This is a genomic window from Actinomycetota bacterium, assembly GCA_014360645.1.
GTDB lineage: Bacteria > Actinomycetota > Geothermincolia > Geothermincolales > RBG-13-55-18 > Solincola_B.
Map to the genome: position 1 here is coordinate 1 of JACIXD010000015.1, position 107,191 is coordinate 107,191.

At 66.4% G+C, this 107,191-nt stretch carries 95 protein-coding genes, 1 tRNA gene and 2 riboswitches; of the genes, 25 read left to right on the plus strand and 71 right to left on the minus strand.

All coding sequences use genetic code 11. The annotated features are described in order from the left end of the window. The 3 genes from H5T74_12330 to H5T74_12340 all read right to left on the minus strand — a co-directional run. Positions 1 to 330, minus strand: a 330-nt coding sequence (locus H5T74_12330) for a transposase (protein MBC7231163.1), incomplete at its 3' end; no start/stop codon positions are given. A 210-nt stretch (positions 331 to 540) separates the two neighbouring features. Then, entirely contained in the window at positions 541 to 870 is a 330-nt protein-coding gene (locus H5T74_12335) for a DUF86 domain-containing protein (protein ID MBC7231164.1), read from the minus strand. Then, positions 867 to 1,139: a nucleotidyltransferase family protein gene (locus H5T74_12340; protein MBC7231165.1), complete on the minus strand. Its 273-nt coding sequence runs from the start codon at positions 1,137 to 1,139 to the stop codon at positions 867 to 869. Before H5T74_12340 ends, H5T74_12335 begins: the two co-directional genes overlap by 4 nt. On the opposite strand from H5T74_12340, the gene H5T74_12345 reads away from it, so the two are divergent. Further along, complete coding sequence (locus H5T74_12345; protein MBC7231166.1) at positions 1,128 to 1,490, plus strand: hypothetical protein; 363 nt, start codon at positions 1,128 to 1,130, stop codon at positions 1,488 to 1,490. The genes H5T74_12340 and H5T74_12345 overlap by 12 nt on opposite strands. 32 nt (positions 1,491 to 1,522) lie before the next feature. Beyond that, entirely contained in the window at positions 1,523 to 1,690 is a 168-nt protein-coding gene (locus H5T74_12350; GenBank protein MBC7231167.1) for a hypothetical protein, read from the plus strand. Between the two features lie 248 nt (positions 1,691 to 1,938). On the opposite strand, the gene H5T74_12355 is transcribed toward H5T74_12350, so the two are convergent. Then, complete coding sequence (locus H5T74_12355) at positions 1,939 to 3,129, minus strand: MFS transporter (GenBank protein MBC7231168.1); 1,191 nt, start codon at positions 3,127 to 3,129, stop codon at positions 1,939 to 1,941. Positions 3,130 to 3,732: 603 nt separating this feature from the next. On the opposite strand from H5T74_12355, the gene H5T74_12360 reads away from it, so the two are divergent. After that, positions 3,733 to 4,548, plus strand: coding sequence for an enoyl-CoA hydratase/isomerase family protein (locus H5T74_12360; GenBank protein MBC7231169.1), 816 nt, complete (start codon positions 3,733 to 3,735; stop codon positions 4,546 to 4,548). Between the two features lie 72 nt (positions 4,549 to 4,620). Here H5T74_12360 and H5T74_12365 read toward each other — a convergent pair whose 3' ends face one another. From H5T74_12365 to H5T74_12385, 5 genes are all read right to left on the minus strand, one after another. After that, positions 4,621 to 5,391, minus strand: coding sequence for a bile acid:sodium symporter (locus H5T74_12365; protein ID MBC7231170.1), 771 nt, complete (start codon positions 5,389 to 5,391; stop codon positions 4,621 to 4,623). Between the two features lie 135 nt (positions 5,392 to 5,526). Continuing rightward, complete coding sequence (locus H5T74_12370; protein MBC7231171.1) at positions 5,527 to 6,588, minus strand: permease; 1,062 nt, start codon at positions 6,586 to 6,588, stop codon at positions 5,527 to 5,529. Between the two features lie 214 nt (positions 6,589 to 6,802). Then, entirely contained in the window at positions 6,803 to 7,036 is a 234-nt protein-coding gene (locus H5T74_12375) for a TM0996/MTH895 family glutaredoxin-like protein (GenBank protein ID MBC7231172.1), read from the minus strand. A gap of 187 nt (positions 7,037 to 7,223) precedes the next feature. Beyond that, positions 7,224 to 7,748, minus strand: a complete 525-nt coding sequence (locus H5T74_12380) for a hypothetical protein (protein ID MBC7231173.1) — start codon at positions 7,746 to 7,748, stop codon at positions 7,224 to 7,226. A gap of 105 nt (positions 7,749 to 7,853) precedes the next feature. After that, on the minus strand, positions 7,854 to 8,195 hold the full coding sequence (locus H5T74_12385) for a winged helix-turn-helix transcriptional regulator (protein ID MBC7231174.1): 342 nt from the start codon (positions 8,193 to 8,195) through the stop codon (positions 7,854 to 7,856). Between the two features lie 170 nt (positions 8,196 to 8,365). Between H5T74_12385 and H5T74_12390 the strand changes: the two genes are divergently transcribed. The 4 genes from H5T74_12390 (at position 8,366) to H5T74_12405 (ending at position 10,520) form a co-directional block, all read left to right on the plus strand. Further along, positions 8,366 to 8,587 (plus strand): hypothetical protein, encoded by a 222-nt coding sequence (locus tag H5T74_12390; protein MBC7231175.1) that lies wholly within the window; start codon positions 8,366 to 8,368, stop codon positions 8,585 to 8,587. Positions 8,588 to 8,606: 19 nt separating this feature from the next. Then, positions 8,607 to 9,008 (plus strand): arsenate reductase ArsC, encoded by a 402-nt coding sequence (locus H5T74_12395; protein ID MBC7231176.1) that lies wholly within the window; start codon positions 8,607 to 8,609, stop codon positions 9,006 to 9,008. 519 nt (positions 9,009 to 9,527) lie between these two features. After that, entirely contained in the window at positions 9,528 to 9,917 is a 390-nt protein-coding gene (locus H5T74_12400) for a PadR family transcriptional regulator (protein MBC7231177.1), read from the plus strand. 75 nt (positions 9,918 to 9,992) lie between these two features. Continuing rightward, the gene (locus H5T74_12405; GenBank protein MBC7231178.1) at positions 9,993 to 10,520 is read left to right on the plus strand and encodes an ABC transporter permease; all 528 of its coding nucleotides are present in this window, start codon (positions 9,993 to 9,995) and stop codon (positions 10,518 to 10,520) included. 119 nt (positions 10,521 to 10,639) lie between these two features. Here H5T74_12405 and H5T74_12410 read toward each other — a convergent pair whose 3' ends face one another. From H5T74_12410 to H5T74_12420, 3 genes are all read right to left on the minus strand, one after another. Continuing rightward, positions 10,640 to 11,050, minus strand: coding sequence for a DUF1284 domain-containing protein (locus tag H5T74_12410; protein MBC7231179.1), 411 nt, complete (start codon positions 11,048 to 11,050; stop codon positions 10,640 to 10,642). Between the two features lie 95 nt (positions 11,051 to 11,145). After that, positions 11,146 to 12,006, minus strand: coding sequence for an N-acyl homoserine lactonase family protein (locus tag H5T74_12415; protein MBC7231180.1), 861 nt, complete (start codon positions 12,004 to 12,006; stop codon positions 11,146 to 11,148). Between the two features lie 381 nt (positions 12,007 to 12,387). Continuing rightward, positions 12,388 to 12,873, minus strand: a complete 486-nt coding sequence (locus H5T74_12420; protein ID MBC7231181.1) for a flavodoxin domain-containing protein — start codon at positions 12,871 to 12,873, stop codon at positions 12,388 to 12,390. A 245-nt stretch (positions 12,874 to 13,118) separates the two neighbouring features. On the opposite strand from H5T74_12420, the gene H5T74_12425 reads away from it, so the two are divergent. Then, positions 13,119 to 13,193: transfer RNA gene (locus tag H5T74_12425), tRNA-Val, on the plus strand. Positions 13,194 to 13,361: 168 nt separating this feature from the next. Here H5T74_12425 and H5T74_12430 read toward each other — a convergent pair. The 3 genes from H5T74_12430 to H5T74_12440 form a co-directional block, all read right to left on the minus strand. Beyond that, positions 13,362 to 14,759 (minus strand): hypothetical protein, encoded by a 1,398-nt coding sequence (locus H5T74_12430; GenBank protein ID MBC7231182.1) that lies wholly within the window; start codon positions 14,757 to 14,759, stop codon positions 13,362 to 13,364. Positions 14,760 to 14,767: 8 nt separating this feature from the next. Then, positions 14,768 to 16,381, minus strand: coding sequence for a hypothetical protein (locus H5T74_12435; protein MBC7231183.1), 1,614 nt, complete (start codon positions 16,379 to 16,381; stop codon positions 14,768 to 14,770). Between the two features lie 227 nt (positions 16,382 to 16,608). Next, entirely contained in the window at positions 16,609 to 17,484 is an 876-nt protein-coding gene (locus H5T74_12440; GenBank protein ID MBC7231184.1) for a hypothetical protein, read from the minus strand. A gap of 152 nt (positions 17,485 to 17,636) precedes the next feature. Here H5T74_12440 and H5T74_12445 point away from each other — a divergent pair, with 152 nt between their 5' ends. Beyond that, positions 17,637 to 18,536 carry a DNA-3-methyladenine glycosylase 2 family protein gene (locus H5T74_12445; protein ID MBC7231185.1) on the plus strand — a complete coding sequence of 300 codons (900 nt, stop codon included), beginning with the start codon at positions 17,637 to 17,639 and terminating at the stop codon, positions 18,534 to 18,536. On the opposite strand, the gene H5T74_12450 is transcribed toward H5T74_12445, so the two are convergent. The 5 genes from H5T74_12450 to lexA all read right to left on the minus strand — a co-directional run bounded on the left by H5T74_12450 (position 18,479) and on the right by lexA (position 23,993). After that, positions 18,479 to 18,676 (minus strand): hypothetical protein, encoded by a 198-nt coding sequence (locus H5T74_12450; GenBank protein MBC7231186.1) that lies wholly within the window; start codon positions 18,674 to 18,676, stop codon positions 18,479 to 18,481. The two genes, H5T74_12445 and H5T74_12450, sit on opposite strands and share 58 nt — an antisense overlap. A 10-nt stretch (positions 18,677 to 18,686) precedes the next feature. Continuing rightward, a complete protein-coding gene (locus tag H5T74_12455) occupies positions 18,687 to 20,843 on the minus strand; it encodes a CehA/McbA family metallohydrolase (GenBank protein MBC7231187.1) in 2,157 nt (718 codons plus the stop codon). A 664-nt stretch (positions 20,844 to 21,507) separates the two neighbouring features. Then, entirely contained in the window at positions 21,508 to 22,806 is a 1,299-nt protein-coding gene (dinB, locus tag H5T74_12460; GenBank protein ID MBC7231188.1) for a DNA polymerase IV, read from the minus strand. A 50-nt stretch (positions 22,807 to 22,856) separates the two neighbouring features. Next, complete coding sequence (locus H5T74_12465) at positions 22,857 to 23,240, minus strand: hypothetical protein (GenBank protein MBC7231189.1); 384 nt, start codon at positions 23,238 to 23,240, stop codon at positions 22,857 to 22,859. 147 nt (positions 23,241 to 23,387) lie between these two features. Beyond that, positions 23,388 to 23,993, minus strand: coding sequence for a transcriptional repressor LexA (gene lexA, locus H5T74_12470; GenBank protein MBC7231190.1), 606 nt, complete (start codon positions 23,991 to 23,993; stop codon positions 23,388 to 23,390). 245 nt (positions 23,994 to 24,238) lie between these two features. On the opposite strand from lexA, the gene H5T74_12475 reads away from it, so the two are divergent. Genes H5T74_12475 through H5T74_12495 form a run of 5 tightly spaced genes read left to right on the plus strand, consistent with a single transcriptional unit; the run spans position 24,239 to position 26,743 of the window. Next, positions 24,239 to 24,397, plus strand: a complete 159-nt coding sequence (locus H5T74_12475) for a hypothetical protein (protein ID MBC7231191.1) — start codon at positions 24,239 to 24,241, stop codon at positions 24,395 to 24,397. 47 nt (positions 24,398 to 24,444) lie between these two features. After that, the gene (locus tag H5T74_12480) at positions 24,445 to 24,816 is read left to right on the plus strand and encodes an STAS domain-containing protein (GenBank protein ID MBC7231192.1); all 372 of its coding nucleotides are present in this window, start codon (positions 24,445 to 24,447) and stop codon (positions 24,814 to 24,816) included. Positions 24,817 to 24,818: 2 nt separating this feature from the next. After that, positions 24,819 to 25,247: an ATP-binding protein gene (locus H5T74_12485; protein MBC7231193.1), complete on the plus strand. Its 429-nt coding sequence runs from the start codon at positions 24,819 to 24,821 to the stop codon at positions 25,245 to 25,247. A 56-nt stretch (positions 25,248 to 25,303) separates the two neighbouring features. Beyond that, the gene (locus tag H5T74_12490) at positions 25,304 to 25,975 is read left to right on the plus strand and encodes a protein-L-isoaspartate(D-aspartate) O-methyltransferase (protein ID MBC7231194.1); all 672 of its coding nucleotides are present in this window, start codon (positions 25,304 to 25,306) and stop codon (positions 25,973 to 25,975) included. 45 nt (positions 25,976 to 26,020) lie between these two features. After that, the gene (locus tag H5T74_12495; protein ID MBC7231195.1) at positions 26,021 to 26,743 is read left to right on the plus strand and encodes a polyprenol monophosphomannose synthase; all 723 of its coding nucleotides are present in this window, start codon (positions 26,021 to 26,023) and stop codon (positions 26,741 to 26,743) included. Positions 26,744 to 26,784: 41 nt separating this feature from the next. Here H5T74_12495 and H5T74_12500 read toward each other — a convergent pair whose 3' ends face one another. The 8 genes from H5T74_12500 to H5T74_12535 form a co-directional block, all read right to left on the minus strand. Beyond that, positions 26,785 to 28,140: a GGDEF domain-containing protein gene (locus tag H5T74_12500; protein ID MBC7231196.1), complete on the minus strand. Its 1,356-nt coding sequence runs from the start codon at positions 28,138 to 28,140 to the stop codon at positions 26,785 to 26,787. A 266-nt stretch (positions 28,141 to 28,406) separates the two neighbouring features. Further along, positions 28,407 to 29,696, minus strand: coding sequence for a radical SAM protein (locus tag H5T74_12505; protein MBC7231197.1), 1,290 nt, complete (start codon positions 29,694 to 29,696; stop codon positions 28,407 to 28,409). A gap of 281 nt (positions 29,697 to 29,977) precedes the next feature. Further along, complete coding sequence (locus H5T74_12510; protein ID MBC7231198.1) at positions 29,978 to 31,117, minus strand: undecaprenyl/decaprenyl-phosphate alpha-N-acetylglucosaminyl 1-phosphate transferase; 1,140 nt, start codon at positions 31,115 to 31,117, stop codon at positions 29,978 to 29,980. Then, positions 31,114 to 31,572: a cytidine/deoxycytidylate deaminase family protein gene (locus H5T74_12515; protein MBC7231199.1), complete on the minus strand. Its 459-nt coding sequence runs from the start codon at positions 31,570 to 31,572 to the stop codon at positions 31,114 to 31,116. The genes H5T74_12510 and H5T74_12515 overlap by 4 nt, the downstream gene beginning before the upstream one ends. Positions 31,573 to 31,610: 38 nt before the next feature. After that, the gene (locus H5T74_12520) at positions 31,611 to 32,861 is read right to left on the minus strand and encodes a serine hydroxymethyltransferase (GenBank protein MBC7231200.1); all 1,251 of its coding nucleotides are present in this window, start codon (positions 32,859 to 32,861) and stop codon (positions 31,611 to 31,613) included. After that, a complete protein-coding gene (gene rpiB / locus H5T74_12525; protein MBC7231201.1) occupies positions 32,858 to 33,316 on the minus strand; it encodes a ribose 5-phosphate isomerase B in 459 nt (152 codons plus the stop codon). Before rpiB ends, H5T74_12520 begins: the two co-directional genes overlap by 4 nt. A gap of 100 nt (positions 33,317 to 33,416) precedes the next feature. After that, positions 33,417 to 34,031, minus strand: a complete 615-nt coding sequence (locus H5T74_12530) for a hypothetical protein (protein ID MBC7231202.1) — start codon at positions 34,029 to 34,031, stop codon at positions 33,417 to 33,419. After that, entirely contained in the window at positions 34,028 to 34,714 is a 687-nt protein-coding gene (locus H5T74_12535) for a threonylcarbamoyl-AMP synthase (protein MBC7231203.1), read from the minus strand. Before H5T74_12535 ends, H5T74_12530 begins: the two co-directional genes overlap by 4 nt. Positions 34,715 to 34,908: 194 nt before the next feature. Between H5T74_12535 and H5T74_12540 the strand changes: the two genes are divergently transcribed. Beyond that, on the plus strand, positions 34,909 to 37,479 hold the full coding sequence (locus H5T74_12540; GenBank protein ID MBC7231204.1) for a HEAT repeat domain-containing protein: 2,571 nt from the start codon (positions 34,909 to 34,911) through the stop codon (positions 37,477 to 37,479). 124 nt (positions 37,480 to 37,603) lie between these two features. Here H5T74_12540 and H5T74_12545 read toward each other — a convergent pair whose 3' ends face one another. Next, on the minus strand, positions 37,604 to 38,851 hold the full coding sequence (locus tag H5T74_12545) for an acyl--CoA ligase (GenBank protein MBC7231205.1): 1,248 nt from the start codon (positions 38,849 to 38,851) through the stop codon (positions 37,604 to 37,606). Positions 38,852 to 39,015: 164 nt separating this feature from the next. On the opposite strand from H5T74_12545, the gene H5T74_12550 reads away from it, so the two are divergent. The 3 genes from H5T74_12550 (at position 39,016) to H5T74_12560 (ending at position 43,590) form a co-directional block, all read left to right on the plus strand. Then, on the plus strand, positions 39,016 to 40,209 hold the full coding sequence (locus H5T74_12550) for a CoA transferase (protein MBC7231206.1): 1,194 nt from the start codon (positions 39,016 to 39,018) through the stop codon (positions 40,207 to 40,209). Positions 40,210 to 40,463: 254 nt separating this feature from the next. Then, complete coding sequence (locus H5T74_12555; GenBank protein ID MBC7231207.1) at positions 40,464 to 41,993, plus strand: DUF2088 domain-containing protein; 1,530 nt, start codon at positions 40,464 to 40,466, stop codon at positions 41,991 to 41,993. Between the two features lie 718 nt (positions 41,994 to 42,711). Next, the gene (locus tag H5T74_12560) at positions 42,712 to 43,590 is read left to right on the plus strand and encodes a 4Fe-4S binding protein (protein ID MBC7231208.1); all 879 of its coding nucleotides are present in this window, start codon (positions 42,712 to 42,714) and stop codon (positions 43,588 to 43,590) included. A gap of 4 nt (positions 43,591 to 43,594) precedes the next feature. Here the strand turns inward: H5T74_12560 and H5T74_12565 are convergent, their stop codons facing one another. From H5T74_12565 to H5T74_12660, 20 genes are all read right to left on the minus strand, one after another. Next, complete coding sequence (locus tag H5T74_12565) at positions 43,595 to 44,683, minus strand: type II secretion system protein (GenBank protein ID MBC7231209.1); 1,089 nt, start codon at positions 44,681 to 44,683, stop codon at positions 43,595 to 43,597. A 4-nt stretch (positions 44,684 to 44,687) separates the two neighbouring features. Further along, positions 44,688 to 45,326, minus strand: a complete 639-nt coding sequence (locus H5T74_12570) for a B-box zinc finger protein (protein MBC7231210.1) — start codon at positions 45,324 to 45,326, stop codon at positions 44,688 to 44,690. 18 nt (positions 45,327 to 45,344) lie between these two features. Then, on the minus strand, positions 45,345 to 47,024 hold the full coding sequence (gene tadA / locus H5T74_12575; GenBank protein ID MBC7231211.1) for a Flp pilus assembly complex ATPase component TadA: 1,680 nt from the start codon (positions 47,022 to 47,024) through the stop codon (positions 45,345 to 45,347). Positions 47,025 to 47,066: 42 nt separating this feature from the next. Continuing rightward, on the minus strand, positions 47,067 to 47,474 hold the full coding sequence (locus H5T74_12580) for a response regulator (GenBank protein MBC7231212.1): 408 nt from the start codon (positions 47,472 to 47,474) through the stop codon (positions 47,067 to 47,069). 626 nt (positions 47,475 to 48,100) lie between these two features. After that, positions 48,101 to 48,286 carry a hypothetical protein gene (locus H5T74_12585; protein ID MBC7231213.1) on the minus strand — a complete coding sequence of 62 codons (186 nt, stop codon included), beginning with the start codon at positions 48,284 to 48,286 and terminating at the stop codon, positions 48,101 to 48,103. Positions 48,287 to 48,337: 51 nt separating this feature from the next. After that, the gene (locus tag H5T74_12590) at positions 48,338 to 49,834 is read right to left on the minus strand and encodes an NAD(P)/FAD-dependent oxidoreductase (protein MBC7231214.1); all 1,497 of its coding nucleotides are present in this window, start codon (positions 49,832 to 49,834) and stop codon (positions 48,338 to 48,340) included. A 180-nt stretch (positions 49,835 to 50,014) separates the two neighbouring features. After that, positions 50,015 to 51,628 (minus strand): FAD-binding oxidoreductase, encoded by a 1,614-nt coding sequence (locus H5T74_12595; protein ID MBC7231215.1) that lies wholly within the window; start codon positions 51,626 to 51,628, stop codon positions 50,015 to 50,017. Beyond that, on the minus strand, positions 51,629 to 52,828 hold the full coding sequence (locus H5T74_12600) for a (Fe-S)-binding protein (GenBank protein ID MBC7231216.1): 1,200 nt from the start codon (positions 52,826 to 52,828) through the stop codon (positions 51,629 to 51,631). It lies immediately after the preceding gene. Between the two features lie 3 nt (positions 52,829 to 52,831). Beyond that, positions 52,832 to 54,202: an FAD-binding oxidoreductase gene (locus tag H5T74_12605; GenBank protein ID MBC7231217.1), complete on the minus strand. Its 1,371-nt coding sequence runs from the start codon at positions 54,200 to 54,202 to the stop codon at positions 52,832 to 52,834. A gap of 262 nt (positions 54,203 to 54,464) precedes the next feature. Continuing rightward, positions 54,465 to 55,883, minus strand: coding sequence for a CoA-binding protein (locus H5T74_12610; protein MBC7231218.1), 1,419 nt, complete (start codon positions 55,881 to 55,883; stop codon positions 54,465 to 54,467). A gap of 187 nt (positions 55,884 to 56,070) precedes the next feature. Beyond that, entirely contained in the window at positions 56,071 to 56,220 is a 150-nt protein-coding gene (locus H5T74_12615) for a hypothetical protein (GenBank protein MBC7231219.1), read from the minus strand. Positions 56,221 to 56,298: 78 nt separating this feature from the next. Further along, entirely contained in the window at positions 56,299 to 57,816 is a 1,518-nt protein-coding gene (locus tag H5T74_12620; GenBank protein ID MBC7231220.1) for an NAD(P)/FAD-dependent oxidoreductase, read from the minus strand. Between the two features lie 293 nt (positions 57,817 to 58,109). Then, positions 58,110 to 59,315, minus strand: coding sequence for a molybdopterin molybdotransferase MoeA (locus tag H5T74_12625; protein ID MBC7231221.1), 1,206 nt, complete (start codon positions 59,313 to 59,315; stop codon positions 58,110 to 58,112). 278 nt (positions 59,316 to 59,593) lie between these two features. Beyond that, complete coding sequence (locus tag H5T74_12630; protein ID MBC7231222.1) at positions 59,594 to 60,415, minus strand: hypothetical protein; 822 nt, start codon at positions 60,413 to 60,415, stop codon at positions 59,594 to 59,596. 225 nt (positions 60,416 to 60,640) lie between these two features. Continuing rightward, complete coding sequence (locus H5T74_12635; protein ID MBC7231223.1) at positions 60,641 to 61,738, minus strand: ABC transporter ATP-binding protein; 1,098 nt, start codon at positions 61,736 to 61,738, stop codon at positions 60,641 to 60,643. Beyond that, positions 61,735 to 62,502 (minus strand): ABC transporter permease, encoded by a 768-nt coding sequence (locus tag H5T74_12640; GenBank protein ID MBC7231224.1) that lies wholly within the window; start codon positions 62,500 to 62,502, stop codon positions 61,735 to 61,737. The genes H5T74_12635 and H5T74_12640 overlap by 4 nt, the downstream gene beginning before the upstream one ends. A gap of 95 nt (positions 62,503 to 62,597) precedes the next feature. Continuing rightward, positions 62,598 to 63,449 carry a substrate-binding domain-containing protein gene (locus tag H5T74_12645; protein MBC7231225.1) on the minus strand — a complete coding sequence of 284 codons (852 nt, stop codon included), beginning with the start codon at positions 63,447 to 63,449 and terminating at the stop codon, positions 62,598 to 62,600. 127 nt (positions 63,450 to 63,576) lie between these two features. Beyond that, positions 63,577 to 63,696, minus strand: a riboswitch (molybdenum cofactor riboswitch). A gap of 79 nt (positions 63,697 to 63,775) precedes the next feature. Continuing rightward, positions 63,776 to 63,958 (minus strand): hypothetical protein, encoded by a 183-nt coding sequence (locus H5T74_12650; GenBank protein MBC7231226.1) that lies wholly within the window; start codon positions 63,956 to 63,958, stop codon positions 63,776 to 63,778. A gap of 629 nt (positions 63,959 to 64,587) precedes the next feature. After that, positions 64,588 to 64,706, minus strand: a riboswitch (molybdenum cofactor riboswitch). Between the two features lie 165 nt (positions 64,707 to 64,871). After that, the gene (locus H5T74_12655) at positions 64,872 to 66,416 is read right to left on the minus strand and encodes a PAS domain S-box protein (GenBank protein ID MBC7231227.1); all 1,545 of its coding nucleotides are present in this window, start codon (positions 66,414 to 66,416) and stop codon (positions 64,872 to 64,874) included. A 192-nt stretch (positions 66,417 to 66,608) separates the two neighbouring features. Continuing rightward, complete coding sequence (locus H5T74_12660) at positions 66,609 to 68,963, minus strand: formate C-acetyltransferase/glycerol dehydratase family glycyl radical enzyme (protein MBC7231228.1); 2,355 nt, start codon at positions 68,961 to 68,963, stop codon at positions 66,609 to 66,611. Positions 68,964 to 69,179: 216 nt separating this feature from the next. On the opposite strand from H5T74_12660, the gene H5T74_12665 reads away from it, so the two are divergent. Continuing rightward, entirely contained in the window at positions 69,180 to 71,387 is a 2,208-nt protein-coding gene (locus H5T74_12665) for a methyl-accepting chemotaxis protein (GenBank protein ID MBC7231229.1), read from the plus strand. A gap of 104 nt (positions 71,388 to 71,491) precedes the next feature. Here the strand turns inward: H5T74_12665 and H5T74_12670 are convergent, their stop codons facing one another. Beyond that, positions 71,492 to 72,547: a hypothetical protein gene (locus H5T74_12670; GenBank protein MBC7231230.1), complete on the minus strand. Its 1,056-nt coding sequence runs from the start codon at positions 72,545 to 72,547 to the stop codon at positions 71,492 to 71,494. A 457-nt stretch (positions 72,548 to 73,004) separates the two neighbouring features. After that, complete coding sequence (locus tag H5T74_12675) at positions 73,005 to 74,438, minus strand: amidase (GenBank protein MBC7231231.1); 1,434 nt, start codon at positions 74,436 to 74,438, stop codon at positions 73,005 to 73,007. A 173-nt stretch (positions 74,439 to 74,611) separates the two neighbouring features. Here H5T74_12675 and H5T74_12680 point away from each other — a divergent pair, with 173 nt between their 5' ends. From H5T74_12680 to H5T74_12690, 3 genes are all read left to right on the plus strand, one after another. After that, entirely contained in the window at positions 74,612 to 74,863 is a 252-nt protein-coding gene (locus H5T74_12680) for a hypothetical protein (protein MBC7231232.1), read from the plus strand. 566 nt (positions 74,864 to 75,429) lie between these two features. Then, positions 75,430 to 75,864 (plus strand): transposase, encoded by a 435-nt coding sequence (locus tag H5T74_12685; protein MBC7231233.1) that lies wholly within the window; start codon positions 75,430 to 75,432, stop codon positions 75,862 to 75,864. Between the two features lie 211 nt (positions 75,865 to 76,075). Next, complete coding sequence (locus tag H5T74_12690; GenBank protein MBC7231234.1) at positions 76,076 to 77,197, plus strand: zinc ribbon domain-containing protein; 1,122 nt, start codon at positions 76,076 to 76,078, stop codon at positions 77,195 to 77,197. An 80-nt stretch (positions 77,198 to 77,277) separates the two neighbouring features. Here the strand turns inward: H5T74_12690 and H5T74_12695 are convergent, their stop codons facing one another. The 6 genes from H5T74_12695 to H5T74_12720 form a co-directional block, all read right to left on the minus strand. Continuing rightward, on the minus strand, positions 77,278 to 78,039 hold the full coding sequence (locus H5T74_12695; protein ID MBC7231235.1) for a sigma-70 family RNA polymerase sigma factor: 762 nt from the start codon (positions 78,037 to 78,039) through the stop codon (positions 77,278 to 77,280). Between the two features lie 128 nt (positions 78,040 to 78,167). Further along, a complete protein-coding gene (locus H5T74_12700) occupies positions 78,168 to 78,629 on the minus strand; it encodes a response regulator transcription factor (protein ID MBC7231236.1) in 462 nt (153 codons plus the stop codon). Positions 78,630 to 78,745: 116 nt separating this feature from the next. Beyond that, on the minus strand, positions 78,746 to 78,937 hold the full coding sequence (locus H5T74_12705; protein ID MBC7231237.1) for a hypothetical protein: 192 nt from the start codon (positions 78,935 to 78,937) through the stop codon (positions 78,746 to 78,748). A gap of 211 nt (positions 78,938 to 79,148) precedes the next feature. Next, the gene (locus H5T74_12710) at positions 79,149 to 79,781 is read right to left on the minus strand and encodes a response regulator transcription factor (GenBank protein ID MBC7231238.1); all 633 of its coding nucleotides are present in this window, start codon (positions 79,779 to 79,781) and stop codon (positions 79,149 to 79,151) included. Further along, on the minus strand, positions 79,778 to 83,071 hold the full coding sequence (locus H5T74_12715; protein MBC7231239.1) for a PAS domain S-box protein: 3,294 nt from the start codon (positions 83,069 to 83,071) through the stop codon (positions 79,778 to 79,780). Before H5T74_12715 ends, H5T74_12710 begins: the two co-directional genes overlap by 4 nt. Then, the gene (locus H5T74_12720) at positions 83,068 to 83,877 is read right to left on the minus strand and encodes a hypothetical protein (GenBank protein MBC7231240.1); all 810 of its coding nucleotides are present in this window, start codon (positions 83,875 to 83,877) and stop codon (positions 83,068 to 83,070) included. Before H5T74_12720 ends, H5T74_12715 begins: the two co-directional genes overlap by 4 nt. Positions 83,878 to 84,477: 600 nt before the next feature. On the opposite strand from H5T74_12720, the gene H5T74_12725 reads away from it, so the two are divergent. Together H5T74_12725 and H5T74_12730 are read left to right on the plus strand one after the other, a co-directional pair. Continuing rightward, entirely contained in the window at positions 84,478 to 86,151 is a 1,674-nt protein-coding gene (locus H5T74_12725; GenBank protein ID MBC7231241.1) for a long-chain fatty acid--CoA ligase, read from the plus strand. Between the two features lie 585 nt (positions 86,152 to 86,736). Beyond that, positions 86,737 to 89,673 (plus strand): PAS domain S-box protein, encoded by a 2,937-nt coding sequence (locus tag H5T74_12730; GenBank protein ID MBC7231242.1) that lies wholly within the window; start codon positions 86,737 to 86,739, stop codon positions 89,671 to 89,673. A 157-nt stretch (positions 89,674 to 89,830) separates the two neighbouring features. Here H5T74_12730 and crtI read toward each other — a convergent pair whose 3' ends face one another. The 14 genes from crtI to H5T74_12800 all read right to left on the minus strand — a co-directional run bounded on the left by crtI (position 89,831) and on the right by H5T74_12800 (position 106,059). Continuing rightward, positions 89,831 to 91,327, minus strand: a complete 1,497-nt coding sequence (gene crtI / locus H5T74_12735; GenBank protein MBC7231243.1) for a phytoene desaturase — start codon at positions 91,325 to 91,327, stop codon at positions 89,831 to 89,833. Positions 91,328 to 91,355: 28 nt separating this feature from the next. After that, positions 91,356 to 91,508 (minus strand): hypothetical protein, encoded by a 153-nt coding sequence (locus tag H5T74_12740; GenBank protein ID MBC7231244.1) that lies wholly within the window; start codon positions 91,506 to 91,508, stop codon positions 91,356 to 91,358. Between the two features lie 92 nt (positions 91,509 to 91,600). Beyond that, positions 91,601 to 93,100 (minus strand): NAD(P)/FAD-dependent oxidoreductase, encoded by a 1,500-nt coding sequence (locus H5T74_12745; GenBank protein MBC7231245.1) that lies wholly within the window; start codon positions 93,098 to 93,100, stop codon positions 91,601 to 91,603. 197 nt (positions 93,101 to 93,297) lie between these two features. Then, entirely contained in the window at positions 93,298 to 94,263 is a 966-nt protein-coding gene (locus H5T74_12750) for a 3-keto-5-aminohexanoate cleavage protein (GenBank protein ID MBC7231246.1), read from the minus strand. Between the two features lie 309 nt (positions 94,264 to 94,572). Then, on the minus strand, positions 94,573 to 97,218 hold the full coding sequence (locus tag H5T74_12755) for an NAD(P)-binding protein (protein ID MBC7231247.1): 2,646 nt from the start codon (positions 97,216 to 97,218) through the stop codon (positions 94,573 to 94,575). Between the two features lie 22 nt (positions 97,219 to 97,240). Next, positions 97,241 to 98,212 (minus strand): nitronate monooxygenase, encoded by a 972-nt coding sequence (locus H5T74_12760; GenBank protein MBC7231248.1) that lies wholly within the window; start codon positions 98,210 to 98,212, stop codon positions 97,241 to 97,243. A gap of 67 nt (positions 98,213 to 98,279) precedes the next feature. Then, a complete protein-coding gene (locus H5T74_12765) occupies positions 98,280 to 99,818 on the minus strand; it encodes an AMP-binding protein (GenBank protein MBC7231249.1) in 1,539 nt (512 codons plus the stop codon). 53 nt (positions 99,819 to 99,871) lie between these two features. Beyond that, positions 99,872 to 100,648 (minus strand): enoyl-CoA hydratase/isomerase family protein, encoded by a 777-nt coding sequence (locus H5T74_12770; GenBank protein ID MBC7231250.1) that lies wholly within the window; start codon positions 100,646 to 100,648, stop codon positions 99,872 to 99,874. A 158-nt stretch (positions 100,649 to 100,806) separates the two neighbouring features. Beyond that, positions 100,807 to 101,283, minus strand: a complete 477-nt coding sequence (locus H5T74_12775) for a Zn-ribbon domain-containing OB-fold protein (protein ID MBC7231251.1) — start codon at positions 101,281 to 101,283, stop codon at positions 100,807 to 100,809. 5 nt (positions 101,284 to 101,288) lie between these two features. Continuing rightward, entirely contained in the window at positions 101,289 to 102,479 is a 1,191-nt protein-coding gene (locus H5T74_12780) for a thiolase family protein (protein MBC7231252.1), read from the minus strand. Beyond that, on the minus strand, positions 102,479 to 103,624 hold the full coding sequence (locus tag H5T74_12785; protein MBC7231253.1) for a thiolase family protein: 1,146 nt from the start codon (positions 103,622 to 103,624) through the stop codon (positions 102,479 to 102,481). The genes H5T74_12780 and H5T74_12785 overlap by 1 nt, the downstream gene beginning before the upstream one ends. Next, positions 103,625 to 104,098 carry a Zn-ribbon domain-containing OB-fold protein gene (locus H5T74_12790; protein ID MBC7231254.1) on the minus strand — a complete coding sequence of 158 codons (474 nt, stop codon included), beginning with the start codon at positions 104,096 to 104,098 and terminating at the stop codon, positions 103,625 to 103,627. It abuts the gene before it with no gap. A 161-nt stretch (positions 104,099 to 104,259) separates the two neighbouring features. Further along, on the minus strand, positions 104,260 to 104,886 hold the full coding sequence (locus tag H5T74_12795; protein MBC7231255.1) for a TetR/AcrR family transcriptional regulator: 627 nt from the start codon (positions 104,884 to 104,886) through the stop codon (positions 104,260 to 104,262). Between the two features lie 18 nt (positions 104,887 to 104,904). Beyond that, the gene (locus tag H5T74_12800; protein MBC7231256.1) at positions 104,905 to 106,059 is read right to left on the minus strand and encodes an acyl-CoA dehydrogenase family protein; all 1,155 of its coding nucleotides are present in this window, start codon (positions 106,057 to 106,059) and stop codon (positions 104,905 to 104,907) included. A 360-nt stretch (positions 106,060 to 106,419) separates the two neighbouring features. Here H5T74_12800 and H5T74_12805 point away from each other — a divergent pair. Further along, positions 106,420 to 107,191 (plus strand): transposase (locus H5T74_12805; protein ID MBC7231257.1); only part of this gene is annotated, 772 nt, incomplete at its 3' end.

Genomic DNA, 107,191 nt, shown 5'->3' on the forward strand with positions numbered 1-107,191 from the left:
CTTCTTGGCCTCGGCCACCCGTACCTTGTCCACCACCTCCCGCCCGTAGGAGGAGATGATGTGAAAGGGGTGGTAGACGATCCCCGCCTGCGGGCACCACTTCCTCAACGCCGCCTCGAAAGGGTCCCGCATGTCCATACAGCAGGCGAGGACGCCCGAGCAGCTCTCCTCCCCGAAGAGGAAGAAGGTCTCCTCCGGGGTCTCCTGCCCGCGGTCTTTGCCCACCCAGAGCGCCGCCCGCTCCTCGGCGTCGATCGCTGTTCTCCTCGACCCCTGCGATCTCTGCCACCAGCCCCTTCTCCCCGCTGTCCTTTCCCTCTCCGAAGTCAAGGGCTACCACCCGTTATCCCTGAATGCCCACCGGTTGATCGATATCCTCTTTCCTGACCGTCGTCGCTCCCTTCTGTGCTTGCTTTACTTCCGCAAAAACCTTCGCAGATGGTGGGCGATGGTACTTGTTTCTCACATACTTTATGGAGAAGAACCACATTTCTCAACATTGATTTCACCTGATGCGGGTGTTGGCAGCACGCGGAAAGGCTACATCGCCTCCGCAAGCTTGGCCCTGATCAGAGCCGGCTCCTCGGTAGCTACCCTCCAGGTGAGTTTTAGGTCCACTCCGAAATATTCGTGGTCGATGATGTCCCGCATACCCGCCATCTTCTTCCAGGGGACATCCGGATGCCTCTCCTTGAACTCCTGGGGCAGCCTCTTCGAGGCCTCACCGATTATCTCGGTCCTTCTTATCACTGCGCCTTGCAGCTGAATCGATCGGAGGAAATCCTCCAGCGTCTTGTCCTGGAGATAAGGCTCTATGAGAACGATGCATTCCAAGATATGGCTCAGGAAGACCTGTGGGTCCTTCTTCACAGGATTACCCTCTGTTGGCCCAGTATGCGGTCCTTGAGAAGAGGATGAAGGGAGTCGTATGTCAACACGTCCACGCTCCTTTCCGGGACCTCCTCCAGCTCCATTTTCAAGCCGGCGAGGTCAAGCAGGCTTTTCTCCCCCCGCAGCTCCACGAGGATATCGATGTCGCTTGCATCGTCGCCTTCGTCCCTTGCGAGCGAGTCGAAGATCGAGGCCCTGGCAACATCGTGTTTTCCCTGGACGCCGAGACGGGCAAGGTGCTGCGGCAAAGGGCTGAGGTGGCCCTGGCGGGGATGGCGGGGGCGCCGCTGCTCATCCGCGACGAGCAGGGAAATCTGAGCATCGTGGTGAGCTGCCTGGGCAAGGTCATCGCCTATGACCCCAACGGCGGCATACGCTGGAGCTCGCCCCTGGGCTTCGCCGAGGTGGCGATCAGCCCCCACCTGTACCCGGACGGAAAGTCCATCCTGCTGGGCACGAACTTGGGTGCCCTGTACCTCAAGGACGCGGCCAGCGGGCGCGACCTGCTACCCCCTTACAGGCCCGCGGGCTTGATGAACCCGAACACCCCCGGCATCGCTTCGGGCGGCACTCCCGGCCTCTGGAGAACCCCTGCCTGAACAACGTCACCCTGGTCGACGGCGCCCTGATAGTGCCGGTGTTCCGGGGCGGGCTCAACGGCCTGACCATGGTCACCCAGAAGGGATACGGTCTCCACTGTTACCGGGTCTACAACAGTTTCTATGCCGCCACGGAGATAGGACCGGACGGCGCGATATATCACGGGACCCTGTACGGGATAAACAGGATGCAGCCCTGAGCGGCCCTCCGGCTCCGGGTACCTGGCCACCCGGGGTGAAGGTGGGCGGGTGGCGGAGGTCGGGTTCCGTCATTTTAACGTTCGCTCTAACCGGTTGCCCAATGTGTGGGAGCCGACTTTGCGCAGCGTCTTTAAACCTGTCACGTTTATGCATGCCCTCGCATACCCGGCCATGGCGGAGGCCTGTGCGCGGCAATGAGGACAGCCTTTCCAGCTTTTCGTGCGAGTTAAGGGCAGCGCGCCGTCGTTCAAGCCTCACCGGTGGGGACCTCGCAGGCCGCCCCCCGCTTCCTCAGGGCGAAGAAGAGAGCCGCCGAGACCAGGGCGGTGACGCTCCCGAAGATGAAGGGCGCGCTGGGAGCGACGTAGGTCCAGAGGAATCCGGCGATGAGCGAGGCGAAGAAGGTGCATATGCCGGTGGCGGTCTGGTAGAGGCCGAAGACCGTGCCCGCCTTTTCCCGCGAGCACAGGTTGGAGATATACGCCTTGCCCACCCCCTCCGTGAAGGCCATGTATATGCCGTAGAAGGGGAAGAGGAACCACAGGTAGAGGCTGGAACCGGCCAGCCCGTAGAGTAGATAGACGGCGGAGAAGAGCAGGAAGCCGGCCAGGAGCACCCTGCGCGGCCCGATCCTGTCCGAAGCGATGCCGGCGGGCATGGAGAAGACCGCGTAGGTGAGGTTGAAGAGGACGTAGGCCAGCACCGCCATGACCGTGGACAGGCCCAGGTCTTTTGCCCGCAGGATCAGGAAGGCGTCCGAGCTGTTGCCGATGGCGAAGATCACGCTGATGAGCAGGAACACCTTGAAGTGCGGGTCGAGCTCGCGCCACCGAAACCGGGGCAGGGTGGGAGAGGCCTCGGCTTCCCTCTTCTCCCGCACCAGCAAGAGCAGGAGCAGGACGCCGATACAGGCGGGGATGGCGGCGAGAAAGAAGACGAGGCGGAAGTCTTCTTCCAGGAAATGGATGGCGAGGATGGCGATGAGCGGCCCCACCACCGCTCCCAGGGTATCGAGGGCGCGGTGGAAGCCGAAGGCGCGTCCCCGGGACTCGCTCTCGGAGCTCTCGGAGATGAGGGCGTCCCTGGCCGAGGTGCGCACCCCCTTGCCGAAGCGGTCGGCAAAGCGCCCCGCCAGGACTACCGGCCAGGAGAAGGCCAGCCCCAGGATGGCCTTGGAAAAGGCCGAGAGGGAGTAACCCGCCAGGACGAAGGGCTTCCTCCTGCGCCAGCGGTCGGAGAGCCAGCCGGAGACGACCTTCAAAGTGCTGGCGGTGGTCTCCGCGATGCCCTCTATCAGTCCTACGACGGTCGCCGGCGCTCCCAGCACGCCGGTGAGGAAGATGGGCAACAGGGGATAGACTATCTCCGAGGCCACGTCGTTGAAGAAACTGACCAGCCCAAGGACGAAGACGTTCCTGGAGATCCCCCATCTCTTCATGCCGTTCGCCTGTCCGGAGACCCCCGCACTCACGCCTTCAACCCCTCATTCGAGCAGTCCGGCACCCGTCCTCCCGAGCACGTATACATACTGGCCAATGCCCCCGCGGCTGAGCCACGCTGGCCTTCTTTACGGACATCCCCTTCCCATCTTCGCGAAAAACCTCTATCGGTATCTCCGTAAAGGCCATCAGCTCGCCCGATCTCTGGAACTCCAGGATGCCGGCCTCATCGCCTGCCATCGACCATGAACAGAGAGATAGTAGCACGACCCGGCCGTGCGCGGACACCTCTTTGCGCGCACGTATCCTGGTAAATACTACAAGCGCTAGATCTACCCGCGCCCCGCCATTCGGGCGGCACGCGATCTGTCACCCATGTCTTTACTTACCTTCGTTCGTTTCGCCTTACCTCCGGTATGATGGTAAGCTCTTGCCGGCGGACGGCCTGCGACACGGGAGGGCTTACCTTTTCCGGTAGTGCCCCGCGCGAAGACCATGGCCGCGGGCGGATGGCTATGGAGCCTACCCGCTCGGGCTGGGCGAATGGGAAACGGCATGGCCTTGCGGGCGCACGGTCATGGAGCTACGGGAGGGAGGAAACGATGGACCATAAGGACATCCTGATGAAGAAGGACGGTCACGTCGCCGTGATTACCCTCAACCGGCCCGAGCACCTCAACGCCCTGACGTTGGGGATGCAGCAGGAGCTGCTCTCCACCCTGCAGGAGGTGGACGAGGACCCCGAGGTGCGGGCCGTCATCCTCACCGGCGCGGGGCGGGCCTTCTGCGCGGGCATCGACATGTCCAGCGGCGCCACCGCCGCAGAGGACACCGTGCCCCAGGACCTGCGGGAGGAGAAGGCCAGCATGGTGAAGCTCCTCTTCTCCCTCAAAAAGCCGGTCATCGTGGCCTATAACGGCGCCGCGGTGGGGGTGGGGCTCACCATGACCCTGCCTCTCGACATCCGCATCGCGGCCGAGAGCGCGAAACTCAGCCTGGCCTTCGTGCGCCGCGGCCTGCTCCCCGAGCTAGCCTGCCCCTGGCTCCTCCCCAAGATCGTGGGCATCGGCCGCGCCGCCGAGCTGATGTACACCGGGCGCGCGGTGACCGCCGCGGAGGCCCTGGAGATGGGGCTGGTGAACCGGGTGGTGCCGGACGGGGAGCTGATGGCTGCAGCCATGATGCTGGCGAGGGAGATAGCCGAGAACTGCGCTCCCCTGAGCGTATCGCTGACCAAGAAGATGCTCTACGACTTCCTGGCCGAGAGCGACGTAGAGAAGGCCGAGAAGGAGAACCACCGTTATCTCGACCGCGTGATGACCCACCCGGACGTGGTGGAGGGGGTCCTTTCCTTCATGCAGAAGCGCAAGCCGGAGTGGAAGGGGAAGGTGCCCGGCGACCTTCCCGACCTGTACTGAACGGGGTCCCCGGGGGCGTGAACCTAGGACCTGCTCGGGCCCCGGTCCCTGGGGCCGGTCATGCACGTGGGGTTACCCCGCCTCTGAGGTTACTGTCTCCTGCACACGTGCGGCTATCTCCCCTCCCGGAAACCAGCGCTGGGTCCTCAGGCATATCCTCACCAGCAGGAGCATCACCGGCACCTCGATGAGCACCCCCACCACCGTGGCCAGGGCCGCGCCGGAGGCGATGCCGTAGAGCACGGCGGCGGTGGCGATGGCCACCTCGAAGTGATTGGAGGCCCCGATCATGGCGGAGGGGGCCGCGTCGCGGTAGTTCAACTTTAGCAGCCTGGCCAGCCCGTAGCCGATCCAGAAGATGAGCATGGTCTGGATGAAGAGAGGCACGGCGATATAGACGATGGACATGGGCTGCTCGATGATGAGCTCCCCCTTGAGGCTGAAGAGGATGACCAGGGTGACCAGAAGAGCGATGATGGTGATGGGGGTGAGGTAGTGGATGAATTTCTCCCGGAACCACTCCATGCCCTTCTTCTTCAGAATCCATTTTCTGGAATAGTACCCGGCCACCAGGGGCAGGGCGACGTAGATGCCCACCGATAGCACGATGGTCAACCAGGGCACGGGCATGCTGTTGACCCCCAGCAGCCAGCCGCCCAGAGGGGCATAGAGCACCAGCATGGTGAGGGAGTTGATAGCCACCATGACCAGGGTGTGTCCGTCGTTCCCCCTGGCCAGGTACGACCACACCAGCATAATGGCCGTGCAGGGCGCGATGCCCAGGAGGATGCAGCCCGAGATGTAGGAGCGGTAGAGCTCGGGGCGCATCACCCCATCCACCATGATGCCGCCCGCCTGCGGGCGGTGCCCCGGCCTTCTTCAACCTGTGTTCTTTCCACCATCTCTCCTTTCCCGTTCCTTTCTCTTCTCACCCGCCTACGATAGGCCTTCACACCTTTCCTACGACCGAAATGTCGCTCATCCGGCGAACATCCCGAAGACGTAGCCCGTGCCCATGGCGAAGAGGCACACCAGCAGGATATAGGTGCCCGCTTTTCTGAAGCCCATGACGCGGATGAGCACGATCATGCTGGGGAGGGAGAGCGCCGGCCCCGCCAGCATGAGGGCCAACGCCGGCCCCTTGCCCATGCCCAGGTCCAGCAGGCCGCGCACGATGGGCACCTCGGTGAGGGTAGCAAAATACATGAAGGCACCGGACACGGAGGCGATGGCGTTCCCGCCGATGGTGTTGCCGCCCACGTAGCGGGCGATGACGTCGGAGGGGATGAGCTCCTTTACCACCCCCACCAGGAAGACCCCGATGAGCAGCACGGGAAGGATGAGCTTCACCATGCGCCAGGTCTCGGAGAACCAGGTCTTTATCTCCTCGCGCGTGAACCAGCGCTTCACCAGGTAGATGAGCAAAGCCACCAGCAGGACCTCGCCCGCGTACTTGATGATGGTGGGCATCTTCGCCGTGCCGTAGAGCAGGATGGCGATGAGCACGCCGAAATAGGCGAGGTCCTGAAGGCCGGGGCGCGTGCGGCTCCCGTCGTCGTAGGCAAAGGCCTCGGCGGCCTCCGCGTCCAGCACGCGGCGCTCCTCCTCCCTGTGGAAGATACCCGCCATGATGAGGCCGATGACGAAGGCGAAACCCACCGCCCCCACGATGCGCGCCACCCCTAGGCCGTATCCCAGGAGGTGGATGGAGTAGGTCATGGCCAGGATGTTGATGGCCGGCGAGGAATAGAGGAACGCCACCGCGGGTCCCAGCCCGGCCCCCTTTTCCCTGATGCCGGTGAAGAGGGGGAGCACGGTGCAGGAGCACACGGCCAGGATGGCGCCGGAGACCGAGGCCACCGAATAGGCCAGTACCTTGTTGGTCTTCGGCCCGAAGTAGCGCATGACCGCGGCGGTGTTGAGGAAGGCGGTGATGGCCCCGGCGATGAAAAAGGCCGGGATGAGGCAGAAGAGGGTATGTTCCGCCACGTACTCGTAGAGGGTCCGAAGCCCCTCCATCATCAAGCCGCCGAAAGTCATCTCAACCGCTTCCTGTCCGTGTATTCCGTCCCATAATGCCGCCGCCCATCCCATTCCGGCCTTTCTCTCCGGAAGCGACAAAACACTCTATCCTCAACGCGTGACCCCGAGTCCCTCTATTTACCGGGCTTGTCCGCAGGGCCTGCGGGCTGGATACAGGATGCGCTTTCCATCCGGCAGACTTCAGGCTCCGCTCTCTTCGCGCCCGGGAGGGTCAGGACTGCAGCCAGTTGCGGATCTCTTTCTTGTCCGGGACCTTGCCCTTGGAGACCACCTTGCCGTCGATCACCACGCCGGGGGTGATGAGGACGTTGTACTTCATGATCTCGCTCATCTCCGTGACCTCGTCCACCCGGGCATCCAGGCCTATCTCCTCCACGACCTCCCGGATGGCCTCCTTGGTGGCCTTACACTTTTTGCATCCCGGCCCCAGTACCTTGATCTCCATTCCGCTCACCTCCGTCATTCCTCCGTTATCCCGATATCCGACTTGCGCGTTCGAATTACACCCGCTACCGCATGTGTCCATACCGCGCTCAACGGGTCCTTTCCCGGCCGCCACGTCCCGTCATCCTGTCCCGCTGCGCGTCACGGCGTTTCCGCATATCCCCATCTCTCACCCCCGCGCCTCATCCTCAAAGCCCCAGCTCGCGCAGCTTCTCCAGCTTCTCTCCGGCTCCCTCCTCGAGCAGGGGAGAGCAGTCCTCCGCGCACCTCTCGCCCTCCACGAGCGAGGCCGCGAAGGCCATGCACGAGGGCAGGCCGCACTTCCCGCAGTTGGTGCGAGGCAGTTGCTTGAGGACGTCCAGGAGTTTGGGCGGGACCCTGGTGGTGTGGTCCGGGGTTATCTCCTCCCTGCGCTCCCATATCTCGTTCAGGCGTTCCACCGCCTTGGCGGCCACCCTTTCCGCATGGGCGCGGTCCTTGAGGTTGTTGATGCTCAGGGTGTTATCGCGCAGGGCGTACTTGTGCGCCTCCTCTCTCCACACCAGGGTGGGTATCTTGGGGTCATAGAACCCCTTCTTCACCTCGGCGTTGACGAAGGGCATCAGGGGCCCCAGATCGGCGTCTGTCTTCACCCTCGCCACCCAGATCGGCGATCCCGGGTCGCAGGGGGGCGAGAACATCTCCAGCTCGTAGTGGTTTATGAGCATCTCCATCACCTGCTTCCGTCCGTTTCCTATTCCGCTGATGCCTCCGCTGATGTCCGTGCGCGTTCCGATTCCGCATGCGGCCGGATTGCGGCCGTCCGTCCCGCGCCGGCGTCAAGCGCTTTTTGTCCCATGTCCGGGGCTGACCCCATGATGGCCCAGGTAGCGCAGGAAGACCCCGGTCAGGGCATCCAGCTTCTCCTCCACCACCCGGTAGTAAGAGGACGTCCCCTCCCTGCGGGCCTCGAGGATACCCGCTTCCCTCAGCACGCTCAGGTGGTGGGAGGCGAGCTGCTGGGAGATCTTCAACTCCCTTTCCACCTCGCAAACGCATCTCTCCCCTTTCAGAAGCAAGCAGATGATACGCAGGCGGTTGGGGTCGGATATGACCTTGAGGCCTTCCGCCAGCTCCAGGATGGCCGGGTCTTCCACACAGCTCAACTTCCTGCTCATCATCTCCCCCTGAGACATTAACCAATGCTCATATTTACAAATTATTATTTGTATATTAGCACACCGGCACAATTTGTCAAAGGCGGATATCAACCCTTTCGCTCCCTGGAGCGTTCTTGATATCGGTGGTAGCATCATGATATTCGTTACCTGCATCTGAGAAGGGATCCGAAATGGCAAGGATGGTAGCCCACCTCGATGACGAGGAGTATATCTGGCTGAAAAGGATGATGACCGACCAGGATAGAGAAGAGGCCCCGGAGATCATCAATAATTTCTTAAAGCCGCTGGTGAAGGAGGCGGAAAGGACATCCGGCCCGTTGAGGGCCTTCGATCCGGGAAGGCCGCTGGGCAGATCGGCGCCCCACGCCGGCATGTCGCCGATTCCATGGTGAAAGCGAGGTCTGTGATCGGATGAGCGAGAAGAAGGTGCTCTTCGTATGCGGCGAGAACGCCGCCCGCAGCCAAATGGCCGAGGCGCTTTTCAACCGCCTCGCTCGGGAATGGCGTGCCGAGAGCGCGGGCACCCATCCGGGGGGAGAGGTGAACCCCCTGGCCGTCCAGGCCCTGGCCGAGGAGGGCTTGGACATCTCCGCAAACGTACCCAAGCTTCTCGACCTCGGACGCCTGGACGAATTCGACCGCATCATCTCCTTCGGGTGCATCGTGAAGAGCGTGTTCCCGGCGCGCGACCGCCTGGAGGAATGGCCGCTGCCCGACCCCGGACGGGGGGACATCGAGATGATGCGCAAGACGCGGGACGAGATCGTGCGCCTGGTCTCGGCTCTGGTCGAGAAGCTGGAAGGTGATTCCTGAGGGGCGAACGCCGCCTGGAGAAACCGCCGCTGCCCGACCCCGGACGGGGGGACATCGAGATGATGCGCAAGACGCGGGACGAGATCGTGCGCCTGGTCTCGGCTCTGGTCGAGGAGCTGGAAGGTGATTCCTGAGGGGCGAACGCCGCCTGGAGAAACCGCCGCTGCCCGACCCCGGCATGGGAGGCATCGAGGAAACGGCCCTACCGCCACGAAGGAATCCGCCTCCATGGCCTTGAGATCGAAGGCCTACGTCCTTCCGCTTCTTTCCCGCACCGCTTCGTTTCCGTTTCCCCACGTCGCCCGCGGCGGGGTCCACTCGGGATGCGCAGCTCAAGATCATTTCGTTCCTTTAGTTTCCCCGAGTAGCCGGCGGCGGGGTCTTTGCGGATGCGCAGAGCAAGAATATTTCATTCTTGCCTATTGTCATTAATGTAATATTCTTACAAAGATATCCTTTTCACTTCGCCCTCAGGAAGGGGGTGGCTGCCTTGTGCGATCACCATGAGGTCGGATCCGGGTGTTGCTGCTCGAGCGGCGGCGCGGGGGGAGCCCGAGCGGGCGGTCGGCCTTCCGCTTCGGCGGCAATATTTCCCGGCACTTCATCCTTCCCGCCATCCTCTTCCTGCTCGACGAGGAGCCGCGCCACGGTTACGCGCTCATGCAGCGGCCTTCCGAGCTCGGCATAACGGATGCCGGGGTTAGCCCTGCCACGGCGTACCGCATCCTCTCCAGGCTGGAGGAGGAGGGGCTGGCCGTGCACGAGCACGCCGACGACGGCCAAGGCCCCACCCGCAAGGTGTACTCGCTCACCGACACGGGGAGGGAGGCCCTCGCAGACTGGAGGTCTCACATCCAGAGGACCCGGGAACTCCTGGACCGGTTCACCCGGTGGTCCGCGCATGGCTAGGCAACCCGCGGCCGGGCGGCATTTCACCACGGTCCTCTCCCTCCCGTGCCGCGTGCGGGCGCGCCGCGCGCGGGCATGCCCTTCAAGAGGACGGCCAGGACCTTCAGCCGCTGCCTCACCGCCCCCAAATCCCTCACCTGGATGGTCTTCGGCAAAACCCTGGCGGGGTTCTTCCTCGGGGTGGCGGTCTCGGTGGGCTCGCTGCTGGTAGGGGTCATAGGATACGGCACCTCCGCCTCGTCGCCCGCCCTGCTCGTCCTGTCCCTGCTCGCGTGCGGGATGTGCTTCTCCTGCCTCGGGATCCTGGCGGGGTCCATGCCCAGCGAAGCACCGGGCAACTTCATGACCGTGCTCAACTTCGTGTGCCCGCCCCTGCTCTTGATGAGCGTCATCTTCATGCCCCCTGGCGGAGATGCACGCCTGTGGGCGCGCGGCCTGGTGGCGATATCCCCCCTCAGCTATGCTCACGACCTCCTTCGCCGGAGCACGGGGCTCGCGGCGTTCCTCTCCTGGTGGCTCGACCTGCCGGTGCTGCTCCTCTACGCAGCCACCTGCTTCTCCCTCGCCGCCTGGATCCTCAACCCCTCCCGTCTCCGCGCATGATCCGCGGCGGGCGGGATCGGCTCACGGGGCACCGTCATGAATATGGTAAATATTGTCATATGAACGGGCGCTTTCGCCGTACGCCGCCCGCCTACAGGTCTGGTGAGAAGGCATGGAGGTCAGGCGTCGAACACCCTGCAGACCGTCCTCCAGGGGCAGCGGGTCTCGCAGAAGGCGAAGGGCGCCCGCTCCTCGATAAGGGCCAGCCACTCCCTTACCACCATGGCCGTCCCGTACGATACGCCCAAGCCTTCCAGTATCCTGGCGTCCCACCTCCTGACCTTCTCCTCGTCACCGGCGGGACTCTCGCAACGCCCGTCCTTGAGATCGGGGCAGTGGGGGCACAGGCGGTCCGGGCCCTCGACGAGCACGACGACCGTGTCGCGCTCCGGCCGCGTCAGCTCCTCGATCTCTTGCACGGCACGGGCGAACTCCTCGTTCCTTACCACCAGTTCCAGGGGCAGGAACCTGTCGCAGAGCAGATGGTGAGGCCGCAACCGCAGCGGCTCCTGTCCCTCAGCGACGTTCATCCGCGGTCACCTCCTCGCTCTTCACCCTGTGTCCGGCAGGGAAGCCCTCGCGGCTACATGACGTGTTCCCTGCCGCTCAGGCCCAAACCATACCATCATTCAAGGTCGTAGTCATCCGGGATGACCTTCATGCGGATGAGCTCGGGATCATGCCCGGGAATGACGATGTCCGCCATCATGTCCAGCTTTGCCAGCGAGCGCATGATGTCCCCGGGGTTAAGCACCGAGGGGCCGAAATAGCCGCCGTAACGGGATCCCCAGACGCGTGCGATGGTCTCCTGGACCTCCGGGTCCTCGAGGTCTACCTTCTGGCCTGCCACGCCGCCCAGGCCGACGATCTCCGCGAACTTGGCGGGAAAGCGCTTGGCGAGTCCCGCGTACATGTAGGCGGCATCTCCGAAGATGACCGCCTTTCCGCGCGAGGTGTTCACCGCGACGGCCTGATGTCCGGCGGTATGTCCGGCGGCAAGGATGAGCTCGATGCCGTCCCGCAGCTTGAAATCGCCGTTCACGAGCTTGAACTTGGGGACGAGGTCTATCCAATCCTGGGGATAACAACCCACCGCCTGGTAGCCCATGGGGAAATAAGACTCCAGCATCTCTTTTTCCTGCACGTAGAAGCTGGCGTTCTCGAAGAGATGCAGGTATCCCGTGTGGTCGTGGTGCAGGTGGGTGACGATCACGGTGTCGATGGCGAGGGGGTCGACGCCGTACTGCTTGAGCACGTTGGGCACCTCGAGCTCCGGGGTACGCGGCTTGGGGCCGAATATCCACTTCGGCACATGGTCATGCACATAACTGCCGTCGACCACGATCTTCTCGCCGTCCTCCCCCTCGATGAGGAACATGAAGACGGGCAGGTCGGCGAAGTAGCCGGCGGCCAGCGGGCTCATGATGAGGCCCCAGTTCATGTGGAACCAGCCGGTGAGCATGGGTTTGATCCTGTACTCCTTCACGGTCCCGCTCTCCTTTCTCTCGCATGCCGAATTCCATTAGTTACCATGCCCGGCCGGGCAGGCATGGAAAACATCCTGCCTGCGGACAGGCGGGCGATCCGCGTCTCTCGACGGTTCTCTCCGCCTCCCCGGCAAAACAGGAGGCGCGAGGCCCTCGCGTTACGGGCACGTCCCGGGGTGGGTCAAACCATACGCCCCCCGTTCTGTGCGTTACACCGGCCCCCATCAGGCCAAAGCGGCAACAACGGCACTCCCTTCCCGCCTCCACCGGGCGTCATTCCGGAGAAGGTCGAGAGTTGGCGCCGTGTCCGCGAGGATCCCATTCACGGCCTTGAGCAAGTCTCCCCACGCCGGTCGCGCGTGCGTAAAGGGCACGGTTTCTCATGGGTTCGCGAGCCTGGCGCTCAACGCGCGTCCGAACTCCAGGGCGCGCTCCACCTCGCTCTCGGGCAGGGTACCCCGGTCCTCGCCTTTCCCGGGAGGACTGTATCCCTCGATGGCGGCCTTGAACGGCGGCGCCAGCGCGACCAGGCCGCCCTTCTCCAGCAGCTCGTAAAGGACCTCGGAGGCCTGAATGAGCGGCTCATCGGTATTGACGGTACCGCCGGTGCTGAAAGTTGCGAAGGGCTTGCCCTTGAAATCCTTCCCGGTGAGCTTCCTGGCATAACGCTTGATCTTCGGCCAGGCGCCGGGCCACCTCGTCGCCGCCCCGATGACCACGAAGTCCAGCGACGGATCGGGCTTCCCCGCCTCCTCCACCGCCACCACCTCGACGTCATGCCCGGACTCCCTCAATCCCTGCGCGATGGCCTCGGCGATCCTCTTGCAGCTTCCCCACCAGCTCTTGTAGACGACGATTCCCCTCATCCTGCCGACCCCTCTCTCCTGGATCCGTTCCTCCGCCTCTCCTCCGCGACTTCGCGAAGCCCCTGTCTTCCAAGCACACGCCAGCCGCATTTAAGCCGCGAGCCTCAGTTTCGGCACGGCCTCAGCTCGCGACCCACCGGTCTTTTTTTTACCCAAAACGGGAAGGGCGGAACCAGGCGGCGGCATGACACCCGGCCATGGAGCTTTATCACCGCCGGATATTCTGCTACTATCTTTATCGTCGCGGGCGCTTAGCTCAGCGGGAGAGCGCTGCCTTCACACGGCAGAGGTCGAGGGTTCAAATCCCCCAGCGCCCACCAGCATTCCAGGCCTTTACGGCCTTTTTTATTGCTTTTTTGTTTATTACAACCCCACGGAAGCGACGCGCCCATGGGGGCGAAGGTTGCACGCTCTCCAGGGCCTGCCCTTCGGGCTTCGCGTTGCTCCGGGCGTCGCCGGGCCCCTACGGCTGCCCCTCCGTCCCGCCTTTACGCCTCCCCGCCGGCTTCCGGGCGGCGGGTCGCCGGCCGCCAGGGGAGATAGAGCAGCTCCGCCTCGTCCAGGAGCAGGCCTACAAGCAGGTGGGCGCCCCAGCGGTTGATCTCCGCGGGGAAGGAAAAGGCCGCCCATCTCACCCTTCCCTTCTCCAGGGCAAGGTGGCAACACACCTCGCCCTCGGGTCCCTCGCAGCGTCCGAACCCCTCGCCCCTGCCGCCCCGCCCGCGCCTGGCCTCGAGGGGAGGCTCGGGAGGCCACGCGAGGACGCGGCACGCCACGCCCAGCGACTCCCCCACCTCGCGGACCTTCACCCTCACCAGGTCCCCGAAGACCCTTCCGCTTCCGCATACCGCCATCTCCCATCCCAGCAGGCCGTAGGCGCCCGCCTCCTCCGCCCGCGCATCCACCTCCATACCCAGCGCCCTGGCCAGGGGACCCGTGAGCGCCGCATCCCCCGCCAGGTCCCGCAATCCCGAGAGCCTCCTCTCCATCCAGCGCGGCGCCCGCAGGGCGAGGACCCGTCCTGACAATTCCTCCCAGCGCCGCGAGATCTCTTGCAGCGATGCCGCCGCCTCCGCCGCGCCCGCGAGGGGGAAGTCCTCCCTAACGCCGCCGGGGACCACCCATCCCCTTCCCAGAGGATCGCCCAGCCACCCCGAGAGCGCCTCCTCTAGGCTTCCGCGCAGTCCGCGGCACGCCGCGGCGGTACGCCGCCTGCCCAGGCAGTCGGCCGCCATCTCCATCCACGCCAGGTGGCACTGCACCCGCGCCGTCTCGAGGAGCAGGGCGCGCAGGGCCGCGGCGGCGGGAGGCACCCTCAGCCCTCTCGCCTCCTCGCAGGCCAGCGCGCAGGAAAGGGCGCGGGCCGGACCTTCGTACTCGCCGCAGGCCTCCAACATGCGGCATGCCTCGGCGGCCCTGACCTCCCGCAGGATCGCGCCCGGATATTCCATGCGCGCCTCCAGCACCCCGAGCACGCGCCCGGCCGAGACCGCGAGGAGGTTTCCCTCCCAGTCCAGGAGCACCGAGGCCTCCACGTCCGGCGGCAGGTCCTCCGGCGCCGCGCGCGACATCCGCATCCAGCGCGAGGCGGCGGGGAAGTGGGGGGCGGCCTCGGGTAGCAGGCTCCGCCCTCCCTCCGCCTTCAGGTGCAGGGTCTCGCCGTCGCGGGGGTTATGGAAGTGCAGGGTGCCACCCACACCCGGCACGGGGCTGGCCATGAGCAGTCGCAGGCCCTGGGCGGCCAGGAACTCCATGCGGGCGGCGTGGTCTCCCCTCGTCTCCTCCAGCCATACGCGCCGCGTGGTCTCCAGGCGCGACCAGTCGACGCCCTCCCGGGGCAGGAAGCTCAACTGCGCGCGCTCATCTCCACCCCTGTCGCCGGCCATCCTCCACCTCACCTCAAGGCCAGATAGATCATGATCGCCGACCAGCCTGCGTACAGAAAGAGGTTTCCAGCGGCGAGGGCCGCGCGCTTCCCGCCCCCCGGCAACCCCTCCCGGCGGAAAGCGCGGCCGCCCGCGAAAAGGGGCAGCGCGCGCCCGCATGAAGTCCGCACCGGAATCTCCCGGGTCTTCCCCCCGCGCGACCACAGCGCCATCACCGTCGCCGCCGGGACCGCCAGCAGCAGGACCGAGGCGCCGAGGCCTGCCCATCCCGGCACGGGCACCTCCAGGGGCAGGCCGTATTCGCGCATGAGGAGGTCGGTGAAGGCGCCGGGGAAAAGGCCCACCGCCACGCAAGCCGCGGCCAGACCGCACGCCCCCAGCCACATCTCCCCATCCCCGCACTTCTCGTCGGGGGGAGCGAGCAAGGAGGCCGAACCCATCACCCAGGCCTGCGCCAGCAGGAGAGGGATGCAGGCGATGAAGAAGACCCCCCTCCATCCCGCCATGGCTCCGGCCAGGGCGGAGAAGGCCAACCACAGCCAGGCGAAGCCGGCCAGAGGAGGCACGCCCAGGAGGGAAGCTCCCCCCAGCACCCCGGGCCATCCCCCTCCCCTGCGCATTTCTCTCCCCAGCTCCGCCAGGGCCACGGCGGGAAGACCCGCCCACAGCCCCACTCGCATGGCCGCCAGGGCCGCCTGCCCCCCGGGGGCGGCGACCAGCGCCAGCGCCGCCCCCAGGCCGGAGCAGAGCAAACCCGTCACCTCCCAGCCCTCGCGGGCGCGCATCAGCTCCCGCGAGACCTCGAGGGCGGAGGCGGCGGCCGTCCCCAGGCATATCCACGTCCAGACCCCGCCCCAGGTGAAGAGGAGCCGCGCCACCGCGAAGAGGAGAAAGGCGCCGGTGGTGATATGCACGGCGAGTACGTGCACCAGAAGCAGGTCCCTGCCGCCGCGCGAGACCCCCGGCATCCAGCGGTGCATGGGAATAATTCCCAGCCGCAACAGCGCCGCCGCAAGCATCAGCGCGCACGAGGCGGCCCAGGGTCCCTCCGGTGGCAGGGGAGCGGGGGGTAGCATCAGTCCTCGCGAGGGGTCCGCCAGGTAGAACAGGAGGACTCCCAGCGCCAGGCAGAGGTCGGAAAGCGCCAGGGGGAGGATAAAAGGTAGCACGCGCCCCGCCGCGCTGCCGCGCAGGACCGCGGCGGCGATGAGGCACCAAGTGGCCAGGGCACACATCCCGGTGACGAGGAAGAGGTGGTCGCCCATGGCCGCCGCGAGGACCGCGGCGAGGGAAAAGCAGGCAAACGCCGAGGAGGCGTTCTCCTTTTTCCCGGCCCGCTCTCCTCCCCGCGAGGCCAGCACGAAGAAGGGCGAAAGGGCGGCGAGGGGGAGCACGAAGGCCATCTTCTCCGGGGTGAGCTCCAGGCGCCACAGCGCGAAGGTCTCGGGACCCACGTGGCGGTCCCAGGCACGGTATGCCAGCACCGCCGCCGCCGGCAGGGAGAGCACGCACCAGGCCGAGGCCACCCTGCGCAGGGCGCGGGCCGGCACGGCGGCGAGGTAGAGGATGCCCGCGACCGCGGCCGCCAGGGGCATGGCCGCGAGCAGGTGGACGGCTCTCAAGCCGCGACCTCCATTCCCTCATTCAGCATCTGATGCGTGTCTCCATGACCATGCCTTCGTTTTCCGGCCCTGAAGTCAGGGGCGGTCCCCCGCTTTTCATCATCCGGCAGGGATGCCGAAACCCGACTTCACGATCCCAACCCACCGGAACAACTCCGTACGGGCCACCGCGCCGAAGGGCCTCTCTCTCCCCGTACCCGGCCCCTCGTCGCCGCCCGGTGCATCGCTCAACCTCCAAGCACCGCGGCCGCCATCGCCAGGGCCAGGGAAAGCGCCGCGAGGGCGGGAGCCGCCAGGAGAGCCCGGCGCCGGAAGACGGCGTTCCTGCCCTCCAGCCAGGCGCGTCCTCCCGTGGCCGCCAGCGCCATGCCCGATGCCGAAGCCCCCCACGCGAGCGCCCCTCCCGGGCCTTTCCAGGGATAGCCGAGGCAGACCAGGACGAAAAGCAACAGGGTCACCGCCCTCTCGGCGCCCTCCGCCAGAGCGGTCGCGGCCGCAACCCCGGATCCCCACCGTTCCTCTCCCCTCCCGTATGCGGGACGTCCCAGGAGGAAGAAGAACAGCGCCGCCGCCGCGCACGCCTGGGAGGAGAAGATGAGCGCGGAGCCCGCGCCTTTCCAGTAACGGAAAGCGCCAAACGCCCCCTCCGCGATGAGACCCTCGAGCTCCGGCGCGAACGCCCCCGGGTAACGCATGCTCACGCCGACGGTGGCACATCCCAACGCGAAAAGGCGCGCCAGGGAGGCGCGGAATCGCAATGGGACCCGCGCCGCGCGCTCTCCCTCTCCGGCCTCCGGGAGCGCGAGGGGCAGCAGTCCCGGCACCGCGACGAGCAGGGCGAGCGAAAGAAGGTCCCCCTCCACCCATACCAGGAGGACCCCGGCCAGGCCCAGGGCTGCCGGCGGCAGGAGAACGGCCAGCGCTTCTCCCGGAGAGAGGGGCGGGGAGGGAGCGGCGGCTTTCAGGACGTAACCCCGGGACCCGCCGCCGCCGGCCAGGCGGAACAGTCCCTCTTCCAGAAAGAGGAACAGCTCTCCGCAGGCGGCCATGAAGAGCAGTCCCGGGAAGAAGAGGACCTTGAGCAGATCCGCGGCCAATCGCATGCGCATCACCCCTGGCGTGTCCGCCTACCTCCGGCCCGCCTGTATCCGGGTATAGACTAGCATATGGCGCTCCCCTCCGCCCGCGGCACCCCCTCCGCCTCTCCCGCTGTCCCTCCACGGGGGAATGCGTCTCCCTGCTGTATAATCGATGCATGAGGATAACCTGTAAGGGTCCGTACGATTTCCGCCTCACCTGGGGGCTTTTCTCCGCTCATGCCGCCGGCAACGCCACCCGGCGCGGCTCTCTGGCCATGTGGTGGGACGGGACGCCCACCCTCATCTATCTGCGACAGACCGGGGAGGAGCCCCCGAGACTGGAGCTCATCGCCGATCCCATGCCGGCACGGCCGCTCGAGTTCCAGAAAAAGGTAAGGGAGATGCTCTTTGCCGACCTGGAACTGCAGCCCTTCTACCGCCGCGCGCGCCGCGACCGGTCGCTGCGCCCCGTGGTCAACGCGCTGGTGGGCCTGAAGCCGGTGCGCCCGCCGGACGTGTTCCAGATGGTGGTGATCGCCCTCAGCGAGCAGCAGGTCTCCATGGCCGCCGCGCACCGTGTACGCGAACGCCTCCTCGCCGCATGCGGGACCAGGGCGGGCCGCCTCCTGGCCTTCCCGCGCGCCGAGGACGTAGCCGCGCTAGGCCCCGAGGGACTGCGCGCCTGCGGGTTCTCCGCGCGCAAGGCGTCCTGCCTCGCCGCCCTTGCGGAGATGTTCGCCTCCGGAGACATGGACGTCTCTTCCTGGGAGGAGATGGATGACGAGACGCTCGCCTCCCGCCTGCGCGGCTACCCGGGCATCGGGGAATGGACGGCGGAATACATCCTGCTGCGCGGGCTGGGCCGCCTGGACGCGCTGCCCGCCTCGGACCTCGGCGTGCGCCGCGCCGTGGGACGCTGCCTGGCCGAGGGTGAGGAACTGAGCGCGGGCGAGGTGCGGGAGCTGCTCGAGCCCTGGCGTCCATGGCGGGGCCTGCTCGCTTTCTACCTCCTCGCCCATCAGCGGCTCATGCGGAAGGAGCTGGACCAGGCGAAGGGGCTGGACCAGGCGCAGTGACCGTCCTCCTGCTCCGCCCGCAGGTAGCAGAAACCCTCGCCCCGCAGGTCTCCGTCCACGAGGTCGAAGCCGACCTCCGCCGCTCCCGCGCCGCTCCAGGCCACGGAATATCCCCGTTCGTCACGGCACAGCAGCTCCACACCCCTCCCATCAGCGGCAGATCCAGATGGGGCTGGACCAGGCGCAGTGACCGTCCTCCTGCTCCGCCCGCAGGTAGTAGAAACCCTCGCCCCGCAGGTCTCCGTCCACGAGGTCGAAGCCGACCTCCGCCGCTCCCGCGCCGCTCCAGGCCACGGAATATCCCCGCTCGTCGTGGCGCAGCAGCTCCACCGAGCGCAGCCGGGAGGTGCCCAGGACGCGGCCCTGCAGGCGCGGACTGCCGGAGCAGAAATATTCCGTGCCCATGGGGAGGCCGTCCGCGAAAAGCTCCAGGACCATGCGCGCGCCCGTGGTGCCGTAGACCCTGCGGTTCCAGAGCGCCCTCCACAGGGACTCGGGCGTGAGCTCGTCGGCCCAGATGGCGGTGAGGCCGCGGGGATAGATATCGATGGGATGATAGCGCTCGTCCACGGCGTAGTCGTGGCGGTCGCTGCCGGCGATGATGCCCAGGCGCAGGCCGGAGGCCAGCGCCTCCTGCACGTAGTTCCCGAACCCCGGCCGGCTGCGGTCGTCCCGCAGGAAGCGCGGGAACCATCCCCGGGGAGCGCCGTGGGTTATGGGAAAGGGACCGTCGTAGCGCTCGGAGCTGCCGTGCATGCTGTAGATCTCCACCAGTCGTTGCTGTTCGTTCTCCGGGCCCCACCAGGTATAGGCCTCCGGCACCTTCATCCTCAGGAACTTCAGCCAGTTGAAGAGGGCCATGAAGATGCGCCGCCAGGCGGTGTGGTGGGGGACCACGATGGCGTCGCGCTCGCGCAGCAGCCCCTCCAGTCTAGCGGGCGTGTCGCTCTCGCCGTCCACCCAGCTGAAGAGGGGCGGGTCCGTTTCCTCCGGCGCGTAATAGATCCCCCGGTGCCCCCACCTGTGGTCGGACCACTCGTAGCCCAGGAAGGTCACGAACCTCCCAGGCTGGTTGTATTCTCTGCACAAACGCTTGACGAGCTCCCACTCCTCCTCCCTGCCCGAGGGCTCGAAGAGGTCCATGGTGTCGTGGGTGGTGATGGCCGCGAAGTCGAGGCCCAGCTCGTCACGGGCCTCTCGGTAGAAGGCCCCGGGCTCCAGGCATCCGTCGCACAGGGCGGTGTGCACGTGCAGGTCTCCCCAGTAGAGGCGCAGGTCGCCGCCCACGGGCACGGGATTGCTCTCCCCCGCCAGCCCTCCCGCGAGCGCGCCCACGCGGTAGACCCCGGGGCGGGTCATCCTGCACGTCACCGCCGCCACCCCGCGGTCCTGGGGACGGAAACTCACCCGGTAAGGCGCTTCCATGCCCTCCACGGGGACGATCTGCGCCTCTCCCGTGAAGGTGGGGTCCACCTCCCCTTTTTCGTCCACGGCCCGTATGAGCAGCCTGGCCTCGCCGGCTTCGTCGCAGGCGGAGAGGACGGGCTCAAGGGCCACGGCCCTTCCGCCCACCGCCTCCAGGACGGGACACGCAGCGATGAGGCGGTAGATGCCCGTGGCCCTCTCGTCCACCTCCACCGCCACGTCCACGCGCGAGGGGTGCGCGGGGGAGGCCCACCCCGGGCTTCCGTGCCGCCGGTCTCCCAGCACGATCACGATCTCGTCGCCCTCGGCGAGGCGGCCGTCCCTGACCCGGATGCGAATCTTCCTCAGCTCCAGATAGAGATAGAAGACGTCCAGGCGGTCCAGCTTCACCCCGCACCGGCGCAGGAACTCCCTGCCCAGGAAGCGCACCGCGCCGCGCAGGGGGAAATAGCCCTGCGGCACCATCTCCAGGCGGGCGTTCCCGGACGTCTTGAGCTCGCAGGAGTAATAATTTGGCAGGCGCGGGTGGCGGTTCTGCCTGGGCCCCCAGCCGTCGGCGTAGAGGAAGGTGGGCCGCAGGCCTTTTTCCCCGAAATCGACGAGGCGGCAGAAGGAGACCTTTATTCCCCCGTCCTCGGATATCCCCCCGGGACCGCAGCGGAAACGCAGGGTGACGGTCTTCTTGCCCTCACCCGCCCGCACCATGGAGGGCTCGAGCCAGGCCTCGCCGGGCGCGGTCTCCCGCGAGGGCTCGGGCTTGCGTCCCGGGCGGAAGAACTCGGGATCGTACAGGTAATCCATCACCCCGAAGGCGACGGTCCCGGCCGCGGCGCCCGCCGCGGCCAGCGGAAGGGCGAGGGCGGCCTTAACGGCCCTGCGCAAGGCGGTTGCCCGGCGCTCTCCGTCCCCCGATGCGGCACTGTCCCCACGCCGCATCCGCCCGCGGCCCTCCGCCCTGCGCGTCGCGGACCCGCTCTTCTTACGCCGCACGGAAACGCGGGGAGATCCGCTCTGGACCGTTCGTGCTCCGTCCGCACCGCCCGAAGGGAACCTCTTCTTTCTCGTCCTCATCTCTCTCTCCGTTCTGTCTCCCCTCCCGGCCAGGGAATAATTTTATCATCCCGACCGTCCGGCGAGCGCAACGCCATGGCCTCGTCCCGGGACGGCATACCCCGGCATGACGCATGGTCCGGGCGCACGCGGGTCCGGGTTGCGGGGAGGAGACGCGTCCGGGAGGCGAGCAGGAGCGATTCCCCACACCGGGAGAGGGAAGCAGGCGCCCCCGCGGTCTGCGTTCTCTCCGCGCGATCTACAGTATATGGAATATATTGCCTTCGTTGGTCACGCCACCCGTTCACCGCCGCAAGACCCGCACGCAGCATCTTTCACGACGGTTCCTCCCGTTGCCGGAACGGAGGCATTCGCGGGGCCGGCTTCCGGCGGCGGCATCCGCGGGCCCTGCCGCCATATGCGCCCCGCAGGCATCCCCGTTCGCGAGCACCGCAGGGTCCGCACGCGACGTCTTCGGTCCCTTTTCTTTCCGCGCTCAGCGGGCGAGGTTCATGCCGGAGAGCGCGAAGTCGCCCAGGAGGGAGGCCCGCGTCACCACCCCCTCCCCGTAGCGGTCACGCAGGGCGTCGAGGGCGGCGGTGAGCTTTTCCTCGCGCGGGTCCAGGCAGTCCCAGATGGTCACCTGCTTCCCCTCCTCGCGGCGGCGCAACTGAGAGACGGACACCCCCACGGTGGTCACCGGCTCCTTCCAGAGCCCCGAGGCGGCCTCGCGGCGCAGCAGGTCCCGCGCCGCGGCATAGACGGGGGAGGGGAGGTCGGTGTATTCCTCCAGGGTCCTGGCGCGGGCGTAGCCCATGGCGTACCCCACCCGCAGGCGCAGGTTGACCGTTTTCCCCAGGTATCCGTCGCGGCGCATGCGCCGCGTCACCGCGTCCACCAGCCCCAGGAGGGTGTTCTCCAGGTATTCCGGGTCGTCGGTGCCACCGCGCAGGGAGAGGCTGTGCCCGAAGGACTTCACCTCGTGGACCTCCCCGCTGCGCGTCACCGGGCTGTCGTCCTCCCCCCGCGCCGCCCTCCACAGCAGGCGCCCCATGATCCCGAACCGCCACTCCAGCGCCTCACGCGGGGCGCGGGCCAGGTCCCCCACCGTCTCGATGCCCATGGCGCGGAGGTTGCGGCGCATGCGGGCTCCCACCCCCACCAGCCTGTCCACGGGCAGGGGGGCCAGGACGTCCGGGAGCTGTTCCGGCCGGATGACGGTGAGGCCGTCGGGCTTCTGGAACTCGGAGGCCATCTTGGCCACCAGCTTGTTGGGGCCTATGCCCACGGAGGCGGTGAGGCGCAGCTCGCGGCGGATGTCCTCCTTCAGGGCCGCGCCCAGCCTGCGCGCCTCCTCCCAGCGCTCCTCCCCCGCGGGGCGGGAACGCAGGAGGGGGGTGAGGTCCAGGAAGACCTCGTCTATGGAAAAGACTTCCACCCGATGCGAGCGCCGCTCGCAGATGCGCAGGATGCGCCGGGCGTTGTCCAGGTACTTGGGGATGTCGGCGTGCACGAAGCACGCCCGGGGACAGCGCGAACGCGCCTCCCACACCGACATGCCCGCCTTCACCCCCCAGGGACGGGCCTCGTAGGAGGCGGTGGCCACCACCCCGTGGGAGCAGAAATCGCTGGAGGTGTGACAGACCACGAGGGGACGACCGCGGTAGATGGGGACGTCCCTCTGCTCCACGGAGGCGAAGTAGGCGTCCATGTCCAGGTGGAGCACGCAGCGTCCCTCCCTCGCCCTGCCCTGGTCGGCGGGGCGGAGGAGACCGTGCATCACGAACTGGGTCATCCGTACGTCGTCCCTTCTCCTGCCTCGACGGTCACCTCGGCCGCCAGCACCTAACCTTCTCCGTGCACGCGCACCAGGCTCCAGCTCATGCCCTCGGTGGAGAAGCGGAGCTCGTACACCTCGGGGTTGTCGCTCATCACCGAATAATAGAGCTCCAGGTAGCGCCCCTTCATGGCGCGGTAGGTACCCAGCACCCGCCGCACCTCGTACCTCCTGCCGCGCCAGAGGAATGCGGTGGGGCGCAGCTTCCCGCCGCGGAAAACCGCCGCCACGTCCACCGGCTCCTCTATGAGGGTCACCATGCCGAACCACTCCTCTCCCGGGCGACGCGCGCCGACTTCGCGCCTGCCTATCCCCTTCGCGAGGAAGGCAGGGAGGGCGTTGCGCCCTCCCTGGATGCCTCTCTCCGTCCCCCGCCCGCTCCTCGCGGCCATGCGGGGCGGGACCTTTCTTCCGCTCCCCTTCCGGGGTCTCGAGCGGGGAGAGCCTCTTGCGCCCTCCCTGGATGCCTCTCTCCGTCCCCCGCCCGCTCCTCGCGGCCATGCGGGCGCAGAACCCGGCCGCGGCGAGGCGGGGGCGGGTCAGATCCGCTCCCGCAGCAGCGCCACCACCTTCCCCGCCAGCCTCACCTCCGCCTCGCCCCGCTCCACCCGCAGGACAGGATAGGCGGGGTTGGAGGCCACCAGCTCCACCGCCTTCCCACGCCGCCGCAGCCTCTTCACGGTGGCCTCGCCGTCCACCAGGGCCACCACCACCTCGCCGTCCTCCGCATCCGGGCGGGGATCCACCACCACCAGGTCCCCGTCCTTTATGCCGTCGCCGACCATGCTGTCGCCCCTCACCCGCAGGATAAAACGTCCCCGGCCTCCCCAGCGCGCGGGCACGGGAAGCCACTCCTCCACCTCCTCGGAGGCGTACCGCAGGGGGCCGGCGGGAACCTCGCCCACCAGGGGAAGGTAGGACGCCGCCTCCCTGAACCCTCCCCGCACCTGGATGGCGCGCGCGCCGGGGGCGCGGGATATGAAGCCCTTCCTCTCCAGGGCCTCCAGGTGGCGCTGGGCACCGCGGGTGGAGGACATCCCCAGGGCCTCGCATATCTCCCGCACGCTGGGAGGGTACCCGCTGCGCTCCAGCTTCTCCAGCACGAAGCCGAGCACTTCCTCCTGCCTGGGCGTGAGTTCGTCCAATCTCCTCTCACCTCCCCGGCCTATTATAGTATACATGCGTTTACCTGTAAACACCCGTTTACCATAAAGCGCTCCCTCCGGCCCGGCGGAGGCGCGGCCGGGGACGGGGAGGAAGGGCCTCCGCCGGGCCGGCGGGAAAGAGGTGCGGCGCGGAGGTTTCAAGACGAGGGGTTAGGGGTAAATAATGCATGGACCTCACCACCGCCGGAAAGTATCCGGCCTGACGATCACTCGGAGGTGAAAAAATGGTGCGGGGACCTCACGGCCATGAGAAGACGAGCGTCGAAGTACTGCGGGTTCTCTGCCCAAAGTGCAACAACCGCGTCACCATCGAGCCCGGCGAAGACCAGGCCAAGTGCCCCAAGTGCGGCAACACGGTGAAGCGGCCCGCAAAGCCCAGGTAGCCGGATGCCCCCGAAGGGCTCCGGCCCGGAGCAACGGTGAGCAGAGCATGGTAGAAGAGGAGAGAGGAGGCACCGTCCTCGACGTCGCGGTGGAGAGCGTGGGTGGACGCTCCCTCATCGCCTTGAGCGGAGAGGTCGATGTATACAGCGCCTACAAGCTGCGCGATACCATCAAGGACCTCGTGGAGGAGGGACATTACCACATCGTCGTGGACCTCGAAAAGGTCGCCTTTCTCGACAGCACCGGCCTGGGCGTCCTGGTGGGCGGCCTGAAGAGGGTCAGGAACCACGGCGGCGAGCTGGGGATCATCTGCAGCCAGGAAAAGATCCTGCGCGTCTTCCGCATCACCGGGCTCACCAAGGTCTTCCCGATTTACGCTTCCAGGGAAGAGATGCACGCAAAAGCCGAGGAGGCATGATATTGCCCCGAGAGGAGACCACCGAGTTCGAGCTGGAGATGCCGGCGCAGGCGAAGTACGTGGGGCTGGCCCGGCTGCTGGCCGGCTCCATAGCGCGGCGCATGCGCTTCAGTGAGGAGAGCATCGACGACCTCAAGATCGCCATCTCCGAGATGTGCACCAACGCCATCGTGCACACCGGCAACGGCGAAGCCACCAGGCCTCCCATACTGGTACGCTACCTGGCGGGAGACGGTTTTTTAACCGTCGAGGTACGGGACCGCGGGCCGGGTTTCGACCCCGCCTGCGTGCTGGACCGCCAGCGCGAAGACCTCCTCGGCAAGGGATTCGGGATCCCGTTGATAAGAAGCCTGGTGGACGTGTTCGAGTGCGACTCCAGCCCCGGCAGCGGCACGGTGGTCACCATCACCAAGTTCGTGGACAGGGAATGAGGAGACGAGAGGGATCCCGCGGCCGCCGCCGCAACCCTGAAGGCATCTCCGGCATCATGGATAAGGAATATTTTACCAAGGCACGCAAGGCCATGGTCAGGCAGCAGATCGCCGCCCGCGGCGTCGAGGATCCCCGCGTTCTGGAGGCCATGCGCAAGGTCCCGCGCCACCTTTTCGTCCCCGCCCACCTCGCGGACCGCGCCTACGACGACTCGCCCCTCCCCATCGGAGAGGGACAGACCATCAGTCAGCCCTACATGGTGGCCTGGATGACGGAGCTCCTCGAGCTGAAAGAAGATTCCAGGGTTCTAGAAGTGGGCACCGGTTCCGGCTACCAAGCCGCAGTGCTGTGTGAGCTGGCGCGCGAGGTGTACACGGTGGAGAAGATCCCGGAGCTGGCGCGCGAGGCGGAGCGCCGCCTCCTCTCCCTCGGCTACCGCAATTTCCACCTCCGTGTGGGCGACGGCACCTTGGGCTGGCCAGAGGAGGCCCCCTTCGACGGCATCATCGTCACCGCGGGGGCTCCCTCCGTCCCCCAGCCCCTCGCCGAGCAGCTGGCCGACAGGGGAAGGTTGGTGATCCCCGTTGGGCCCTCGGGCATGCAGATGCTCACGGTCATCCGCCGCGAGGGCGGCGGGTTCACGCGCAGCGAGAAGGGGTCCTGCGTCTTCGTCCCCCTGGTGGGGGAGCACGGATGGAAGCGGGGACGCAACCGCTGGTACGACTAGGGTCGCAACGGCCCATCCGCACCCCCCGGGTGCTATAATCGTCGCATGCGTGAACTGACCGTGGTGCTGCCGACCTACAACGAGCGCGAGAACATCGAGCGCATCGTGGAGGCCATCCTGCGCCAGCCACTGGACCTGGGCATCCTGGTGGTGGACGACAACTCCCCCGACGGGACGGGGGAGGTAGCCGACCGCATAGCCGCGGCGGACCCCCGGGTGGAGGTCCTGCACCGGGAGGGGAAGGGGGGGCTGGGTACCGCCTACCGCGCCGGGTTCCGCTATGCACTGGAGAGGGGAGCGCAGTACTGCTTCGAGATAGACGCCGACTTCTCCCACAACCCCGACGACCTCCCCCGCCTCTACGCCGCGGCTCGCGAGGCGGACGCCGCCGTGGGGTCGCGCTACATCAAGGGAGGGGGCGCTCCCGACTGGAGCTTCTACCGCTGGCTGATCAGCCGCGGCGGGAACCTCTACACCAAGATGGTAGCGCGCACCAGGACGGTGGACACCACCTCGGGATTCCGCTGCTACTCGCGGCGCGTGCTGGAGGCCATCCCCCTGGACCGCGTCACCTCGCAGGGCTACGCCTTCCAGATCGAGATGACCTTCGTTGCCGAAGCGCTGGGCTTCCGCATCGTGGAGGTCCCCATCATCTTCGTGGACCGCAAGGGCGGCGAGTCCAAGATGGACTCCGATATCTTTTGGGAGGGCTTGAAGGTGGTCTGGGGTCTGCGGCGCAAGTACCGGGACCTCGAGCCCGTGGTCTGAGCCTTCACCCACCAAGGCATGGAATGGGGCGGCGGCCTACCTCAGGCGGACTCCGCCCCCAGGTCGTCAGAGTACAAGCGCACGTTGTTGGGACCTGCCGCCCTGGCGGCGGCTAGGGCGGCAAGGGCCCGGTTCACGAGGTCGGTATCGTTGTCGGCATTGGCGGGGTACGACGACACCCCCACGCAGACCGTCAGCCTTTCCACCTCTTTCCTGACCCGCGAGGGGAAGGGGTATTCCTCCACCACCTTGCGGATGCGTTCCGCCAGCCGCATGGCCCCCAGGCGCCTCGTCTCCGGAAGGAGCACCCCAAAGAGGCTCTCTCCGTAACGCGCCGCGGTGTCCACCTCCCGCGTGTTGCGCCTGACGACGGCGCCCAGGTCTTTCAAGACGAGGTCCCCCAGGTAGCGCCCGTTGCGCTCCACGTAACCCTCGTAGTCGTCGATCTCGAAAAAGAGGAGGCAGATGTTGAGGCTGTAGCGGCGGGCGCGGCTGACCTCCCTTTTCACCTGGTGGATGAAGTATTCACGGTTGAACAGTCCGCTGGCGGCATCCCTGACCGCGTTGGTCTCCAGCTCGGAATAGAGACGGGCGATGAGCACCGTGAGGGCCGCCTGGTCCGCGACCAAGGCCAGCACGGGCATCTTCAACGCCTCCAGCTCCTCTTCTTCCATCCCCAGGGCGAGCACGCCGACGACCCTTCCCTCCGCGCGTAGGGGCAACCCGATGAGGCTTCCTATCCCGGTATCCGCCAGGTGACCGTATTCCGCGTGCTCCGGGCGCAGACGCTCCTGGATCACGGCGCCCGAGTCGAAGGAGGCGCCGCAGACGGAGGTCCTGGCGTCCAGGGTTTCCTCCACCAGGGCCTCCGCCGCCTCGCCCCTCGCCAGCACCACCTTGAGCTCGTCCACCGCCGCTCCCGGCAGCAGCACCATGCCCAGCGCCGCGCCGCAGAAGGCCATGGCCCGGTCCAGCAGCTGGGCGAGCTTGGGAAGGGGGTCGGTGTAGGCCTCGATGACGTTGACGCCGGAGCAGATGTCCATGAAGCCGTATATCGCCTCCCGGCTCAACTGCGCCGCATGCCCCGCGGCCGGCAGGGACTCCAGCAGCCGCGCCAGGGGCGAGCCGTCGCGCGCGTCCAGCACCTGGCAGTGGGCAGGGATTCCTTTGAGCTCCCCCACCCCTTCGTCGGCCACCAGCACCAGATCGGGCGCGGCGGTACGGAAGAGGTCCCTGCGTGATGTGAAGACGGCGGGGGGATCCAACGACTCGGGCCAGAGTGAGGGGATTCCCCGGGAGAGGAGTCCCACCACCTCGCTGCCCTCGCCCTCGGCCAGCAGCTTCGCCAGGCGCGAACAGGCCTGGTTGAACCCTATGAAAGCGATCCTTGTCTGCATACGCGACCTCTCCCCGCGCCTGAAAACGCAGCCTCAAGCGACAGGTCAATTGTAATGGATTATCCGAAAGTTGGAAACCGCTGCCGCTTGCTGTCGGACGCCTCGCGGTGCTCACAGCCCACCATGTCGACGGGGAAGGGGGATTCCGCCCTGCCGGGGCTCCGCGATGAAAAGCTCGTTCCGCTCATCTCGCGCCTACGCCCCCCGCACCCGCCACTCCGGGCGCGACCGAGGGGTGCGGGGCGGGCAGACAGGGGGCGGGACTCCTACCTGGCGGCCGCCTCGCGGTGCTCGCGGTCCACCATATCGATGGGGAAGGGCAACTCCGCCCCTTCCGGGATCTTATGGATGTATTTTCTGCGGAACTCGGGGTCCTGCATACGGCAGGTCATGGTCTTGCGGTCGTACTCGGGGTGCACCTTCATGCGGTGCCAGATGTCCCACAGCGGCTCTTCCTTGACGTTGCCGAAGTGCAGGGGATTGAAGTCGCAGGGGGTCACGAAGCCGTTGTGGGTGATATGGATCTGCCACTTGACCCCGAAGCACCCCATGATATGGGGGTCGTTGACGTGGCACATCAGGCATACTCTGGGCCCCTTGAAGTCCTTCCACTGTTCCTCGTGGATGACCCGGAACTTCTCGCGCTCGGCGTCGGTGAGGATGAGCTCGTCCTCCTTGATGCACTTTCCGGTGGGCACGAGGTCGAAGACGGTGAGCTCGCGTACCCCCAGTTCGCGGCAGAGCTCCAGGAACCTGTGATGGTAATCTCTGGCAATAGACTCGCGGTTCATATAGGTGGAGACGCCGACGGCCATGCCGCGGGCCACCGCACGCTCGATACCCTCCACCGCCCGCTGGTAAAGGCCGGGCACGCCCCGCAGGCGGTCGTGTTCCTCCGGCACCGGGCTGTCCAGACTCACGAAGATGGTGTCGCAGCCGGCGGTACTCAGCTTGTCCAGGTTCTCCTCGCTGAGCAGGGACCCGTTGGTGAAGATATCCGCGACGCAGTCGTTCTCCACGATACGGCGGATTATCACGTCCAGGTCCGGGCGCAGCAGGGGCTCGCCGCCGGTGATGATGATGTCGGTGATGCCCAGTTCCGCGCACTGGTCGACGACCTCGCACCACTGTCCCGTGGTCAGGGTCCCCTCACGGCTGCGCCGGAAGGCGCTGCAGTGTACGCAGTGCGCGTTGCAGTCCTGGGTCACCGCGATGGTCACGGCATGGGGCCCCCATTCCCTGCCCAACCCGCGGTCGATGATGTTGCGGTAGAAGCGTTCATAGGCGCGCGATTTCACGGGCGGAAGGTGGTAGGAGAACCTGTCCGGCCGCGCGAACTTGATGAAGGGCATGCGCGGCCCGATGCTCTTGAGTATCCATCCCCCCGCCACCATGAAGAGGGGGAAGGTGGGAGGCCCGAAGGCCTGGTAGAAATTGCGCCTCATCCTGCGGGTCAGCTTCGCCCCGTTCTTGCCGTTTCCCTGCTGCGACATGTCCTTCACTCCCGTTCCGCTGTCCGTGCTCCTCTCCCTGCCCCCAAGGCGAATCGCCAACATTTATATTCCTTTTCGGCAACCTTATCAACACCTTTCAACGGATAGTGTAAATATACTAAAAAGTCATTAGTGATGTCTATTATATCGGGTTCACGCGAATAAGGCGGATCCCCCCGCCCTCATGGGATCCGCGGTAGCGACGATCTCATGCGGCGCATGGAGGGTTCCGAGGACGATCCGCGCCGCCTGAGCGCTCAGCCCACCCGGCCGGAACATCTCGCCCCGGCAGGCCGGCCCCTTCTCCCGATCCCCGGTGCCGGATGCCGCCGCCATGCCGGCGGTCAATCCCCCTCGCCTTCCTCCTCCACGGGGGCCTCTTCCTCCTCCCGGTCCAGCTCGCGGCTGCCGATGACGATGCGCGGCAGGGTGGTGGCCAGGAACACCCCCACCCCCACCCCCAGAAGCACCAGCACCACCGTCTTGGAGGCCACGAACTCCAAGGAGAGGGCGATGCCGGTGAGGAGGGCCGTCCACAGGTAGATGATCAGGACCGCCTGCCGCTGCGAATGCCCGATGTAGAGCAGCCGGTGGTGGATGTGCTCCTTGTCCGCGTGATGGAAGGGCTTTCCTTTCCTCGCCCGCCTGAGAATGGCCAGACCGGTGTCAGCGATGGGCACGGCGAGGATGATGAGGGGGGTGAACATGGTGGCCACCGCGGTGCGCTTCAGGATGCCCTGGATGCTGATGGCGCCGAGGACGAAGCCCAGGAACTGGGCCCCCGAGTCGCCCATGAAAATGCTCGCGGGGTTGAAGTTGTAACGGAGGAAACCCAGACATGCCCCCCCCACCGCGGCGGATATGACCATGGCCTGCAGGGTGTTGGGGTCCGCCCCCACCCGTGTGCCGTAGAAGAAGAAGGCCGCCACGGTGATGAGGGAGATGCCCGCGGCGAGGCCGTCCAGGCCGTCGATGAGGTTGATGATGTTGGTGAAGGCCACCGTCCAGGCCACGGTGAGGAGGATGGAGAGGACGGGGCTCGCGGTGAGGTCGATGACGTTGCCACGCGGCAGGGCCAGGGTGGTTATCTCCACCCCGAATGAGACCAGGATGAGGGCTCCCATGATCTGGCCGGCGAGCTTCATCCAAGGGGAGAGGTGGCGCATGTCGTCCAAGGCGCCCAGCACGGCGATGAAGGTGGAGGCGAGGATGATCCCCAGGAGCTGGGCCGAGGACAGTGCGTCCACCATCCCCAGGGGCTTGGCGAAGGGGGCGGAGAAACTGGTCAGGACCTTGGCCATGAGCAGGGAGAGCACCACGGCCAGGAAGATGGCCATCCCCCCCAGGGTGGGGGTGGGCTGCTCGTGCACCTTGCGGTCGTGGGGCATGTCTATGGCGCCCAGCCACACGGCGGCGCGCCGTGCCAGGGGGGTCAGGAGCAGCGAGAGCACCAGCGCCGCCACGAAGGCGAAGACATAAATCAATCCCCGTCCTCCTCCGGCAGCGGGGTGACGGCCATCCCCGCCTCGCGCGCCATCTCGTCGGCCATGGGGTCTTCGTATCCCTCCGCGTAATAGACCTGCCTGATGCCGGCGTTGATGAGCATCTTGGTACAGAGCACGCAGGGCTTATGGGTGCAGAAGATGCTGCCGCCCCCCACCGCCGTGCCGTAGAGGGCAGCCTGGATGACCGCGTTCTGCTCCGCGTGCAGGCCCCGGCACAGCTCGTGCCTCTCGCCGGAGGCGACCCCTCGCTCCTCGCGCACGCAGCCCACGTCCTCGCAGTGGGGCAGCCCGGATGGAGCCCCGTTGTAACCGGTGGACACGATGCGCTTCTGCAGCACGATGACGCATCCCACCTGGCGGCGCAGGCAGGTGGAGCGCGTGGCCACCTGCCGCGCTATGGACATGAAATAGGTCTCCCAGCTCGGTCTGGTCATGACGCCGCCTGCCTCCCCGGGAAAACCGCGGCCTGACGTTACAGCTCGGGGTAGAGCGGGAACCCGGCCAGCAGCTCCTCCACCCGTTCCCGCACCTCGTGCATGACCTGCGTCGAACCCGGGTTCCCGGCCACCAGCGCGATGAGGTCGGCGATCTCCACCATCTCATCCTCGCGCATCCCGCGCGTGGTCACCGCCGGCGTGCCCAGGCGGATGCCGCTGGTCACCGCCGGGGGCTTGTCGTCGAAGGGTATGTTGTTTTTGTTCACGGTTATCTTCACCGCGTCCAGGGCTTCCTCGAGCTCTTTGCCGGTGATTCCCAGAGGCCTGAGGTCCACCAGCAGGAGGTGGGTGTCGGTGCCCCCGCTCACCAGACGCATGCCCCTCTCCTCGAGGGCCGCGGCCAGGGCCCGGCAGTTGCTCACCACCTGGCGGGCGTACTCCGCGAACTCGGGCTGGGAGGCCTCGTGGAGGGCGACCGCCTTGGCCGCCACGATATGCATGAGGGGCCCGCCCTGCACGCCGGGGAACACGGCGTGGTCCAGGGCCTGCGCGAAACGCTCCTTGCAGAGGATCATGCCGCCGCGCGGACCGCGCAGGGTCTTGTGGGTGGTGGTGGTCACGAACTCGGCGTGGGGAACCGGGTCGGAGTGCACCTTCCCGGCCACCAAGCCGGCGAAATGGGCCATGTCCACCATGAGCATGGCGCCCACCTCGTCCGCCACCGCCCGGAAGGCCGCGAAGTCGATGTCCCGGGGATAGGAGCTGCCCCCGGCGATGATGAGGCGGGGCCGGCACCTCCTGGCGATCTCCGCTATCTGCTCGTAATCGAGCATCTCCGTCTCGCGGTCCACGCCGTAGAAGTGGGCGTCGTAGAGGGTCCCGCTGATGTTCGCCGGGGTGCCGTGGGTGAGGTGTCCACCCGCCGTCTTCTCCATGCCCAGGATGGTGTCCCCGGGCTTGAGGGCGCAGAAATAGACCGCGGTGTTGGCCTGGGCGCCGGCGTGCGGCTGCACGTTGGCGTGTTCCGCCCCGAAGAGTGCCTTGGCCCGCGCGACGGCGAGCTCCTCGGCCACGTCCACGCACTCGCAGCCCCCGTACCAGCGGTGGCCGGGATAACCCTCGGCGTACTTGTTGGTGAGCACGCTCCCCGCCGCCTGCAGCACTGCCAGGGACGGGAAGTTCTCCGAGGCGATGAGCTCTATCTTGTTGCGCAGCCGCTCCAGCTCGTTGCGGATCACCTGCGCGATCTCGGGATCCACCCTCGTCACCTCGTCCAGGCCGCTCATGGTCTCCTTCCTCCGTGTCGAGCCTCCATCTCCGCCAGCCGCTCCAACCTGCGCGCGTGGCGGCCGCCCTCGAAGGGGGTCTCCATCCAGGTGCGCACGATCTCCTCCGCCACCCCCGGCCCCACCACCCTGGCTCCCAGGGTGAGCAGGTTGGCGTCGTTGTGCAGGCGGCTGTAGCGAGCGGTGTAGATGTCGTTGCAGGCGGCCGCCCGCACCCCCGGCAGCTTGTTGGCGGCCATGGCCATACCGATCCCCGTCCCGCAGATGGCGACCCCCCTCTCCGCCTCGCCGGAGGACACCATCCGCGCCACGCGTTCCGCGAACTCGGGATAATCACAGGATTGCTCGGAGAAGGTCCCCTGGTCCAACACCTCGTGTCCCGCCTCCCGCAAGCAGCGGGAGACCAGCTCCTTCAAAGCGAACCCCGCGTGGTCACAACCGAGTGCGACTCTCATCGCGCCCTTCCTTCCTCGCCGCGGAGGCGCCACCACGCCGCCGCCGCCCGTCCCTTCGCGCATTTCCGGCCGTCCCCGCCATGCCGGTGGACGTGGAGCATCAACCCTGTGCCCGGGGCACGCCGAAGAAGACCCGCATGGCCCCCTCCAGGGAACCGTCTATATCCTCCGCCACTCCCAGGTAAACGCGCAGGGAGCCGCCAATGGGGTCAATTATATCAGAGGCGCCCGACTCGATATCGGCCAGGAAACCGTCCTGCGGCGAGAGCCCGCGCAGCAGCTCCAGAGTCCGCCCCAGCCGCCTCCTGACCTCCTCCTCGTCCAGCACCGGCCCCTCGCCCAGCTCGGTCAGGAGCTCTTTTTCCACCCCCGCTACGTGTTTCAAGGCCACACTCCTCTCAAGGGCGTCGGGCTCCAGCCTGCCTATGGAGAGCAGATGCTCGCGCGCCATGACCACCACCAGGTCGGCCCCGCGCAGGAGGCCGGGGGTCAGCTCGCTGGCGCGGTGGCTCTCCAAGTCAATGCCCCACAGGTCCATGGTCTGCACCGCCGAGGAGGTGGCGGGATTGCCCTCCACCGCCGAGGTGCCGGCGGAATGCGCCAGCACGAAGGGCTCAAGGTGCGGGTAGTCGCGCCGCAAGCGCTCCTGGAAGAGCGCCTCCGCCATGGGGCTACGGCACATGTTGCCGGTGCACACGAAGAGGATGTCGATCAAAACCCTTTCCTTTCCTCCGTGCCGGCGTCCCGCTCCGCGGCCGCCGGTCCCTCCCCGCGCAGCAGCGCGGATATGATGTCCTCGCCGATCTCCCCCCGCCGCAGGAGCGCGTATTCCGAGCCCCTGATCTCCACCACCGTGGAGGGCGTGCCCGAGCCGCATTCCCCCGCGTCCAGGGCGATGGCCACCCGCTCCAGCAAGACGGGATCTATCTCGGCGAAAGAACGGGGGGCGTCCCTTCCCGAGAGGTTGGCGCTGGTGACCGCAAGGGGGCCGCTGCGCGGGAGCAGCCGCAGCAGGAAGGCATGGGCGGGGACGCGGATGCCGAGGGTATCCGTGCCCGGAGCGAGATATTCCCTCCATGGGATATCCACAGCCCTCACCACCACCGTCAGGGGACCCGGCCACAGCGCCGCGAGCCGCCCCAGGGATGCGCGGTCCTCGGGAACCGCGAGGCGCAGCGCCTCTCGCGCGTCTCCCACCATCACCACCAGGCTCTTGGCGCTGTCCCTTCCCTTGGCGGCGAATACAGAGGCGACGGCGGCGGGCGCGTCGGCCCGGGAGGCGAGCCCGTAAACGGTATCGGTGGGAAGCACCGCCAGATCGCCCGCCTCCAGGGCCGCGGCGCACCGCTCGAGGGCGGTATCCTCCCCGCTTCTGTCCAGTCGCACGATCTCCGTCATAGGGCTATTATGGCAGGTTTTGCGCCGCTCTTCCCCGTCTTTCGGTAATCGTCCCCTGAACGGCGGCCGCGCGGTCCCGCGCCTCCTTCTCCCCCGCCGGAGAGATCCGCACCCGTCGGGGACCGCTAATGTAGGCGCCCGGCGCGGTCGATAAAATATAGCTAGAGAAGGGTTGGCGAAAGGACCGGGGGGAGATGGACGAGGACCGGGTGGTGACGGACGCCGGGGACGAGCTGGCGCGCAGGGCGGTCGAGCTCCTCATCGCCCTCAACGCCGCCATGATCAACATCCACATGTACCCGCCCACTAGCGACATGATCTCCGCCTCGGTGGAAACGGCCTATGCCCGCATGGAACCCCTCCTCTCCCAGACCGGCAAGCTCACCCTGGGCGAGGCGGACAACCTGCTGCTGGTGAACGGGGAGAAGCTACACGACCGCGACCAGGTCAGGCCCCCGGTGCTCTCTTTCCTCGACGGGCTCCGCCGCAGGGATATCTACAGCATCACCTTCTCGGCCGGCATGGACCAGGAGGAGTTCCTGAGGTTTCTCTACATCATGGCCAGGGAACCCGAGGAACTGCGGCAGCTGGGAGGGCTGGCGGAGGAGGTGGCCCGGCATGGCTGCGGCCATATCCTGGTGAACGAGAAGCGCTTCGTGTCCGTCGCCGACGACGAGGTCATAGCCACGGAGGAGGGCGAGAGGGAGGAGGGGCGTTTCCGGGAGGAAGAGCTCGCGCGCCTCAACGAGAAGCTCAAGGACGAGCGCTTCGTGAACTACATCACCGGGAAGACGGGACGCGCGGAGGCCGGCGAGGACACCATCCGCGACATCACCGGCAACCCGCCTCGTCTGGGACTTCTGCTGCGCCAGGCGGTGCGGGAGATCGTGGTGGAGATCGAGGACCCGGAGGCGGCCCTGGACGAGGTATGCCGCACCCTGGAGAGGAGCGCCCTGCTCCTGAAGGAGCTGGACGACGACGAGCTGCGGCGCATGGACGTGGATGAGATCGCCAAGGCCGCCGCCTTCCTGGAACCCTCTGAGCTCAAGGGATACCTGCTGCGCGAGAAGCCCGAGGCCCTGCGCGAGCTGGAGCTGCGCCGCCTCATCCTGGACAGCCTGCGCGAGAACAAGGCACTGGACCTCCTGGAGAGCACCATCCGCGAGCACGAAGCCCTGCAGCGGGTGGTGGAGGACCCGGAAGTCGGTTTCTCCCCCGAACAGGAGCTGCGTTACGAGGCGCTCTCCGCCCTCATCGACGAGATATATCAGGCCTCGGTGGGAAAGCCCTGGGAGTCCCGGATAAGCGACCGCATCTTCCAGGCCGACATGTGGAAGAAGATCGTCAACGGCTCCGGGAGGGAAAGGGGAAGCGCGGGGGCGAGCACACTGGTGTACCAGATCAGCAACATGCTGGTGAGCGAGGGCCTCACCCTGGACATCGACGAGCTCACCCGGGACATCACCATCGACGAGAACATCCCCCGCCTGATGCAGAAACTGTACCGGGCGCGCCGCCACGAGACGGTGCTCAAGCTCCTGGAGAACCTGCTGGACAACCTGGAGGACATGAGCCCAGAGATCAGGCTGAAGACGGCGGAGACCCTGCGGAACATACCCGCCGCCCTGGAGATGAGCAAGCGGCTGCAGGAGTTCCCCGTCGCCTTTGAGATGAAGGACCGCCTCCTGGAGCGCCTGGAGAGAGAGCGGGAGCTCAGCGAGGTCTATACCACCCTGGCCTCCTGCCTGGCCAGCCTGGCCCAGACCTTCATCCTCTCCCGGGAATACGACGCCGCGCTGGAGATCATCGACACCTTCTGGCGCCACAACAGCGCCGATGACACCCGCAAGCCGGAGCAGAGGCGCACCGCCCTGGAGGCGGTGGCCACCGTGGCCAGCCCCGAGGTGCTTGAGAACCTGGCCAACATCCTGAGGGAGGGCGACATCCAGACCATCACCGAGGTGGCGGAGCTGCTCATCAAGTTCGAGGACAAATCCATCCAGCCCCTCATCCAGGTGCTCAAGGACAGCGAGGACCTGCTGGTGAAGAGGGTCACCTTCGAGGCCCTGGAGAACATCGGCAAGGACGCCATCCTGGGGTTGATAAACGACCTCGAGAAATACAACCCCTGGCACATGTACCGCAACATCGTCTCCATCCTCGCCGAGATCGGCAACCGCTCCATCATCCAGTCCCTGGCGCGCTTCATCCGCCATCAGAACCCCGAGGTGCGGCGCGAGACCATCAAGGCCGTATCCAGGATACGCACCGCGGAGACGGTGGCGCTCCTGGTGGAGGCGCTGGAGGACCGGGACGAGCAGGTGCAGCGGGAGGCCTGTATCGGGCTGGGTTACCTGCGCGACGTGTCCACGGCCCCGGTGCTCATGGACATCATCAAGCCCCCGCGCAGCTTCAAGAAAGAGCGCCGGCGCACCAACGCCGTCAAGGCGGCAGCCCTCTGGGCTCTGGGAGAGATCGGCGACCGCTCGGCCATCCCCTACTGCCAGCGCATCCTGCGCAGGAAAGCCCTGCTTCCCTTCATGGCCCGGGGCAGAAGCGAGCTGCGCGCCGCCGCGGCCCTTGCCCTGGGAAGGATCGGAAGCGACGAGTGCCGCGATATCCTCCAGGCCTACGTGGAGGACCGCAGTGACAGAGTGAGACGCGCGGCGCTGGAGGCCCTGCGCGGGATACAGAGGAGGAGGGCGCAGGAAGGAGCGAGCTCTCCCAGGCCCGCGGAGGCGGAGGCGGTCTCCCGCCCTGCCTGAAACCCTTCCCGGGCGCCGCGGACGAAGCGCGTTGCGGCGCGAGCGCGGTCCCATTGGTAGAACATCAGTTCAGGCGGCACGCCGGGGTTATAAAGGGGTTTCGCGCCTCTTCAGGCGCTGCCCCCTACCGGGTTGGGAGGTAAAGCCAGCCGTCCCTCTTGGCCGACAGCGTCCCTTCCAGGTCGTTCCAGTAGCCGGGGGTCACCGCGGGACCCCTTGCGGCGAGTACGCGGGCTTGTCTCTCTCCCGCTCCTTCCCCGCCGCCGGTGCGCACGCGGTTGGGAGGTATTACCATCCCGCGACCTTCACGCGGCCATATCCAGCCCCGGAACGAGAGCTTCAGGGCGAGCATGGCGGCGTTTCCGTCCACGTCGCCTATCTCCACCACCGGGGCAGGCACGGGGCGCTCCCCTCCCCCCGAGGTGCCCAGCTCCGCCACTTCCTCCCGCGCAAGCCCGTAGCCCCAGCACAGCCAGAGCCACACACCGCGGGCACCGGCGCCCACCCCTCCGGCCTGCAGTAGCCGGGAATACTGCTCAGGGGACGCTGCGAAGACGTGCGGCCTCTCCGACGCGAGCGCCGCCGCCAGGGGCCCGGTGTCTCCCTCCGCCGTGAAGGCGACCCGTATGCCGGCCAGCAGCGCCGCCACCGCGGTCGCGAACCCCCCCGTGCCGACCGGCGAGAGCGCACTGAGGAAACGCCTCCCGGGGCCGCAGAGAGCCCACGGCGCGAAAAGCCGTCTCGTCCCCAGGATCATCTCGTTCGTGGCCATGACCGCCTTGAGGGAAGCGTCCCTCATGCGGGTATGAAACAGCCCCACCACGCTCCCCGGCTTGAGGGTGTAGGGGAGGAAGAATCCCGATGACGCGTCCAGGGCCGCGTCGAGGGAGGGAACGCCTTCCGGCGCCCGCGAGCGGGGCCCCGAGGCCATGACGCGCTCCACCCCCGGCATGCACCGCGACAGTCCCGGGCGTTCCGCCAGCAGGCGTCCGTCCACGACGGCCAGGGTGGCCCCGCATCCCGCCGCACGGCGGGACGCCTCTTCACCGGAGAGGCCGTATGGGAGGGGCACGGCGATCCCTCCGGCTTTCATCAACGACACGGAGGCGAGCAACAACTCCACGGGTTCGGGGATCATGAGCAGCACGCGCTCTCCCTTCTTCAGGTCGAGCTCCCGGATGAAGGCCTCGGCGGCCAGGTTGCTGAAACGGAGGCAGTCGGCGAAGGTTAGGGTGGCGGAGGGAAAGAGGCGATAGCCCAGCGGCTCGCGGGCCGCCAGGGCCTCACCCTCGCCGTAGGCCTCGTGCAGGTTCTCGAAGAGGTTGGCCATGGTCAGGAGACGACGCACGGCCAGCCGGGTTCTCTCCAACATACCCGCTATTCTGTTATCCGGGCGGGCTCAAGTCAAACCGCCTCGACGCGGCAGGGGCTCAGTGCGGGCCGTTGTCCGCACCGCAGCATGAAACTCACCGCGCCCGGGAATAATTGATGGGGGGTTCACGGCGGCGGGCCGCCCGGATCGAGGAGGTAAGAGATATGCGTTCCATGCTGGAGGGGATAAGGGTCATAGACTTCACCAACACCGTGGCCGGGCCGGGCTGCACCTTCTTCCTGGCGGACATGGGGGCGGAGGTGATCAAGGTGGAGAGGCCGGGCATCGGCGACGAGGCCCGCCTCTTTCCGCCCTACAAGGAAGGGGTCTCGGCCTCCTTCGCGGTGCTCAACCGCGGCAAGCGCGGCGTGGTCCTCGATCTCAAGCACCCCCGCGCGTTGCAGGTTTTCAAAGAGCTGGTGGCGGTCTCCGACGTCTTCGTGGAGAACTTCCGGCCCGGGGTGGTGAAGAAGCTGGGCATAGACTACGAGACCCTCAAGGCGGTCAACCCACGCCTGGTGATGTGTTCCATCTCCGGCTACGGGCAGTACGGACCCCTGGCGCATCTACCGGCTTATGACGCGGTGCTGCAGGCATTGAGCGGATTGATGAGCACCACCGGCTTTCCCGACGGGCCGCCCACCCGCGCCGGAACCCTCATCGTGGACATCTCCTGCGCATTCTACGCCGCCTTCGGCGTGTGCGCCGCGCTCTTCGCGCGGGAGCGCACCGGGGTGGGGGAATACCTGGACATCTCCATGTACGATGTGGCCATCAACCTCCTGGAGGCCAAGTTCGTGGACTACACCGTCACCGGCAACATACCCAGGCGCACCGGCAACCGCTATCCTTACGTCACCCCCTTCGACGCCTACCGCACCGCGGACGGTTACGTGATGATCATCTGCGTGGGCGACCAGCCCTTCCACAACCTGTGCAGGGCCATGGGGCGTCCGGAGCTGGCCGAGGACGAGCGCTTCCGCGACCTCATGGCCCGCAACGCCAACGAGCCGGAGCTGAGGAAGATCATCGAGGAGTGGACCGCCGGCCTGACCAATGCCGAGATCTGGGAACTGCTGCAGGAGCACGAGGTGCCCGGGGCTCCCGTCAACGACGTCAAGGCGGTGGTGGAGAACCCCCACACCGCTGCCCGCGGCATGCTGGTGGACCTGGAACAGCCGGGAGCCGGCATCATCACCATCTTCGGCTCGGCTATGAAGGCGCTGGGGAGCGAGAACAGGCCGCGCGGTCCCGCGCCCGCGCTGGGACAGGACAACCGCTGGCTGCTGGAGGAGGTGCTTGGCAAGGACGCCCGGGAGGTGGAGGAGATCCTCTCCTCGGGAGCCATGGGGTCGTGAGCCGGTTCCTGCGCCGGAACGCAGCCTCCATCTTCGGTCGTTTCGATGCGCAACGGGGCGAGCCATAGGATCCGCCGTCGGGATATACCGATAGCAGGGCGTTCGTGATGAGGGTAACATGTGGGAGTAGCGTCGGTGTGGCTCCCGGAGTATGGCCAGGGGGCTTCGCTCTTCGGTCACGTCGATAGGTCCGGGGAAACGCTCATCTTCAGCGTAATCGAAGATCGAGACCGGCATCTCACCGGAGGTGTAAGATGCACAGGCTGGTGTTCTACGGCGACGACATGGTACGGGTGGAGCTGCCCGACCGCACCCGTGTGCTGAAGGCGCCTCCCCCTCTGGCGCCTCTTCCGGACTATCCGGGCGCGGTGCGCAGGGCGCTGCGCGAACCCCTCGGCTGCCCGCCCCTGCAGGAGCTGGTGGGCCCCGGGTCGCGGATCACCATCGCCTTCGACGACCCCTGCCTTCCCCTCCCCCCGGTCTGGAGGGACCCGCGGGGCCCGGCGGTGGAGGCGGTGCTGGAGGAGCTCTTCTCCCTCGGAGTGCGGAGGGAGGACATCGAGCTGGTCTGCGCGGTGGGCCTGCACCGCAAATGGACGGAACGCGAGCTCAGACATGTACTGGGAAAGCGGGTCTGGGCGCTGATGGGCCCCTCGCGCGTCCGCAACCACGACGCCGAGGACCCCGCCGGAAACGTGCACCTGGGCAGCACCCCGGAGGGCTACCCGGTGGAGGTAAACCGCTGCCTGCTGGAATCGGACCTCACCGTCTACGTCAACCTCAACTGGACGAGCATGAACGGGGGGTGGAAGTCCTACCTTGTGGGCCTGGGCACCTACCGGTCCATCCGCGCCCACCACAACCCGGCGACGCTCATCGAAGGCGGCACGGTCATGGACCCCGCCAGCCGCTTCCACTCCATCCTGCGCGCCCAGGGAGCATATCTCGCACGGCACGCCAGGGTCATGAGTGTGGAGACGGTGCTCAACAACCGCGTATGGCCAGGTCCCCTCGACCGCTACCTCTCCCTGGAAAGGGAGGGGGTGCCTTTCCCCTTCCGCGTCTCGCGCCACGCGCCGCAGGCCTTGAAGTCGGCGGTGTCCTCGACCCTGCGCAGTTCCTACGCGCCCATCGCGGTGAATGCGGGCCGCCCCGACGCGGTACACGAGATCACCCTGCGGGAGCTCTACCGCCAGCAGAACGTGAGCGTGGAGGGGCAGTTCGACGCCCTCTTCCTCGCCCTACCCAATCTCTGCCCCTACGCCGCCTTCTCGCGTATGAACCCGCTGCTGGCCGCCAACTCCGCTCTGGGATACGTGTTCAACCTGCACATGCGGCGTCCGCTGGTCCGCGACGGCGGGATGCTGGTGCTCATGCAGCCCTTCCTCCCCGGTTTTAACCGCCGCCACCACCTGCCCTACGTGGAGTTCTACGAGAAGGTGCTGCCGGAGACACGCGACCCCCGGGAGATGGAGGTGCGCTTCGAGGAGAGCTTCGCCGACCGCAGGGAATACATCGAGGCCTACCGCCATCACCATTCCTACCACGGCGCCCACCCCTTCTACGTGTGGTACTGGTGCGGCCTGGCACTGGAGCGCCTGGGCCGCGTCGTGGTAGTGGGGGCCAGGCGGAAAGAGGTGGTGGAGCGCCTGGGGTTCGAGGCCGCCTCCTCCCTGGAGGAGGCCTGGCACAGGGCGGAGGACATCCTCGGAAAGGGGTATTCCATCGCCCACCTCGCCATCCCTCCCATCTTCGCCACCCGGGTGAAGGATCCCCGGCCATAAGCCCCTCCGGCCGCCCGTTGACGGAGCGCGAGACCGTGGAGTGAGGAGGCTCACCCCCTTCTTCTCTCCATCCCCATCTTTCTCGCCTTGGCCGCACGGGCGGGAAAGCTGAGCGGGGATCCGGGGCTCAGCCGGACCCGCCACGCGCCTCTCCCTGCTGGAAGGCGACGAGAAGGCAAGGGCCGCGTGGCGCACCGTGCCGGGGAACCCTTTATCTGCTGTGCCTTGGCCGCACGGGCGGGAAAGCTGAGCGGGGATCCGGGGCTCAGCCGGACCCGCCACGCGCCTCTCCCTGCTGGAGGGCGACGAGAAGGCAAGGGCCGCGTGGCGCACCGTGCCGGGGAACCCTTTTGTTAGCATATTATGGAAAATGATTCAAGACCGGAGGATCTACCCCAGTGCGCCTGCTTCCGACATTGCGTCGATAAATCGCCTCGTGTTAGTATATCCGGGGGCGGCGACCCGCCTCTGCGTCCGCGGAGGGGTGGAGGCTGTCGAGCGGTCACATGGTGACCGGGGCAGGACGCCGATCGGCAACGCGGATGCGTCATTCCGAGCGGGCAGACCACCGGGAGCGCGGAAACGCCGCATCCCGGACAGCGGAAAAACCGCGGGAAGGGTTTTGGCGCGGCAGGATCGGCATGCGGGGGGTCGGAAGCAGACCCTTCCTCCCCGAGCGCGACGGCCGGCGGTACGGCAAAGAAGGGGGATGGAGGACATGGCTTCCAGGCGCGGCAGGAGCAAGAAGAGTTTCGATCGTTTTCTCCGGCTCTACAAGTACAAGGACACCGCCTTCCGCATGACCAACTGGCCCTTGTTCAAACAGGCGGGGCGCCGGGTGCTGGACGCCGACAACACCTGCCTCACCTACGTGCCCATAAACGAGGACCTGGAGCTGCCCGAGGGCGTGGCGGCGCCCGTCTCCGTGATCGAGCACTTCATCCGCGAGGCCAGCCACCGCCTCATCCTCTCCCGCTGCCCCTGCCGCAGCGAGAACGGGTGCAAGGACTTCGACCCCTATTTCGGCTGCACCTTCCTGGGCCCGGCGGTGCTCGACGTGGACCCAGAGGTAGGCAGGCTGGTGAGTATGGAGGAGGCGCTGGAGCACCTGCGCCAGGCCACGGAGGCGGGCCTGGTCTCCTGTCTGGGCAAGTTCAAGGGCGACGCCATCATGCTCGGCCTCAGGGACCACCATCACCTGATGACCATCTGCCACTGCTGTCCCTGCTGCTGCATCTCCACCGCCATCCCCCTGGCCTCGCGGGAGACCAGGGAAGTGCTGGTGAAGATGGAAGGGCTTACCATCAGCGTGGACGCGGAGAAGTGCACCGGGTGCGGAAAGTGCGTGAAGGCATGCGTCTTCCGGCAGGTGACCCTGGAGGACCGGGCGGAGCCTGCGGCGCGCGGCGGCGGGGAGGAGAGCGACGCGGGCGGCAAGAAGCGCCCCGGAAAAGTGGCGGTCATCGGCGAGGAGTGCAAGGGCTGCGGGCGCTGCGCCATGGTCTGCGAGCAGAACGCCGTCAGCGTGCACATCGACGACCCTTCCTACATGGAGGCCTGCATCGAGCGCATCTCCTCCAAGGTGGCCATACGCTGAGGGACTATTCCTTCACCACTCGCAGCTTTGAGACGTCCACCTCGTTGGCCGTGCTCACGGTGTGGTAATACCATTTCCCTTTCTGTATGTCGTACCACAGCGACCAGTTGCTGCTGGAGGTGAGCACCTTCTCCCTGCCGTTGCGGTCTATCACCACCAGGCTGTAGCCCTTCTCGGGGGTCACCTTCACCCGCGAGCCGGCGGGGCTGTAGATGATGTTGTCCACGGGGTTCTTCCAGAACTCCGGGTCCAGCCCGATGTCGGTGTAGGCGTAGTCCCCCCAGTTCCTCGGATACCTGCCGTTCTTCTCGTAGTACTGTTTGATGAGGTCCACCATGCCGGTGGTTATCTCGCCGAAGGTGTCGCCGAGGGGGGTCTTCTTCCCGGAAGCCGCCTTGCCGAGGACATGGTCCCAGGCCACCTTGCGCGGCTGGTCGTGCTGAAACCTAGTGCCGTCCGAACGCATGCCCACCTGGCTGTCGGTGAGGCAGGCCACGGAGAGCCCGTCGGTCACGTAGTCGTATCTCCCCGCCACCTCGCCCACTCCCCTGCCGTTGGAGGGGCAATCGAAGGGACCGTGTCCCGTACCTCCCGCGTCCCCCATCACCGCCACGGGAAAGCCGGGAAGGGTGCAATAGGGGTTGAACGGGGCTCCGCCTCGCGCCTCGAAGTATTCGGCGAGGGAGCGGTCGGTATCCCCGGCGATGTTCCCCTCCAGGTCTATATAGGCCTCCCCACCGCCGGGGAGGTAGCCGCCCTCCAGCAATGACTCGTCGGGGTGGTCGGCCCTCCACCTCATGATGGCGTACTCGATGGACCTCTCGTTGTGCAGGCAGACGCTGCGCTCCGCCACCTCCTTCACCGAGACATAGACGGGGACCGCCAGAGCCGCGAGGATGCCGATGAGCAGGATGACTATAGTTATCTCGATGAGGGTGAAACCGGGATGAAAACCCCCTCTTCCGATCGCAAGGTCCGGGCGGCTCCACGCTTTCCCGGCCTTCCCGGGGCCTTGCCGGAACACCCCCGCCTCCGCGCGCATCCGCCCGTTCAGCCTCCTCGCTGCCGCCTCGAACCGGTGCAGTTCAGCCATGGTATCACCCCCCGTTTCCGGCTTCCGGGGCCGTGCCGCCCTCGCGCGCGGGCACGGAGACGTCGCTTCCCTTAAGGGAACCCGCTCCGTGGTCCTGCGGGTTGGGGCACGCTATCTCGTATCCCGTTCCCTTCAGCCTATAGACATAAGGCGCCTGCGTGGCCGGGCACGCCGCCTTCACCCGGAGGTAGGGGCCCAGCGCCTCCAAGTCGGCCGGATAGTCCCCGTGCTCATCGTGGTAGGCGCGTAGGGCCAGGCGCACCTCCTGCATGTTGATGATGCAGTCGTCGCCGCTCCAGGCCTCCTGCTGCTCCGGCGAACCTTCGGCCGGCGCGGCGTCGAAGGCGAAGTGTTTGTAGATGATGAACCCGGAAGCTCCCGCGATGAGCAGCGCCGCGGCGACCGCCACCGCCAGGAAGGCGCGTGAACCCACCTTCCTTTTCCCCGTCTCTCCCGGCGCCCCGGTTGCCCTCGCCTCCGCCTCCCTGCCCCGGAACTCCGCCAGCTGCCTGTCCACGGCGCAGTCGTAGCAGTAGGCGCCTTCCTCCTCCAGGAACTCCACGCAATCCTCGCATATCGGCTTCCCGCAACCCGCGCAGGCGCGGCCCGCCTCGCGGTCGGGATGGTTCATGCACCTTGCCATCCTCCATCACCTCCCCGTTCAACGCGGCACGGTGCGGGCGATCTCCTCCACGGAAGTGACCCCCTGCACCACCTTGTTCACGGCGTTCCGCCACATGGTGGCCATGCCCTCCTCCACCGCGCGGGCCTTCACCTCCCCGGGGTTGACCTGCGCGTCGGTCAGGGCCCTGATGCCCTCGCTCATGGGCATGACCTCGAAAACGCCGATCCGCCCCTTGTAGCCGGTGTTGCCGCAGTACCTGCACCCCACGGGGCGGTAGAAGCGGTGGCTGCCCTCTATCCCCAGCTCCACGAGGACCTCCGGGGAAGGGGTATAACCCTCCTTGCAGCGGGGGCAGAGCTTCCTCACCAGCCTCTGAGCGATGACCAGCTTCACCACCTCGCGCACGTAGTACGGCTCTATGCCTATGTCCACCAGCCTGGGCACCGTCTCCGGCGCGCCCGTGGTGTGGAGGGTGCTCAGCAGGAGATGTCCGGTGAGGGCGGCCTGCACCGAGATGTGGGCGGTCTCCTTGTCCCTTATCTCCCCCACCAGGATGATGTCCGGGTCCTGGCGCAGCACCGATCTGAGGATGGTGGCGAAGTCCAGGCCGATCTTGTGGTTGACCGGGATCTGGCTCACCATCGCCAGGCGGTATTCCACGGGGTCCTCGATGGTGATGATCTTGCGGCTGACGTCGGTGAGCTCGTTGAGCACCGCATAGAGAGTGGTGGTCTTGCCGCTCCCCGTGGGGCCGGTGACCAGGATGAACCCGTGGGGTTCCTCCAGGGCCTTGAGCAGCTTGCGCAGGTCCGCGTCCTCCAGCCCCAGTTCGACCAGGCTCACCCGTGCCTTGGACTGGTCCAGTATCCTGATGATCACCTGCTCCCCGTAGATGGTGGGGGAGGTGGCTACGCGGAAGTCCACGTCCTTGCCGCCGTACTTGACGAAGAAGCGCCCGTCCTGGGGGAGGCGCCGTTCCGCGATGTTCAGCTCCGCCAGCACCTTCACCCGCGAGACCAGGGCGTTGAGCACCTCCACGGGAAGGATCCTGGCCTCGGCGAGCAGGCCGTCCACGCGGTAGCGTACCCGGACCAGGTTCTCCTGCGGCTCGATGTGGATGTCGCTGGCGCCCTCCTTGATGGCCCGGGTGAGGAGGAGGTTGGCAAGCCTTACCACCGGACCCTCGTCCACCCTCACCTCGTCCAGGACCTCCGGCTTGTAGCGGTCCACGAACTCCAGGCGGTCCTCTTCCCAATCCACCAGCTCGTTCTCCAGGCCTCCATCCTTGAAGAAATAGTCGATGGCCTCGAGGATGTCCTCCTCGTCGCTGAGGATGGGCTCCAGGGTATAGCCGGAGGCGAAGGCCAGCATGTCCAGGGAAGCGGTGTCGAAGGGACAACTCACCGCCACGGTGAGGATGTCGCCGATGAGGGTGACGGGGATAGCCACCAGGTTCCTGGCCACGTTGGCGGGGATGAGCTTCACCGCCTGGGGATCTATGAGATCGACGGAGAGCTTCACGTAGGGGATGTCCACGTTATGGGATATGAACTCTTTGAGCTGCTCGCGGGTGGTGAAGCCCTCCTTGACGAGGATGTCCTTGAGCCGCTGCCCGGTGGTCTTCTGCAGCTTGAGGGCGAGGTCCAGCTGTTCCTGGGTGATCATCCCCTTCTCCACCAGGACGCTTCCCAGCCCTCCGTCCGCGTTGCCGGTCATCTCTCTTCACCTCGCCTCCTGCCCGCGCCCTTCCGAGGCGGTTCAGCTCTCCTTTGACCGCGCCGCCAGGCTCGCGTCCCCCACCAGCTCCTCGACCCTGCGCAGGAACTCCTCGCGCTCCTCAGGCCTGGCGGGCTTGGGGAGATAGAGGTCGGCTCCAGCCTCCCTGGCCACCCTGTGATAGTTCTGCTTCATGTAGATGGCGCTGGTCATGACCACCGGGGTCCTCTCCTCCCCCTCCAGGTCCCGGATGCTCTCCACCAGCTTGAAGCCGTTGAGCTTGGGGATGAGGCAGTCCGTGATCACCAGGTCGGGCTTTTCCTCCAGAAACCTGCGCAGGGCCTCCTCGCCGTCCCGGGCGACGATGACCTCGTGTCCCCTGGCCTCGAGGGCGTCCTTGGTGATCTGCAGGATGAGCTCGGAGTCCTCTACCAGAAGTATGCGGGCCATCTCTCCTCACCCCTCTCCAGCGCCAACGCAGCTCGCTCCCTTTGCCTCCCAGCGCATGCCACCGGCCTTACGGGGATATGGAGGCCGCCTACGGGGCCTTTCGGCCGCGGTGCCTTACGGGGCCACTTCCATATCTTCCAGCCGTGCGCGACGGAGTAAACGCTTTCACTCGCGGTATCGTCATTCTTTGAAGGATGTAAATAGCCTGGACGGGTGAAGGGGATCACCCGTTCGGGCCATTGTGGCGCCGGGTACATGGCGGGCCGCCCAGGAAGGCCTTCAGGCGGAGCCAGGAGCGACCGTAAAGCCCCGCTTATCGGGGCGCCGTGCGTCGCCGAGCCGGAGTGGCGCATGCGTCACGCCCCGCCGCGGTCAAGCATGATTGCGTCCCGGCAGGCAGGGGACCTGCTTGAGCGCCGCGGGAGCAGGGAGCGCCCCGCCCGGACCCCGGGAGGGGCGGCGCTGCGCCGGGCGGGGCGACGTTTACGGAAGGCTTTGCTCAGGCGTAATAGCGTCCCGGCAAATAGGGGACCTGCTTGAGCGCCGCGGGAGCAGGGAGCGCCCCGCCCGGACCCCGGGAGGGGCGGCGCTGCGCCGGGCGGGGCGACGTTTACGGAAGGCTTTGCTCAGGCGTAATAGCGTCCCGGCAAATAGGGGACCTGCTTGAGCAGGTGGACGATGAAACGTCTCCTCGATTCGTCCAGGCGCGCGAACCGCACGGCTAGCAGGCCCAGCGCCAGGACCAGGAAGACGGGCATCAGCTTTCCCGCCATGCCCCCGCCGCCGGTCTCGGCTTTTCCGCTCTTCAGCATGTGGACCTCCTGGGTCGATCATCTACATCCGGCACTTTTGCCCGTTTCCCTTCACTCGTACTTCTCGATGAGCCGCGAGGCGATGTATCCCGATGCGACGGCCGAGGGCACCCCCCCGCCGGGGTGGGTGGAGGCGCCGGTGAGGTAGAGCCCCCTGATGGACTTGGACTTCGCCGCCGGCCGGAATACCGCCTGGGCGGGAAGGTCCATCTGCAGGCCGTATATGGCCCCGCCGGGCGAGAGCAGGCGGCGCTCGAAATCCAGCGGGGTGGAGACCTCGAGGACCTTCACGTGGTCCTTCAGGCCGGGTATTGCCTTCTCCGAGAGCCCCTCGATCATGCGCTCCGCCACGCGCTGTTTCTCGCGGTCCCAGTCGGTACCCGAGAGGCGGTAGGGGCCCATGCCCATGATGTTGAGCACGTGGCAGCCCTCCGGGGCCATGGAGGGATCGGACTCCGTGGGCCAGCAGATAAGGCCGTGCACCTGCTGCGGTATCTCCCCCCTGCGGTATTCGTTCCACCAGAAGTCGTTCATCATCTCCAGGGGGCCGATGGTCAAGCTGTGGTGTGCCTCCAGGGGTGGGCGGTAGTCAAGCCCCACGTAGAGCATGACGCAGGACATGGAGACCTCGTAGCTCTTGATGCCGAAGCGGGCCAGCCAGGGAAGGTGCTCCTCGCCGATCATCTCCAGGTAGAGCTTCTTGGCGTTGACGTTGGAGACCACCAGGTCGGAGGTTATCTCGGTCCCGTCCGCCAGGCGCACCCCCTCAACCCTGCGGTCCCGCACCATGACCCTGTCCACCTCGGTGCCCAGCCTCACCTCCATGCCCAGCCTCTCGCCGCAGCGCCGGAAGGCCTCGGGGATCCGGATCATGCCGCCGCGCGGATACCAGATGCCCTCGTGTTCCGAGTAGGGGATGAGGGCGATGAAACCGGGCGCGAGCTCGGGCGGCAGGCCGCAGTAGAAGGACTGGAAGGACATGGTCTGCTGCACCACGTCGTTCTTGAAGTACTTCTTGATCACGTCCTGGTAGCTGGTGAAGAAGAGGGGGAGGAACTTGAGCATGCGCGGGTTCTTGAGGCCCATCTTCATCATGTCCGCCATGCCGTTGCAGGGGTTGGTGAAGAAGGCCTCGATGGTCTGCTTCATCATGTCGGCGAAGTAGTCCGCGAGCTGGTACCATTGCCTGCCGTCCTCGGGGGAGATGGCGGAGATCACCTCCGCCGTCCCCTCCAGGGAAAGGGGATAGTTCACCCGGGAGCCGTCCTCGAAGATATAGCTGTAGATGGGATCGCAGAGCATGAGTTCCACCTCCGCCTGGAAGGAGGTGCCAAGAGCCTCGAAGGCCTTCTCGATGGGGTTGATCACCTCCACGATGGAGGCTCCCACGTCGAACCGGAAGCCGTCCTTCTCGAAGGTGGAACAGCATCCCCCCACCCGATCGCTCTGCTCCAGCACCAGCACCTTGCGGCCCTGCCTGGCCAGCAGGGCGCCCGCGGAGATGCCCCCGCATCCGGCTCCGATCACGATCACGTCGTAGTCCGCCATGTGACGTCACTCCTTCCGTACCGCACTCGCCGCGCCGCCGGGGACCCTCCCACAGGGCCCGCGGGTAGGCGTCCCGGCGCCGTTCCCTTCCCTGCTCCCGTCTCTTACCCTTCCGCGCGCGGGGCCCGCGCTCCGCGCCGCCTTCTCCGCCGCACCCGCTCCCGGGCGCCGACCACCCCCTTACAGCGCCGCCTTCTTCATGCGCAGGGTGTCGTAGTCGAAGCGGCGGAGGCAGATGTTGTTGGGGTCGTAGATCATCTTCATGTCCCGGTAGGCGTCCACATAGGTGCCCGCCTGGGGGAAGACGAAGCCGATGAGGTCGTGCAGCGGCCCCGCCCCCTCCACCAGCGCCCACACCCCGAAGCATATCCCCGATCCCTTGCGGAAGGAGGCAGCCATGGCCGCCAGGGTCCCGGAGATGGTGCGCAGGCTGTCCTCGGGGTTGGACTGGTCGATGAAGATGTCGAACTCGATGAAGCCCAGCCGCCCCATGTCGTAGGGCTGGAAATAGGTGGCGATGAGATCGGCGGAGATGACGTTGTCGTCCGTACCCACCTGCTGGGTCATGGCCCGCATCATCTCCCGGTTGATCTCCGGGAGGTACTCAAGGTGGTCGAGGCCGAAGCCCACGAAGAAGGAGCCCTTCACCCGCTGCACGCGCACCGACTCGCGGAAGAACTTGGTAAATTTATCCACACCGAGGATGCGTCCCTCCGAGATGTCCTCCACCACCTCCCAGTCCATGAACTCGAACTCCGGCGCTACCGCCAGGATGTCCTCCTCGCACACCTTGCACTTGACCTCCGTCTCCTCCTCGGAATAGCCGCCGGTCACCGGCACCACGTAATGGCGCGGGAACATGGGGATGAGCTTGGAGGACTCCGCGTTGGTCTCCGCCAGGAAGATGCCCATGTAGGTGTTCTGGAAGTAGGCGTTCTCGATGACGATGTTGCGCTGGCTGATGGCCTTGAGGGCGGGGGCGATGTGATCCCAGCTCTCGGAGTCGCTGATGGGCACGGTGAGCTTGACGTGCTCGGGGTTGGGATAGAGGCGCAGGGTCATCTCGGTGATGATGCCCATGGTCCCCAGGGAGCCGCGGATGAAGGCCCGCACGTCGGGGCCGGGTCCCGGCATGTGCACGGGGTCGGCCCCGTATGCCGTCGGGCCTCCCACCATCACCTGCCCCTCGGGGAGCACGATCTTGTAGCCGATGATGTGGTCCAGCCCCACCCCGTACTTGTTGGCCAGGGTGGAGATGTTGCCCATCATGATGTTGGAGACCACCGAGGCGTTGGCGGAGGTGGAGGGATTGATGAGGCGCAGGCCGCGCTTGAGGGTCTCCGTCTGCAACTGGGCGAAGGTCACCCCGGGGCCGATGGTGCAGAACATGTTCTCCTCGTCGATCTCCATGATCTCGTCCATGCGCCGCAGGTCGCAGAGGAGGCCGCCGTAGGGCGGGATAGTCATGCCCAGGGTGTTGAGGCCCGTGCCGTAGGGGGTGACGTCTATGAGGTACTTGTTGGCGATCTTCATGATCGCCACCACGTCCTCCGTGGAGCCGGGCAGGGCCACGATGTGGGGATGGTTCATGGGCACCACCGACTGGTCGCGGGCGTAGGCCACGGTGATGTTGATGTCGTTGGAGACCCATTCCTCGCCCAGCGCCTCCTGCAGCTCGCGGTAGGCCTTCTCCAGGTTCTCCGGCAGGTTGTGGGTGCCGTCGATCTCGTGCTTCACCGGCACCCTGATGACCTTGCGCTCGCGCAGGTCCTTCTGCAGGTCCTTTCCCTTCACCTACACCACCTCCCCCAGCCCGGAAGCCAGCACCTCGTAGATGTCGTACACCGGCAGGCCGCCCGTGGTCGCGAAGTGGTCCTCGCAATGCGGGCAGGCGGTGACCAAGGCCTCGGCTCCCACCGCCCGCGCTTCCTCCATGCGCTCGGATGCCGTCCAGGACGCCAGCTCGGGTCTGGCGGCGCGTACCCCACCGCCGGCGCCGCAACACCAGGAGTTCTCGCGGTTACGCTGGAACTCCAGCAGCTCCAGTCCCGGCACCGCCGCCAGCAGACGGCGCGGCTGCTCGTAGATCTCGCACCACCTGCCGAGCATGCAGGGATCGTGGTAGGCGGCCCTGAGGGCGCTCTCGCCCTGGAAGCGCAGGGCCTTCTTCTTGAGCGCCCTGGCGAGGATCTCCGCGGGATGCACCACCTCCAGGTCCATGGCCTTGCCGTATTCGTCACGCAGGACCTGCAGGCAGTGGGGGCAGGGGGCGATGATGCGCGAGGCGCCGGTGGAGCGGAAGAGGTCGATATTCTCCAGGGCGCGCTCCTCGAAGCCGTCGCGGTCTCCCAGGGCGAGGTTGAAGCTGCGGCAGCAGGGCTCGGCATCCCCCAGCACCCCGATATCCAGTCCCGCCGCCCTCAGCAGCCTGACCAGGGAAGCGAGCCTCCCGCGCATCCTCTCGTCGGAGGCGTAGGCGCAGCCCACGAAGAGCAGGTTCTCGGCCTTTTCCCGGCTGAGGTCCTTGACCCCGAGTTCCCGTGCCGCCTCGCCCTTGAAACCTTTCTCCAGCCCCATGGGGTTGTCCCTGTCGGCGGTGGAATCGAGCATGGCGCGGTGACCCTCCAGGAGGCCCCACCCCTCCTCCACCGCCTTCTCCCGCATGAGCTGGATGATGCGCGTGGTGTGCAGGCCCTTGAGAGGGAAGCACATCTCCTGGCAGAGCCCGCAGAGGTTGCAGGAATAGATGATCTCCGCCGTCTTGGGGGTGGGTTCGAACTCCAGATTGGTGATGGCCCTGGCGATCTCCATCATCCCCGCGGCGTAGTAGGACTCGAAGCGGTAACGGGTGCCGCAGGGACAGTTGTAGGAGAAGCGCGCGCTCTCGAACACCTGCACGTTCATGGACTGGCACATCTTGCACTTGCCGCATACCCAGTAATCGTCACGGTAGTCGGTGAGCTTCTCCCTTTTCCTGGTAAGCCCGCGTTCCATGTCCTACACCCCCTCCATGAGCTGCCCGGGATTGAGCAGGCCCTTCGGGTCCAGGACCCGCTTGAGGTTCTTGATCATGCGGATGTTCTCGGGGTCCATGCGGGAATAGACCAGCTCCGCCACCTCGCCACGGGGACGGTTGACGTGCGCTCCCCGGTCGAGGACGGTCCGGTAGGCACGCAGCCAGGCCTCGCGCGCCCCGCCGTCCCCCTCCGGGTGGTGGATGTCCGTCTCGCAGTAGAAGGCGGCGCCGTAATAGGAGGGGATGGCCACCCTCCCCAGAGGATACCCGGGCGCCTCCCCTTCCACCGCCGCGAACAGGCCCGCCACCTTGCCCGCGAAGGTGAAGTAGTCCACCGCCGTCACCTCGCCGCGGTAGTAGGCGCGCTCGGACAGGTACCACGGCCACTCGAACTTCTCCCGCATGCGGCGCGCCAGCTCCGCGTCTCCCTCCCTGCCCCCGCAGGAGAGCGCCATCCCGCGCGTCTGGCGGTCCCATATCTCCACCAGGGAGGGGTGGTTGTCGAAGCCGAAGACCACGCTCCAGGGCGGCAGCTCCCCCGCCAAGGAGTCCGCCTCCCCGGCGCTCTCCGAGAGCAGCACGGAGAGGTAGCGGCGGTCAGCGACCACGCACTCGAAGACCTGGTCGTGGCGGGAGGCGAGACGCGCCGCCCTCACCGCCGCCTCCGCGTCCTCGAAGGCGTAGACGGTGACCCTGCGCTCCTCCCAGCGCTTGTAGATCCACGCCTTCATGGCATAGGGTATGCCGAAGATGTCCTCGCTGGCATGGAAGAGATTGGAATACATCGGCCCCAGGTCCTCTCGGAACTCCGAGTGGCCGTCGGGAGTGTACTGGTCGGTGCCGCTCATCCACAATCGCCCGTCGGCCAGGATGGCGTGGAAGGTGGTGAACTGGTAGGGCCGGGTGGCGCCGTTGGCCAGGATGACGTCGCGGTCCAGGTAAGAGCGCACGATGGAGGAGGAGGTGGCCGCCGCGGGCATGAGGATACGGAGGCCGCGGGCGTCCAGCTCTCTTTTCAGGCCCTCGAAGGTGACGCCGTATTCCACGAAGGCCAGCAGGTTGGGCTCGTCGATGCGCACGATGCGGTCCATTCCCCTCAAGTCGATGAGCACCCCGCCGGACTCCGCCACCGCGGGGTCCACGAAGCCGCGCCGGTAGGTGAAGATGGGGATGCCGTTCTCGTAGGCGCAGGAGGCGATGTCCGCCAGCTCCAGGCTGTCCCGCGGTAGAGCGAGTACCAGGTCCAGCCGCGGCGGCGGCGGCCGGAAGTAGTCCTTGAGGGCGTCCGTCCCTTCCCGAATCGCCCCCGGGCCCGCGGCATCCCTGAGTCTTTCTCTGGTCCTGACGCTCATCCTTCCACCTCCCCTGATCCCAGGGCGCTTCCCTTTCGCCCTGACCCTTGCACTCTCCTAAACCGGCGCCAATACTCCTCTTCTCCCGAGGGCGCCCCTCGCGGTCCCGGCGCGCGCTTGACGCGCCTCTCTCCGGCATGGACCGGGGAAACGCCGCACCACTCCCTTCCGCGCCCCTCTCCCCGTTTCAAGGCTCGGAGAGAGCGAGGCGCGCCCGTCCCCTCCCATCGCGCCCGCTCCGCAAGACATGCGTCCTCTCTCCTTATCCGCACCGCGCACGTTCCCCTCCCGCCCGCGCCCGGCGCATACCGTAGCGGGCCAGGGCCCAGGCGGCCCCCACACACCGCTCCACGGTGTCGTACACCGGCACCCCGATATCCTCCAGGGAAGTGAACCAGCGGCGGCGGTCCTCCTCCGAAGCCCCGAGGATGCAGGCCAGCAGCGGCTTTTGCGGGTGCTCCTCCCTGATCTCCGCCAGCAGGGCCGCGGCGTCGAACTCCGACTCCGGCACCAGGGTGAAAACCGCCATGAGCATGTGCATGTCCTTTTCCGAGGCAAAGGCGCGGAGGATCACGCGGTAGGCGTCCTCCACCGTGCCCTGCAGGGTCGCGGCCCAGATGTCCATGGGGTTGCCGAGGCGCACCCACGGCGGCAGACCCTCTCCCGCCAGGCGTTCCGCCCGCGGCGAGGGCGGAGGGAGGGGCAGCCCCCGGCGCTGGCAGGCGTCGGCCACCAGCACCGTGCCCGCGCCGGTGATGGAGACCACCCCCAGGTTGGGTCCGGCGGGAACCGGACAGTAGGAGAGGGCCTTGGCCGCGTCGAAGAGGCCCTCGATGCCCTCCACCGCAATCACCCCCGCCTGGGCCAGCGCCCCTCGCAGCACCGCTTCCTCTCCGGCCAGGGTGCCGGTATGACTGGCGGCCATCCTGCTCCCCAGCTCGCTCCCGCCGCCTTTGAGCATGAGCACGGGCTTGGTGAGCGTGACCTCCGACGCCAGTTCCAGGAATTCCCTGCCCCTCTGGATCCCCTCCGAGTAAACGGCGATGACCCCGGTGGAGGCGTCGTCCCGGAGGTAGGCGAGCACGTCCACCTCGTCCACGTCCGCCTTGTTGCCCAGGCAGGCCACCTTGGAGATCCCGAAACGCTGGGTGGAGCTCACCCAGCGCGCGAACCCGCCCGCGAAGAGCCCGGTCTGGGCGACGATGGAGATGTCTCCCGCCCGCAGGGGGTCCAGGGACATGAGGGAGGTGACGAAACCGGAGGAGGTGGAGATGGTCCCCACGCTGTTGGGGCCCATCATGCGCATGCCGCGCTCGCGCACCGCGCGCTTAAGGCGCCTCTGCATCTCCGCCCCCTCGGCCCCCGCGTCGGAATACCCCGCCGCGCAGACGATCACCCTCCTCACCCCGGCGTCGGCGCAGTCCCGGACGAAGGGGAGCATGTGGTCCCGGGGGAGCACCCCCACCGCCACCTCCACCGGCTCTCCGATGTCTCGCAGGGAGGGGAACGCGGGCACCCCTAAGATCTCCCCGGCCCGGGGATGGATGGCGTAGATGCGCCCGCGGTAGCCGAAGCGCAGCAGGTTGGACAGGGTCACGTTCCCGAGCTTGGCGGTCGAGCTGGAAGCCCCGGCCACGGCCACGCTCGCCGGGTTGAAGAAAGGCTCCATGTCCTGTACCACCGTGATCCCCCCTGCCGGGACCGCGTCGTGGTCCCGTGTCCTCCGTGCATGCCCGCGTCTCCGGGCCCCTCTCGCTCTCTCCCTGCGCGGGAGAGCGGCGCTACATGTTTCCGTTTCCAGCGTCTTCCGCTCTTTCTACGGCGCCGCTTTCGATCCCCTCGCGGGCGCGAGCGGCGCCGCGCGGAGATCAGACGAAATAGCGGAAGGGCATCTTGGGCAGCTGGGTGAGCAGGAGCTTGGCGTAACGCCAGTCGGAGGGCTCCGTGGTCGCGGCCAGCCATGCCGCCAGCCCGCCCGCGATCCCCAACGCGATCACCGCTTTCGTCCCCGCCTTCATCCTCGCCTCCCGTCTTCAGGGTATTCCGTCCGCCACCTATCCGCCGTAAATCCGCGTGCTTGCCCCGCGCCCCTCCCCTCAGGCGTTGTCCCTCACGATGAGGCCGCCGGTGATGATCCCCCCCGCCACCACCGCGGGCACCCCTCCGCCGGGATGGGTGGAGGCTCCCGCCAAATAGAGGTTCTTGATGCACTTGGAGCGGTTGGCGGGACGGAACACCGCCATGTGGCTCAAGTCGGTCTGGATGCCGTAAACGGCTCCGCCCGGATGCAGGAGCATGCGCTCGAGGTCCTTGGGCGTCGCCATGTCCCGATAGACCACGTGCTCGGAGAGGTCCGGGATGATATAGCGCTCGATGGTGGCGATGGCCTCGTCTATGTACCTCTCCTTGTAGCGGTCCCAGTCGTTGCCCGCCAGGTTGTAGGGAGCCAGCCCCATGTGGGTCAGCACGTGCTTTCCCGGGGGGGCCAGCGAGGAGTCGATCTTGGAGGCCCAGGAGATGAGGCCCATCACCTCCACGCGCCCGTCCTTCTCGTAAAGCCTGCCCTTGAGGTAATAATCGCTCCAGTAGTCGTTCATCACCTTGGGGTCGGTCAGGGTCAGGGTGTGGTGGGCGTTGAGGGGCGGTTCGTAATCTATTCCCAGGTAGATCATGGGGCAGGGCATGGAGAGGACCAGCGAGCGCACCCCTCTCCAGACGTGCCAGGGGAGGTGCTCCCTCCCGATCATCTCCTCGTAGAGCTTCTTGGCGTTGATGGCCCCCACCACGTTGCGGGCGGTGATCTCGGTGCCGTCCCACAGCTCCACTCCCACGGCCCGGCGGTTCTCCACCATCACCCGCACCGCGCGGGCGTCGAAGCGCGTCTCGCCCCCCAGGTCCTCGAAGGCCTGCTGGATGCCGGCGGGGATGCGTATCATGCCTCCCTCGGGGTAATAGATGCCCTCGTGCTCCAGGAGCCCCACGATGGCATACAGCCCGGCACACATGTCCGGCGGCAGGCCGGCGTAGAAGGATTGGAAGGCCATGGAAGCAAGCACGTCGGAGTTCTTGAAATATCTGGCAACTATCTTCTGGTGGGTGGTCACGAACATGGGGAGCACCGAGATCATCTGGGGATATTTGACGATAAGCCTGATGGTGTCCATGAACCCCAGGGAAGGCGCGTAGAAGAAGTTGTCCACCAGCCCCTTGATCTTGGGCGTGTAGTCCTCAGCGAACTTCAGGAAAGCCCGGGCGTCCTCGGGGGAGAACTCCGCGATCACCCGCGCCGTGCCCTCCACCGAGGTGGGATAGGCGAAGCGCACCCCCCGGGTGTTGTCGCAGTAGTCGTAGATGGGGTCCACGGGGATGAGGGGGATGTATCTCTCCCGGGGCAGCTCCAGGCGCTTGAAGAGCTCGTCGAAGGCGCGGGTGACCTCCACCACGCTCGCCCCCACGTCGAAATGGAAGCCCTCCGCCTCGTAGGTGGAGCAGCAGCCGCCGATGCGCTGCGACTGCTCGAGCACCAGGGTCTTCATCCCCGCCTTCTGACAGAGGGCTGCCGCCGAGAGACCGCCGATCCCCCCGCCTATGACCACCACGTCGTAATCGCTCATGGCGCTTACCCCCTGTACAGCTAGTGATTCTGACTTGTGAATATTATATTACTATCTATTTTTATGAATATCAAGCTCGTCATCGCAGCGGGGCGTAGGGGAGGGGCGGGAGTGGGAAGAGATGGGAAGGACCTCCTTTCCGCGCGCCCCACCATCGAGGCGTGGAAACCGGGGGAGCAGCCGGGGGCGGGCCGACCCCAGACGGCAGGTGGCGATGAGGAGGCGGGCGCTGCCGCGCGCCGTCCGCCGGACTCGAGGAGTCCCGCGCCGACGCCTTCCGGCGCGGCCGGGGTTCAGCGCAGCATCTCTATCTCCACCTCGGCGCCGGGCTCCAGGCGGCCGACGTCCTCGGGAAGCACGGCAAGGGCGTTGCCGAGCACCATGGAGCGCAGGATGCCGCTGCCCTGGGGGCCGGTGGGGCGGACATGGTAGCGGCCGTCGCGCCAATCCGCGATCACGCGTATGAACTCCGTGCGTCCCTCTCTGCGCCCCATGGGGGCGTCGAGGACCGCGGTGACGCGGGGTCGGAAGAGCTCGCGGCGCCCCATCATCTTGAGGAGCGCGGGGCGCACGAACTGCTCGAAGGAGACCATCACCGAGACGGGGTTCCCGGGCAGGCCGAAGAGGGGCTTGCCGCCTATGTGGCCGAAGGCCTGGGGCTTGCCGGGGCGCATGGCCACCTTCCAGAAGTTCATCTCCCCCAGCTTTCCCAGCACCTCCTTGACCATGTCGTAGTCGCCCACCGAGACCCCTCCGCTGGTGACGAAGAGGTCCACCCTTTCCAGGTTGTCGAGGATGGTCCGCTCCAGGAGGGCGGCGTCGTCCCGCACCACGCCCAGGCGCAGGGGCTCCGCCCCCGCCTCGCGCACCATGCCGAAGAGGGTGTAGCTGTTGGAGTCGCGGATCTTCCCCGGCGCCAGCTCCTCCTCCACTCCCACCAGCTCGTCGCCGGTGGAGATGATCCCCACCCTGGCGCGGCGGAAACACCGGGGGCGGGCGTATCCCAGGCTGGAAAGCATCCCCAGTTCCGCGGGCCCGATAGGCGTCCCCGGTGCCAGCACCGTCTCGCCCTTCCTCACGTCCTCTCCCGCCCGGCGCACGTTGGACCCCCGAGCCACCGCCTTCAGGACCAGCACGCTCCCCTCCCCGGCGCGGGTCTGCTCCACGGGGACCACGGCGTCGCACCCCTCCGGCACCGGCGCTCCGGTCATGATGCGCAGGGCCTGTCCCCGCTCCAGGGCCACCCGGGGCGCGTACCCCGCAGCCAGGTCGCCCAACACCACCAGCTCCACGGGGCTCTCCTCCGAGGCGCCGGCCACGTCCTCCGACCTCACCGCGTAGCCGTCCATGGCCGAGTTGTCGAAGGGGGGGATGTCATGCCGCGCCACCGCCTCCTCCGCCAGGGTGAGCCCCAGCGCTTCGAGGAGAGGCGTCTCCGCCGTCTCCAGCGTCCCCACCGCCTCCAGCACCTTCTCCCTCGCCTCTTCCACCCTCAACATCCCCAACGACCTCCCGTGCTTACCGGGAAGCGCCGCTGCGCCTCCGTGTTCCAAAGGTATCCCGAAAACGGCTTCCGGCCCAACCCGTCCCCGCGGACAGGCGCCGCCGCGCCGCGACCCACCGTACTCATCCCGCCCGGAAGACGCCCTCCCCGCCGCGCGCCGCATGCGGGCCGCGGCGCGTATGCCATATTCTGGTAAACATTCGCGGACCGCCGCCGCCTCCCGCGTCTCCGGTCACCGCGCGGGCGCGGCGTTTCCGCACCTGCGCCGACACCTCACTGTGTCGGAGGCCTCCAGGGACCCGTCCCCAGATGTCCCTGCCCCGCCTCCGAGAGCAGGTAGGAGATGAACTCCAGCGCGCCGGCCACGTCGGTATCGGGGTAGGTGAGGGTGCTCACCACCATGGCGTGATAGGAGTCCTCCAGGTCCTCTCCCCCTTCCCTGACCACCTCCAGGCCTAGCTCTCCCGCCAGCCTCTCGAAGGCATGGCGCATGGTGAGGGCATACGCCCTCTCCGCCGCCGCCTCCCGCAGGGCTCCCTCCTCGCTCTCCATGGAGCGCCGCAGCCAGTCTCCCGCCTCCTCCAACCCCGCCAGGGACCATAGGCCGCCGGCCTTGATGGCGGCGCCGGACCCGTCCACGCGGAGCACGAAGGGTTGCCCCGCCTCCGCTATCCTCCTCAGGGCTCCGGGGATCCCGTCCGCCTCCCGGGCGCCCGCGGGATCTCCGGGCGGCCCCACCAGCATGTATTCTCCCCGCATGACCTCCTGCCTGTCCGTCACGTAGCCCGACCTCTCCAGGCTCTCCTCGTCGTGGGATACATGGGTGAGGATGAGGTCGCACTCGCCGTGGCGCGCCATGTCGCACACCCGGTCGTCGGTGTCCGTGACCACCTCCACCGCGCGCCCGCTCCGGCGCTGGAAATCGCTCGCCCATGCCTCGAGGAGCCCGCTCCCCTCCAGGTCGCTGGTGGCCGCCAGCACCAGGGGAGGCCTTCCCTCCGACCCGCAGCCCGGTAAAGCGCAGAACAGCAGGGCGCAGAGGAGCACGGCCGCGGAAGCGCCGATCCCACGCCGTGACAACGATATCTTCGCCATGGGGTACATTCTACACCAGGCGGCCGCCCCGCCTCGACGCACGCAGCCGGCGCCGCCGCCGCGCCGCGGACCGTGCCGTACATCTCCCTTCAGGGAAGAACGTCCATGCCGTCGAGGAGCCCGATGGACGGAGCGTTTCACGCCGGGCACCGCATCCCGGCGGGAGAAAACGCCGCGCCGCGGCAAAGGGCGACGGGGGGCGGTAACGCGCCGGGCACCGCCATCTCAGCGGGAGGTGAAGGGCATGACGTGGACGGCGGTGGCCTTGACCGCCGCGGTGACCTCCGCCCCGGGCTCGATCCCCATCTCCTCGCGGGAGGTCCGGGTAATATACGCGGAGAAGGGGAAGCCGCAGTCCAGGCCCACCCTCACCAGCGCCCCCATGGGCCTGACCGCGACGACACGCGAGCGCAAACGGTTGCGCACCGATCCCGCCTCCGTGGTCCCGGGCAACAGGGCCACCTCCTCGGGATGGATGAGCACCTTTGCCCTGGAGCCCGGCGGCAGCTCGCACAGGGCCTCGATCTCCACGCCGGCGATGTCCAGGCGGCACATGCCCTCGCGGCATTCCCTGACCACCCCCTCCAGGAGGTTCTCCGCGCCCAGGAACTCCGCCACGGTTTCGCTGGCGGGCCTGCCGAACACCTCGCCCGGCCTCCCCGTCTGGAGCAGCTCTCCGCCGATGAGCACCGCCAGGCGGTCGGCGATCTCCAGCACCTCGTGGTAGTCGTGGGATACGTATATGGCGGTCACCCCCATCTCCCGCGCCAGGCCCGAGATGTACGCCAGCAGGTCCCGGCGGGAGGGGGCGTCGAGGGAGGCCAGGGGCTCGTCCAGGAGCAACAGGCGGGGCTTGAGCACCATGGCCCTGCCCAGGGCCACCTTCTGCGCCTCGCCCCCGGAGAGGGTCATGGCGTCGCGCTCCGCGAGATCCGCCAGGTTCAGCCTCGCGAGCATCTCGCCGGCCAGGCGCCTCCTCTCCTCCCTGCCCACCCGGCGCGCCTTGAGGCCGTACTCGACGTTCGCCCGCACGCTGCGCTTGAAGAGCAGCGGTTCCTGGAAGATCATGGCCATCTGCCTCGCCAGGTGTTTTCTCTTCCCGCGGTCCATGCCCGAGAGGCGCGTGCCGTCCCAGTAGGCCACCTCCCCCCGGGCAGGCTTCTCCAGCAGGTCGAGGATGCGCAGCAGGGTGCTCTTGCCAGAGCCGTTGGGGCCGACCACCGCCAGGATCTCCCCCTCCACGACCTCCAGGCGTTCCACGTCGAGCACCTTGCGCCCGCCGTAGAAATGCCGCAGGCCCTCGACGGTCACCAGCGCCCTCAAGCCGCGGCCTCCTTGCGGCGCCGGGAGAAGAGGCCGCGCGCGACCCTGGCCGGATGGCTGAGCAACGTCCCCTGCTGGAAGAGGGTCATCACCCAGACCAGGAGGATGGTGATGGACAGGAGGATGATCCCCAGAGCGATGGCCATCTCGCTGTTTCCCTTGCTCACCTCCAGGACGGTGGCCGTGGTCAGGGTGCGGGTGTAGGGCTCCCCCCCGATCAACAGGTTTCCCCCCACCATCATCGCCGCGCCCACCTCGGAGATGATCGCCCCGAAACCGGCGATGACCGCGGCCACCAGGGAAAGGCGGGTCTCCCGCAGGAGGGTGAGGAGGGAACCTATCTCGCCGGCACCCAGGGACTTGGACTGCATGCGCAGCCGGGGATCGACGTTCTGCAGGGCGGCCATGGTGATGCCGGCGATGAGCGGCATGGCCAGCACCACCTCGGCCAGGATGATGGCCCTGGGAGTATAGAGCCAGCCCAGGAAACCGAGGGGGCCCCTCCTCTTCAGGAACATGTACACGAACAGGCCCACCACCACCGGCGGAAGGCCCATGCCGGCGTTGACCAGGGTTACCAGTATTTTCCTGCCGCGGAAACGGTAAACGGCGAGCGCCGATCCCAGGGGGATGCCCAGGAGCATGCCCGCCGCCGTGGCGATGGCGCAGACGTAGAGGGTGAAGAGGGTTATCTTCATCACGTAGGGATCCAGGTGGACGATGAGCTTCAGGGCCTCCACCAATCCCCGCCAGATCTCTCCCATCCCCCGTTTCTCCTCCTTCCCGCGGGTCAAGACACGGGCGGCGCGGCCCCGGCCTCCCCGCCGGGGCCGTCGCCCACGATCATCTTCTGCCTATTCTAGAGAGCGTCGGGGTAGAACAACTGCTCCCCGTACTCCTCCACCCCGAAGACGTTGAGAAATTCCTGTGCCGCGGCCGAGACGCAGAAGGCGTTGAAGGCCCGTGCGCCCTCGTAGTTCACGTCCGGCCATTTCTCCGGGTTGACGTTCATGACGTGATAATTGTTGAAGAGTATCGGATCGCCCTGGAAAAGGATCTCCAGGTCCAGTTCGTCCTTCATGCTGAGAAAGGTGCCGCGATCGCTGAGGGTGTAGGCCCCTTCCTCCGAAGCGATGCGCAGGGTGTCCCCCATGCCCTTGCCGCTTTCCATATACCACGCTCCCGCCGGGGAGATGTCGGCGGCCTTCCAGATGTTCTTCTCCTTGGTATGCGTCCCGGACTCGTCCGCCCGGGATACGAACCCGGACTGCGAGGCGGCGATGGCGGCAAAGGCGTCCTTGGCGGAGGCGGCCTCCTTCGCCCGGGCGGGATCGGCGGCCGGCCCGACGATGATGAAATCGTTGTGCATGACCGCGTTGCGGTCTATGGCGTAACCCTCCGCCACCAGCTGTTCCTCGGCGGCGGGGCTGTGTACCAGCATGACGTCGCACTCGCCCTTCTTCCCCATCTCCATGGCCTCGCCGCTGCCCACGGCGATGACCTTCACCGCATAGGGGTTGTCCTCCTCGAACATGGGGATCCATTCGTCCAGGAGGCCGGAGTCCTGGGTGCTGGTGGTGGTGGCCAGGATGAGCTCCGTCCTCTCCACCTCTTCCGCCTTCTTCTCCCCGCACCCCATGATCATGGCGGCCATGGCCAGGACGGCGAGTGTCCCCGCCATGAGCGCTGCCCATCTCTTGGTCTTCGTCATCCGCACGATTCCTTTCTGCTTCCGAGAACTGCTCTTACCGCTCCGGATGCTCTATCGCCACCGGACGTGTCCCGCGGGCAAGGGCGACTCCTTGCCCGCAATGGCCAAACCCTTGCCTTACTTCACCATTCGAATGCGACCACCTCCTTTCCAAGCACGGGAGGCGCGGGGGTTTCCCCCCGCACCCTGTCGGCTCATATCCATAGCCTTACGGCCTTAGGAACGGAGCTCGGAGGTCTTCCGCTTCTCCTGTGTTTTCAAGGTTCCGGTCAGGTCGCGGCAGGGCAGGGCTTCACCGGCCCCGGCTACCACGCCGCATGGCCGTTTTAAAAGCAGCCCAGGGAGCAGGCCACGATCTTTATCCCCAGGGCGTTGGCCGCCTTGCCCACCTCCAGGGCGGGGACCCCCAGCTCCTCGGCCAGCTTCAGCGCCACGGCGCAGGGGATACGGCCTTCCTCCGCCCTTTCCTTCACCGCCTCTTTCACCCTCTCGTCCACCCCGTCGGACATGTGCTCACCTCCCACTCTTCCCGCCGCGCGCGAGAGTACCACCTCCCAGGCCCTCTCCCTTCCCAGTTCGCAGACCACCACCAGCTTGGCGCGCGGGTTCAGCTCCTTTACTTTCTTTTCCAGTTCCAGCATCTCCCCGCCCCGCGGGGCTCCCTCGCCGTTCACCACCACGGTGTGCGCCCTGGCGATGGCCTCGAACGCCGAGGGCTTGAAGCCCGCGAAGGTCGGTCCCATGACGAACACGGCGTAGTCGGGCTCCAGGTGCTCAAGGACGCTGTTGCCCTCCACGATGACCACCGGCGCTTCCAGGCGCGAGAAGACCTCCCGCAGGTCCGCGGCCAGGCTCTCCCGGGTGGAGCGCACCCAGAGCACGGGGCGCGCGCCCGCGGCGAGCAGGCGCGAGGTGTCCGTGGCGGGCGACGCGGCGGGGTCCTTCTCCTCCAGGATCACCTCTCCGGGCGGCCTCTCGGCGTGGATGGAGACCTTCATGCCCGCGCAGGAGCGGCAGCGCGCCGCGAGGTAGGCGGCCAGGGAGCTCTTGCCGATATCCTTGTTGGCTCCGGACACGGTGATGATGCGGGGCCTTTCCCCACCGAAAAAAACCCCGTCCGGAGAGGACGGGCAGGCTTCACCACGCAATCCCCTCTCCTTTCCAAACACGGGAGGCACGGGCGTTTCCACCTGCACCCTATCGGCCCGCCCCCGTAGCCGGCGCCTTAGGGGGTCGGGCTCGGAGAGCTCGTATTCTGCTCAGCGAGCGGGTTGATTATAGCCCGGGCGGCGGCGCCGTTTCAAGTCAGGCAGTCAGGCGGGATTACGCCGCGCGTCAGCGGCGGCTCACCTGGGTCCGGCTTCCTCGAGGCGGTCGGGACGGCTCCGCTCACCATCACCAATCAGCGATTGTTGCGGCGGCTCACCTGGGTCCGGCTTCCGCGAGGGGGGCGGTGAAATAGAAGGCCGCGCCCTTCCCCGGCTCCGATTCCACCCATATCTTTCCTCCCCACCCTTCCACCGCCCGCTTCACCGTGGAAAGGCCGATGCCCAAACCGGCCGATCCCGCCTTCGCGGAGCGCCGGAAGGGCTGGAAGATCTCCTCGCGCAGCCGGGGGTCGATGCCGTCGCCGTTATCGCGTACGAAGAGGGTGGCAGTATTGCCGTGGCTCATCGCGCCCACCTCGATGCGCAGGCCCCGGTGGATCGCGGCATACTTGAGGGCGTTCTCCACCAGGTTCGCGAAGACCTGGCGCAGCTTCAGGGGGTCCACCATGATGGTGGGAAGCGCGTCTTCCACCGCCACCTCGGCCCCCCTTTCCCCAAGAGCCTCCGCGTTCTCGAACAGCACCTCCTCCAGCACTAGTCGGGGATCTACCGGGGAGACCTCCCCCGCCGGCCTTCCCGCCTGCGCGTACTCGAGCAGGGATGCCGTGAGCTCATCCATGCGCCTGGCGGCGGTGATGATGTTGTCCAGGTACATCTCCCTCTCCTCCTCGCTGACGTCGCCGGCCCGCAGGAGCTGGGCATAACCCTGGATGAGGGAGAGAGGCGTGCGCAGATCGTGGGAGACGGTGGTAGCGAAGGCGTCCAGTTCCCGGACGCTGGCGCGCAGTCGCTCCTCCATGACCACCCTCTCGGTGACGTCGCGGGAATTGATGATGATGCCCCGCACCGAAGGCTCATGAAGGAGATTGGTGAGGATGGCGTGATGGTGGTGATAGGTCCCGTCGGCGTGACGGAAGCGCCTCACGCAGTGATAGGGGACCCCTGGAGTGGCCAGGATGACCTCGAAGTCCCGGCGTGAATCCTCCACGTCGTCGGGGTGGATGTAATCCAGTATGGACCTACCGTAGGTCTCCTCGCCATGGCCGGTGATGAGCGCGGTGGCGCGGCTTCCCCAGCGGAAGGTGAGGTCCCCGTCGAGGATGGTGATCATGTCCGCCGCGTTGCGGATAAGGGAGCGGAAATACAACTCGCTGCGGCGGAGCGCATCCTCCGTCTCCTTGCGGTCGGTGACATCCCTGGCGATCATGAGCACCCCTCCCACCGCGGGATTGTCCAGGAGGTTGACGCACACGATGTCGAGGACGTGCCAGGAGCCGTCGGCGTGGCGGTACCTGAACTCCTCCCTGGGACCGGGTTCCTCCTGCGAGAGGGTGCGGGAGAAATACTCCAGAGCCCGCACCCGGTCCTCCTCGTGAATATACGAAATGGCCCTCCGGCCAACCAGCTCCTCCTCCCGGTAACCCGCGATCCTGCGCACCGAGGGAGACACGCTCTTGATGGTGCCGTCCGCGCCGGCCAGTATATTGACCTCGGGAGTATGCTCCAGCACCACGGCGAAAGCCCTCAGACCCTGGATGAGGGTCTCCCTGGCCGCCGCGAACTCTCTCTCTTTATACTCGAGTTCGGTCACGCGGGCGCGCAGCCGCTCCAGCTCCCGTCTCAGTTCCTCTTCGCTCATGCGCCCTCCACCCCGGGGACCCGGCTTAGGTCCTCGATCACGTCGTTGTGCCAAGGGAGACCGCCTTATTTCATTGTAATCGAAGATCGCAAACAGGGCCCAGATCTGTAAACGAAGCTGGATGCGGCGTACATCCCGACGGCAGACCTCGTTTTCGATCCGCGATCGAAGATCGAAGATCTGACCCCATTCTTATGCGCGCTGGAGGGTACGGGAGATGATCTCCTCCTTGGCGGCGTCGGGAAGGTCGTCGAAGTAGGCGCAGTACCCGGCCACCCGCACCACCAAGCCGGGATACTTGCCGGGGTTGCGGCGGGCATCCAGCAGGAGCTGGGGATCGATGACGTTGAACTGCACCTGCATCCCTCCCCGCGCGAAGTAGCCCCGCAGGAGGGCGGCGAGGTTCTCCACCCCCCGCTCCCCGCCAAGGCTTACGGGGTCGAAGCTGAGGTTCACCGCGCACCCGTTGGGCATTAGCCTCGAGTCCACCGCGGTCACGGAGTTGAGCAGGGCGGTGGGCCCCAGACGATCGCGGCCGTTGGCGGGGCTGAGACTGGAGGCGAGCGGTTCCCCGGCACGGCGTCCGCTGGGAAGGGCGCCCGTCCCGCGGCCGAAGGCTACGTGGCAGGTGACGGAATAGAAACCGGGCACGTACGGGCCGCCCCGCGTGTTGCGGTGCCGCGCCAAGGCGTCGTGGAAGATGCGCACCACGAGGTCGGCGTAGCGGTCGGCACGCGGGTCGTCGTTGCCGAACTTGGGGGCGGTGAGCAGCTCCGCCCGCAGGCGCTCTTGCCCCGCGAAGTCCGACTTCAACGCCTCCACCACCTCGGCCATGGAATATCTCCCGCTTCCGAACACCACCTGTTCGAGGGCGGCCAGGGAATCGGCCACGTCCGCCACCCCCACCCCCTGCACGCCGCTGGAGTTGTACCTCGCTCCCCCCTCCGTCAAGTCCTTCCCCGTCTCCAGGCATCCCTCCACCAGCATGGAGGAGAAGGGCGTGGGGTGGTAGTCCCGGTTCCCCGTCTCCACCACTTGGAGGTCGCCGACCATCCTGTCCACCATGCTCTCCACCTGTGCACGGAAGGCGTCGATCACCTCCTCCAGGTCGCGGAACTCCCCGGGGGGCGGCGTCGCGGCACCGACCCTGCGCCGCGCGCCGAAGCGCCGGCCTTGGTTCAAAGCCAGCTCCAGGCAGAGCGGAAGGTTGAAGAGCGCCGCGTCGGTGGAAAGGAAACTTTTTCCAGGTAGTGCCAGTTCCACACATCCCACCACGGCGTAGTCGCGCGCCTCCTCCACCTCGTAGCCGTGGTATACCAGCGAGGCCACCGCCGCCTCGTCTCCGAAGACGGCGGGCATGCCGTTGCCCCCGCGCGCCACCTCCGCCACCCTCCTCAGGTACTCATCGGGGGACCCGGCATGCACCCTAGCCTGGTAGTTGGGGTCGCGCAGCCCCGCCTCCTCCATGACCTCCAGGAAGAGGTAGGTGAGGTCGTTGACGGCGTCGTTCCCCTCGCGGTCCATGCCGCCGACAACGGCCGCCTGCACCACCAGGTATCCTCCGTGGTACTGGCTTATCCTCTCCGAGAGGAGGAAGACGTGCTCCGCCGCCTTGGCGCTGAAGGAGAGGAGCATGTCTTTAGCCTGCTCCCGGGTGAGGCGCCCCTCCTCCAGGTCCCGCCGGTAATAGGGATAGAGGTACTGGTCCACGCGCCCGAAGGACACCGCGGAGTTGAGGCTCTCCAGATTCACCGCCAGGTGAGTGAGCCACAGGGACTGCAGCGCCTCGTGGAAGGTATCCGCCGGTTCCGCGGGGACCTTGCGGCAGATACGGGCTATCTCGCGCAGCTCATCCCGGCGGAGGGGGTCCACCTCTCCCCTTGCCAGGCTCTCCGCCTCCGCGGAGAGACGCCGCGCGAAGCCGACCAGCCCCTCGCAGGCGATGCGCGCCGCCTCGTAGAGGGGGCCCTGCCTTCCCTCCATCTCCTCGAGGAATCCACGCACCCCCAGCCGGATCATCCTCTCGTAACCGGGAAGGAAATGCCCGATGCCTCCCGCCTCGTTGATGAGGTAATAGACCGGGTTGAGCTGTTCCCTCACGTAGCGCAGGAGGTGCCGACGGTCCCGGAAAGCGCGGGAGTTCATGTTGTGCGTCAGCCAGTAGGGTATGACCTCCACCAGAAGGCGCAGCCTGTCCCGCCAGGATATGCGCAGGGGCGTGGCCCTGCGCCGGTCGATCCACAGCAGGTCCTCGCTCATGAACACCCCCGCCAGCTCCGGCTGCATGATGGCGGAGATACGACGTGAGCCCACGTTGCCCACGATGAGCTCGTGGGGGTAGATGTACGCGGACTTGTTGAGCAGGATGTGCCGGAGCGCCTTCGCCTTGCGCAGCATCACGTGGTCGGAAGGATCGTCGTGACGTTTGTGAAACGCGGTGACCAGCAGCGCCCTCTCGGGGCAGAGATACACGGGGGCCGATAGGAGCTCCTCCCTTATGCGCCGGAAGCGCTCGCTTCCCTGGAGCTTCGCCGCCGCCTCTTTCATCTTTCCCTCCTCGTGATGAAGATTATAGCATCCCGACAGCCGCGGGCTATGGGTTTTCCGCGTCCCTGGCCTCAGGAGTCGGCATCACGAAAGGGCGCCCCGCGGGGACAGCGAGGGCGACCTCGTCCCATCCACCGTCCCATTCCCTCAAGGCGAGTCTCGAGGGGGTCGATTAAATAACACGTCGGCGTCATTCTAGCGGAGCGAGCTGGAGAGATGATGGAGAACGGAGCGCGGGAACTCCGGCGGCTGCTGGGCGAGGCCTCGAAAAGGCTGCTGCTCAAGGCCGCGCTCTCGGCCATCACCATACCCGTGCTGGTGCTCGCCCTCTTCTCGCTCACCATCTTCCGCTTCTCCTCCCGGCAGTATCTAGTCTTCCTCCTCGCCCTGGCGGCGGTGGTGGTCCCCCTCATCATCGCCTTCGCGGTCACTTACCTTTCGCGGCAGCGGCGCCTCACGGCGCGCCTGGAAGCGTGGTACGAGCGGGAGAGGGATCCTGGCGACCCCGCCGACCGCTCCCTGGCTATGCGCCTGCAGAAAGAGCTGGACGGCTCCAGCAACGAGCACGGCCTCATGGTGGCGGCGGGCATCTTCCTCAGCATCACCTTGAGCGTGCTGCTCTTCGGACGCTACGCCGACTTCACCCCCTATACTTCCACCGCCTACATCTCCCTGGGGGTCCTCCTCGCTCTCACCGATTTCTTCGTCACCCTGTTCATCTCCCACCGCGAGATGCGGCCCGTGCTGCAGGCCTTCCTCGCAGACTGCCGCGGGTTCGGCTTTCACGCCGCCGCGGGCATCGGCAGGCGCCTGGCGGTGTTTGCCATGACCGTCCTCCTCCTAGCCCTGGGCATCACCTGGATCGCCTCCTCCTATATCTCCAGCGAGATGCTCAAGGAGGAGCTGGAGCGGAGAGGACGGGACAACGTCCTCCTTCTCGCCGAGCGCCTCTCCGACCTGAGCAAGGAAGGCAGGCTGCGCGCACGTGGCGAGGAGGTGGCGGCGGCTCTCTCCCTGGGCGAGGACGAGAGGCTGGTGGTCTATGACCGAAACGGAGAGGAGGTCCTGGACCTCTCCCGCGGGAATGCCGCCGCCGGGGTATGGGAGGAGCTCGCCGCCGGTGCAGGCGAGGCGGAGGCGGGACCGGTGAGCCGCGTGGCGCAGGCGGGAAGGCGGGAATACCTCGTCACCGCCGCGGCCTTGGAGGGGGAGGAGGGAGGGTCGCTGGTCAGGGTGTCCGCAGTGGAGACCTCCTTCCGCGCCCTCGGACGCCTCACCCCCACCATGCTCCTTCTGTTGGTGGTGGGGGTGGGGGTGGCCGCGTTCCTCACCCTGCTCATGACCCGCAACCTCGCCGACCCCATCCGCCGTCTGGTGCGCACCTGCCGCGTGGTGGGCACCGGCGACCTGACGGTGGAGGTCCCGGTGGACTCCCTGGACGACATGGGAGAGCTTTCCAGCTCCTATGGGGAGATGCTGCGCTCCCTGCGCAGCATCAGCAGCGAGCTGCGCGAGACCTCCGGGGAGGTGAGCGAGGGGGCGGTGAGCATCGTGGCCGTCTCCGAGCAGATCATGGCGGCCATCGAGGAGCTCAACGCCCTGGTGCAGGACCTCTCGGGCCAGATCGAGCACGAGGTGGACCAGATCAGGGAGGTGGAGGAGATCATGCAGAGCGTCGCCGCCACCATCTCCATGTCCCACGCCGAGGCCAGCCGCAGTTTCGAGATCAGCCGCGACGCTGAGGCGGCGGTAGAGGAGGGGAGGGGCCACGCACGCGACGCGGTGGAGAAGATCGCCGGTTTCAAGGCCATCCTGGACGAGTCCATGGAGGCCGTGCTTTCCCTGGGGGAGAGCTCGCGCAAGATCGGCGCCATCGTGGACATCATCACCCGCATCGCGGACCAGACCAACCTCCTGGCCCTGAACGCCGCCATCGAGGCTGCCAGGGTGCCGGAACACGGTAAGGGATTCGCGGTGGTGGCGGACGAGGTGAAAAAGCTGGCCCAGGAGGCCGCGGGTTCGGCGCAGCGCATCCACGACCTGGTGAGGGCCATCCAAGGCGACGTGGAGAAGGCCAAGGGGCTCATGGAGAAGGGGACCATGGGCATGTACGTGGGCATGGAGACGGTGGAGCGTACCGATCGCTCTTTGGCCTCCATATCCGACATCGTCGGCGAAATGGCGCGCGTGGCGGGCGCCATCGCGGAGGCCTCGTCGCGGGAGCTGAGGGAGAGCGAGCGGCTGGCCGACTCCCTGCGCGCCATGAAGGAACAGGTGGAGACGACCGCCGGAGCCTACGAGGAGATCGGGGCCTCTTCCGAGGAACAGACCGCCGCCACCACCGAGCTCGCCGGCACCGCCGAGCAGCTTTCCCGCATCGCCGAGCGGCTCCAGGAGATGGTGGCCCACTTCAAGCTCTACTGATCCCGGCGCGAAGCCGCGGCGAAACCGGAGGGGGTGATGCCGTTCCCCGTTCCTTTCATCTCCGTACGCGCGCGGGAGGTCGGCGGCAGGGCGCGGGTGAGGGATCAGGCCGCGGTGAGGGACATCTCCGCCACCGCCGTCTCTTGCCAGTCGTAATCCCCGAGCTCCAGGTCCTTTCCCTCCAATACCTCCACCATACCCCATACCCTGCCCGCCATGAGCGGCCCGTAGAAGGGGTTGATGAGGCGCAGGGAAAACCCGTCTCCACTTTCTTCCATCCCGACAGGTAGCCCCCATCCGAAAAGGGCCATGTGGATGGACTCCTCCTGGAAGGTAATGCCATCCCGCAGGGAAGCATAGTACTCGCGGGCGTACTCGCGCGCGATCTCAGCCAGCATGCGCTCCACGTCCTCTCCCAGCTCGTCCACCAGCACCTTCATCACCGCGGTGAGCCCGCGTGTGTCGTCGAAGACGAACCTCCTTCCGGAGCGCCGCTCTGAGATGAGGGAGTCCTCCACCCGCCACTCGAGGCACCGCGAGAGTTCCCGAGGAGCCGAGCAGCGCGGGCACGCATCATAGGCAGCGCCTCCCTCTCCCGAGAGCACCGGCTCCTGCTCGACCTCCGACTCGATGCGCTTCTCAAGCTCGGGATCTCCCTCGCGAGGCTGGATGATGGCCCGGCACATCCTCTCGTCTCCCTCATGGTCCACGTCGCCCCTGATGCCCTTCACCGCCTCGTAGACGCCGGCAGCCTGGCCCAGGGCCATGGAAAGGTTGTATAACCCCTCCATGTCCAGGACCACGCTGCCGTCCGGGAGCAGCTCCCTTATGGTCACCTTCCCAAAGCCGGGCACGGCGTAGTTGGCGGCCATCATGCGCAGGAGATCTCCCACCTCAGGAACCGGGGAGCCGGATTCCCTGATCCTCTCTATCAGCCCCCGGGCGTAGTTCGCCGAGTCCTTGCGCTTCCCCTCCATCACCAAGCGGGATACGTCATACCCCATGCGCCCGGAAAGGGACGAGATCAGGTAGCCGAGCTCCCCGGCGTCAATGAACATGCCGCGGATACCGGCCTCGTACCTGCTGACGATGGTGCCGTTCCGCTTCCATTCGTTCGCCTTGCCCACTCCCCTGGGGAGACCGCAGTCATCACAGTACATCCTCTGTCCTCCTCCCTGAGATCGCCTCTTCCGGCTGTTTGTCCGCCGGCGCCGTCACGCTAGGAATCCTTTCCTCTGCCTCGCGGGCTTTACCGGGGAGCCGCTTGCCACCATGACCCGGACAGCATCCTCGCGAGGTCCACGCTGACTTACCGCATTCGAAGCCCGGCGCGAGGTCTCGCTTCACCGCACGCAACGTCTCCAGAGCCTGATGGCAGATTGCTTCTCGTGGATTCACCCACGCCCGACAGCCTGTCCATCCCACCCTCATATCCGGAACCAGACTCCGGAAGATGTTCGGTTTCCCTCCGATTATCGTCATCGAACAAAGGTAAATTGAGACCGAAATACCGGCCGGGGTTACCGCGGGCAAGTAAGGTGCCGTGCGGTCCTCGCCCGGGAGCGACGTCCCCGCCGTCTCCGCGCCGTGCCGCGCGAGGAGCGAGGCCGGGCATCTTCAGCCCGTCACGGGCGGGCGCCTGTCCGCCCAGGGACGCGCCTCCTCCAGCTGCGCCGCGAGGCGGAAGAGGGTGGCCTCGTCTCCGAACTTCGCGATGAACTGCACCCCCACCGGCAAGCCCTCCTCGTTCCAGTAGAGGGGAACGCTCATGGCCGGCTGGCCTGTTACGTTGCATACGGGGGTGAAGGGCACGAATCCCGCCGCCCGCACGATGCCGTAGAGGGGATTGTCCGGGGGCGAATCGAAGGTGCCCAGGGGCACGGGAGGCTCCGCCAGGGTGGGGGTCAGCCAGAGGTCGTACCCTTCCGCCTGCCTCGCCAGGGAGCGCGAGACGCCCTGCAATCCCGCCACCGCCATGAGATAGGCCGAGGCGGTGATCCCCCGTCCCATCTCGATGAGGGCCCAGGTGAGAGGCTCGAACTGGTCCGGGGCAGGAGTCTTCCCCACCGCAAGGGACATGCCGTCAGCGGTCCAGGTTTGCGCGGACGCCCAGAGGGTCATGAACATGGGTGTGAGCGCTTCCACGTCAACGTCCAGCGCCCTTTCCTCCACCTCGTGGCCGAGGTCGGCGCAGAGCTTCGCCGCGTCCTCCACCGCCTTCATGCAGTCGGGATGCACCTCGGCTCCGCCGCGCGCGTCGGCGGTGAAGGCGATGCGCAGCCTCCCCGGATCCGCTCCCACCTCCTCGATGAAGGGGCGGGAAGGGGGTGGGGCCCAATAGGGATCGCCCAGATCCGGCCCCGAGGTGGCGTCCAGCAAAGCGGCACTGTCCCGCACCGAGCGGGTCACAGCGTGTTCCACGATCAGCCCGCTGAGGAGATCCCCGCTCGCTGGTCCCAGGGGGTTGCGCGCCCGGGTGGGCTTGAGCCCGAAGACGCCGCAGCAGGAGGCGGGGATGCGGATGGAACCTCCCCCGTCGTTGGCGTGCGCCATGGGCACCATCCCGACGGCAACCGCCGCCGCGGACCCGCCGCTGGACCCCCCCGTGGTCCTCTCCCCGTCCCAGGGGTTGCGGGCCGGCCCGAAGAGGCGCGGCTCGGTGGTGGGGAGGATGCCGAACTCGGGGCAGTTGGTCTTCCCTATGACTATCAAGCCGGCTCTCCTCAACCTCACCACCAGCTCGCTGTCAAAGTCGGGCACATAGTCGCGGAGAAAGGCCGACCCGAAGGTCAGCCTCACGCCCCGATACGCAGCGATGAGGTCCTTGAGGAGGAAGGGCACCCCCGTGAAGGGGCCGTCCGGAAGGGGGCCTGCCGCCTCCTCCATGGCGCGTTCGAACATGGGGGTGACCACCGCGTTGAGGCGCGGGTTCAAGGCCTCCACGCGCCCAATAGCCGCCTCCACCAGCTCGACGGGTTTCACCTCACCCCTCCTTACCAGCTCCGCCTGTGCCGTGGCGTCCATGAACGCGAACTGGTCATGACCGCTCATCGCCGATGCCCCCTTTCGCAACACTTTGCCCGCCGCTCTCCTATATTCTACTCCTGTATGTATGGGGTCACACCTTCGATCTTCGATCACGTCGGTGTGGTCGGTTCAGAAACAAGGTGGACACCCCCTATACTTGCTTTGTAGTAAGAAAAGCAGAGCAAGGAGGTGTCCAAATGAAGGGTTCACTTGGAACCACTACAAGTATCTACCACACCAGGCTTCCGAGCAGGCGAAGGCTTGAGAGAATGGCCAAAATGGTGGATCTATCGAAAGAGGCCAGGGTAAGGCTTACCTGGATCGGGCATTACAAGAAGTACGGAAACGCAAGCGTCACCGCAAGAAGATTCGGAATATCAAGGAGTATCTTTTACGAGTGGGCAAAGAGGCATATCGAAAGGGGAGGGATCTTTTCGATCAACGGCTGATTGCTAGGAGTACCTTGTACAAGTGGGCAAAGAGGCATATCGAAAGGGGAGGGATCTTTTCGATCAACGGCTGATTGCCAGGAGTGCCTTGTACAAGTGGGCAAAGAGGTATATCGAAAGGGGCCCCATGGGCTTGGAGGGCCTCTTTCGGGCGCCCAAAAGGAAAAGGGCTTCCACCGTCCCCCGGCATCAGGTGGAGCTCACCCCCGGCCATAGGAAAGGAGCATCCCCGCTTAAGCAAGCACAAGATGGCAGTTATCCTGGCGAGGGATCACGGGACAACCCTCTCCCCTTCCGCCGCGGGAAGGATCACCAAGAGAATTGTTCAATATGTACCGCAAGGTGAAAGCATACCATCGCCTCTCCTCCTCCGCCGTGGGAAGGATCTTGAAGAGAAAGGGGCTCTTGAGCCAAGGATCTCGCGCAAGAAGGCAAAGGCCGCCAAGCGACGCATACGGCGCTTCAAGAGCGGAGAAATGGACGGGTAAAGCCTTTCCCGGCTTCCTCGTCCAGATAGAGGCCAAGCACTTGAGGTTCGGGGGGGAAAGTTCTATCGGTTAACGGCCATAGACTGTTTTTCCCGCATCTCCTTCTGCCGCGTCTACTCCTCTGCCGGTTCTGCCTGTGCCCGGGCCTTCCTCTCCGAGCTGAAAGGCTTTATGCCCTTCCCTATATGGTCATTGCAGACGGACAACGGATCTGAGTTCCTCAAGCACTTCGGAAAGGCCGCAAGCCAGGAGCTTTTAACCCACTTTTTCTCCCATCCCCATTGTCCCCGAGAGAACGCCTTTGTGGAGCGCAAGATCCAGACCACCAAGTACGAGCTCTGGGCCTTCCGGGAGGGTTACACCGTAGAGGGGTTGAACGAGATCCTCGATGAGTGGAATCACCTGTACAATTACGAAAGACCCCACCAGAGCTTGGGGTATCTTACGCCCATGGAATTTCTCAAAAGATGGAGTGAAGGAAGCGAGGATAGGGCTTATGTGTCCACGATGTAGTGAACCGGCACATCGAATATCGAAGATATGACCCCATAGTTTATAATAGCAAGGTCGGAGGCGCGATTCTTCCGAGAGGTTCCTTCCCGCGCACCGTTACAGCGCGGCAACGGGCGGCGTATGGCTGCATGCAGCAGTGAAAAACGAGCGCCGATCCGGCGGAACAGGGTCACGGGAGCCTGCGTGCCGTAACCATGCAAGGAGGTTTGAAATGTACTGTTCCAACTGCGGGAAGGACATCGGGACCGACAGCCAGTTCTGTCCTTACTGCGGGGCGGCGGCTGGAGAGCGGGCCGCGCCCGAAACCCAGCCGGCGGGTTCGCAGGCACAACAGCCGGAGGCGTACGCAGCGCCGTCTCCACCGCCTCAAGCCCCCTCGATAACGCCGGCACCCGAACCCCCGCAGCCGCCGTCGGGAAGCCCACCGCCGCCCGGACCGCAAGCTCCTCCACCCGCCGGCACCGTACCTCCGTCTCCCGTCATGGGACCCGCTGCACAGCCGGTATACGCGCAGGCGCGAAAAAGGTCGGCCCTGCCGTGGATACTGGGAATCCTGGGCGTGGCGGTGGTGGCGGCGGTGGTCCTGGTGCTGGTCTTCGTGGTCTTCAAGGGAGACGGCGGCAAGACCGACACCTCGGCCATCGAGCGCCCGGTGGCGGACTTCTACAAGGCACTGGAGAAGCGGGACGCGAAGATGCTCGTGAGTACCATGGAGCCGGATTTCGCCAAGCAGCTCAAGGAGGTCCTTGGCAAGGACTACATCGCCATACTGGAACAGTATTTCTTCGCCAGCTTTCCGGACGACCTCAAGATAACCATCCGCGAGATGAAGACGGAGATGGACGGGGATGACCGGGCCCAGGTCACGGTGGTGGACGGCACCCTGAGCTACACCGACGAATACGGGGAGAAGGTCAGCGAAGAGGCCGCCGAGTCCGAGCTCTACGCCTTCGAGGTGGTCCGGGTTGACGGAACCTGGTATATCTCCGAAGAGACGCTCATCGATATCGGCTTCGACCCCGGAGACCTCGAGTACTTGGGCGAGGATGAACTGGACCTCGACTCCGACGCCTTTGACAACGGCATCGACCAAGAGGCCGGCGCGTTCGAGCTGCCGGTGGACAGCGAGGACGAGGCGCTGATGCTGCTCTTCGACCTGGAGGAGGTCCTGGACTGGTACCTGGGATCGGACAGCCCTCTTTACCAGGTCTACAATGAGGGCACGAGGTGGGTAATCTATCTCTACGAGGAGGCCCGGGACGGCTCGGAGCTGCCCTTCGGGTGGTACGCGGTGGACAAGGCTACGGGCGAGGTATGGCTGGTCACCAACTAATAGACCGGTCCGGCGCCGACGCGGCATCGGGCGCCGCCACCTCCTGCCGCAGCTCGTGCCGCTTTCTCCTGGACTATGTCTCAGGCTGTCTCTTCCTGGAGCGCACACCTTTCCTGCAGCATGCCGACCGCCTCGCGGATGAGCCGTGACACGTGCATCTGGGAGACCCCCAGCTCCCTGGCGATGCGCGTCTGAGTCCAGCTCTTCTTGAGCTTCAGGTACATCACCCGGCGGTGGCGCGGGGGGAGTTTGGCCATGGCCTCGTCGATGACCAACTCCTTCTCCACCTCTTCGAAGGCTGGGTCGTGAGAGCCTACGAAAAAGCCCAGGGGGGCGTCTTCCTGCCCATCGCCGCATGAACTGTCGAGGGAGAAGACGGAGGTGTTGGCGCTGGCCGCCAGGACCTCGATGATCTCCTCCTCGGCCACCTCCAGGCGCTGAGCCAGCGTGGCTATATCCGGCTCGTGTCCTTCCTCCTCCAGGTACCTGCGCGATTCGGCGTTGATGCGGTGGCGCAGGTCGCGCAGGGGACGCGGCATGCGGATGAGCTCCAGGTGGTCCCGGTAATGCTTCCTTAGCTCTCCTTCGATGGTGGGATAGGCGAAGGTGATGAAAGACACCCCGCGTGAGGGGTCAAACCGCCGCAGGGCCTTCATCATCCCCAGGGCCGCCAGCTGGTAGGCGTCCTCGTAGGGAAGCCGGTCCGAGTGATACTTGTGGGCGAAGCGGTGCAGGAGGTCCTGGTAGCGGTCGAAGAGGCTCCGCACCGCCTCGGGGTCGTCGTCTTCGATCACGCGCCTGAAGAGGTCCGCGTCCCGATCGTTCAATCCCTTAAGCTTCATCTCTATGTGACCCTCCTCCGGTGTCCTCTTCCCTTCATTATCAGCAGCGCGAGCACCTTTTTCGTTGACGGGGATCAGGCCGCGCTCCCGATCACGATCCCCGAATGGTCGCGCCGCCCGGGCTCCGCTCACCCGCCCCGGCTCCCGTTCTCTTCCGGAAGCGGCCCGCCAACGTACCTGGCTCTCCCGGCCGCGGCGCGGATGGCCTGGACCACCTTCGCGGCCGCGTCCTCCTTGGCCACGTATCCCGACGCCCCCAGCGCCAGGGCCGTGTCGGCATACTCGGAGGCGGGGTGCATGGAAAGGATGACCACCGGAAGCCCCGGCCTGACCGCCTTCACCTCCGCGATGAGTTCCAGTCCGGAAGCGTCGGGAAGGGTGATGTCCAGCACCACCACGTCCCAGTCACGCTCGCGAATCCTGCACATCATCTCCCGGCCGCTCGCGGCCTCTCCCGCCACCTCCACGTCCGGCTCATCTTCCATCAGGGACCTCAAGCCCTGCCTCACCATCTGATGATCGTCCACCACCAGGACCTCGATCTTCCTCGCCTGCCCTTGCCTGCCCCTGTCCGGGCCAACCAGCGCCATCCGCGCCCACCTTCTCGTGCAACTTCCCGACCGACTTACCCCGTCCCCAACCGCCGGTGCCCGGAAGACCTCCCGATAGATGACGGAGGAAGAAGGGGACCCGCGGGACGGATCCTTCAGCGCGGGAACCGGCGGGGGAAACAGGCCTCTCTCCTCTCCCTGCGGATGCCGGCGGGGTCGAAGCGCAGGCGTCCGGAACGTCCGCAGCGCGGGCAGAACAGCGTCCCGCTCGCGACGCGCACGCCGCACAACGGGCACGCCGGTCCCGCGTAGGAAAGAGGTGAACCCGATTCCCTTTTCATGCGCATCACCACCATCTCTCGCGGGCCCCATTGCTTGTGGTGATGACTCTATAAAGAACGGCCCAGGGGCGGAATCGGAGATCTTCGCGCCGGGCGGTAGGAATATCTCGCCCTTCCGGGTAGGAGAAATCTTACAGGTCCTGCCGCACCGGGAGACGAGGTGCGCCCTGCCGGCCATGGGGGATGAGGGGCGAGAAGTCCGGTGGACGGCGTGTCTTCATTCCATGAGGCCGTTCTTCACCGCGTAACAGGCGAGCTCGGCGTTGCTCTCCATGCCCATCTTCTCCAGGACGCGCGCGCGGTAGGTGCTCACCGTCTTCACGCTCAGGCACAGCTCGTCGGCGATGTCCTTGAGCCGCTTCCCCTGGGCCAGCATGCGCATGACCTGGAACTCGCGGTCCGAGAGGCGCTCGTGGGGGGCGCCGCGGTAGTCCTCGTCGATGATCTCCGCCAGCCTCTCCGCGAGGCTCGGGCTCACGTACCTTCCCCCTCCCACCACCTTTTTCACCGCGTTCACCAGCTCCTCGGCGGCGCTCTCCTTGCTCACGAAACCCGCCGCTCCCGCCTTGAGCACCCGCGGCGCGTACTGGTCCTCGGGATGCATGGAGAGGATGAGCACCGGGAGGCCGGGGCGCATGGCCCTGATGTCCTTGAGGACCTCCAGGCCGCTGCGGTCGGGCAGGGAGATGTCCAGCACCACCACGTCCCACGCGGAGGAGTCGATCAGGCGCAGGAGGGCGGCCGCGCTGTCCGCCTCCCCCACCTCCCGGATCTCCGGCTCCTCGGCTAGGATCATGGCCAGTCCCTTCCGGACCACCGGGTGGTCGTCCACCACCAGCACCCTGATCAACCCTCCACCTCCTCGGCCCTCCCGTCCGCCTCCGAGCGCGCCCGTCCCGCCAGGGGCACCTTGACCGCCACCACCGTCCCGCCTTCCGCCGCCCTCTCCACCCGGAGCTTGCCGCCGAAGAAATGGATGCGTTCCCGCATGCCGAGTATACCCAGGGACGCGGGATCGAGGGACTCGGCCTCGCTTATGCCCCTGCCGTCGTCACGCACCTCCATCTCCAGCCAGCCATCGCCGCCGCCCAGCCGCATCTCCACCCTGCGCGCCCCGGCGTGGCGCGCCACGTTGGTCAGCGCCTCCTGGGCGACACGGAACAGGGCCGTGGCGAGGTCCCGGTCCAGGCGGCGGCTCATCTCTGCGTCGAGTTCGGAACGGAAGCGGTGGTCGATCCCGGACATGTCCCCGAACCTCTTGAGCTGCCATTCCAAGGCCGCCTCGAGACCGAGGTCATCGAGGATGCCGGGGCGCAGGGAGGCGGCGATCTCCCGCACGGCTTTTATGGTAGAATCTACCATCCCAGCCATCTCCTCCACCTCCCGCAGCACCTCGGGCCGCGCGGCGAGCTTCTTTCCCAGCAAGGAGAGGTTGATCTTCAGCCCGGTGAGGGCCTGGCCCAGGGTGTCATGTACCTCGCGGGAGATGTGGCGGCGTTCCTCCTCGCGGATGGACTCCAGGCGGGCGGTGAGGGCGCGCAGCCTCTCCGTGGTCACCCGCAGCTCCTCCTGGCGGCGCCTGCGCTCGCCGATCTCCTCCTCCAGCATGCGGTTGACCTTCTCCAGTTCCCGTGTGCGCTCCCTGACCAGCTCTTCCAGGTTATGCCTGTACCTGTCCAGCTCCGCCTCCGACCACATGCGCAGCACCGCCATGGCGTAGAGGTCCGCCAGCCTCCCCAGCAGCTCCAGGTCCCGCCCCTCGTAATCGCGGTCGGAATTGGCCACCGCTACCTGGCCCACCAGCGTTCCCCCCAGCAGAGCCGGCACGGACAAGAAGCGGGCGATGGGGATGTGCCCCTCCGGCACCCCTATGGAACGCGGGTCCCCGGCGGGTTGGTTGGTGAGCAGCGGCTGCCGGTTCTTGAGCACCCAGCCCCACAGCCCCCTGAAGTCCTTGAAGACGAAGGTCTTGTCCTCCATGCCGCACTCGCCCCACACGTCCCTGGTGAGGGTGGGCGACACCAGGTATCCGGTCTCGGAATCGATGTACCCCACGAAACCGTGAGGGCTGCGCGTGAGGCGCTTGGCGTTCTCCAGCACCACCTGCGATATCTCCTCGATATCGGCCTGGGCGAGCAGAGCCCCGGAGAGCTCGGCCATGGAGCGGTTGACCTCCGACTCCCAGGCCAGCGCCTCCTCGGTGCGCACGCGCCTGGTCACGTCCCTCACCACGCTGCCGACCATCAGCCCCTCGCGGGAACGGATGGGGAAGATCACCGCCTGCACGATGCGCCTCTCTCCCGCGGGGGTCTGGAGCTCGCGCTCGCTGGTCTCCCCGAACCAGGTCTCGTATCCCCTGCGCAGCGAGTCCATGATTAGGGACTTCAACTCCCGGTAGCCCTCCTGGGTCCTGTGCTCCGGGAGGGAGAGATCGTGCTGCACGTCCCAAAGGAAACGTCCCAGCGCCTCCTCCCGCCGCATGCCCACGATGTCCTCCATGGCGCTGTTCCACTCCACGACGCACCCTTCGCCGTCCACCAGGATGATGCCGTCCGCGGACTGCTCCACCACGCTGCGGAACTTCTCCTCGCTCTCCCGCAGCACCTCCTCCGTGTGCACGCGCTCCGAGATGTCCTGGATGACGTGCACCGCGAACTCCAGGTCGCCGTGCCGGTCGAACACGGGGGAGAGGGAGATCCAGAGGTGTCTGCCCAGCCGCGGCTCGTAGACCTCCCTGCGCGAGCCGCACCTGCCCTTCACGGCCTCCGCGCACACGCAGAAATCCGGAGGGGCGCCGGTGCCGTGGATGAGCTCGTAGCAGGTATGTCCGGTGAAATCTCCATTCTCGCCCAGGAGCTCGCAGAGGGCGGCGTTGTGCTGGATGATGCGGAACTCACCGTCGATGACCAGCATGGCGTCGGCGATGGCGTCGAAGGACCGCTGCCACCTCTCCCGTGCCGCCTTCTCCGTCTCCAAGGCCGCCCTTTGCGCCGTGATCTCTCTTTCCCGGAACACCGCCAGCCTTCCCGCGCCCTCCCCCGCGGGCAGCGGCCGCAGCTCCTGCTCTAACCACCTCTCCCCGCGACGCAGCTCTCGTCCAGCCGGAGAGCCGCCGGCGAACGCCTCACGCAGCAGCGCCAGCGCCGCCTCCCGCTCCCCCTCCGGCAGGATCTCCTCCAGCCTCGCGCCCTTCAGCTCATCCGCATCCCTTCCCAGGCGCCGGGACGCCGCCTGGTTGGCGGCGAGCACGGACCCCGATGCGTCGCACAACACCAGGGCGTCGGCGCTGGCGTCCAGGATGGCCCTCTCCCGGTCCTCCCTCTCCTTCAAGCTGCGGAAGAGCAGCTCGAAGGGTTCCTCCAGGCCCGTCTCCACGATGGCCCGGTAGAGGAGGTAGAAGGACACCACCTTGAGGAAGTGGCCCAGGAGGTTGGGGAAGGCGTAGGGATCCTGGTAGAGGGTAAAGGAGAGCTCGGAGGCCGCCTGCACGGCGATGGAGGCGAGGACCAGCCGCAGCACCCTCGGACTCAACTCCTCCCTCCTGGCGTAGAAATGGGCGGCGGCGGCAGCGAGCATGACGCATATCACGTACTCGCTCACCTTCTTGAAGGGGGTCAGCCCGGAGCCCTCCACGAAACAGATAGGAAATAGCTTCCATGCGAAGATGCTCGCCAGCGCCAGGGCGGAGACGGCCGCGTAGGCGGCGATGCCCGCATATATGCGAAACGCGCGTGTGAGGAACAGCGGCGCCGCCAGCAGCGAGGCGGCCTCCAGGTAGCGCGCCGTGATCCAGAGCTGCGTGGCGAGGTTCGCCCCTTCCGCGCCGAAGACGCCCATGCCCCTGTAGGCCAGCATGTGCAGCATGTCCACGCCGCCCACGAAGAGATAGGCCACCCCCAGGAAGGCGAGAAAGCCGTTTTCTCCGGAACGGCGGGTGTGCCAGGCGAGGATGAAGATGCTGAAGGCAACCAGGGAGCTGAAGGTCTCGGCCACGGCGTGGAAGAGGAGGTAATTGCGGCGGCTGATGAGATAGAGGACCCCCAGCAGGGCCAAGCCTGCCCCCATCCGCCAGGCCGCCCCTGCCGCATCCCTGCCGAGGCCGCCTCCCCGACCGCTCGCCGCCTTTCCCTTTTCCCTCATGGCGAGAAGCCCACCACGTCGTGTCCGCCGCCGACATCCTGGCCGTTGGCGAGATACATGGGGCGCTCGGCGAGGACCTGCCGGTCGCTCTCCATCTTCGCCGCCGCCTCCCTGTCCGCCCCCGCCTCCTCGTTCACGTCGAGGGTGGTCCTGCTCCTCCCCGCCAGACGGTAATCCCCGGTAAATGGGGCCGTGCCGTCGGCGTAAAGGTAGGTGAGCTGGGCCGTGGCGCCGTCGCGCCAGCGGTGGCGGTTTCCGGTCTCCCGTCCGAGGTCGCCGACATAGGGACCGCCGCCGTTGCTGGTGAGCACGTACTTGAACATCACGATCTCGTTCTCGCCTTCATAATCATCCGCCAGACGGGAATAGGGGGTGTTAAGCCCGCTCTCCGCGAAGAGAGCGGCGGTATAGGCGGGGCTGGAAGGCTCCCTGAACCAGGTCCACCAGTGACCTATGTCCGTGCTGCTGCCGATCCTGTCCGGTCCCCACCCGTAGTTGGTGTCGCTCACGAAATAGTTGTTGTCGCGTAAGGCCCTGCCGAGCCCTCCGCCGTCGCCGATCAGCCAGTTTTCGCCGCAGGAATGGCGGATGAACGCCAGTTTCACGGTGCGGGAGGGCGGGGAAGCGCTGTCCGCGGCCGCTTCCATGCGGGAGGCGGACGAACCTCGCGCCGCCGCCTCCCGCGCCGCGCCGGAACCGCCCGCCGCCACGGGGATCCTCGCGGCAAACAGGAGGGGCGGCAGGCCCGTCGCCACCAGCACGGCCGGGAGCGACCGTGCCGTTCGATGGCTTCCAGAAAGCATCATGGCTTGCCCCCTTTCCGCTAAGGCCTCCCTTGAGGTCATGATAACACCTGCGAGGAGGGGGGTCATGGACTCGCCGTCACGATACGGCCGGCATGGAAGAGCTGGATGCAGATCAAAGAGCTTCGGGGGGCCTACGCGGGAATAAGGCCGGGCTCGACTAGCGAGGTGGGGCTTTGAGGTATAGGGGTCGGCGCGTCGGCGCGGCACCCCGCCACGACCGGCAGACCACAACCGGGTCGCTCACCGCCGGAGAAGGCGAAGGGCCGGGGCCGCGCATCATCCAATAGCACGGACCGGCGGCAATCTTGGCAATCCCGGAGAAGGGCAGACGGCCTGAAGGCGCTTGTCGACCCGCCCCATACACGAGCACGGACCGGCGGCGGCGAGCGAGACCCAACCGTTCCCGATAATCCGACTTGTGGTAAGCGCAGCCGCCCGGCTATAAATGTAATAGGAGGGCGGCGGCACCAGTCATACGGCTCCGGGCAGTCTCGTTCGTCACCGGCATCAAGGCACATCCCTCATACGCTTCTCCTTCGCGTATATGCGGTTCGGGCCGGTATGCCGACCGGCATGCCTCGAGGCGACAGGAGGTAATAGATGGAAGAGAGGCTCTGGCACAAGTCGTATGCGCCCGGGGTCCCGTGGAGCGTCGATTACGAAAAACTGACCGTCTCCGAGGGACTGGCGCGTTCCGCCCGCGACTTCCCCGACCGGACCGCCCTCAACTACATGGGGGCGAAGATCTCCTACCGCGAGCTGGACGAGCTGGTCAACCGCTTCGCGCACGCCCTCATGGACCTGGGGATCGGCAGGGGGGACAAGGTGGCCACCATCATGCCCAACATCCCCCAGATGATCATCGTCAACATGGCCGCCTTCCGCATCGGCGCGGTGGTGGTCCTGAACAATCCCCTGTACACCGAGCGCGAGCTGCAGTACCAGCTCGACGACTCCGACGCCAGGATCGCCGTCACCCTCACCCTGCTGGTGCCGCGCATAGAGAAGATCATGCCCCAGACCAGAGTGGAGAAGGTCATCGGCTGCCAGATCAACACCCACCTCCCGTTTCCCAAGAAGCAGCTCTTCCCCTACGTGCGCAAGGCCATGTACAGGAAGATCACGCCCACGGACAAGGTGCTGCGCTACGAGGACCTGATCCGGAAATATCCCGGTGACCCCGTCGAGGACCGGGGGGAATGGGAGGAGCTCTCCACCATCATCTACACCGGGGGCACCACCGGGAAGAGCAAGGGCGTGATGCTCAGCCACAGGAACATCAGCGTCAACGTACAGCAGTTCGCCGCGTGGTTCCCCGACCTGGAGCGGGGAAAGTACTCCCTGGTGGGCACCTTCCCGGTCTTCCACGCCGCGGGCTTCACCGCCTGCCAGAACTTCTTCTGTTGGCAGGCCTGGGAGCACTGCATGATCCCCCGCCCCGAGCCCAAGGCGGTGATCGAGATCCTCAAGAGGGACCGCCCCGATTTCCTGCCCGGCGTCCCCACCATCTTCGTCGGTCTCCTCGCCGACCCGGAGTTCCGCAACATGGACCTCTCTTATATCAAGGGCTTCTTCTCCGGCGCCGCCCCCCTGGCCGCCGATACCATCCGCGACCTCAAGGAGCTCACCGGGGCCACCATCCTCGAGGTCTACGGCCAGACGGAGACCGCCCCCGTAGCCACCGTCACCCCCTGGGGAGGGGAGATCAAACCCGGCACGGTGGGCATACCCGTCCCGGACACGGACATAAAGATAGTGGACCTGGACACCGGGGAGCGCGAGCTGCCCCCGGGAGAGGCGGGCGAGATCATCATCTCCGGCCCCCAGTGCATGATGGGCTATTACAAGAAGCCCCAGGAGACTTCGGAGGCGCTCCGGGACGGCTGGGTGTACACGGGCGACATCGGCTTCTTCGACGATGACGGTTACCTCTCGGTGGTGGACCGTAAGAAGGACATGGTCATCGCGGGCGGCTATAACATCTACCCGGTGGAGATCGACAACGTGCTCTTCGACCACCCCAAGATCCTGGAGGCCTGCGCGGTGGGCGTGCCCGACCCCTACCGCGGCGAGACCGTCAAGGCGTTCATCGTGGTCAAGGAGGGAGAGTCCCTGAGCGAGGAGGAGGTCATCGCCTACTGTAAGGAGAACCTGGCTCCATACAAGGTGCCCACCCGGGTTGAGTTCGTGGACGAGCTCCCCAAGAGCGTGGTGGGAAAGATCCTGCGCCGCGAGCTGCGCGACCGCGAGCTCGAGAGACAGTCCCAAGGCTGACGCCAGGTTCGTCTTTCCGAGGCGCCGGCTCATGGCGGCCGAGGAAGGGGAGAGGGCGGGCCCGGATTTGAACACGCCTCACGTCTAGGGAGTCCAAACCTGTATCGCTTGAGACGGGCGGGATGGCGGGCCAGGTGTTGACGCCGCGCTCATGCCCATGTCTGGCTGTCCGTGTAACCGTTGTTCTCATGCCTGTATCCCACTCTCTTATGCCCAGCACGGAGGGAGCGGGAACCACGGCTTTCAACGCCGCACGGAACGTCAACCCTCATCTCATGCGCGGCGGGAGCGGGAGCAGAGGCGTGCTTCCCTCACGCCGGCGCCTCCCCATGGCGCTTAAAGCCCTCGGACACCGGGGCCGCCCGAGCCGGGGAGAGGCCGCTGCGCGTCCGTTTACAGCCCCGTTCGGCAGGACGATAATTATATAGGGGTCAGTATCCGTCACGGGCCGTTAGCGGAGCGGAGACGGAGTTCAGGAAAACGCTGCCTCGCGAATGAGCAGACAAGGGCAGAGTGCTCCATTCCGGCAAGAAGAACGGGCCCGTAAAGCGAAACCCGTCACGAAGAGACAGGGGCTGAGCGACCATGCGGGGGAAAGTAAGGCGCCAGCGAGGAGGCGGGGCGGACGAAGAAGGAGTGCGCCTGCACCCCTGGAGGTGGTTCGCAGCTTACCTCGCCGTGGCGGCGGCGGTCGCCGCGGCCGGCACCCTCTTCGCCCTTTATCTGCGCGCCGACGTGAGGCGCAGCGCCCAGGATGAGCTCTCCGCCGTGGCCGACCTCAAGGTGGGGCAGATCCGTAACTGGCTGGACGAGCGCCTCGGCGACGCCATGGCCGCCGTGGGAAGCCCCTTTTTCGCGCGCGAGGCGGCCCGCTTCCTGGCCGCGCCCGACGACCCAGAGCGGGCGGCGGAGCTGCTCTGCTGGATGCGGTCGCGCATGGAGAGCAACGGATACAGCGCCCTCTTCTTGCTGGACGCGGAGGGCAGGGGAGCCCTGGACCTCAACCCACGCGGGGAACCCCTGGGAGAATACGCCCGCGACCTCGCGCTCTCCTGCATGGCCGGAGGCGAGGTGGGCGTATCGGATCTCCACCGCGGCGAGGGCTACGGCGAGATCCACATGGACCTGGCGGCCCCGCTGCCGGCGGGAGCGGGCGGGGTTTCCGCCGGAGCGCTGCTCATGCGCATCGACCCCCGCGACTTCCTCTATCCCTTCATCCAGTCCTGGCCCACCCCCAGCGACACGGCGGAGACCCTGCTGGTGCGCAGGGAGGAAGACGAGGTGCTCTTCCTCAACGAGCTGCGCCACCGCGAGGAGACGGCTCTGGAGCTGAGGCTCCCCCTGGCCGATGAGGACCTGCCGGCGGCGCGGGCGGCGCGGGGAGAGGAAGGCGTCGCGGAGGGCACGGACTATCGTGGCGTGCGCGTCCTCTCCGCATCTCGCTCCGTGCCCTGCACGGAGTGGTACCTGGTGGCCAAGGAGGACACCTCGGAGATATATTCACCCCTGACCCTCCGCGTAGGCCTGGTGGTCGCCCTGACCTCCCTCCTGGTGCTCGTCCTGGGGGCGGCCATGGGTCTGGCATGGACGCGACGCCGGGTCCGGCTTTTACGGCGCCAGTACGAGCTGGAGGCGGAGCTGCGCGCCTCCGAGGAGATGTACCGGCTACTCTTCCTGCGCACCCCCATCGGCGTTTTCCACTACGGCAGGGACCTGGTGATCACGGACTGCAACGACCGCTTCGTGGAGATACTGAGGTCCTCGCGGGAACGCCTGGTGGGGCTGGACATGAACACCCTGGGAGACAGGAGAGTGCTCCCCGCCATCCGCGCCGCACTCTCCGGGGCCGAAGGGCTGTACGAGGGCCCCTACTCCGCCACCACCAGCGAGGCCCGCATCCACGTGTCCCTGCGCACCACACCGTTGAGAGACTCCGAGGGCACCATCATCGGCGGCGTGGGCATCGTGGAGGACATCACGGAGCGCCGTATCCTGCAGGAGAAGTTGGAGGAGAGGGAGCTCTTCCTGCGCCGCCTCACCGACAACATGCTGGACCTCATCAGCCAGATCGACGTGAACGGCAACTTCGTCTATCTCAGTCCCTCCAACGAGCGGGTGCTCGGCTACAGGCGGGATGAACTCCTCGGCCACAACGTCATGGAGCTGGTTCACCCCGACGACCTGCCGGCGGTCGCGGAAGCGTACGCCAGGTCCAACCGCGAGCTGGTGCCGGGCCAGGTCGAGTTCCGAGCGAAAAAGGCCGACGGCGCCTTCGTGTGGGTGGAATCGGTGGGGAACCCCCTTTTCAACGAGGCGGGAGAGCTCATCGGGGCCATCTTCGTCACCCGCGACATCACCGAGCGCAAACGCGCGGAGGAGCGCCTGGAGAGGCTCAACCGCTGCTTCCTGGAGCTGGGAGCGGATCCCCTGGAGAACATCGCCCGTATCGTGGACGCCGGAAGGGAGATACTGGAAGCGGATGCCATGCACTACACGCGCATGGTAGGAGGGAGGTTCTTCATCTACCGTACGGGGGAGGGAGGCGGCGGGTTCGAGCCCCTGGACGAGGAGCGCCACCGCCTGTGCCGCGAGATGATCGCCGAGGGCCGTGACCAGCCCGTCCTGGTAGAGGACCTCGGCGCCTCCGGGTACGCGGAATCTCTCCCCGGGGAGGAGGGGGGCGGCGCCGTATCCTGGTTCGCTTTTCCCGTGAGGGTCCACGGCGGGACGGTGGGGGCGCTGGGCATGCTGATCGGCGGCGGGCGGGGCATCGGCGGCGAGGCGCGCGATTTCGCTGGGCTGCTGGCCCGGGCCATCGCGGTGGAGGAGGAGCGCCTGGCCCACGAGGAGGAGCTAAGGGATTTCGTGGACATCGCCTCCCACGAGCTGCGCCACCCCATGACGGTGATCAAGGGGTACGCTTCCACCCTCCTCTCCTACTTCGACCGCATGGACGAGAGGGCCAGGCGCGAGGTGTTGGAGGACATCGAGCGAGGCGTGGACCGCCTGGAAAAACTTGTCTACCAGCTCCTGGACACTGCGCGCATCGAGCGCCGCAAGCTGGCGCTGAACTTGAAGGAGTCCGACCTGGTCCCAGTGGTGGAGGAAGTGGTGCGGGAGATGCGCCAGCGCATCCCCTCCGTTCCCATATCTCTGCGCGTCGCGGAGCCTCAGGGCGCGGTGAGGGTCGATGCCGAGCGCATCTCGCAGGTGCTGGTGATCCTCATCGAAAACGCCGTCAACTACTCCCCTCCGGGCGCGTCGGTGGAAGTGGAGGTATCCGGTGACGGTGAGGGAGCCGCGGCGGTGGCGGTGCTCGACCGCGGGTGGGGCGTGCCCGAGGAGGCACGCGAGAGGATCTTCGAGCGCTTCTACCAGGTAGGGGACGCCGCGCACCATTCCTCGGAGGGCATCGGCCTCGGACTGTATATCGCCCGCGAGATCGTGAAAGCCCACGGCGGGCGTATATGGCACGAGCCCCGCGAGGGAGGGGGATCGGTCTTTCGATTTACGCTGCCCTGAGTCGGCGAGGAGCGTACGCGTGCCTGCGCCTGGACCTCGCCGCGTCCGCCTCCTGCTCGCTCCGCCTCCGTCAAGGCGCATGCACCGTCGCGCTTCCCCACCTTCGGCGCGATCGCTTTCGCGATGCGCGACGGGCGCAGATGAAAACGTGCCGGGCCTATCCGTGGCGTGCTACCAGGTCGGCGGCGATGATGCCCGAGCCGATGGTGGTGGGTACGCCTCCACCCGGGTGAGTCGAGGCCCCCGCCAGATACAGCCCTTCCACGCTCTTCGACCTGGAGCGGGGACGGAAGACGATCTGAGCGCAGAGGTCCTGCTGCAGGCCGTAGATGGCCCCGCCGGGCGAGAGCAGGCGCCGCTCGTAATCCAGGGGGGTGATGACCTCCGCCACCTTCACATGTTCCGCCAGGCCTGGCACCGCCCTGCGGGAGAGATAGGACACGGCGTCCTCCAGGAATCGCGGCTTCTCGCGGTCCCAATCGGTGCCGCTCAGCGCGTAAGGCCCCATCATGATCACGTTTACGGCGTGGCATCCCTCCGGCGCCAGCGAGGGGTCCGACCTGGTCGGCCAGCATACCAGCCCGAACTGTTCCCGGGGAAGAAGGCCTTTCTCCAGGCGGTTCCACCAGTAGTCGTTCATCTCCTCGAAGGGAGCGGTGATGATGGTGTGGTGGGCCTCCAGCGGAGGCTCGTAGTCCACCCCCAGGCAGACCATCACCGCGGAGATGGAGGGACGGTAGCTCTTGATGCCGTAGCGCGCCAGGGGATGGAGGTGCTCCTCGTCCACCAGGTCCAGGTAGAGGGTCTTGGCGTTGACGTTGGAGACCACCGCCAGCGCGCTGATCTCGCTGCCGTCGGCCAGCGCCACGCCCTGCACACGGCGGTCGCGCACCAGGACCCGCTTCACCCTTGCGTTGAGACGCAACTCCATGCCGTGCCTCTCGCCGCAGCGGGCTAGGGCCTGGGGGATGGCGACCATGCCGCCGCGCGGGTACCACACCCCCTCGTGCTCGGTGTACCCGAGGATGGAGAACACCCCCGGGGCGAGCTCCGGCGGGAGCCCCACGTACCAGGACTGGAAGGACATGGTCTCCCTCACCCTGCTGCTCTTGAAGAACTTCCCCAGCACCTCCTGGTAAGAACCGGTAAAGAGGTCCCGGTATTTGAGCAGCCCGGGGCTGGCGCGGAAGATCCTCGCCAGGTCCGAGAAGGAGTTGACAGCGCTGGTGAAGAAACCCTTCTGGGTCTCCGCCAGGAAGCCCCCGGTGTAGCGCGCGAAATCCGGGTAATTCCCGCCATCCTCTTCCGAGAGGCGCGAGAGCGCCTCCACCGTCCCCTCCAGGGAAAGGGGTACCGTGACCTTGGCCCCGTCCCTGAGCACGCAGGAATACACGGGGTCGCAGGGGATGAGGTCCACCTCCTCCTGGAAGGTGGTGCCCAGGCGCCTGAAGGCCTCCTCGATGGAGTGGATGACCTCCACGATGGAGGCGCCCACGTCGAAGCGATAGCCCTCCCTCTCGAAGGTGGAACAGCAGCCCCCCACGCGGTCGCTCTGCTCCAACACCAGCACCCTGCGTCCCTCCCGGGCCAGGATGGCCCCCGCCGACAGGCCTCCTCCGCCGGCCCCGATGACGATGACGTCGTAATCAGGCATCTTCGTACCTCCTCGCGCTTCCCGGGAATCAGGCGTAGTAACGGCCCGGCAGGTACGGTACCTGCTTCAGGAGGTGCAGGATGAACCGCCTCCTGGATTCGTCCATGCGGCTGAAGGCGTAAGCGGCCGCCGCCGCGGCTACCGCCAGCACGCCCATGCTCTTTCCGACGCCTTTCTTCATCTCTACCTCCTTCTTCACCGTCCGCCGCCGGGTCCCGGCGGGCATGCACGTAAGCCGCCTCCCCTCTCCCCGCCTCGCCGCGACCGCCACCCTCAACCCTCACAGCGTTCGACGAGCCCGGCAGCGATGATCCCCGAGGCCACCACCGACGGCAGCCCGCCCCCCGGATGGGTGGATGCCCCCGCGAGGTACAGCCCCTTTATGTACCTGGACCTGGCCGCCGGCCTGAACACCGCCGAGGAGGGGAGGTCCATGTCCAGCCCCAAGATGGCGCCCTCGGGGGTGAGCAGCCAGCGCTCGTAGTCCCTGGGGGTCAGCACGTCCATCACCTCCACGTGGTCAGCGAGCCCCGGGATGGCCCTCTCGCTGAGCATCCGGAGCTGCCTCTCCCCGTAGGCCTCCTTGTCCCGGTCCCAGTCCAGCTCCCTCAGGTGATAGGGTCCGGAGAGGACGATATTGAGCACGTGGCGACCCTCGGGAGCCATGGAGGGGTCGGAAAAGGTGGGAAAGCATACCAGGCAGTACGGCTCCTTCGGCAGCATGCCCTTCTTCATATCCCCGAACCAGTAGCGGTTGGACTCCTCCATGGAGACGGTGACGATGTTGTGGTGGGCCTCCAGGGGCGGCCGGTAGCTGAGCCCCACGTTGATCATGGGGGCGGAGGCGGAAAGCCGGTAGCTCCTGATGCCGTACCTCGCCAGCCATGGCAAGTGCTCCTCGCCGATCTTCTCCAGGTAGAGGGTTTTTGCGTTGATGTCGGAGACCACCACCGGCGCGGTCACCTCCGTCCCGTCCGCCAGGGTCACTCCCTGTACGCGGCGGTCACGCACCATCACCTTCTCCACCCGCTGCCTCAGGCGAACCTCCATGCCGTATCTCTCCCCGCAGCGCCGCAGGGCCTCGGGGAGGGCGATCATGCCTCCCCGGGGGAAGAAGACCCCCTCGTGCTCGGCGTAGGAGAGGAAGGCGAAGATACCCGGCGCAAGGGCGGGGGGCTGCCCGCAGAACTTCCCGGGATAGGAGAGCGAGTCCAGGACCCGCTCGTCCTTGAAATAACCCCGCATGACCTCCTCTAAGGAGCGGTTGAAGAGGGGGAGGAACCTGAGCAGGTGGGGGTCCTTCATCATCACCCTGGCCATGTCCGCCATGCCGTTCATGGGGCTGAGGAAGAACCCCTCCACGGCAGTGCGCATGAAATCTCCCACGTAGCGCGCATATTCCAGCCATGCCCCGGCGTCCGCGGGAGATATGCGGGAGATCACCTCCGCCTTGGCCTCGATGGAGGCGGGATAGGCGAGGCGCGATCCGTCCTGGAAGATGATGCCATATACCGGGTCGCAGGGCTCCAGCTCCACCTCCTCCCCCAGGCGCGTCCCCAGCCTCTCGAAGGCGATCTCGAAGGGGCGCAGGATCTCCAGGATGGTGGCGCCCACGTCGAAACGGAAGCCCCCGCGCTCATAGGTGGAGCAGCATCCGCCGATGTTCGCGCCCTGCTCCAGCACCAGCGTCCGGCGGCCCTGCCTCGCCAGCAGCGCTCCCGCGGTGAGGCCCCCGAGCCCCGCCCCGATGACCACGACGTCGTAATCCGGCATCTTTCGACCTCCCCCCTTACAGGTCAGCTCTCTCTTCCCCCATCCTATATATCCCGGCAGCCTCACGCGCCCGCCGGACCCCGACCCCTCTTTCGCGCGGCGCTCCGGCCTTGCCCCATTCCTGAACCGCGAGCGGGGTTCCCGCGGCGGCGCTCCCCGTCCGGCGGCCCGCTGTCCCGGCCCGGGAGACTCGCCCCTCAGTAGCTGCTGGGCTCCTGGGAGATCCCCAGCATCTCCCGCGCCTGCTGCGGGGTGGCCACCTCGCGGTTGAGCTCGTGCGCTATGCGCACCATCCTCGCCACCAGCTCGGCGTTGCTCTTCACCTTCTTGCCGCGGGAATAGTAGAGGTTGTCCTCCATGCCCACACGCACGTGCCCTCCCAGGAGCACCGACATCACGGTCATGGGGAGTTGGAAGGGCCCCACCCCGATGGCGAAGAAGATGGACTGCGGGGGCAGCTCGTCTATGAGAGAGAGCAGGTTCTTAGGGGTGGGGAAGGAAGAGGTCTGGAAGCCCATGACGAACTGGATGTCATAGGGCGGGTCGATGAGCCCCTGCGCTATGAGGTCCTGCACCACCCAGTACATGCCCGGGTGGTAGAGCTCCATCTCCGGTTTGATGCCCTTCTCCTTCATGGTCTTGGCGTAAAGGCTTATGTCGGCGTAGGAGTTGGGGATGCAGCGGTCATAGACCATGGCCGGGCGGGGGCTGGGGATGGGTTCCGCCCTCTCGCGCAGGGGGACCTTGAGCACGAAGGGCCCCAGGTTGAGCGAGCACAGCTCGGGGTTGGCGTAGATGCTCGCCATGCGCTGCTCGGTGGTCAGCTCGGGGCCTCCCCCCGTGGTGTTGTTGATGATGATGTCCGGGCACCTGTCGCGGATCATGGCGTTGATGCGCAGGTAGTCCTCGGGGTTGCTGGAGGTCATCCACCACACCTCGGGATTGCGAGCGTGCACGTGCACGATGCTCGCGCCCGCCTTGTAGGCCTCGTAGGTCTGCTCCGCCTGTTCCTCCGGCGTCTCGGGAAGGTTCTCGTTGGCCTCCTTCCCCTCCACTCCCCCCGTGATGGCCACGGAGATGATGAGCGGCGGCAGACCCTTCCTGGTCCGGCTCATCCACTGGTAGGGGTCGCGGTAGTCCCACATGTAGTCATCGGGGTTCATCGCCTGCCTCCTTTTTCTTTATTCCCTAAACCCTGCCGTGCACCTGACTCGCATGAACACGTGCCAGGCCTGGACCTCCCTGCGCTCGCCTCCGGCTCGCTCCGCCTCCGTCCAGGCACAGGCACCGTTGCGCCTCCCTTCGGTCGGCGCAATCGCTTTCGCGATGCGCGGCGTGCGCAGATGAACACGTGCCAGGCCTGGACCTCCCTGCGCTCGCCTCCGGCTCGCTCCGCCTCCGTCCAGGCACAGGCACCGTTGCGCCTCCCTTCGGTCGGCGCAATCGCTTTCGCGATGCATTCTTTCGGAAGGTCATACTTTTATACGGAGGTTGGTGAGGGGGAAGCTCATGCAGGGGTGGATGAAGCCCGCCTTCTCGTCCACCCAGCGCTTGAGCACCCGCCCCGGTACGAACACCTCGCCCTCCAGCAACCGGGTGCGGCAGACGGTGCACTCCCCGGAGCGGCAGATGGCCTCCACCACGATACCCGCCCTTTCCAGGGAGTTCATGAGCGGCTCGCCGCACCGCGCCTGCAGGGTCTTGCCGGTGCGCTCCTCCACCACCTCGAAGACCGCGTCCGGGTCCGCACCCGGCCATCCTGGCTCGGTGGTGATGTCCTGGGGCGGCCCGTAAGCCTCGCGGCGTATCCTCCTCCTGGGCACGCCCAGGGAGAGAAGGGCCTCCTCGCAGAGAACGTACATCTGGGCGGGCCCGCAGAGGTAGAAGGTCTTGCCCTGCACCTCCCCCACCAGGGAGGAGATCATCTGCGCGTCCAGTAGACCGCACAGACCCGACCAGCCCTGCGGCGGCTCCGAGATCACGTAGTCCACCTTGAGCCCGGGGACCTTTTTCTCCAGCTCCTTCATCTCCTCCCCGAAGATGATGTCGCCGGGGTCCTTGCTGCCGTAGATGAGGTGCATCTTGAGGTCCGAACTCTTCTCAGCCGCCTCGCGGATGATGGAGGCGAAGGGGGTTATGCCGGAACCCCCCGCCAGAAAGACCAGGTCGTCGGTGTCCATGGCGGGCTCATGGAAGAAGCTCCCAAACGGCCCCGTGGACTCGAAACGGTCCCCCGGCTTCACTTCGTCCAGCAGGTATTCGGACACGAAGCCTCCCCGGGTGCGCCGCACGGTGATGTCCCAGTAATCCCTGCCCGGGGGCGAGGATATGGAATAGGGGCGGGAGGTGAGCACCCCGCCCACCCGGCAGAAGAGGTTCACGTACTGGCCGGCCCGGAACCACGGCAGCTCCCCCTCCGCGGCCTTCATGCGCAGGGTCTTTGATGTGGGGGTCTCCTCGATCACCTCCGCCACCTCGAGCTGCACCCGGTCGGGATGCAGTCCGGCCAGGGCCCGCTCCAGGCGCACTGCGGGGCTGTCGGGGAGCTCCTTTCCCTCTACCTGTTTCTCCATCTCTTTGCGGAGTCTTTCCAGGGTCTCCGGCTTGGGTCCCCCCGCCTCCATGTCCTCCAGCACCTTGCGGGAGGTGAGGAAGCCGGAGTAGAGCGAGGGTTCGTAACCGCCCCCGATGTTCACCCATGCCCCCGAGAAATAGAGGCCCTCCACGGGACCTTGGGCGGGCATGCGCACCAGCCCGGTCCCGGCGAAGGTCTCGTCGAAACCGATGATGCTGCCGCCCACGTTGCGCGAGTACCTGATGTTGGTCAGGGGGGTGGCCACCTCGATGACCTCGATGTGGTCGCGCAGCCCGTGGGCCACCTTCTCCGCAAGGTCCAGCACCCTCTCCGCCGCCTGTTCCTTGGCCTCAGCGTACTGGGAGGGGTGCAGCCTCATCCAGGGCTCGGCGAAGGCGATGTAGGTGCACACCAGGGAGGATGTCCCCGGCGGCGAGAACTCCGGGTCCACGGTGTTGTAAGCGGTCACCGCGATGTCCGAGGGCAGGAGGGTCTCCCCTCTCTTCACCCTCAACCAGTTGCCGTCCACATCGTAACCGTCGCTGTAGAAGGTCTCGTGGTGCCCGAGGCCGAGGTCGCGGTAGTCGCAGTCCACGCCCAGGTAGAGGTTGACCGTGGAGGCCCCTCCGCTCCAAGCCCCCAGGCGCTTGAGATACCATTCCGGCACCTTCTCGCGCCCGATGAGCTCCAGGCAAGCCACGTAGGGGTTGGCGTTGCTCACCACCACGGGACAGAGGATCTCCGTGCCGTCCTGCGCCACCACGCCCCTGACTCTGCCTCCCTCGACCAGGATGCGGCGGGCGCCGTTGCGCAGCCAGACCTCGCCTCCCATGTCCTCGATGGAGTCCATGAAGGCCTGTGAGAGGGCTTGGCTCTTGCCTTTTATGTGCCAGGGGCCGAAGCGCAGGTAGCTCACGGTGCCCAGGGCGTAGGTGAGGAAGGAGAGCGCGGAGGGATTGTTGCAGTAGTACCCGCAGAGGACGTTGAACACCGTGCAGGCGCGCTCGTCCTTGATGAACTCGTCCATGACCTCCTTGAGGCTCTTGCCGAAGTATCTGATGAGGTTGGGGAACTCCTCCTGGTGCTCCATGACCATCTTCATGCCCACGCGGTTGGCGCGCAGCGCCTCTTCGGCGTACTTGAACATCAACTCGGTGAAGTCCCTTATCCCCTCGGCGTCTGCCGGGAAGTACTCCGTGAGAGCGGCGATGAAGTTCTCCTTGCCGATGGGCACCACCACGTCCACGTCGGGAAGCACGCAGCGGTAGAACTCGGGGATGGGCAGGAACTCCACCCGCCTCGCCACGTCCACCTCGTTGAGCAGCCTCCACAGGGGACCGGGGTTCTTCTCGTCCCCCAGCCCCGAGAGCTCGTGCAGGGAGATCTCGAACTCGAAGCGCCCGCGCACGAAGGAGGACGCGTAACCCCCGGGAACGTAATGGCGCTCCAGGACGAGTACCTTCTTCCCCGCCTTGGCCAGGAAGGCCGCTGAGGCCAGGCCGCCCAGGCCGGCCCCGATCACTACGGCATCGCAATCATTCATGTGTGATCCCTCCCCTTCTCTCTCAGGACGACAGGAGGCGGGCCAACCTGCCCGCGGCCTCCTCTGCCTGCGCGACCATATTCTGTATCGCTTCCTTCACCGTCACGATGTCGTGGAGCACTCCCACGCTCTGGCTGCAGGCCAGCACGCCCAGGTCCACCTCGCCCCTCTCCAGCATGCCGCGGGTGTTGGACCCGGCCACGATGGCCAGGATTTCCTGAAAATCGGCGCCCTCCCTCTCCAGCTCCGCCGCCCTCTCCGCCGCCCGGTTTCTCAGCACGCGGATGGTGTTGTGCACCGACCCCAGCAGGGGCACGGTGTCCTCCTCCCCCGCCGCGAGCAGGCTCTCCTTCACCGCCGCGCTCATGGGGCACTCCCGCGTGAGCAGGAGCCTGGTGCCGATGAGCACCCCCTCGGCCCCCAGGCTCAAGGCGGCCAGCATCCCCCGTCCGTCCACGATGCCCCCCGCGGCGATGACCGGTATGTCCAGGACGTCCACCGCTCGCGGGACCAGGGAGAGGGTGGCCACGGGCCCGATATGCCCCCCGCCCTCGTAGCCGAAGAGGGTGACGGCGTCCACCCCCGCCTTCTGAGCGCTCAGGGCGTGGCGCACGCTCACGCACTTATGCATGAGCCTGAGGCCTCCCTCCCTGAGCATGGCCACCAGGTCCTCCGGGGGACGGTTGCCGCTGAACTCCACCGCCGTCACCCCTCCCTCCTCCAGGATCACCTCGGCGTAGAGCCGGTTGTCGATGGGGCGCAGGGCGGGGAAGAGGTTGAGGTTCACGGCGAAGGGCCTGTCGGTGAGCCCCTTGAGGCGGCGCAAGGCGGCGCGAAACTCCTCCTGGGTGGGGAACATGGCCGAGGACATGATCCCCAGCGCCCCCGCCTCGCAGACCGCGGCGGTGAACTCCGGCCCCGTGATCCACTGCATGCACCCGCCGATCACCGGGTACTCGATCCCGAAAAGCTCGGTTATGCGCGTCCTGAACATCCCGCCTCCGTGAACGCCATGTCCTCCTCCTTATCCGTCTCGTCCGACCGCAGCCCGGTCCGACACATCATGCCGGAAACTCCTCCTTGAGCACGTGCTTGAGTACCTTCCCGCTGGGATTCCTCGGCAATACGGGGACGAAATACACCACCTTCGGCCGCTTGAAGCCGGGTAGCGCTTCGCGGCAGAAGGCGAGGATCTCTTCCTCCGTCGCCTCCTCCCCCGGCTTGAGCACCACGGCGGCGTGGATCTTCTCCCCCCACTGCGGGTCCGGCAGGCCGAACACCGCCGCCTCGGCCACCTTGGGGTGCCCGAGCAAGGCGTCCTCCACCTCCTTGGCGAAGACGTTCTCGCCCCCCGTCTTGATCATGTCCTTGAGGCGGTCCACGAAATAGAGGAAGCCTTCCTCGTCCCTGCGCACGATGTCCCCGGTGTGCAGCCAGCCGTCGCGGAAGGTCTTCTCCGTCTCGTCCTCCCGCTTGTAGTAGCCCTTGATGACCGCGGGGCCCTTGAGCAGCAGCTCGCCTATCTCCCCCGGCGGGACCTCCTCGCCCGCCTCGTTCACGATGCGGTAGTCCAGCAGGGGGTTGACCACGCCGATGGAATCCGGCTTGCGGAAGGCGTTGTCGGGATAGAGCACGGTGGCGTTGCCTCCGCTGGACTCCGTCAGCCCGTAGGTGTAGTAGAGGCGCGCGCTGGGCATGTGCTGGAGGACCGCCTTCTTCAGCTCGTCCGGGAAGGTCGCCGCGGCGGTTGCGAAGACCCGCACCGAGGAGGCGTCGTAGGCCATGGCCTCGGGCACGCTCATGATCCACCCGAAGAGGAAGGGGGGCACCACGATGGACAGGGTGACCTTTTCCTCCTGGATGGCTCGCATGTAGGCGACGGGGTCGAAGCGGTGCTGCAGCACCACCGTGGCTCCCGCCGCCAGCAGGGGGTGCAGGCAGTTGTTCTGGATGACGTGGAAGAGGGGGAGGACCTGGATGCCCACGTCGTCGGGGCGTATCCCCAGGGCGCTGATGGTGGTGTAGATGGCGCAGAGGGCGTTGAGGTGGGAACACATGGCCAGCTTGGAGACCCCGGTGGTCCCTCCCGTGCAGAGGAAGCAATATATGTCTTCGGGGAGCACCTCCACCCCCGGCTCGTCCTCGCCCCCGCCCCGGAGGAGATCCTCGTAGTCGAGGGTGTCCCGGGGGAGTTCTCCGCCTATCTGCACGTAATGCCCGACCTTCTTCAACTGCGGCCTCATCCCCTCCACCGCCGCCGCGAAATCTGGGTGGTAGAAGAGGATCTTCGCGTCGGAGAGGTCGAGGAGGTACTGGATGTCGGGCGGCGAGAGCCTGGACATGACCGGGAAGAAGACGATGCCGGCTTTGGCGCAGGCGTAGTTGAGCTCCACCATGGCCGGGACGTTCTCGGTGAGGATCGCCGCCTTGTCGCCCTTGCCCAGCCCGAGGGACATGAGGGCGCTGGACAGGCGGTTGATGCGGCCGTTGAGCTCCCTCCAGGTCCACCTCCTGTCCTCGAAGACCAGGGCGGTCTTGTCGGGGAACTGGACGGCGTTCCTCGCGGGGATGTTGCCGATGTTCATGTTATCCCCTCCCATCGCCTCGTTGGCCCCGCGCGCCCTGGCGGCCGCGGAAACCCGCTGCCTGTTCCTTATCCCTCCTGCTTGCGCATGCTCTTCTCGAAGAAGCGCTTGACGTCCTCGCGGTGCTCGGGGGCGAGCACCGCGAGAGACTGCACGTGCGCCTCCAGCTCCAGCAGGGTCTTGAGATCCACCTGGTGGCTGGTGTTGAGCATGCGCTTGGTCATGGCCAGGATGTTGGGAGAGCGTCCCGCCATCCTCTCCGCCAGCTTCATGACCTCCCCGGAGATCTCCTCATGGGGGACCACCTTGTTGACCAGCCCCAGCCTGAGCGCCTCCTCCGCCTCCACCACCCTCCCGGTGAGGGCCAGCTCCTTGGCCTGCGCCAGGCCGATGCGGTGGGCCAGGAAATAGGCGGAGCCGAAATCGGGGACGATGGAGAGCTTGACGAAGCTGAGATAGAAGCGGGCGCGCTCGGTGGCGTAGGTGATGTCCGAGGCCATGGCCAGCCCGAACCCTCCCCCCACTGCCCAGCCGTCCACCTCGGTGATGACCGGCCTGGGTCCCTCGTGCAGCTCGTAGATGAGGCTGCCCATGTCGCGCATGCTGTCGCGCATGAAGACGGGGTCCATCTTGTCCCCCATGATGGTGAGGTCGGCGCCCACGGAGAAGTTGCCTCCCTCCCCCCGGATGACGATGACCCGCACCTCCTCGTCGTCGAGGATCCCGCGCATCTTCTCCAGCATGGGATACAGGAGGCTCGTGCCCATGGCGTTCATCATGGGGCCGTTCATGGTGCAGCGCGCCACGCCGCCCTTCTTCTCCACTATGAAGGTCTCCTCTTCCATGTCATCTCCTCCCGCAGGCCTCGGTACCATGCGCCATTATCACGGCCCTTACGGCTTCCCGCGCCGGCCAGCGCCCCGGCCGCCGGCCTCGTGTCCCGCGGCGGCCCGGCATGGGGTCAAACACACCCCCGCCGTGCCGGCGCCGGCGCTCCGCGACCTCAAGGCCTTTCCAGCAACTGGAAATACCTGATGTCCAGCATGCTTCCCGTTCGTTCCTCCTCGAAGACCGCCTTCACCCGCGCCCCCACCCTTATCTTGGCGGGGTCGGTCTCGTCCAGGAAATGCAGGAGATAGGTGTCCGCGCCGTCCAGCTTGATCGCCGCGTAGCCGTAGGGCACCGGCTTCTGTTTCCCGGTGGCGGGGTCCACGAAGCCGAAGCTGACCACGGTATAGGTGATGATCCCTCCCTCGTCGGACACCGGCACCAGCTCGGTGAGCTCCACGAAACAGGGCCCGCAGACGCGGCGGGGAGGCATGTAGACCTTGCCGCACCGGGGACACCTGATGCCCACGAACCGCTTGTTGTCCCTGAGCTCGGTGAGGAACTTCGAGCCGTATATCCCCGCCGACCAGCGGAAGGGCTGCTCGGCCTCGCCGCTCTCCACGGTGATGAGTTGCTTCTTCTCCTCGTTCATGCCCGTCACCCCCTGACCTTCTCCGGCTTTTCCGCCCCGAACAGCAGGATGTCCGACCAGAAGCAGCCGCCGAACCCCGTGGCCAGGGCCACCTTCACCTCGGGCACCTGGCGGTCTCCCGCTCGACCCTGGATCTGCCAGGCACACTCCGCCACCCGGATGAGCCCGGTGGCACCGATGGCGTTGGAGCACAAAGGGCCACCCGAGGGGTTCACGGGGCACTTGCCCCCCATGTCGGTGGCGCCGGAGCGCACCAGGGCCGGCCCCTCACCCCGCCCGCAGAAGCCCAGCGCTTCCATATAACGCAGGCCGGCGAAGGAATAGGGCAGGTACAGCTCGGCCACGTCGATCTGCTCCAGGGGGTCGGTGATGCCCACCTTGTCGTAGAGCTCCCTGGCAGACCATTCCATGGCCGGGAACCACCAGCCGTTCTCTATGGCCTGGTTTACGTAGGGATCGCTGGTATAGGCCCAGAGATGGCGGTCGGCGACGCCAAGGACCCAGGCGGGTTTCTGGGGCGAGTCTTCTGCCGCGTTCTCGGAGGCGAAGACCACCGCGCAGGCACCGTCGGTGCGTGGACACATGTCGCCCATCTTCACCGGCCAGGAGAGGTAGGGCGACTTCAAGACGTCGTCGATGGTGAGGTTGATATGCAGGTGGGCATAGGGGTTGTTGAGGGCATGCGTGCGGTCGCGCACCGCCACGTAGGCGGCGTCCTCCTCTGTGGCACCGGTGAGATGCATGTACTGCGTGGCCTCCAGGGCCAGGCCCGCCACCGCGCCCGCGAAGATGGGCCGGTCCCAGAAGGGGTCGAAGGCGGTGATGATGGCGCCAGTGGTGTCGGATTCCGAGTTCTTCTCCCAGCCGATGGCCAGCACGCGGTCGAAGAGCCCCGAGGCCACGTGGTAGTACGCCGCCATGGCCACGGTGCTGCCGGTGGTGCCGCCGGTGGTGAGCTTCATGATCGGCTTCATGAGCGCTCCGCTCCCGTCCACCGACCAGGTGTCCACGTAGTTGATGCCCTCGAAGTGGTCCATGTTGCCTATGACCACGGCGTCGATGTCCCTGCGGGTCATGCCCGCGTCGTCCAGGGCCATGCGCACCGCCTCGTTGATGAGCTCCTGCCCGTTGACGTCGGGGCGCGAGGAGCGCTGCTTGGTCATGCCCACTCCGACTACCGCCACTCTCTTTCCCATCACTTCTCACCCCCCAGGACCCAAACGCAGTGCGACTGCCCGCAGGGGCCGTTGATGCCGTGGGCCACCGCGGTCCTCACCCCGTCCACCTGGCGCTCGCCGGCGTCGCCGCGGACCTGCAGCACGCACTCGATGACGCGGTTGAGGCCCGCCACCAGCACCGGGTTGCCGGAGAGGCACCCGCCGGAGACGTTCACCGGCAGGCGACCGCCGGGCGCGGTGTCCCCGGAGGCGGTGAGCTTCCCGCCCTCGCCCCGCGCGCAGAACCCCAGTCCCTCCAGCCACATGAGCTCCATGTAGGTGAAGGCATCGTAGAGCTCCACCAGGTCCACCTCCCGGGCGGGATCGCCGATGCCCGCCATGGCGTAGGCCTTCCTCGCCGCCTCCTCCAGGGCGCGCACGTCGGAGAGGTCGCGGTCTCCCAGGTGGTAGGCGTCGCTGCAGTAGGCCACCCCTTTGACCCATACAGGCTTCGCGGCGAGCTTCTTCGCCCTCTCCTCCGAGGCGAGGATGACGGCGGAAGCACCGTCGGAGACGGGGCAGCAGTCCAGCAGCTTGATGGGGTCGGCGATATAGGGCGAGGCCAAAACCTGCTCCACCGTCAGCTCCAGGGGGAGCTGGGCCACGGGGTTGGCGAAGGCGTTGCGGTGGTTCTTCACCGAGACCAACGCGCACTGCTCCTCGGTAATGCCATATTTTTCCATATAAGCCCGGGCTTGCAGGGCCGACGAGCTCACCGCCTCGATGCCCAGGAAGCGCTCGTATAAGGGGTCGAACATGGCGTTGGTGATCAGCGGCATCTGGCTCTCCGAGCCCTTGTGGTGTACGCAGACCAGGGTGGTCCCGAAGCTGCCGGAGAGGATGCGCATGAGCCCGTAGGCGGCCCCGAAGGTGCCGTCCCCCTCCACGGTGGAGACGTTCTTGTCGAAGGAGCCGCAGGCATCCTGGACGGCCATGGAGGAGATGGTGCGCCCGTCGAAGAAATCGTTGGACACCGTGATGACGTTGTCCACCTCGGCTATCTCCATGCCCGCGTCGTCCAGGGCTTTGCGCGTCGCCTCGTAAACCAGGTCGGCGTATCCGTCCGCCTTCCGCTCGCGGCGCATCTCCGTCATCCCCACGCCCACGATGGCCACGGGTTCCATTCAGCTCACCCCCTTCGTGGGACGGAAATACCTCACGTCGAGGATCCTGCCCTCCCTCTCGTCCGCGAACACCGCCTCCACGCGCATGCCCGTCGCCAGTCCGCCTTCCTCGAACTCGTAGAGGAGGTGCAGGAAGCCCGTATCGGCCCCGTCGAGCCTGATCACCCCGTAGCCGTAGGGCAGAGGCAGGGGAGCGAGCTGGGGGTGCTGCCTCCGCACCACGGTGTAGGTCTCCAGGGTCCCCGCCGATCCCAGCTCCACCCATTCCGAGCACTCGGCGAAGCAGTCCGGGCAGTTGCGGCGCGGTATATGATAGACCTTGCCGCAGGCCCCGCATTTCGTGCCCAGGAACTTCCTCTCGTCGCGCAGGGACTCGAAGTAACGCGTCCCCACCTCGCCCGCGAACCAGCGGTAGGGCACCTTGATGCGCCCCTCCATCACCACCAGTTCCTGATCCTCGCGCCAGTCTCCCATCTCCACGCTCCTTCCTTTCCCCAAGAAGCCGTTTTCATCATCCCGGGGGCCTGCCGGATTCTCCCAGTCGGGGTCAGTTCTCCGTTTTCCTGCCCTCGCGGACCTCAGCGCCCCGCCGCTACCGTGTCCCGCGAGGCCGGCGTCAGCGGCGACACCTCGCCCTAGGCGGTCGCGGGCTCGCGTTTTCTCGCCGCCCGCACCGGCTTGCGGCTCGCCCGTTCCTTGAGGCAGCCCTTCATGACGAGGTCGAAGAACATGCCGGCGATCTCCTCGGCGCTGAACTTTCCCTCCGGGCTGTACCAGTCGAAGAGCCAGTTGCACATGCCGGAGATGGCCCGCACCACCATGGGCACCTCCATCTCCCGGAAGAGGCCCGTCTCGATGCCCTCCTGCAGGAGCTGCCGGTAATAGTCCTGGTACTCGCGGCTGAGGGAACGGATGAACCTCCGCTTCTCCTCCGGAAGCTCGCTCTCCTCGGCCAGGTAGACGGTGGTCATGTCGCTGTTGGCGGAGAACATGCTCACATGCCAGGTGAGCAGCTTCTTCAGCTTTTCCTCGATGCCCGCGTCCTCGGCCATGATCTGCTTGGCACCCTCGATGAGCTGTTCCACCGCGGACTCGCAGATGGCGTAGAGGAGGTCGTGCTTGGTCTTGATGTAGTAATAGAGGGCGGGCTTGGTCACGTTGAGCTCGTAGGCGATGTCGTCCATGGTGGTGGCCCGGTAGCCTTTCTCGCGGAAGAGGCGGGCCGACACCGCCAGGATCTCGTCCCATCGCGATCTGTTCATATGATGCCTCCGCTTTCCTCAGTACAGGCCCATGGTGGTGGCGATGATCTCCCGCATGATCTCGTCGGTGCCGCCGCCGATGCGCGCGATGCGCATGTCCCGCCATGCCTTCTGCGCCGGATATTCCATCATGTATCCGTATCCCCCCATGATCTGGAGGGCCTCGTCCGTAACCTGGAAGGCCACGCGGGTGCCGATGAGCTTGGCCATGGAGATCTCCTTCACCGGGTACTCGCCCTTGTCATAACGCCAGGCGGTGATGTAGGCGAGGGACTTGGCGGCCTCCAGCTCGGTGGCTAGATCGGCCACGCGGTGGGCGATGGCCTGGTTCTTGATGATAGGCTTTCCGAACTGCACCCGTTCCCTGGCGTAGTCGATGGCCTGCTGCAGGGTGACCTCGGCGATGGCGATGACCGCCACCGCCACGATGAGCCGCTCTCCCTGCAGCTCCCACATGATGTTGTAGAAGCCCCTGCCTTCCTCCCCCAGGAGGGCGCCCTCGGGGATGACCATGTCCTCGAAGAAGATCTCCGCCGTGTCGCTGGACCACTGTCCCACCTTGTCCAGCTTGCGGGAGACCACGTATCCCGGGGTATCCGCGTCCACCAGGAAGATGCTCATGCCCTTGTAGCCCTTCTTCTCCCGGTCGGTGCGGGCAAGCAGGGTCATGAAGTCGGCGCGGTAGCCGTTGGTGATGAAGATCTTGTTGCCGTTGACCCTCCATCCGCCGTCGATCCTCTCGGCGAAGGTCTTGACGTTGGAGACGTCCGAGCCCGCCTCCGGCTCGGTGATGCCCAGGCAGGCGATCTTCTCGCCCTTTATGGCGGGCACGAGGTATCTCTGCTTCTGCTCCTCGGTGCCGAAGGCGAGGATGGGGGGCGTGGCCATGCCGATCTGCACCGCCACCCCCGTGTTAACCCCGAAGGACCCGCACTTGGCCAGCTCCTCCATGAGCACCACGTTGGTGAAATAGTCGCCGCCGCCGCCGCCGTACTCCTCGGGAAAATGCAGGCCTAGGTACCCCAGCTCCCCCAGGCGCTGGAAGACCCAGTTGGGGAAGAATCTCTCCTCCTCCCAGGCGTCCGCGTTGGGGACGAGCTCCTTGTTCACGAAATCGCGCACGCTCTGGCGCAGCATCTCGTGTTCGGCGGTGAAGAACAGGTTCTCGGCCATGGTCCCTTCCTCCTTCGGGCTCAATGCAAGATACGACTCAAGTCTCACCGTGCTTCCAGCGGAGCAAGGTATGCGCGTGGCTGCGGCAGGCATTCCTCCGTGTCCCGGACCGGCGGCGGACGTACAACCCTCTGCCACCGTGTTTACTTAACGTTCAGTAAGTAACCTTATGCTACGACGGTTTTGCGCCCCTGTCAACCCTCCCCCGCTCTTTTTCCGCCCTGCCCCGGCCATTCGTCGCCCTGCCCCGGCCGCATTTTTTCCGCCTCTCTCCGCGCGAGGGACAAGGAACGGTTTTCATGTCTTGCCGTCGCGGCTATTTCGCCTCTCCCGGCGTGCGGGGGGCGGGGGAGATGTCCCATGTCCGGGGCTGACCCCATGTCTGGTCTGCCTAGGTTCAGAAACATGGTGGACACCCCCTATACTTGCTTTGTAGTAAAAAAAGCAGAGCAAGGAGGTGTCCAAATGAAGGGTTCACTTGGAACCACTACAAGTATCTACCACACCAGGCTTCCGGGCAGGCGAAGACTTGAGAGAATGGCCAAAATGGTGGATCTATCGAAAGAGGCCAGGGTAAGGCTTACCTGGATCGGGCATTACAAGAAGTACGGAAACGCAAGCGTCACCGCAAGAAGATTCGGAATATCAAGGAGTACCTTGTACAAGTGGGTAAAGAGGTATATCGAAAGGGGCCCCATGGGCTTGGAGAGCCTCTCCCGGGCGCCCAAAAGGAAAAGGGCTTCCACCGTCCCCTGGCATCAGGTGGAGCTCATCGTGGCCATAAGAAAGGAGCATCCCTGCTGGAGCAAGCACAAGATAGCAGTTATCCTGGCGAGGGATCACGGGATAACCCTCTCCTCTTCCACTGTGGGAAGGATCTTGAAGAGAAAGGGGCTCTACAACCAGAGGATCTCGCGCAAGAAGGCAAAGGCCGCCAAGCGACGCATACGGCGCTTAAGAGCGGAGAAATGGACGGGTAAAGCCTTTCCCGGCTTCCTCGTCCAGATAGACACCAAGCACTTGAGGTTCGGGGGGAAGAAGTTCTATCAGTTAACGGCCATAGACTGTTTTTCCCGCATCTCCTTCTGCCGCGTCTACTCCTCTGCCGGTTCTGCCTGTGCCCGGGCCTTCC

Excerpts from the sequence above, each read along its gene's own strand:
- H5T74_12380 (MBC7231173.1), bottom strand. The coding sequence starts at position 7,748 with ATGGAGATGCTCATAAACCACTACGAGCTGGAGATGTTCTCGCCCCCC.
- H5T74_12655 (MBC7231227.1), bottom strand. The coding sequence starts at position 66,416 with ATGAGCGAAGAGGAACTGAGACGGGAGCTGGAGCGGCTGCGCGCCCGC.
- H5T74_12705 (MBC7231237.1), bottom strand. The coding sequence starts at position 78,937 with ATGCGCATGAAAAGGGAATCGGGTTCACCTCTTTCCTACGCGGGACCG.
- H5T74_12640 (MBC7231224.1), bottom strand. The coding sequence starts at position 62,502 with ATGGGAGAGATCTGGCGGGGATTGGTGGAGGCCCTGAAGCTCATCGTC.
- H5T74_12445 (MBC7231185.1), top strand. The coding sequence starts at position 17,637 with ATGAGGATAACCTGTAAGGGTCCGTACGATTTCCGCCTCACCTGGGGG.
- H5T74_12500 (MBC7231196.1), bottom strand. The coding sequence starts at position 28,140 with ATGCAGACAAGGATCGCTTTCATAGGGTTCAACCAGGCCTGTTCGCGC.
- H5T74_12440 (MBC7231184.1), bottom strand. The coding sequence starts at position 17,484 with ATGCGATTGGCCGCGGATCTGCTCAAGGTCCTCTTCTTCCCGGGACTG.
- H5T74_12545 (MBC7231205.1), bottom strand. The coding sequence starts at position 38,851 with ATGTTGGAGAGAACCCGGCTGGCCGTGCGTCGTCTCCTGACCATGGCC.
- H5T74_12800 (MBC7231256.1), bottom strand. The coding sequence starts at position 106,059 with ATGGCCGAGAACCTGTTCTTCACCGCCGAACACGAGATGCTGCGCCAG.
- rpiB (MBC7231201.1), bottom strand. The coding sequence starts at position 33,316 with ATGAGAGTCGCACTCGGTTGTGACCACGCGGGGTTCGCTTTGAAGGAG.
- H5T74_12620 (MBC7231220.1), bottom strand. The coding sequence starts at position 57,816 with ATGAGCGATTACGACGTGGTGGTCATAGGCGGGGGGATCGGCGGTCTC.
- H5T74_12555 (MBC7231207.1), top strand. The coding sequence starts at position 40,464 with ATGCACAGGCTGGTGTTCTACGGCGACGACATGGTACGGGTGGAGCTG.
- H5T74_12535 (MBC7231203.1), bottom strand. The coding sequence starts at position 34,714 with ATGACGGAGATCGTGCGACTGGACAGAAGCGGGGAGGATACCGCCCTC.
- H5T74_12490 (MBC7231194.1), top strand. The coding sequence starts at position 25,304 with ATGGATAAGGAATATTTTACCAAGGCACGCAAGGCCATGGTCAGGCAG.
- H5T74_12690 (MBC7231234.1), top strand. The coding sequence starts at position 76,076 with ATGTACTGTTCCAACTGCGGGAAGGACATCGGGACCGACAGCCAGTTC.
- H5T74_12745 (MBC7231245.1), bottom strand. The coding sequence starts at position 93,100 with ATGCCGGATTACGACGTCGTGGTCATCGGGGCGGGGCTCGGGGGCCTC.
- H5T74_12560 (MBC7231208.1), top strand. The coding sequence starts at position 42,712 with ATGGCTTCCAGGCGCGGCAGGAGCAAGAAGAGTTTCGATCGTTTTCTC.
- H5T74_12645 (MBC7231225.1), bottom strand. The coding sequence starts at position 63,449 with ATGACGAAGACCAAGAGATGGGCAGCGCTCATGGCGGGGACACTCGCC.
- H5T74_12790 (MBC7231254.1), bottom strand. The coding sequence starts at position 104,098 with ATGGGAGACTGGCGCGAGGATCAGGAACTGGTGGTGATGGAGGGGCGC.
- dinB (MBC7231188.1), bottom strand. The coding sequence starts at position 22,806 with ATGACCCAGTTCGTGATGCACGGTCTCCTCCGCCCCGCCGACCAGGGC.
- H5T74_12365 (MBC7231170.1), bottom strand. The coding sequence starts at position 5,391 with ATGGTGGATGGGGTGATGCGCCCCGAGCTCTACCGCTCCTACATCTCG.
- H5T74_12495 (MBC7231195.1), top strand. The coding sequence starts at position 26,021 with ATGCGTGAACTGACCGTGGTGCTGCCGACCTACAACGAGCGCGAGAAC.
- H5T74_12585 (MBC7231213.1), bottom strand. The coding sequence starts at position 48,286 with ATGCTGAAGAGCGGAAAAGCCGAGACCGGCGGCGGGGGCATGGCGGGA.
- H5T74_12715 (MBC7231239.1), bottom strand. The coding sequence starts at position 83,071 with ATGAGGGAAAAGGGAAAGGCGGCGAGCGGTCGGGGAGGCGGCCTCGGC.
- H5T74_12625 (MBC7231221.1), bottom strand. The coding sequence starts at position 59,315 with ATGTTGAGGGTGGAAGAGGCGAGGGAGAAGGTGCTGGAGGCGGTGGGG.
- H5T74_12505 (MBC7231197.1), bottom strand. The coding sequence starts at position 29,696 with ATGTTGGCGATTCGCCTTGGGGGCAGGGAGAGGAGCACGGACAGCGGA.
- H5T74_12680 (MBC7231232.1), top strand. The coding sequence starts at position 74,612 with ATGAAGGGTTCACTTGGAACCACTACAAGTATCTACCACACCAGGCTT.
- H5T74_12730 (MBC7231242.1), top strand. The coding sequence starts at position 86,737 with ATGCGGGGGAAAGTAAGGCGCCAGCGAGGAGGCGGGGCGGACGAAGAA.
- H5T74_12370 (MBC7231171.1), bottom strand. The coding sequence starts at position 6,588 with ATGACTTTCGGCGGCTTGATGATGGAGGGGCTTCGGACCCTCTACGAG.
- H5T74_12650 (MBC7231226.1), bottom strand. The coding sequence starts at position 63,958 with ATGTCCGACGGGGTGGACGAGAGGGTGAAAGAGGCGGTGAAGGAAAGG.
- H5T74_12700 (MBC7231236.1), bottom strand. The coding sequence starts at position 78,629 with ATGGCGCTGGTTGGCCCGGACAGGGGCAGGCAAGGGCAGGCGAGGAAG.
- H5T74_12720 (MBC7231240.1), bottom strand. The coding sequence starts at position 83,877 with ATGATGCTTTCTGGAAGCCATCGAACGGCACGGTCGCTCCCGGCCGTG.
- H5T74_12515 (MBC7231199.1), bottom strand. The coding sequence starts at position 31,572 with ATGACCAGACCGAGCTGGGAGACCTATTTCATGTCCATAGCGCGGCAG.
- H5T74_12395 (MBC7231176.1), top strand. The coding sequence starts at position 8,607 with ATGAGCGAGAAGAAGGTGCTCTTCGTATGCGGCGAGAACGCCGCCCGC.
- H5T74_12420 (MBC7231181.1), bottom strand. The coding sequence starts at position 12,873 with ATGAGGGGAATCGTCGTCTACAAGAGCTGGTGGGGAAGCTGCAAGAGG.
- H5T74_12360 (MBC7231169.1), top strand. The coding sequence starts at position 3,733 with ATGGACCATAAGGACATCCTGATGAAGAAGGACGGTCACGTCGCCGTG.
- tadA (MBC7231211.1), bottom strand. The coding sequence starts at position 47,024 with ATGACCGGCAACGCGGACGGAGGGCTGGGAAGCGTCCTGGTGGAGAAG.
- H5T74_12480 (MBC7231192.1), top strand. The coding sequence starts at position 24,445 with ATGGTAGAAGAGGAGAGAGGAGGCACCGTCCTCGACGTCGCGGTGGAG.
- H5T74_12670 (MBC7231230.1), bottom strand. The coding sequence starts at position 72,547 with ATGTACTGTGATGACTGCGGTCTCCCCAGGGGAGTGGGCAAGGCGAAC.
- H5T74_12375 (MBC7231172.1), bottom strand. The coding sequence starts at position 7,036 with ATGGAGATCAAGGTACTGGGGCCGGGATGCAAAAAGTGTAAGGCCACC.
- H5T74_12390 (MBC7231175.1), top strand. The coding sequence starts at position 8,366 with ATGGCAAGGATGGTAGCCCACCTCGATGACGAGGAGTATATCTGGCTG.
- H5T74_12600 (MBC7231216.1), bottom strand. The coding sequence starts at position 52,828 with ATGGAACGCGGGCTTACCAGGAAAAGGGAGAAGCTCACCGACTACCGT.
- H5T74_12760 (MBC7231248.1), bottom strand. The coding sequence starts at position 98,212 with ATGTTCAGGACGCGCATAACCGAGCTTTTCGGGATCGAGTACCCGGTG.
- H5T74_12750 (MBC7231246.1), bottom strand. The coding sequence starts at position 94,263 with ATGAACCCCGATGACTACATGTGGGACTACCGCGACCCCTACCAGTGG.
- H5T74_12785 (MBC7231253.1), bottom strand. The coding sequence starts at position 103,624 with ATGGAACCCGTGGCCATCGTGGGCGTGGGGATGACGGAGATGCGCCGC.
- H5T74_12725 (MBC7231241.1), top strand. The coding sequence starts at position 84,478 with ATGGAAGAGAGGCTCTGGCACAAGTCGTATGCGCCCGGGGTCCCGTGG.
- H5T74_12520 (MBC7231200.1), bottom strand. The coding sequence starts at position 32,861 with ATGAGCGGCCTGGACGAGGTGACGAGGGTGGATCCCGAGATCGCGCAG.
- H5T74_12755 (MBC7231247.1), bottom strand. The coding sequence starts at position 97,218 with ATGAATGATTGCGATGCCGTAGTGATCGGGGCCGGCCTGGGCGGCCTG.
- H5T74_12475 (MBC7231191.1), top strand. The coding sequence starts at position 24,239 with ATGGTGCGGGGACCTCACGGCCATGAGAAGACGAGCGTCGAAGTACTG.
- H5T74_12695 (MBC7231235.1), bottom strand. The coding sequence starts at position 78,039 with ATGAAGCTTAAGGGATTGAACGATCGGGACGCGGACCTCTTCAGGCGC.
- H5T74_12775 (MBC7231251.1), bottom strand. The coding sequence starts at position 101,283 with ATGAACGAGGAGAAGAAGCAACTCATCACCGTGGAGAGCGGCGAGGCC.
- H5T74_12795 (MBC7231255.1), bottom strand. The coding sequence starts at position 104,886 with ATGAACAGATCGCGATGGGACGAGATCCTGGCGGTGTCGGCCCGCCTC.
- H5T74_12630 (MBC7231222.1), bottom strand. The coding sequence starts at position 60,415 with ATGGCGAAGATATCGTTGTCACGGCGTGGGATCGGCGCTTCCGCGGCC.
- H5T74_12570 (MBC7231210.1), bottom strand. The coding sequence starts at position 45,326 with ATGGCAAGGTGCATGAACCATCCCGACCGCGAGGCGGGCCGCGCCTGC.
- H5T74_12410 (MBC7231179.1), bottom strand. The coding sequence starts at position 11,050 with ATGAACGTCGCTGAGGGACAGGAGCCGCTGCGGTTGCGGCCTCACCAT.
- H5T74_12540 (MBC7231204.1), top strand. The coding sequence starts at position 34,909 with ATGGACGAGGACCGGGTGGTGACGGACGCCGGGGACGAGCTGGCGCGC.
- H5T74_12385 (MBC7231174.1), bottom strand. The coding sequence starts at position 8,195 with ATGATGAGCAGGAAGTTGAGCTGTGTGGAAGACCCGGCCATCCTGGAG.
- H5T74_12565 (MBC7231209.1), bottom strand. The coding sequence starts at position 44,683 with ATGGCTGAACTGCACCGGTTCGAGGCGGCAGCGAGGAGGCTGAACGGG.
- H5T74_12580 (MBC7231212.1), bottom strand. The coding sequence starts at position 47,474 with ATGGCCCGCATACTTCTGGTAGAGGACTCCGAGCTCATCCTGCAGATC.
- H5T74_12590 (MBC7231214.1), bottom strand. The coding sequence starts at position 49,834 with ATGGCGGACTACGACGTGATCGTGATCGGAGCCGGATGCGGGGGCATC.
- H5T74_12615 (MBC7231219.1), bottom strand. The coding sequence starts at position 56,220 with ATGAAGGCGGGGACGAAAGCGGTGATCGCGTTGGGGATCGCGGGCGGG.
- H5T74_12780 (MBC7231252.1), bottom strand. The coding sequence starts at position 102,479 with ATGGGAAAGAGAGTGGCGGTAGTCGGAGTGGGCATGACCAAGCAGCGC.
- H5T74_12605 (MBC7231217.1), bottom strand. The coding sequence starts at position 54,202 with ATGAGCGTCAGGACCAGAGAAAGACTCAGGGATGCCGCGGGCCCGGGG.
- H5T74_12675 (MBC7231231.1), bottom strand. The coding sequence starts at position 74,438 with ATGAGCGGTCATGACCAGTTCGCGTTCATGGACGCCACGGCACAGGCG.
- H5T74_12405 (MBC7231178.1), top strand. The coding sequence starts at position 9,993 with ATGCCCTTCAAGAGGACGGCCAGGACCTTCAGCCGCTGCCTCACCGCC.
- H5T74_12430 (MBC7231182.1), bottom strand. The coding sequence starts at position 14,759 with ATGGCCGGCGACAGGGGTGGAGATGAGCGCGCGCAGTTGAGCTTCCTG.
- H5T74_12740 (MBC7231244.1), bottom strand. The coding sequence starts at position 91,508 with ATGAAGAAAGGCGTCGGAAAGAGCATGGGCGTGCTGGCGGTAGCCGCG.
- H5T74_12665 (MBC7231229.1), top strand. The coding sequence starts at position 69,180 with ATGATGGAGAACGGAGCGCGGGAACTCCGGCGGCTGCTGGGCGAGGCC.
- crtI (MBC7231243.1), bottom strand. The coding sequence starts at position 91,327 with ATGCCTGATTACGACGTCATCGTCATCGGGGCCGGCGGAGGAGGCCTG.
- H5T74_12465 (MBC7231189.1), bottom strand. The coding sequence starts at position 23,240 with ATGGCCGCGAGGAGCGGGCGGGGGACGGAGAGAGGCATCCAGGGAGGG.
- H5T74_12770 (MBC7231250.1), bottom strand. The coding sequence starts at position 100,648 with ATGGAAGAGGAGACCTTCATAGTGGAGAAGAAGGGCGGCGTGGCGCGC.
- H5T74_12765 (MBC7231249.1), bottom strand. The coding sequence starts at position 99,818 with ATGGGAGGGGATAACATGAACATCGGCAACATCCCCGCGAGGAACGCC.
- H5T74_12355 (MBC7231168.1), bottom strand. The coding sequence starts at position 3,129 with ATGAAGAGATGGGGGATCTCCAGGAACGTCTTCGTCCTTGGGCTGGTC.
- H5T74_12550 (MBC7231206.1), top strand. The coding sequence starts at position 39,016 with ATGCGTTCCATGCTGGAGGGGATAAGGGTCATAGACTTCACCAACACC.
- H5T74_12660 (MBC7231228.1), bottom strand. The coding sequence starts at position 68,963 with ATGAAAGAGGCGGCGGCGAAGCTCCAGGGAAGCGAGCGCTTCCGGCGC.